Source organism: Bordetella genomosp. 7 (assembly GCF_002261415.1).
In the GTDB taxonomy this organism is placed as follows: Bacteria; Pseudomonadota; Gammaproteobacteria; order Burkholderiales; family Burkholderiaceae_B; genus Bordetella_A.
Map to the genome: position 1 here is coordinate 110,916 of NZ_NEVI01000006.1, position 114,418 is coordinate 225,333.

107 protein-coding genes (2 of these 107 only partly in view) are annotated in these 114,418 nt (G+C 65.9%); 76 read left to right on the forward strand and 31 right to left on the reverse strand.

Features of this window, described 5'->3' with window-relative positions:
- The 14 genes from trpB to CAL18_RS04370 all read left to right on the forward strand — a co-directional run.
- Positions 1–905: the 3' portion of a tryptophan synthase subunit beta gene (trpB, locus tag CAL18_RS04305; protein WP_026640339.1), read on the forward strand. 295 nt of this gene lie to the left of the window's left edge; 905 of the gene's 1,200 nt are visible here — the last part of the coding sequence; its start codon lies off the left edge, out of view; it ends in the stop codon at positions 903–905.
- Positions 906–909: 4 nt separating this feature from the next.
- Entirely contained in the window at positions 910–1,770 is an 861-nt protein-coding gene (gene trpA / locus CAL18_RS04310; protein ID WP_026640340.1) for a tryptophan synthase subunit alpha, read from the forward strand.
- A 35-nt stretch (positions 1,771–1,805) separates the two neighbouring features.
- Entirely contained in the window at positions 1,806–2,681 is an 876-nt protein-coding gene (gene accD / locus CAL18_RS04315) for an acetyl-CoA carboxylase, carboxyltransferase subunit beta (RefSeq protein ID WP_026640341.1), read from the forward strand.
- 61 nt (positions 2,682–2,742) lie between these two features.
- Positions 2,743–3,288 carry an acyloxyacyl hydrolase gene (locus CAL18_RS04320; protein ID WP_026640342.1) on the forward strand — a complete coding sequence of 182 codons (546 nt, stop codon included), beginning with the start codon at positions 2,743–2,745 and terminating at the stop codon, positions 3,286–3,288.
- Position 3,289: 1 nt separating this feature from the next.
- On the forward strand, positions 3,290–4,171 hold the full coding sequence (locus tag CAL18_RS04325) for a LysR family transcriptional regulator (protein ID WP_026640343.1): 882 nt from the start codon (positions 3,290–3,292) through the stop codon (positions 4,169–4,171).
- Between the two features lie 339 nt (positions 4,172–4,510).
- Complete coding sequence (locus CAL18_RS04330; protein WP_094817397.1) at positions 4,511–5,515, forward strand: TRAP transporter substrate-binding protein; 1,005 nt, start codon at positions 4,511–4,513, stop codon at positions 5,513–5,515.
- Positions 5,516–5,582: 67 nt separating this feature from the next.
- On the forward strand, positions 5,583–6,062 hold the full coding sequence (locus CAL18_RS04335; protein WP_170940286.1) for a TRAP transporter small permease: 480 nt from the start codon (positions 5,583–5,585) through the stop codon (positions 6,060–6,062).
- The gene (locus CAL18_RS04340; RefSeq protein WP_094817399.1) at positions 6,055–7,332 is read left to right on the forward strand and encodes a TRAP transporter large permease; all 1,278 of its coding nucleotides are present in this window, start codon (positions 6,055–6,057) and stop codon (positions 7,330–7,332) included. Before CAL18_RS04335 ends, CAL18_RS04340 begins: the two co-directional genes overlap by 8 nt.
- Before the next feature lie 10 nt (positions 7,333–7,342).
- A complete protein-coding gene (locus tag CAL18_RS04345; protein ID WP_432759130.1) occupies positions 7,343–8,185 on the forward strand; it encodes an N-acyl homoserine lactonase family protein in 843 nt (280 codons plus the stop codon).
- A gap of 65 nt (positions 8,186–8,250) precedes the next feature.
- The gene (locus tag CAL18_RS04350) at positions 8,251–8,670 is read left to right on the forward strand and encodes a carboxymuconolactone decarboxylase family protein (RefSeq protein WP_026640348.1); all 420 of its coding nucleotides are present in this window, start codon (positions 8,251–8,253) and stop codon (positions 8,668–8,670) included.
- Positions 8,667–9,581, forward strand: coding sequence for an NAD(P)-dependent oxidoreductase (locus CAL18_RS04355; protein ID WP_038852465.1), 915 nt, complete (start codon positions 8,667–8,669; stop codon positions 9,579–9,581). The genes CAL18_RS04350 and CAL18_RS04355 overlap by 4 nt, the downstream gene beginning before the upstream one ends.
- Positions 9,574–10,326: a cyclase family protein gene (locus tag CAL18_RS04360; protein WP_094796145.1), complete on the forward strand. Its 753-nt coding sequence runs from the start codon at positions 9,574–9,576 to the stop codon at positions 10,324–10,326. Before CAL18_RS04355 ends, CAL18_RS04360 begins: the two co-directional genes overlap by 8 nt.
- 33 nt (positions 10,327–10,359) lie before the next feature.
- Positions 10,360–11,244 carry an NAD(P)-dependent oxidoreductase gene (locus tag CAL18_RS04365; RefSeq protein WP_094796146.1) on the forward strand — a complete coding sequence of 295 codons (885 nt, stop codon included), beginning with the start codon at positions 10,360–10,362 and terminating at the stop codon, positions 11,242–11,244.
- A 35-nt stretch (positions 11,245–11,279) separates the two neighbouring features.
- Positions 11,280–12,245, forward strand: coding sequence for a Bug family tripartite tricarboxylate transporter substrate binding protein (locus CAL18_RS04370; protein WP_051423824.1), 966 nt, complete (start codon positions 11,280–11,282; stop codon positions 12,243–12,245).
- Positions 12,246–12,286: 41 nt separating this feature from the next.
- On the opposite strand, the gene CAL18_RS04375 is transcribed toward CAL18_RS04370, so the two are convergent.
- Positions 12,287–12,730, reverse strand: a complete 444-nt coding sequence (locus CAL18_RS04375; RefSeq protein WP_026640352.1) for an acyl-CoA thioesterase — start codon at positions 12,728–12,730, stop codon at positions 12,287–12,289.
- 143 nt (positions 12,731–12,873) lie between these two features.
- Positions 12,874–16,071, reverse strand: coding sequence for an Rne/Rng family ribonuclease (locus CAL18_RS04380; RefSeq protein WP_094817400.1), 3,198 nt, complete (start codon positions 16,069–16,071; stop codon positions 12,874–12,876).
- Positions 16,072–16,591: 520 nt separating this feature from the next.
- On the opposite strand from CAL18_RS04380, the gene CAL18_RS04385 reads away from it, so the two are divergent.
- The 4 genes from CAL18_RS04385 to msrQ all read left to right on the forward strand — a co-directional run bounded on the left by CAL18_RS04385 (position 16,592) and on the right by msrQ (position 19,923).
- Positions 16,592–17,560, forward strand: a complete 969-nt coding sequence (locus CAL18_RS04385; protein WP_026640354.1) for an RluA family pseudouridine synthase — start codon at positions 16,592–16,594, stop codon at positions 17,558–17,560.
- Positions 17,561–17,562: 2 nt separating this feature from the next.
- Entirely contained in the window at positions 17,563–18,219 is a 657-nt protein-coding gene (locus CAL18_RS04390; protein ID WP_026640355.1) for an HAD family hydrolase, read from the forward strand.
- Positions 18,220–18,307: 88 nt separating this feature from the next.
- Positions 18,308–19,273: a protein-methionine-sulfoxide reductase catalytic subunit MsrP gene (gene msrP / locus CAL18_RS04395; RefSeq protein ID WP_026640356.1), complete on the forward strand. Its 966-nt coding sequence runs from the start codon at positions 18,308–18,310 to the stop codon at positions 19,271–19,273.
- A gap of 11 nt (positions 19,274–19,284) precedes the next feature.
- A complete protein-coding gene (msrQ, locus tag CAL18_RS04400) occupies positions 19,285–19,923 on the forward strand; it encodes a protein-methionine-sulfoxide reductase heme-binding subunit MsrQ (protein ID WP_051423826.1) in 639 nt (212 codons plus the stop codon).
- 22 nt (positions 19,924–19,945) lie between these two features.
- On the opposite strand, the gene CAL18_RS04405 is transcribed toward msrQ, so the two are convergent.
- From CAL18_RS04405 to CAL18_RS04415, 3 genes are read right to left on the reverse strand one after another with little or no spacing between them, the layout of a single operon-like run.
- A complete protein-coding gene (locus CAL18_RS04405) occupies positions 19,946–20,770 on the reverse strand; it encodes an N-acetylmuramoyl-L-alanine amidase (protein ID WP_231494590.1) in 825 nt (274 codons plus the stop codon).
- Positions 20,767–21,483, reverse strand: a complete 717-nt coding sequence (locus CAL18_RS04410; protein ID WP_094817401.1) for an SAM-dependent methyltransferase — start codon at positions 21,481–21,483, stop codon at positions 20,767–20,769. The genes CAL18_RS04405 and CAL18_RS04410 overlap by 4 nt, the downstream gene beginning before the upstream one ends.
- Positions 21,480–22,076, reverse strand: a complete 597-nt coding sequence (locus CAL18_RS04415; protein WP_026640360.1) for a Maf family nucleotide pyrophosphatase — start codon at positions 22,074–22,076, stop codon at positions 21,480–21,482. Before CAL18_RS04415 ends, CAL18_RS04410 begins: the two co-directional genes overlap by 4 nt.
- Positions 22,077–22,346: 270 nt before the next feature.
- On the opposite strand from CAL18_RS04415, the gene CAL18_RS04420 reads away from it, so the two are divergent.
- The 18 genes from CAL18_RS04420 to recO all read left to right on the forward strand — a co-directional run bounded on the left by CAL18_RS04420 (position 22,347) and on the right by recO (position 38,184).
- Positions 22,347–22,946 carry a YceD family protein gene (locus CAL18_RS04420; protein WP_026640361.1) on the forward strand — a complete coding sequence of 200 codons (600 nt, stop codon included), beginning with the start codon at positions 22,347–22,349 and terminating at the stop codon, positions 22,944–22,946.
- 51 nt (positions 22,947–22,997) lie between these two features.
- Positions 22,998–23,180: a 50S ribosomal protein L32 gene (rpmF, locus tag CAL18_RS04425; RefSeq protein ID WP_026640362.1), complete on the forward strand. Its 183-nt coding sequence runs from the start codon at positions 22,998–23,000 to the stop codon at positions 23,178–23,180.
- Between the two features lie 48 nt (positions 23,181–23,228).
- Positions 23,229–24,293, forward strand: a complete 1,065-nt coding sequence (gene plsX, locus CAL18_RS04430) for a phosphate acyltransferase PlsX (protein ID WP_026640363.1) — start codon at positions 23,229–23,231, stop codon at positions 24,291–24,293.
- Positions 24,293–25,279 (forward strand): beta-ketoacyl-ACP synthase III, encoded by a 987-nt coding sequence (locus tag CAL18_RS04435; RefSeq protein ID WP_026640364.1) that lies wholly within the window; start codon positions 24,293–24,295, stop codon positions 25,277–25,279. Before plsX ends, CAL18_RS04435 begins: the two co-directional genes overlap by 1 nt.
- A 72-nt stretch (positions 25,280–25,351) precedes the next feature.
- Positions 25,352–26,287: an ACP S-malonyltransferase gene (gene fabD / locus CAL18_RS04440; protein ID WP_094817461.1), complete on the forward strand. Its 936-nt coding sequence runs from the start codon at positions 25,352–25,354 to the stop codon at positions 26,285–26,287.
- 39 nt (positions 26,288–26,326) lie between these two features.
- Complete coding sequence (gene fabG / locus CAL18_RS04445) at positions 26,327–27,085, forward strand: 3-oxoacyl-ACP reductase FabG (protein WP_026640366.1); 759 nt, start codon at positions 26,327–26,329, stop codon at positions 27,083–27,085.
- Between the two features lie 126 nt (positions 27,086–27,211).
- Positions 27,212–27,451, forward strand: a complete 240-nt coding sequence (acpP, locus tag CAL18_RS04450; RefSeq protein ID WP_003813816.1) for an acyl carrier protein — start codon at positions 27,212–27,214, stop codon at positions 27,449–27,451.
- Between the two features lie 178 nt (positions 27,452–27,629).
- On the forward strand, positions 27,630–28,859 hold the full coding sequence (fabF, locus tag CAL18_RS04455; RefSeq protein WP_026640367.1) for a beta-ketoacyl-ACP synthase II: 1,230 nt from the start codon (positions 27,630–27,632) through the stop codon (positions 28,857–28,859).
- A 1-nt stretch (position 28,860) separates the two neighbouring features.
- On the forward strand, positions 28,861–29,352 hold the full coding sequence (locus CAL18_RS04460; RefSeq protein WP_141214357.1) for a hypothetical protein: 492 nt from the start codon (positions 28,861–28,863) through the stop codon (positions 29,350–29,352).
- Complete coding sequence (gene rpoE, locus CAL18_RS04465; RefSeq protein ID WP_026640368.1) at positions 29,349–29,948, forward strand: RNA polymerase sigma factor RpoE; 600 nt, start codon at positions 29,349–29,351, stop codon at positions 29,946–29,948. Before CAL18_RS04460 ends, rpoE begins: the two co-directional genes overlap by 4 nt.
- 12 nt (positions 29,949–29,960) lie before the next feature.
- Positions 29,961–30,461 carry a sigma-E factor negative regulatory protein gene (locus tag CAL18_RS04470; RefSeq protein ID WP_026640369.1) on the forward strand — a complete coding sequence of 167 codons (501 nt, stop codon included), beginning with the start codon at positions 29,961–29,963 and terminating at the stop codon, positions 30,459–30,461.
- A 50-nt stretch (positions 30,462–30,511) separates the two neighbouring features.
- Complete coding sequence (locus CAL18_RS04475) at positions 30,512–31,516, forward strand: MucB/RseB C-terminal domain-containing protein (protein ID WP_051423828.1); 1,005 nt, start codon at positions 30,512–30,514, stop codon at positions 31,514–31,516.
- Positions 31,517–31,558: 42 nt separating this feature from the next.
- The gene (locus CAL18_RS04480; protein WP_026640371.1) at positions 31,559–33,025 is read left to right on the forward strand and encodes a DegQ family serine endoprotease; all 1,467 of its coding nucleotides are present in this window, start codon (positions 31,559–31,561) and stop codon (positions 33,023–33,025) included.
- A gap of 234 nt (positions 33,026–33,259) precedes the next feature.
- Entirely contained in the window at positions 33,260–35,053 is a 1,794-nt protein-coding gene (lepA, locus tag CAL18_RS04485) for a translation elongation factor 4 (RefSeq protein WP_026640372.1), read from the forward strand.
- Between the two features lie 18 nt (positions 35,054–35,071).
- Entirely contained in the window at positions 35,072–35,956 is an 885-nt protein-coding gene (lepB, locus tag CAL18_RS04490) for a signal peptidase I (RefSeq protein ID WP_026640373.1), read from the forward strand.
- 2 nt (positions 35,957–35,958) lie between these two features.
- Complete coding sequence (gene rnc / locus CAL18_RS04495) at positions 35,959–36,717, forward strand: ribonuclease III (protein WP_026640374.1); 759 nt, start codon at positions 35,959–35,961, stop codon at positions 36,715–36,717.
- Entirely contained in the window at positions 36,714–37,604 is an 891-nt protein-coding gene (era, locus tag CAL18_RS04500) for a GTPase Era (RefSeq protein WP_026640375.1), read from the forward strand. Before rnc ends, era begins: the two co-directional genes overlap by 4 nt.
- The gene (gene recO / locus CAL18_RS04505) at positions 37,597–38,184 is read left to right on the forward strand and encodes a DNA repair protein RecO (RefSeq protein WP_026640376.1); all 588 of its coding nucleotides are present in this window, start codon (positions 37,597–37,599) and stop codon (positions 38,182–38,184) included. The genes era and recO overlap by 8 nt, the downstream gene beginning before the upstream one ends.
- Positions 38,185–38,223: 39 nt before the next feature.
- On the opposite strand, the gene CAL18_RS04510 is transcribed toward recO, so the two are convergent.
- The 5 genes from CAL18_RS04510 to CAL18_RS04530 form a co-directional block, all read right to left on the reverse strand.
- Positions 38,224–38,913, reverse strand: a complete 690-nt coding sequence (locus CAL18_RS04510) for a PliI family lysozyme inhibitor of I-type lysozyme (protein ID WP_094817402.1) — start codon at positions 38,911–38,913, stop codon at positions 38,224–38,226.
- Between the two features lie 224 nt (positions 38,914–39,137).
- A complete protein-coding gene (locus CAL18_RS04515; protein ID WP_026640377.1) occupies positions 39,138–39,848 on the reverse strand; it encodes a Bax inhibitor-1/YccA family protein in 711 nt (236 codons plus the stop codon).
- A 116-nt stretch (positions 39,849–39,964) separates the two neighbouring features.
- Positions 39,965–40,354 (reverse strand): hypothetical protein, encoded by a 390-nt coding sequence (locus CAL18_RS19665; protein ID WP_094796157.1) that lies wholly within the window; start codon positions 40,352–40,354, stop codon positions 39,965–39,967.
- A 20-nt stretch (positions 40,355–40,374) separates the two neighbouring features.
- Positions 40,375–40,809, reverse strand: coding sequence for a DNA polymerase III subunit chi (locus CAL18_RS04525; protein WP_026640379.1), 435 nt, complete (start codon positions 40,807–40,809; stop codon positions 40,375–40,377).
- Between the two features lie 102 nt (positions 40,810–40,911).
- Positions 40,912–42,408, reverse strand: coding sequence for a leucyl aminopeptidase (locus tag CAL18_RS04530; protein ID WP_094796158.1), 1,497 nt, complete (start codon positions 42,406–42,408; stop codon positions 40,912–40,914).
- A gap of 54 nt (positions 42,409–42,462) precedes the next feature.
- On the opposite strand from CAL18_RS04530, the gene lptF reads away from it, so the two are divergent.
- Positions 42,463–43,563 carry an LPS export ABC transporter permease LptF gene (lptF, locus tag CAL18_RS04535; RefSeq protein WP_094817403.1) on the forward strand — a complete coding sequence of 367 codons (1,101 nt, stop codon included), beginning with the start codon at positions 42,463–42,465 and terminating at the stop codon, positions 43,561–43,563.
- 7 nt (positions 43,564–43,570) lie between these two features.
- Here the strand turns inward: lptF and CAL18_RS04540 are convergent, their stop codons facing one another.
- Positions 43,571–44,491, reverse strand: a complete 921-nt coding sequence (locus CAL18_RS04540) for a LysR family transcriptional regulator (protein WP_026640382.1) — start codon at positions 44,489–44,491, stop codon at positions 43,571–43,573.
- 141 nt (positions 44,492–44,632) lie between these two features.
- Between CAL18_RS04540 and CAL18_RS04545 the strand changes: the two genes are divergently transcribed.
- The 4 genes from CAL18_RS04545 to CAL18_RS04560 all read left to right on the forward strand — a co-directional run bounded on the left by CAL18_RS04545 (position 44,633) and on the right by CAL18_RS04560 (position 49,189).
- Positions 44,633–45,850: an ABC transporter substrate-binding protein gene (locus CAL18_RS04545; RefSeq protein ID WP_094796160.1), complete on the forward strand. Its 1,218-nt coding sequence runs from the start codon at positions 44,633–44,635 to the stop codon at positions 45,848–45,850.
- Positions 45,851–45,926: 76 nt separating this feature from the next.
- Positions 45,927–47,420 (forward strand): CoA-acylating methylmalonate-semialdehyde dehydrogenase, encoded by a 1,494-nt coding sequence (locus CAL18_RS04550; protein ID WP_026640384.1) that lies wholly within the window; start codon positions 45,927–45,929, stop codon positions 47,418–47,420.
- Between the two features lie 324 nt (positions 47,421–47,744).
- A complete protein-coding gene (locus tag CAL18_RS04555) occupies positions 47,745–48,689 on the forward strand; it encodes a CysB family HTH-type transcriptional regulator (protein WP_026640385.1) in 945 nt (314 codons plus the stop codon).
- Positions 48,690–48,877: 188 nt separating this feature from the next.
- Positions 48,878–49,189, forward strand: coding sequence for a DUF2325 domain-containing protein (locus CAL18_RS04560; RefSeq protein WP_094817404.1), 312 nt, complete (start codon positions 48,878–48,880; stop codon positions 49,187–49,189).
- 60 nt (positions 49,190–49,249) lie between these two features.
- On the opposite strand, the gene CAL18_RS04565 is transcribed toward CAL18_RS04560, so the two are convergent.
- Positions 49,250–49,879 carry a C40 family peptidase gene (locus CAL18_RS04565; RefSeq protein ID WP_094796161.1) on the reverse strand — a complete coding sequence of 210 codons (630 nt, stop codon included), beginning with the start codon at positions 49,877–49,879 and terminating at the stop codon, positions 49,250–49,252.
- Between the two features lie 37 nt (positions 49,880–49,916).
- Here CAL18_RS04565 and CAL18_RS04570 point away from each other — a divergent pair, with 37 nt between their 5' ends.
- The 6 genes from CAL18_RS04570 (at position 49,917) to ltaE (ending at position 57,895) form a co-directional block, all read left to right on the forward strand.
- Entirely contained in the window at positions 49,917–51,974 is a 2,058-nt protein-coding gene (locus CAL18_RS04570) for a propionate--CoA ligase (RefSeq protein ID WP_283163495.1), read from the forward strand.
- Complete coding sequence (locus CAL18_RS04575) at positions 51,971–52,378, forward strand: heme-binding protein (protein WP_026640389.1); 408 nt, start codon at positions 51,971–51,973, stop codon at positions 52,376–52,378. Before CAL18_RS04570 ends, CAL18_RS04575 begins: the two co-directional genes overlap by 4 nt.
- On the forward strand, positions 52,375–53,718 hold the full coding sequence (locus tag CAL18_RS04580; protein WP_026640390.1) for an MFS transporter: 1,344 nt from the start codon (positions 52,375–52,377) through the stop codon (positions 53,716–53,718). Before CAL18_RS04575 ends, CAL18_RS04580 begins: the two co-directional genes overlap by 4 nt.
- Before the next feature lie 162 nt (positions 53,719–53,880).
- Positions 53,881–55,860, forward strand: coding sequence for an acetate--CoA ligase (gene acs / locus CAL18_RS04585; RefSeq protein WP_026640391.1), 1,980 nt, complete (start codon positions 53,881–53,883; stop codon positions 55,858–55,860).
- A 105-nt stretch (positions 55,861–55,965) separates the two neighbouring features.
- Positions 55,966–56,844, forward strand: coding sequence for a DMT family transporter (locus tag CAL18_RS04590; protein ID WP_283162335.1), 879 nt, complete (start codon positions 55,966–55,968; stop codon positions 56,842–56,844).
- A 43-nt stretch (positions 56,845–56,887) separates the two neighbouring features.
- Positions 56,888–57,895, forward strand: a complete 1,008-nt coding sequence (gene ltaE, locus CAL18_RS04595; protein WP_094817406.1) for a low-specificity L-threonine aldolase — start codon at positions 56,888–56,890, stop codon at positions 57,893–57,895.
- A 286-nt stretch (positions 57,896–58,181) separates the two neighbouring features.
- On the opposite strand, the gene CAL18_RS04600 is transcribed toward ltaE, so the two are convergent.
- The 3 genes from CAL18_RS04600 to CAL18_RS04610 form a co-directional block, all read right to left on the reverse strand.
- Complete coding sequence (locus tag CAL18_RS04600) at positions 58,182–59,315, reverse strand: cytochrome P450 (RefSeq protein WP_141217743.1); 1,134 nt, start codon at positions 59,313–59,315, stop codon at positions 58,182–58,184.
- Between the two features lie 63 nt (positions 59,316–59,378).
- Positions 59,379–60,209: an NAD-dependent epimerase/dehydratase family protein gene (locus CAL18_RS04605; protein WP_094796166.1), complete on the reverse strand. Its 831-nt coding sequence runs from the start codon at positions 60,207–60,209 to the stop codon at positions 59,379–59,381.
- 6 nt (positions 60,210–60,215) lie between these two features.
- On the reverse strand, positions 60,216–61,862 hold the full coding sequence (locus CAL18_RS04610; protein WP_038852467.1) for an electron transfer flavoprotein-ubiquinone oxidoreductase: 1,647 nt from the start codon (positions 61,860–61,862) through the stop codon (positions 60,216–60,218).
- A gap of 113 nt (positions 61,863–61,975) precedes the next feature.
- Between CAL18_RS04610 and CAL18_RS04615 the strand changes: the two genes are divergently transcribed.
- From CAL18_RS04615 to ftsB, 16 genes are all read left to right on the forward strand, one after another.
- On the forward strand, positions 61,976–62,434 hold the full coding sequence (locus CAL18_RS04615; RefSeq protein WP_026640397.1) for an acyl-CoA thioesterase: 459 nt from the start codon (positions 61,976–61,978) through the stop codon (positions 62,432–62,434).
- Between the two features lie 85 nt (positions 62,435–62,519).
- Positions 62,520–63,218, forward strand: coding sequence for a CoA transferase subunit A (locus CAL18_RS04620; protein ID WP_026640398.1), 699 nt, complete (start codon positions 62,520–62,522; stop codon positions 63,216–63,218).
- Positions 63,219–63,230: 12 nt separating this feature from the next.
- Positions 63,231–63,884 carry a CoA transferase subunit B gene (locus tag CAL18_RS04625; RefSeq protein WP_026640399.1) on the forward strand — a complete coding sequence of 218 codons (654 nt, stop codon included), beginning with the start codon at positions 63,231–63,233 and terminating at the stop codon, positions 63,882–63,884.
- 162 nt (positions 63,885–64,046) lie between these two features.
- Positions 64,047–64,928 carry a MurR/RpiR family transcriptional regulator gene (locus tag CAL18_RS04630; protein WP_026640400.1) on the forward strand — a complete coding sequence of 294 codons (882 nt, stop codon included), beginning with the start codon at positions 64,047–64,049 and terminating at the stop codon, positions 64,926–64,928.
- Positions 64,925–65,905, forward strand: coding sequence for an isoaspartyl peptidase/L-asparaginase family protein (locus CAL18_RS04635; RefSeq protein WP_026640401.1), 981 nt, complete (start codon positions 64,925–64,927; stop codon positions 65,903–65,905). Before CAL18_RS04630 ends, CAL18_RS04635 begins: the two co-directional genes overlap by 4 nt.
- Before the next feature lie 51 nt (positions 65,906–65,956).
- Positions 65,957–67,831 carry a dipeptide ABC transporter ATP-binding protein gene (locus CAL18_RS04640; RefSeq protein ID WP_094817408.1) on the forward strand — a complete coding sequence of 625 codons (1,875 nt, stop codon included), beginning with the start codon at positions 65,957–65,959 and terminating at the stop codon, positions 67,829–67,831.
- Between the two features lie 36 nt (positions 67,832–67,867).
- Entirely contained in the window at positions 67,868–69,430 is a 1,563-nt protein-coding gene (gene gsiB / locus CAL18_RS04645) for a glutathione ABC transporter substrate-binding protein GsiB (RefSeq protein ID WP_094817409.1), read from the forward strand.
- Between the two features lie 73 nt (positions 69,431–69,503).
- Positions 69,504–70,424 carry a glutathione ABC transporter permease GsiC gene (gene gsiC, locus CAL18_RS04650; protein WP_026640404.1) on the forward strand — a complete coding sequence of 307 codons (921 nt, stop codon included), beginning with the start codon at positions 69,504–69,506 and terminating at the stop codon, positions 70,422–70,424.
- A 7-nt stretch (positions 70,425–70,431) separates the two neighbouring features.
- Positions 70,432–71,328: a glutathione ABC transporter permease GsiD gene (gene gsiD / locus CAL18_RS04655; protein WP_026640405.1), complete on the forward strand. Its 897-nt coding sequence runs from the start codon at positions 70,432–70,434 to the stop codon at positions 71,326–71,328.
- A 9-nt stretch (positions 71,329–71,337) separates the two neighbouring features.
- On the forward strand, positions 71,338–72,417 hold the full coding sequence (locus tag CAL18_RS04660) for a P1 family peptidase (RefSeq protein WP_026640406.1): 1,080 nt from the start codon (positions 71,338–71,340) through the stop codon (positions 72,415–72,417).
- Positions 72,418–72,466: 49 nt separating this feature from the next.
- A complete protein-coding gene (locus CAL18_RS04665) occupies positions 72,467–73,285 on the forward strand; it encodes a M55 family metallopeptidase (RefSeq protein ID WP_094817410.1) in 819 nt (272 codons plus the stop codon).
- Between the two features lie 8 nt (positions 73,286–73,293).
- Positions 73,294–75,090 (forward strand): aminopeptidase P family protein, encoded by a 1,797-nt coding sequence (locus CAL18_RS04670; protein ID WP_094796172.1) that lies wholly within the window; start codon positions 73,294–73,296, stop codon positions 75,088–75,090.
- 120 nt (positions 75,091–75,210) lie between these two features.
- Positions 75,211–76,857: a CTP synthase gene (locus CAL18_RS04675; protein ID WP_026640409.1), complete on the forward strand. Its 1,647-nt coding sequence runs from the start codon at positions 75,211–75,213 to the stop codon at positions 76,855–76,857.
- The gene (gene kdsA / locus CAL18_RS04680; protein ID WP_094796173.1) at positions 76,858–77,712 is read left to right on the forward strand and encodes a 3-deoxy-8-phosphooctulonate synthase; all 855 of its coding nucleotides are present in this window, start codon (positions 76,858–76,860) and stop codon (positions 77,710–77,712) included.
- 50 nt (positions 77,713–77,762) lie between these two features.
- Entirely contained in the window at positions 77,763–79,049 is a 1,287-nt protein-coding gene (eno, locus tag CAL18_RS04685) for a phosphopyruvate hydratase (RefSeq protein WP_026640411.1), read from the forward strand.
- A 62-nt stretch (positions 79,050–79,111) separates the two neighbouring features.
- On the forward strand, positions 79,112–79,450 hold the full coding sequence (gene ftsB / locus CAL18_RS04690; protein ID WP_026640412.1) for a cell division protein FtsB: 339 nt from the start codon (positions 79,112–79,114) through the stop codon (positions 79,448–79,450).
- An 8-nt stretch (positions 79,451–79,458) separates the two neighbouring features.
- Here the strand turns inward: ftsB and CAL18_RS04695 are convergent, their stop codons facing one another.
- The 10 genes from CAL18_RS04695 to CAL18_RS04740 form a co-directional block, all read right to left on the reverse strand.
- Entirely contained in the window at positions 79,459–80,103 is a 645-nt protein-coding gene (locus tag CAL18_RS04695) for a pilus assembly protein (protein ID WP_170940287.1), read from the reverse strand.
- A 167-nt stretch (positions 80,104–80,270) separates the two neighbouring features.
- Positions 80,271–81,188 (reverse strand): Hsp33 family molecular chaperone HslO, encoded by a 918-nt coding sequence (hslO, locus tag CAL18_RS04700; RefSeq protein WP_026640414.1) that lies wholly within the window; start codon positions 81,186–81,188, stop codon positions 80,271–80,273.
- Between the two features lie 38 nt (positions 81,189–81,226).
- Positions 81,227–81,748, reverse strand: coding sequence for a gamma carbonic anhydrase family protein (locus CAL18_RS04705; protein WP_026640415.1), 522 nt, complete (start codon positions 81,746–81,748; stop codon positions 81,227–81,229).
- Positions 81,749–81,768: 20 nt separating this feature from the next.
- Positions 81,769–83,430: an acyl-CoA synthetase gene (locus CAL18_RS04710; protein ID WP_026640416.1), complete on the reverse strand. Its 1,662-nt coding sequence runs from the start codon at positions 83,428–83,430 to the stop codon at positions 81,769–81,771.
- A gap of 139 nt (positions 83,431–83,569) precedes the next feature.
- Complete coding sequence (locus tag CAL18_RS04715; RefSeq protein WP_026640417.1) at positions 83,570–84,439, reverse strand: UDP-2,3-diacylglucosamine diphosphatase; 870 nt, start codon at positions 84,437–84,439, stop codon at positions 83,570–83,572.
- 102 nt (positions 84,440–84,541) lie between these two features.
- Positions 84,542–85,051 carry an RDD family protein gene (locus CAL18_RS04720; RefSeq protein WP_094796176.1) on the reverse strand — a complete coding sequence of 170 codons (510 nt, stop codon included), beginning with the start codon at positions 85,049–85,051 and terminating at the stop codon, positions 84,542–84,544.
- A 126-nt stretch (positions 85,052–85,177) separates the two neighbouring features.
- On the reverse strand, positions 85,178–85,363 hold the full coding sequence (locus CAL18_RS04725) for a hypothetical protein (protein ID WP_038852468.1): 186 nt from the start codon (positions 85,361–85,363) through the stop codon (positions 85,178–85,180).
- Between the two features lie 184 nt (positions 85,364–85,547).
- Positions 85,548–87,062 carry a THUMP domain-containing class I SAM-dependent RNA methyltransferase gene (locus CAL18_RS04730; protein WP_094817412.1) on the reverse strand — a complete coding sequence of 505 codons (1,515 nt, stop codon included), beginning with the start codon at positions 87,060–87,062 and terminating at the stop codon, positions 85,548–85,550.
- A gap of 33 nt (positions 87,063–87,095) precedes the next feature.
- The gene (locus tag CAL18_RS04735; protein ID WP_026640421.1) at positions 87,096–87,518 is read right to left on the reverse strand and encodes a CopD family protein; all 423 of its coding nucleotides are present in this window, start codon (positions 87,516–87,518) and stop codon (positions 87,096–87,098) included.
- Between the two features lie 155 nt (positions 87,519–87,673).
- Positions 87,674–89,125, reverse strand: coding sequence for a bifunctional 2-methylcitrate dehydratase/aconitate hydratase (locus tag CAL18_RS04740; RefSeq protein ID WP_026640422.1), 1,452 nt, complete (start codon positions 89,123–89,125; stop codon positions 87,674–87,676).
- 149 nt (positions 89,126–89,274) lie between these two features.
- Here CAL18_RS04740 and CAL18_RS04745 point away from each other — a divergent pair, with 149 nt between their 5' ends.
- The 3 genes from CAL18_RS04745 (at position 89,275) to prpF (ending at position 93,880) form a co-directional block, all read left to right on the forward strand.
- On the forward strand, positions 89,275–89,988 hold the full coding sequence (locus tag CAL18_RS04745) for a GntR family transcriptional regulator (protein ID WP_026640423.1): 714 nt from the start codon (positions 89,275–89,277) through the stop codon (positions 89,986–89,988).
- Entirely contained in the window at positions 89,985–92,600 is a 2,616-nt protein-coding gene (acnD, locus tag CAL18_RS04750; RefSeq protein WP_094817413.1) for a Fe/S-dependent 2-methylisocitrate dehydratase AcnD, read from the forward strand. Before CAL18_RS04745 ends, acnD begins: the two co-directional genes overlap by 4 nt.
- A gap of 74 nt (positions 92,601–92,674) precedes the next feature.
- Positions 92,675–93,880: a 2-methylaconitate cis-trans isomerase PrpF gene (gene prpF / locus CAL18_RS04755; protein WP_094817462.1), complete on the forward strand. Its 1,206-nt coding sequence runs from the start codon at positions 92,675–92,677 to the stop codon at positions 93,878–93,880.
- A gap of 390 nt (positions 93,881–94,270) precedes the next feature.
- Here prpF and prpC read toward each other — a convergent pair whose 3' ends face one another.
- From prpC to CAL18_RS04770, 3 genes are all read right to left on the reverse strand, one after another.
- Positions 94,271–95,476 carry a bifunctional 2-methylcitrate synthase/citrate synthase gene (gene prpC, locus CAL18_RS04760; RefSeq protein ID WP_026640426.1) on the reverse strand — a complete coding sequence of 402 codons (1,206 nt, stop codon included), beginning with the start codon at positions 95,474–95,476 and terminating at the stop codon, positions 94,271–94,273.
- Between the two features lie 59 nt (positions 95,477–95,535).
- A complete protein-coding gene (gene prpB, locus CAL18_RS04765; protein WP_026640427.1) occupies positions 95,536–96,429 on the reverse strand; it encodes a methylisocitrate lyase in 894 nt (297 codons plus the stop codon).
- A 231-nt stretch (positions 96,430–96,660) separates the two neighbouring features.
- Positions 96,661–97,650, reverse strand: coding sequence for a malate dehydrogenase (locus CAL18_RS04770; RefSeq protein WP_026640428.1), 990 nt, complete (start codon positions 97,648–97,650; stop codon positions 96,661–96,663).
- A gap of 290 nt (positions 97,651–97,940) precedes the next feature.
- Between CAL18_RS04770 and CAL18_RS04775 the strand changes: the two genes are divergently transcribed.
- The 7 genes from CAL18_RS04775 to CAL18_RS04805 all read left to right on the forward strand — a co-directional run bounded on the left by CAL18_RS04775 (position 97,941) and on the right by CAL18_RS04805 (position 103,763).
- Entirely contained in the window at positions 97,941–98,720 is a 780-nt protein-coding gene (locus CAL18_RS04775; RefSeq protein ID WP_026640429.1) for a GntR family transcriptional regulator, read from the forward strand.
- 121 nt (positions 98,721–98,841) lie between these two features.
- The gene (gene sdhC, locus CAL18_RS04780; protein WP_026640430.1) at positions 98,842–99,255 is read left to right on the forward strand and encodes a succinate dehydrogenase, cytochrome b556 subunit; all 414 of its coding nucleotides are present in this window, start codon (positions 98,842–98,844) and stop codon (positions 99,253–99,255) included.
- A complete protein-coding gene (gene sdhD, locus CAL18_RS04785) occupies positions 99,256–99,639 on the forward strand; it encodes a succinate dehydrogenase, hydrophobic membrane anchor protein (RefSeq protein ID WP_026640431.1) in 384 nt (127 codons plus the stop codon).
- Positions 99,640–99,642: 3 nt separating this feature from the next.
- Complete coding sequence (gene sdhA, locus CAL18_RS04790) at positions 99,643–101,421, forward strand: succinate dehydrogenase flavoprotein subunit (protein WP_026640432.1); 1,779 nt, start codon at positions 99,643–99,645, stop codon at positions 101,419–101,421.
- 13 nt (positions 101,422–101,434) lie between these two features.
- Complete coding sequence (locus tag CAL18_RS04795; protein WP_026640433.1) at positions 101,435–102,151, forward strand: succinate dehydrogenase iron-sulfur subunit; 717 nt, start codon at positions 101,435–101,437, stop codon at positions 102,149–102,151.
- A gap of 20 nt (positions 102,152–102,171) precedes the next feature.
- The gene (locus CAL18_RS04800; protein ID WP_026640434.1) at positions 102,172–102,432 is read left to right on the forward strand and encodes a succinate dehydrogenase assembly factor 2; all 261 of its coding nucleotides are present in this window, start codon (positions 102,172–102,174) and stop codon (positions 102,430–102,432) included.
- A 20-nt stretch (positions 102,433–102,452) separates the two neighbouring features.
- A complete protein-coding gene (locus CAL18_RS04805) occupies positions 102,453–103,763 on the forward strand; it encodes a citrate synthase (RefSeq protein WP_026640435.1) in 1,311 nt (436 codons plus the stop codon).
- A 101-nt stretch (positions 103,764–103,864) separates the two neighbouring features.
- Here the strand turns inward: CAL18_RS04805 and CAL18_RS04810 are convergent, their stop codons facing one another.
- The 3 genes from CAL18_RS04810 to mdeB all read right to left on the reverse strand — a co-directional run bounded on the left by CAL18_RS04810 (position 103,865) and on the right by mdeB (position 109,559).
- Positions 103,865–104,317 (reverse strand): DUF2214 family protein, encoded by a 453-nt coding sequence (locus tag CAL18_RS04810; RefSeq protein WP_094817414.1) that lies wholly within the window; start codon positions 104,315–104,317, stop codon positions 103,865–103,867.
- A gap of 145 nt (positions 104,318–104,462) precedes the next feature.
- Positions 104,463–106,751, reverse strand: a complete 2,289-nt coding sequence (locus CAL18_RS04815; protein WP_026640437.1) for an NADP-dependent malic enzyme — start codon at positions 106,749–106,751, stop codon at positions 104,463–104,465.
- Positions 106,752–106,895: 144 nt separating this feature from the next.
- On the reverse strand, positions 106,896–109,559 hold the full coding sequence (mdeB, locus tag CAL18_RS04820; RefSeq protein ID WP_026640438.1) for an alpha-ketoglutarate dehydrogenase: 2,664 nt from the start codon (positions 109,557–109,559) through the stop codon (positions 106,896–106,898).
- 126 nt (positions 109,560–109,685) lie between these two features.
- Between mdeB and CAL18_RS04825 the strand changes: the two genes are divergently transcribed.
- The 3 genes from CAL18_RS04825 to CAL18_RS04835 form a co-directional block, all read left to right on the forward strand.
- Positions 109,686–110,153 carry an Lrp/AsnC family transcriptional regulator gene (locus CAL18_RS04825; RefSeq protein WP_026640439.1) on the forward strand — a complete coding sequence of 156 codons (468 nt, stop codon included), beginning with the start codon at positions 109,686–109,688 and terminating at the stop codon, positions 110,151–110,153.
- A 64-nt stretch (positions 110,154–110,217) separates the two neighbouring features.
- Complete coding sequence (locus CAL18_RS04830; RefSeq protein ID WP_094817415.1) at positions 110,218–112,302, forward strand: OPT family oligopeptide transporter; 2,085 nt, start codon at positions 110,218–110,220, stop codon at positions 112,300–112,302.
- A gap of 320 nt (positions 112,303–112,622) precedes the next feature.
- Positions 112,623–114,418, forward strand: the 5' portion of a protein-coding gene (locus CAL18_RS04835; protein WP_026640441.1) for a 2-oxoglutarate dehydrogenase E1 component. It continues 1,075 nt past the right edge of the window; only the first 1,796 of its 2,871 coding nucleotides appear in the window; the start codon lies at positions 112,623–112,625; its stop codon lies off the right edge, out of view.

Genomic DNA, 114,418 nt, shown 5'->3' on the forward strand with positions numbered 1-114,418 from the left:
AGGCGCTGCTGGCCCGCCACATGGGCAAGCCGCGCGTCATCGCCGAGACCGGCGCGGGCCAGCATGGCGTTGCCACGGCCACGGTCGCGGCCCGCTATGGCATGGAATGCGTGGTGTACATGGGCAGTGAAGACGTGCGGCGCCAGGCGTCCAATGTCTATCGGATGAAGCTGCTGGGCGCCACCGTGGTGCCGGTGGAGTCCGGGTCGCGCACCCTGAAAGACGCGCTCAACGAAGCCATGCGCGACTGGGTCACCAACATCGAAAACACGTTCTATATCATCGGCACGGTGGCCGGGCCGGACCCGTACCCCCGCATGGTGCGCGATTTCCAGACCGTCATCGGCAACGAATGCCTTGAGCAAATGCCGCAAGACGCGGGTCGCCAGCCCGACTACGTGGTGGCGTCGGTGGGCGGCGGTTCGAATGCCATGGGCATTTTCTACCCCTATATTCCCTATGAGCAGGTGCAGCTGGTGGGCGTCGAGGCCGCCGGCGAAGGGCTGTCCAGCGGCCGCCATGCGGCGTCGCTGGCCGCGGGCCAGGTGGGCGTGCTGCACGGCAACCGCACGTACGTCATCCAGGACGCCGACGGCCAGGTGCAGGAAACCCATTCGGTGTCGGCCGGGCTCGACTATCCCGGCGTGGGCCCCGAACACGCCTGGCTGAAAGACAGCGGCCGCGCCCAGTACGTGGGCATTACCGACGAAGAAGCCCTGGCCGCTTTCCACGATTGCTGCCGCATCGAAGGCATCATGCCCGCGCTGGAATCGTCGCATGCCATTGCCCAGGCCGTGAAAATGGCGCCCACGTTGCCGCGCGACAAGATCATCCTGGTCAATCTGTCCGGCCGCGGCGACAAAGACATGCATACCGTCGCCGAGCGCGCGGGCATCCAGTTCTGACACCATGACAACCCCCAACGATCGCATTGCGGCGGCGTTTTCCAGGGTGGCCGAATCCGGCCGCTCAGCCGCGCTCATCCCTTATATCGCCGCCGGCGACCCATCCCCCGAGACCACCGTGCCCCTGATGCACGCGCTGGTGCAGGCCGGCGCCGATATCGTCGAGCTGGGCGTGCCGTTTTCCGACCCGATGGCCGACGGGCCGGTCATCCAGCGAGCCGCCGAGCGCGCCATCGCACAGGGCGTGGGCCTGCGTCGGGTGCTCGACCTGGTGGCCCAGTTCCGCCTTGATGACAGCGCCACCCCCGTGGTGCTGATGGGCTACGCCAACCCCATCGAACGCATGGGCCAGCAAGAATTCGCGAACGCCGCCCAGGCGGCCGGCGTGGATGGCGTGCTGGTGGTCGACTATCCGCCCGAAGAAGTCGACGAATTCGCCGCGCAACTCAACGCCCGCGGCATTGCGCCCATTTTCCTGCTGGCGCCCACTTCGACCGAAGCGCGCATCCGGGCCATTGCCGGCATCGCGCGGGGCTACGTGTATTACGTGTCGCTCAAGGGCGTCACGGGCTCGGGCAGCCTCGACACTGCCGACGTCGCCGCCCGCCTGGCCCAGATCCGCCGCCATGTCAGCATTCCGGTGGGCGTGGGCTTCGGCATCCGGGACGCCGCCAGTGCGCAGAACATCGCGCGCGCCGCCGATGCGGTGGTCATCGGCAGCAAGCTTATCGAAACCATGGAGCAGGCGACCGCCGCCGCGCCCGCAGGCAAGCAAACCGAGGCCGCCGTGGCCGCCGCCAGCCAGTGGCTGGCCGGCATCCGGCAGGCGCTCGATCAAATCAAACGAGGCAATCCGCCGGCCTGAAGCCGCCGCGCGATGCCCACAACGGAAGAACGACCATGAGCTGGATCGAAAAACTCCTGCCGCCCCGCATCAACAAAACCAACGACAGCGGCGCACGCCGCGTACCCGAGGGCCTGTGGGTCAAGTGTCCGTCTTGCGAATCGGTGCTGTACAGCGAAGATCTCGCCGCCAATCTGCATGTGTGCCCCAAGTGCGACCATCACATGCGCATCGGCTCGCGCGCCCGCCTGGACTCGCTGCTGGACGTAGAAGGGCGCATCGAGATCGGCCAGAACACCCGATCGGTCGACTCGCTCAAGTTCAAGGACACCCGCAAGTATCCCGAGCGCGTCCAGGAAGCCATGAAGCAAACCGGCGAAACCGACGCGCTGGTGGTCATGAGCGGCTCGATCCGCGGCGTGCCGGCGGTGGTGGCATGTTTCGAGTTCGAGTTCATGGGCGGCTCCATGGGTTCGGTCGTCGGCGAGCGATTCGCGCGCGGCGCGCAGGCGGCCCTGGACAACAAGACGCCTTTCATCTGCGTGGCGGCGTCCGGCGGCGCCCGCATGCAGGAAAGCCTGCTGTCGCTGATGCAAATGGCCAAGACCAACGCCATGCTGACGCGCCTGTCGGCCGCGGGGCTGCCTTTCATCAGCGTGCTGACCGATCCCACCATGGGCGGGGTGTCGGCCAGCTTTGCGTTCATGGGCGACGTGGTCATTGCCGAACCCAAGGCCCTGATCGGTTTTGCCGGCCCTCGCGTCATCGAGCAGACCGTGCGCGAAAAGCTGCCCGAAGGCTTCCAGCGTGCCGAATTCCTGTTGCAGAAAGGCGCCATCGACATGGTGGTCGACCGGCGTCAACTGCGTGAAGAAATTGCCCGCCTGCTGGCGTTGCTGACCGACCAACCGGCCGATGTGGTCGCTGCCTGAGGCGCGGCGACAGGGAAAATTCTGCTATGTTTACTGGTGCGTCGAAAACACAGGAGCATTCATGCTGAATTGCAATAATAAAAAGCTGCGGGCGGCTCTGGCCGCGCTCTCGTTCGCCGGCCTGGCAGGCGCGGCGCAGGCCCAGGAAACCACGCAAGGCGGCATCGGCCTGCATTACGGCGTGGGCGAGCATTACCAGCGCGCCGAACTCGTGTACGAGACGCCGGGCCTGCAGCTCTACAAGTTTGGCGGCAACTGGGGGCGGATCGATCTTACCGGCGAATTCGGCGCGGCCTATTGGTGGGCCAGCGGATCGCGTTCGCCCAGCAGCGTCTGGCAGTTCAACGCCATCCCCATGTTCCGCTGGTGGATGACCGACCGCTTCTACGTCGAAGCCGGCATCGGCGCCACGGCGTTCACCAGCACCAAGTTCGCCGACGAAAAAATCAGTACCGCATTCCAGTTCGGCGACCACCTGGGCCTGGGCTTCATGATCACCCCCAACAACCGGCTCGGGCTGCGCTATTCCCACTTTTCGAATGCCAGCATCAAGCGCCCCAACCCGGGCCTGGACGTGGTGCAGCTGACGTATACGTACCAGTTCTGATGTGCTGCCTGATCTCACCTCGCTTGCCTTGCTGCGACACGCGGTAGAAAGCCGCAGCCTGTCCAAAGCCGCCGACCGCATGCACATCACGCTGTCGGCGGCCAGCCGGCGCATTTCGCTGCTGGAACACCAGTTTGGCATCGAGTTTTTTGGGCGCCCCCCTGGCGGCGGCATCGAGCCCACGCCCGCAGGCATCATCGTGGCGCGGGGCATCGACAAGGTGCTGCAGGAAGTCGAGCGCATGCAGCAGGAACTGGCCGAATACGTGGGCGGCATCCGCGGCAGCGTGCGGCTGTTCGTCAACACCACTGCCATGGCGCAAGGCCTGCCGCAAGAGCTCGCGCGCTTCAGCACGTCGCGCCCGCACATCAAGATCGAAGTGCGCGAACGGCGCAGCGCCGACATCCCCACCTTCATCCGCGAGGGCGCGGGCGACATCGGCATCGTAATGGAAGGCGCGGCCGTCGAAGGCCTGCAGGTATACGACTACAAGGTCGACCGGCTTTGCATCATAGTGCCGTACGACCACCCCCTGCGCGCCGAACGCGTGGCGTTCCAGGATCTGCTGGACTACGACTTCATCGGCCTGGACACCAATGCCCTGCAGACCGAGCGCATGCTGTCGGCCGCCACGGTGCACGGCAAGAACCTGAAACTGCGCGCGCAGACGCAGAGCTTCGAGGCCCTGTGCCGCATGGTAGAGGCGGGCATGGGTGTCGGCATGCTGTCCGGCGCCGCGGCAAGCAGCTATGTGCCCAGCCTGCGCATTCGCATGATCCACGTGACCGACCCGTGGGCCGAACGCAAGATCCTGCTCTGCGCGCGGCGCGCCGAACTGGATGCGCCGGCGCAGGAACTGCTGTCTTTCCTGGTCCAGCAATAAGGGTTTGCCCGCCACTGGCGCGCCAAGCGTGCACGCCGCTGCAGGCGCCCGCTGCACGCGCCCGCTGCGCCCCTTCGAATATCGCTAAGCGCGATTGACCAAATGGCACTTGTCGGCCGTTTTGCCGTCGATATACTGCTTGCAACGGCAACGATCCGGCAGGCGCCGCGATAGCCCTTAAAGCCGCGCCCGTGGCACCGTGCGGCGGGGCCGGCCGCGGCGAATCGGCAGTTGCACCCCTCGGCCGGGCGTGCGCTTTCTCACGACATAGTTTCCCAGGCAAGGCTTGATCCCTGCCGGCCGCTTGTCGTGCCTACAAAACGAAAACAAGGAGGAGTCATGAAGTTCTTTTCTATTCTGGCATTGTCCGCCGCGGCTGCGCTGGCCAGCCATGCGGCCCATGCGCAGGAATACCGGTTCCGCTTTTCCGCCGATTCGGCCACGACGAACATCAAGGTGCAGGCGTACCAGAAGTGGGCCGACCTGGCCAAGGAAAAATCGGGCGGACGCATTGCCATCCGCGTGTATCCGAGCGCCCAGCTCTATAACGACGTGAACGTCATTCCCGCCGTGTCGTCCGGTACGGTGGACATGGGCGCGCCGCCCAGCGGCTTGCTGACCGCTGTCGTGCCCGAGGCCGCGGTGTTCGAGCTGCCGTCTATGTGGGGCATTACGTATGACCAGTACCGCCGCATGCTCGGCGGCGACTTCGGACGCGAGCTCGGCAAGAAGTTCGAAGACAAGCTGGGCGTGAAGATCCTGGGCTACTACAACATGGGCGCCTGGGTGTGGGGCACCACGCGCAAGTCCTCGCTGATCCAGGCCCCGGCCGATTTTGCCGACAAGAAAATCCGCGTGGTGGGCAACCCCCTCGTGGAGCAGACGTTCAAGGCCATGGGCGCGCAGCCGGTGCAGATGGCCTGGCCCGAAGTGCCCACGGCGCTGTTGCAGGGCGTCATCGACGGGCTGGAAACCACCATGTCCGGGCTCGATTCCGTCAAGGGCTGGGAACTGGTGGGCAACCTGACGTACGCCAACCACAAGTACACCCCCTACGTGGTGATCATGAACCAGCGCGCCTGGAACAAGCTTCCGCCCGACCTGCAGCAGGTGATGCTCGACACGCTGGAAGAATCGGTGCGCTGGCAGGACACGGAACTGGAGCGTATCAATGCGGCCGCCATCGAGCGGTTCCGCGAGAAGGGCGTGCAGGTGAAGGTTCTGCAGCCGGCCGATGTTCGCGCGTTTGCGCAGTCGGCGGGCAAGGCCGAGCCGGCCTTTGTGCAGTCTGCCAAGCTCGAGCAGGCGGCCGCGCTGGCGCGCGCCAGCGCCGGCCTGCAATAAGCCTAACGACGGCGCGGCGCCCCGGCGGGCGCCGCTTACCTGCTTGTCGCCCATTCGGGGGAGCGAGATGACTGCTGGCAGTTTGCGGGACAAAGGGCTGGTGCTGCTCGGCGCGGTGGCGCTGGTCACGACGCTGATTGGCGTGGTGGCCGTGATGACGCGCTACGCGTTCACGATGGCACTCAGCTTTTCGGACGAATTGATTACGTACCTGATCGTATGGGCCACGCTCATTGCGTTCGGGCTGGGCGAATTCTCTAACGAACATCTGCGCGCCACGGTCTTGGTGGAACGGCTGTCGCCGCGCTGGCAGTCCGCGCTGTCGTGGCTGTCGCTGGTATTGACGCTGCTGTTCGCGGCCATGCTGGTGTATTACGGCATCGAGATCGCCTGGCAGCGCCACCTGCTCAATGAAGTGTCGCCGACCGCGCTGCAGTTTCCGCAATGGATAGCGCGCGCGGCCGTGCCGGTGGGATTCGGCATTGCGTGCATCGCGCTCGTGGCCCGTATCTTGCGCCGCCAGCCGCAGGGGGCTTCTCATGATTGACTACCTGCCCATCCTGTTGCTGGTCGCGCTGCTGGCCATCGGCGCGCCCATCTACCTTGCGCTGGGCCTGAGCGCGCTGCTGGGCTTCTACATCGCCGACCTGCCCCTGCTGGCTTCGGCCGAGATCGTCTACAACAGCCTGACGCCCTTTACGCTGATGGCCGTGCCCTTTTTCGTCATCACGGCCAATCTGATGACCGCGGGCGGCATATCCGACGCGCTGGTCAAGTTCGCGCGGGTATGGGTGGGGCATTTGTGGGGCGGCCTGGGAGTGGCCACCATTCTGGCCTGCGCGATTTTTTCGGCGATATCCGGCTCCAGCGTGGCCACTGCGCTGGCCATCGGGGCGATCTCCATCCCCGCCATGGTGGCCGCCGGCTATGACCGCGGCTACGCCATGGGCGTGACGGCGGCCGGCGGAACGCTGGGTATTCTGATTCCGCCGAGCATCCCGCTGATCCTGTACGGCTTCATTACCGATCAATCTGTGGTGGCGCTGTTTTCCGCGGCGTTGATTCCCGGCTTGCTGGCGGTGCTGTCGCTGCTGATATGTGCCATGTTGATCGCGCGCATCAAGAATTACCCGCGTTGCCCGCGCGCCGGCATGGCCGAACGACTGGCCGCGCTGAAGCAGGCGGCGCCCAGCCTGTTCCTGCCCGTCATGATCCTGGGCGGCATCTACGGCGGCATTTATACGCCTACCGAGGCCGCCATCGTATCGGTGGTGTATTCGCTGGTGATCAGCCAGCTGTTCTACCGCCGGATGCGCCTGGTGGAAATTCTGCGTGTCATGGGCAAGTCGATGATCGACACCAGCGCGATCATGATCATCCTGGCCGCTGCCATGTTGCTGGGCCACTATCTGAGCATCGTCGACCTGGGTTTCAGGGTGGCGGCCGCCGTCGAGGCCATGGGACTGGAGCCCATCCAGTTCAACCTGCTGATCATGGCCATTCTGCTGGTGCTGGGCATGTTCATGGAGGCCACCTCGATGCTGCTCATCCTGGTGCCCATGCTTTTGCCCGCCATGGTGGCGCTGGGCGTGAACCCCGTGCATTTCGCCGTGCTGTTCGTCATCGCGATGGAAATCGGCCTGATCACGCCGCCGATCGGCATGAACCTTTATGTGGTGACGCGCGCAGGGCAGGGCGCCCTGCAGGATGCCATACGCGGCAGTCTTCCGTATGTGGGCATGCTGGTGCTGCTGGCGCTGGTGGTGCTGGCGGTGCCGCGCACGGCGCTATGGTTGCCGCAATGGCTGGGCCGCTAGGAAGACGCTGATGAAAACCTCGTCAACCGGGATCGACGCCATCATGCCGTCCGAAACTCAGCCCTTTGAACTGTACGCCCTGCGATATGCGTGCCATCGCGGAAGACTGGCCGAGCACAACTACCTGGGCGGCGCCGATTTTCACGATGCCGGGTCGGACCTGGACTACTACATTTGGGTCGCCCGGCGCGGCGCCGAAACGTATGTCATCGACACGGGTTTCGGCGAAGCGGCGGCGCGCGAACGCGGGCGGGAACTGCTGGTGACGATCCCGCAGGCGCTGGCCCAGCTGCAGCTGGACGCCGCGCGCATCGAGCAAGTCATCATTACCCACCTGCATTACGACCATGCCGGTTCGCTGGCCTCGTTTCCGGCCGCCACCTTTCACCTGCAAGAAGCCGAGGCGGCGTACGCCACGGGGCCATGCATGTGCCACGGCGCGTTGCGCCACCCCTACGACGTCGAGAACGTGGTGGATTACGTGCGCACGCTGTACCAGGGCCGCGTGCGTTTCCACCAGGGCAGCGCCCAGATTTCCCCGGGGCTGTCCGTCCATCGTGTCGGCGGGCACACCGCCGGGCTGCAGGTGGTACGGGTGTGGACGAAGCGCGGGTGGGTGGTGCTGGCCTCCGACGCGACGCATCTGTACGGCAACCTGTCGCGCCAGCATCCGTTTCCCGTGGTCTATCACGTCGGAGAAATGCTGGAGGGCTACCGGATCGTGCGCGAGCTCGCCGATTCGCAAGCCCACATCGTGCCGGGCCACGATCCGCTGGTCATGCGCCGCTATCCGGCCGCCAGCGCGGCGTTGGCCGGCAAGGTCGCGCGGCTCGACGCCGAGCCCGTCGAATGAGACTTTCCGGGGCCGCCGCTATGCGCGGCTCGCCCATCGTCCGTTGTCATCAATCGAGATCACTCATGGCAAAACATGCACCGCAATACCGCAGGAACGAGAACTTCGAGAAAGGCCTGCAGATCCGCCAGGCGCTGCTCGGCAAAGAAAAGATCGATACCGCGCTGTGGGGCGCCGATGCGTTCAACCAGCCCATGCAGCAGCTGGCCACGGAGTTCTGCTGGGGCGAGATCTGGAGCCGGCCTGGCCTGCCGCGCAAGGTGCGCAGTCTGCTGAATATCGCCATGCTCAGTGCGCTGAACCGGTCCAAGGAACTGGAGCTGCATGTGCGCGGCGCGCTGGTCAACGATTGCACGCCCGAAGAAATCCAGGAAGCGCTGCTGCAAGCGGCGGTGTATGCGGGCGTGCCGGCCGGCGTGGAAGGGTTCCGCGTCGCCACGCCCGTTATCCAGCAGTATCTGGAGCAACAGGAGAAGCAGTCGTGAGTGCCCGAGCCCCCGTAGGATTCATCGGCCTGGGGAGCATGGGCGCCGAACTCGCGCACAACCTGGCCCAAGGCGGCGTGCCGCTGGTCGTGCACGACGCGCGTCCGCAGGCCGGGTCGCGCTTTGCCGGCATGGACGTGGACGTTGCGGCATCGCCCGCCGAAGTGGCGTCGCGCTGCGAGATCGTCTGCGTGTGCCTGCCCACGCCAGACGTGGTCCGCCAGGTGGCGCTCGGGCCGGGCGGCCTGGCGGAAGGCGATCGCATGCGCGTGTATGTCGACATGTCGACCACGGGCCCGGCTACGGCGCGATCGGTGGCCAATGAACTGGCGCGGCGCGGCGTGCAGGCCGTGGACGCGCCCGTGAGCGGCGGCGTCGCCGGGGCGCGGGCTCGCACGCTGGCCCTGATGGTGTCGGGCGCGGCGGACGTGGTCGCGGGGCTCGAGCCGCTCTTCGCCTTGATGGGCAAGCCGCGCATCATCGGCCACGAGGTAGGCCAGGGCCAGAGCATGAAGCTCATCAATAACCTGATGGCGGCCGCGCATCTTGCTTTGGCCGCCGAGGCCACCGTGCTGGGTGTCAAGGCCGGCCTGGCGCCGGAAACCGTGCTGGATACGCTCAATGCGGGGTCGGGCAAGAACTCCGCCACCGAAGACCGTTTCCCCAAGTACGTGCTGCCGCGCACGTTCGACAATGGCTTTGCCAATGCGCTGATGCGCAAGGACGTGCGCCTGTGCATGGAGATGGCCGAAGAACTCCAGGTTCCGCTCTGGGTGGGCACGGCGGTAGACCGCCTGTGGATGCAGACGGTGCTGCAGGTGGGGCCGCACGAGAGTTCGACTTCTATCGTCAAGACGCTGGAACAATGGGTGGGCGTACAGGTGGGCGCGCAGGAGCCCCGCCATGTGTGACAGCGATCATCGCGCCGGCACGGGCTGGAAGGGCTGGCGCGCCCTGCCGCCACAGCAGCCGTGGATGCCCAAGGGCCCCTGGCGCGACCTGACCTATCCGCTGGGGCCCGACGTCCCGCGCGCCACGGTATTTCCTCAACCCGCGTTCCGGCGCCTGAAAAGCCTGCCGGCCGACCCGCTGAATGTCACCGAGATGCAGATGGTGGTGCACATCGGCACCCACGTCGATGCGCCGCGCCACTTCTTTGCCGATGGCCCGGCTTTTCACGACATCGCGCTGGAAAGGCTGTGCGGGCCCGGCGTCGTGCTGCGGGTGGCGCGCGGCGCGGGCGAGGCCATAGGCGTTGCCGACCTGCAGGCGCAGCAGGCGCTGGTGCAGCCCGGCGACATCGTCGCCATCGACACCGGCTGGAGCCGGTATGCGGGCACGCCGCAATATCACGACCATCCGTACCTGGATGTGGAGGCGGCGCGCTGGCTGGTCGAGCGCGGCGTCAAGCTGGCCGCCTTCGATGTGCCTACCCCCGACCTGCCGCTGGCGCGGCGGCCGGCCGGATACGACTGGCCGGCCCACCATGTGTTGCTGGGCCATGGCGTGCTGGTGTCCGAGAACGTCTACGGGCTGGGCGAACTGGCCGGCCAACGTGTGGAGTTCGCCTTCATGGCGCTGAACATCGTGGACTCGGACGGCGCGCCCGCGCGCGTGATGGCGCGGCCCGTGCAGGCCGGCGGCATGGCGGCCTAGAACTTATTGATCATCAAAAACAAGCGAGGAGATATGGACAGCGACGTAATTGGATTTGTCGGTATCGGCAAGATGGGCCAGCCCATGGCCCGCCGGCTGGTCGACGCGGGCATGCGCCTGGTGGTCTACGACGTAGATGCGGGCGCCACGGCGCCGCTTGTTGCCCTGGGCGCAAAGGCGGCCGGATCGGTATCAGAGGTGGCCGATGCGGCCGGCACGGTGTTGCTGAGCCTGCCGGCGCCCCGCGTGGTGCAGGATGTCGTGGCACAGCTGGCCGGGGGCGCCAAGGTCAAGCGCGTGGTGGACTTTTCGACCATCGGTCCGGCCGCCGCCGCCAGCGCCGCGGCCACCCTGGATGCGCGAGGCATCGCGTATATCGACGCGCCGGTCAGCGGCGGCGTGCCGGGCGCGCAAGCGGGCACGCTGGCCGTGATGGTGTCCTGCCCGAAGGCGCTCTTCGAGACGTTGCAGGAACTGCTGGGCACGTTCGGCAAGACGTTCCATGTCGGCGAGCAGGCGGGCCAGGCCCAGACCATGAAACTGGCCAACAATCTGCTTTCGGCCACGGCGATTGCGATCTCGTCCGAGGCCATGGCCATGGGAGTCAAGGCCGGCCTGGACCCGCGCGTGATGCTGGACATCATCAACGCCGGCTCGGGCCGCAACAGCGCCACGCAGGACAAGTTTCCCCGCGCCGTGCTGACCGGCACATTCGATTATGGGTTCGGCACCGGCCTGGCCTATAAAGACGTGCGCCTGTGCATCGACGAAGCTGAACAGCTTGGGGTGCCCATGGTCATCGGCGCCGCCGTGCGGCAGATGCTGGCCATCACGAATTCGCTGTATGGCCCGGGATCGGATTACACGTCGGTATGCCGGGTGGTCGAGTCCTGGGCTGGCGTGGAAGTGCGCGGCTGAGCCGCGTAATGGCATCAACAAAGGAGACACATTAAATGCATAAGTTCATGGTGCGCTTTGCCGCAGTGGCCGCAGTCTGCAGCATTGCGTGCGCCCCGGCATGGTCGGCAAACTATCCCGAGCGTCCTGTAAAGCTGGTCGTGCCGCAATCGCCAGGCGGGGCCTCCGACGTGCTTGCCCGCTTGCTGGCCAAGGGGCTGTCGCAGGCGTGGGGGCAGAGCGTCGTCGTGGAGAACAAGGCCGGGGCCGGCGGCAACATCGGCCTGGAAGCCGTGGCCAAGTCGCCGGGCGATGGCTATACGCTGCTTTTCACGTACGAGGGCACGCAGGCGATCAACGTCAGCCTGCGCCAGTTGCCGTTCGATCCGGTCAAGGACTTCACCCCGATCGCGGCCGTGGCGACCGTGCCGTTCATCGTCACCGTCAACAAAGACATTCCCGTCGCCAGTTTCCAGGAATTTGTCTCACTGGCCCGTTCCAAGCCCATGACCTTCGGTTCTGCCGGCAGCGGCACCGTCAATCATCTGTTGGGCGAAATGGTCAACCATGTGGCGGACACGGGCCTGACCCACGTGCCGTACAAGGGAGCGGCGCCCGCGCTCACCGACTTGATCGGCGGGCGTATCGACGCGGTATTTACCAGCGTGCCGTCGATTGCCGCGCATGTCGAAAGCGGGTCGGTGCGCGCACTGGCGATTTCCAGCAAGTCGCGTTCGACGCGCTTTCCCGACCTGCCCACCATTGCCGAGTCCGGTTATCCCGGTTTTGACGTTTCTCCGTGGTTTGCCGTGTTCGGGCCCGCGGGCATCCCGGGCGACGTTGTGCAGAAGATCAATCGCGACGTAGGGCAGGTGCTGGCCGATCCGGAATTCCGCCGCAATCTGGCCGAGCAGGCCGCCGAGCCCCTGCAGACGACGCCCGAGCAACTGGCGTCGATGCTGCAAGACGACATCAGGAAATGGGCGGCGGTTGTGCAGAAGTCGGGTGCGCGGGCGGACTGATACGCGCGGTGCAAGCCCCCGGGCCGCCTGCCCCGGGGGCGTTATTGCACTGGCGCGTAGCGCGCCAGCGTTTCGCGATGGCCCGCCGGCACCGGCACCGGCCGGCGCGAATCCCGGTCCACATATACGTGGGTAAATAAGCCGCTGGCATGGCTGAGCTCGCGTTGGGCGGTAAACACGCCCAGGCGGTAGGTCACGCTGCTGCCGCCGATGCGGTGCACGCGCAGCCCGATCTCTACGGGCACGGGAAACGACACGGGCGCGAAGTACTGGCACTGCGTGCCCACCACCAGGCCGATGGGGCCGCCTGCGGCGGGGCCCGCCAGCCGTTCGGCGATCAGCATGCCGTTGACCGCCGTGTCGAACCAAGAGTAATACACGACATTGTTGACGTGGCCGTACACGTCATTGTCCATCCAGCGTGTTGCAATAACGGTGAAGTGCCGGTAAGCCTCGCGGGGCTCGGCAATCAGGCGGTCGGTCATGCGGGCTCCATGAAACGGTGTCGTGCCAGCGCGCGGCGCATCGTCAGGCGGCAGTCTACCGCGAGCGCCGCACGGCGGCGCATCTGCAGCGAGGATAAAAAACGCCGGCGCTAGGCCGGCGTTTTTTTGCATTGCCCCGGGCGTCAGGCCTGGGAGCGCTGCGTTTCTACCTGTACCAGCGGAGAGTTCGATACCGCGGGCACGGGCTTGCGCTCGCGTCCCAACCGTACGGGAGCCTGGCTGGCGGCCATGCGCTGTTGCGCCTGGGCCAGGCGCGCAGGGTCGGTTTCGACCCATTTCAGCCCAGTGGCGCTGACCACCTCGTGCAAGGCCTGGCTGGACGCTGCCGCAGCGGCAGGCACCACGATGGGCGCGGCTACCGGTGCGGCCGTCGTCGCAGGAGCATCGGCAGCCGCGGTAGCGACCGGCGCGGTGCCGACCGCCGCGGTGTCGACCGCCGCGGTGTCGACCGCCGCGGTATCGACCGCCGCGGTATCGACCGCCGCGGTATCGACCGCCGCGGTGTCCGATGGCTCGGCCTGGGGAGTGATGTCGGCGGCCGTCGCTACGGCGGCCGTCGCTACGGCGGCCGTGGGTTCGGCGCCAGGCGTCTGGTCGGCTGCAACGGCAGGTTCGGTCGGGGCCGGGGCGTCGGCTTCCTGCGCGGCAACGGGTTCAGCCGCCGGCAAGGGCTGCGCAAGCGCCGGAACAGGCTCGACGGCGTCGGGCTGTGCGGCCGGTACCGGCACGGCAGGCACCGCGACTTCCGGCATGCCCTGCGCTACGGCTGCAGCGTTGGATATGTCGGACAGGTCCACCCGTGCCGGCGTCTGGCCGGGCGCAGCGGCGTCTGCCAGCGGACGCGCAACCTCTGCCGCAGCAGTGGCTGCCGCAGCACTGGCTGCCACAGCACCGGCTGCCGCAGCATCGGCTGCCGCAGCACCGGCTGGGGTCGTATCGGCTGCATCCGGGGCGAACTCGGCCGCGTTGTCGGCTTGCGTATCGACGTCCTGCGTAGTCTGTTCGTCCTGGCTACGGCGGCCGCGGCGGCTGCGACGGCGGCGGCGCTTGCGTTCCGGATCGGCGCCGGCCTCGGCTTGCTCGGCATCGGCAGCCTGGGCTTCGGACGACGCGTCGGCGGAAACGGTGGCGGCCGCTTCGGCCTGCTCGGTCAGGGCCGCGGCGATCGCGGGGCCTTGCGGGGCAGGCACGGCTGCGGCAACGGTTTCGGCCAGCGCGGCTACCGTGGTTTCCTCGGTAGCCTGCACGTCCTGTTGGGCCGTGTCATCGCGACGATTGCGGCCACGGCCACGGCGGCCACGGTTGCCGCGCGGGGCGGCTTCGTCGGCGGCGCCGGCTTCGGGGGCCAGGGCGCGTTCGGGACGGGCCGTGTCGCGCTCGGCGCGGGCCGGGCGTTCGGCGCGGTCTTCGTGGCGACGGCCGTTGCGGCCGGCGTGGCGGGGGGAGCCGTCGGATTCCGTAGCGTCGGTGCGGGCTTCTCCGCGGCGATGGCGGTTACGGTCGGAGGCGTGGCGTTCGCCACGGCGTTCCTGGCCATCGTGGCCGCGCTTGCCGCGCGGACCGCCGCGCTTGGGTTCTTCCGAGGCGGCGGGCGCGGCCGGCGCGGCGCTGCCGCCCAGCCAGTTGACCAGGCGCTTGAACAGGCCGCCCAAGCCGCCGCCTGCCGTCTGGGCGGGGGCGGGCGCGGATTCGGCCGCGGGCGCCGAGACGGGCGCCGGCTGCGAAGGCGTAATGCCCTTGACCAGGGCTTCGGGGCGCGCCTTGACCTCCGGGTCGCGCGGCGCCCAGGCCATGTCGGTGGACGGGGCGTCAACGAGCTCGAAGCTGGTCTTGACGTCTTCCAGACGGGGGTCGTCGTGGCGCAGGCGTTCGATATGGTGATGCGGGGTTTCCAGGTGCTTGTTGGGAATCAGCACCAGGTTGACCTTCAGGCGGGCTTCCATCTTGGCGATGTCGGCGCGCTTTTCGTTGAGCAGGAAGGTGGCCACGTCGACCGGCACCTGGGCATGCACCGCCGCCGTGTTTTCTTTCATGGCTTCTTCTTGCAGCAGGCGCAGCACATGCAGCGCGCTGGATTCTGCGTCGCGGATCACGCCCGTGCCGTTGCAGCGCGGGCAGGTGATGTGCGAGCCTTCATTCAGGGCGGGGCGCAGGCGCTGGCGCGACAATTCCATCAGGCCGAAGCGCGAAATCTTGCCCATCTGCACGCGGGCGCGGTCGAAATGCAAGGCATCGCGCAGCCGCTGTTCGACGGCGCGCTGGTTCTTGCTGTCTTCCATATCGATGAAATCGATGACGATCAGGCCGCCCAGGTCACGCAGGCGCAGCTGGCGGGCCACTTCGTCGGCCGCTTCCAGGTTGGTGCGCAATGCGGTTTCTTCGATGTCGGACCCGCGCGTGGAGCGCGCCGAGTTGACGTCGACGGCCACCAGGGCTTCGGTGTGGTCGATGACCACGGCGCCGCCCGAGGGCAGTTGTACGGTGCGCGCGTACGCGGTTTCGATCTGGTGTTCGATCTGGAAGCGCGAGAACAGGGGGATGTCGTCACGGTAGCGCTTGACGCGCTGCACGTTGTCGGGCATCACCACGCTCATGAAGGCCGTGGCCTGGTCGGCGATTTCGTCGGTATCGATCAGGATTTCGCCGATTTCAGGCGAGAAGTAATCGCGGATGGCCCGGATGACCAGGCTGGATTCCAGGTAGATCAGAATGGGCGCGGCGTTGTCGCGCGCGGCGGCGTCGATGGCCGTCCAGAGCTGCATCAGGTACGACAGGTCCCATTGCAGTTCTTCGACGCTGCGGCCGATGCCGGCGGTGCGGGCGATGATGCTCATGCCCTGCGGGACTTCCAGCTGCTCCATCGTGTCGCGCAGTTCCTGGCGGTCTTCGCCTTCCACCCGGCGCGACACGCCGCCGCCGCGCGGGTTGTTGGGCATCAGCACCAGATAGCGGCCGGCCAGCGAAATGAACGTGGTCAGGGCCGCGCCCTTGTTGCCGCGCTCTTCTTTTTCGACCTGGACGATCAGTTCCTGGCCTTCGCGCAGCGCGTCCTGGATGCGGGCCGAGCGGACGTCGACGCCTTCTTTGAAATAGCTGCGGGCCACTTCCTTGAAGGGAAGAAAGCCATGGCGGTCTTCGCCGTAGTTGACGAAGCAGGCCTCGAGGCCCGGTTCGATGCGGGTGATGACCCCTTTGTAAATGTTGCCTTTGCGTTGTTCGCGTCCGGCGGTTTCGATGTCGAGATCGATGAGCTTCTGCCCATCGACAATGGCAACGCGCAGTTCTTCCTGGTGCGTCGCGTTAAACAGCATGCGCTTCATGAGTGGTGTTCTCCGTTGTCATGACGCGCCGATATCGGCGCGTGACCTTGGGCCACTCGGGCTGCGGACTGAAGCGGGGCAAGAAGAGGAATCAAACGGCAGCCTGGCGCAGCGCGCAGGCGTAGCCGCCGCCGGTCAGGCGGGCACGTCGTGCCCGGGGGCACGTGGTTCTGGCAGCAGGGGAGTCAGGGTCACGAAGTGTGGTTGACGGAAAGGATTGCTGTGAACGGCAGGTGCGGCCAGCGATCGGCCCGCGCGCACCTGGGTGCTTTAATTACGCGACAATTCTTGCAGTGCTTCAGAGCCGCTTGCGGCATGCAACGGACCTGCCAGGACAGCGGGCAAATGTCGTGCCACACCACCGTCCGGCAGGGCGCGGTTGCGCCGGCGACCGAGAGGCCCCGAAGCTGAACGGTCAGGCAGCAGTACAATGGCGACCCGCGCGCGCTCGACGGAGACGCGTACCGTTGCATCTCTACGCCAGGCGGCTTGTTCAGCCCCTTAAGGCTGTGCCGATTATATGTCGCTTTCCGCAATGCGCAAAGAATCTGCGTTTTCCCCTCCATCCACCCCCGCCGTCCGGCTGGTTGAAGTCGGCCCCGAGCATGACGGCCAGCGGCTGGACAACTTCCTGCTGCGGCTGTGCAAGGGCGTGCCCAAGAGTCACATTTACAAGGCGATACGCGGCGGCGAGGTGCGGGTAAATAAGGGACGCACCCAGGCCGATTACCGCGTGGCTGCCGGCGACGTCGTGCGCGTGCCGCCGCTGCGCCTGCCGGCGCCCGATGCCGTGCGGCCCGTGCCGGGCGCCGAATTTCCCGTTGTCTACGAAGACGACGCCCTGCTGGTCATCGACAAGCCGGCCGGCGTGGCGGTGCATGGCGGCAGCGGCGTGTCGTTCGGCGTCATCGAGCAATTGCGGGCGGCGCGGCCGCAGGCGCGCTTCCTGGAACTGGTGCACCGGCTCGACCGCGAGACTTCCGGGCTGTTGATGGTGGCCAAGAAGCGCAGCGCGCTCCTGGCGCTGCACGCCATGCTGCGCGAAGGCAAGGGCGACAAGCATTACCTGGCCCTGGTAGAAGGCGACTGGGTCAACGACCGCCAGCACATCCGCCTGGCGCTCACCAAATGGACGACACAGTCGGGCGAGCGGCGCGTGCGCCCCGACCCCGGCGGCCAGCCGGCCCATACTATCGTTACACTACAGCGGCGCCTGGGAGAATTCAGCCTGGTCGACGCCGAGTTGCGCACCGGACGCACCCACCAGATCCGGGTGCATCTGGCGGCCAGTGGTTTTCCCATCGTGGGCGACGACAAATACGGGACGGACGAGACGCGCGCCCGGTTCGCACGTCTGGGGTTCAGCCGCATGTTCCTGCATGCGCATCAACTGACCCTGCCGCACCCCACTACCGGACAAACCCTGCGGCTGACGGCGGAATTGCCTGCCGCCTGCCGCACCCTGTTGCACAAGCTGGAGAGTCAGTAGACATGTCTTATTCGCTGGTCGTGTTCGACTGGGACGGAACCGTGATGGATTCCACCAACGGCATCGTGGCCGCCATCCAGGGGGCCTGCCGCGACCTGGACCTGCCCGTGCCGTCGACTTCGGCCGCCAGCTGGGTCATCGGACTGTCGCTTGAAAGCGCGCTGCGCCGGGCCGTGCCCGAACTGACGCAAGCCATGGTGCCCCGTTTTCTGGAACGCTACCGCACGCATTACCTGTTGCGCGATCCCGAATTGCGCCTGTTCGAGGGCATCGAGGCGCTGCTTCACGATCTGGCAGGCCGGCAGGTGCAACTGGCCGTGGCCACCGGCAAGAGCCGGGTAGGGCTGGACCGCGTTCTGGCCGCCACCGGCCTGCGCGGCGCTTTCCAGGCCACCCGCACCGCCGACGAAACCTTCAGCAAGCCGCATCCGGCCATGTTGCACGAACTGATGGACGAATTGCAGGTCGAACCAGAACGCGTGCTCATGGTGGGCGATACCTCGCACGACCTGCAAATGGCCTGTAATGCGGGTGTGCACGGCCTGGGCGTTTCCTATGGCGCTCATAGTCCGCAAGAGCTGCAGGGTTGCCAGCCCCAGGCCATCGTCGACAGCGTGGCCGACCTGCGCGAATGGCTGCTGCCGCGCGTGGGTTGCTGAGCCCCGGGCGCGGCGCGGAATAATCCGCGCCCGGCGGTCGTCTTACCCCTGCTGTCCGTGTCGTCCACGCAGCTTTCAGGAGACCGTCATGTTGATCCGCAAGCCCGGCAACGCGCCGCCCTCGTCCGAGATCACCCCCGAAGCCGTCTGGCAGTCGCGCCGCGACTGGATGATGCGCGCCGGGCTCATCGCGGCGGCCGCCGGCCTGCCCGGATGGTCCATGCGCCAGGCCCATGCTCAGGATGCGGCGCCGCTGGCCGGACGCGCCAGTCCGCAGTACTCGGTCATGGACAAGCAGACGTCCTTCCAGGACATCACGTCGTACAACAATTACTACGAGTTCGGGCTCGACAAAGACGACCCGGCCCGCTACGCCGGCAAGCTGCAGACTCGCCCCTGGACGGTGGCCGTCGAAGGCGAGGTGCTGCGTCCGCAGGCCTTCGACATCGACACGCTGCTCAAGCTGGCTCCCATGGAAGACCGCGTGTATCGCCTGCGCTGCGTCGAGGGCTGGTCGATGGTCATTCCCTGGGTGGGGTATTCGCTGGCAAACCTGCTCAAGCAGGTCGAACCCACCGGCAATGCAAAGTATGTCGAGTTCACTACCGTCGTGCAGCGTGAGAACATGCCCGGCGTACGGTCGTCCGTGCTTCAGTGGCCCTATGTCGAGGCCCTGCGCCTGGACGAGGCCATGCATCCGCTGACGATGCTGGTGTTCGGGCTGTACGGCAAAGTGCTGCCCAAGCAGAACGGTGCGCCGCTGCGCCTGGCGGTGCCCTGGAAATACGGTTTCAAGTCGGCCAAGTCGCTGGTGCGCATCCGGCTGGTCGAGCGGCAGCCCGTCAGTTCATGGATGCTGGCGGCTCCCAGCGAATATGGCTTTTACGCCAACGTGAACCCCGACGTGCCGCATCCGCGCTGGAGCCAGGCCACCGAGCGGCGCATCGGCGAAGACGGGTTTTTCGCGCCCAAGCGCCGCACGCTCATGTTCAATGGCTATGCCGAACAGGTTGCTTCCCTGTATCAGGGCATGGATCTCAAGGCCAACTACTAAGGAGCCGCCGCATGCAAGGTACGCCGCCCGCGCGGCGCCGGCAATGGTCCGCTGCCGCCGTGGCGCGCGTCAAGCCGGCGCTTTTCGCCGCCGGACTGCTGCCCCTCGCACGCTGGGTGTGGCTGGGGTTCAATAACGGCCTGACCGCCAACCCGGTGGAATTCCTGACGCGCTCCTCGGGCACCTGGGCGCTTGTCTGCCTGCTGGTCACGTTGTCCATCACGCCGCTGCGGCGCCTGCTGGGCCAGCCGGCCCTGGTGAGGCTGCGGCGGCCCTGCGGGCTGTTCGCGTTCTTCTACGGCAGCCTGCATTTCCTGGCATGGGTATGGTGGGATCGCGGCCTGGACCCGGCCTTTATGCTGCAGGATATCGGCGAACGCCCCTTCATCACGGCGGGGTTCATCGCGTTTGCATGCATGGCGGCGCTGGCGGCCACCTCGACGCAGGCCGCCATGCGCGCCATGGGTCGGCGCTGGCAGACGCTGCATCGCGCGATATACCTGATCGGCATACTGGCCATCGTGCACCTGTGGTGGCACAAGGCTGGCAAGAACGACTTCCAGCAGCCGATCGCCTACGGCGCGGTGCTGCTGGTTCTGCTGGGGTGGCGGCTGGTGGCGGCCTGGCGCGCCCGCGCCACGCGCGCCTGAAGGCCGGCGCGGGCGGCGGACGTCAGTGCCCCGGGCCAGGCTGCAGGGCCATCATGATGGCCGCAGTTTCCGCATCCGGGGCGCCGTCGTAGCGGCCGGGCCGGTAATGCATCTGGAAAGCGGACAGCACGTTGCGGGTGGCGCGATCCAGGCGCCCGTGCTGCGGGCATGCGTAACCCAGCCGGGCCAGTTGCCGCTGGAACCAGGCGACGTCCGGCAAGCCTTTGCGCTGCAGGTCCACCCAGTATGTGGCGGCCTGTGCCTCGTCGTACCAGCGGCCGATGCCAGCGTCGGCCAGCCGTTTCCACGGAAACAGCGGGCCCGGATCGGTTTTGCGTTGCGGCGCGATGTCGCTATGGGCCACGATGTTCTCGGGCGATACGCCGTGGCGCGCGATCAGGTCGCGCAGCAGCAGGATCAGGGCATCGATCTGTGCGTCGGGAAAAGGAGCCCATAGGGGCGCCGGCGGCCCGGCATCCTGCCGTCCCGCATTGACCAGCTCGATGCCGATCGATACCGGGTTGAGCGACACCTGTTCGTACCAGCTGCTGGCGCCGGCATGCCACGCGCTGCGCGACTCATCCACCAGGCGGTAGATGTGCGGGCGGGCGTCGGCCGTGACCAGATAGTGCGAGCTGACGCCGCCCTTGGACAGCAATTCGAGCGAGCGCTCGCTGTTGGCCGACGTGTAGTGCAGCACAATGTAGCGTACGCGGCTGTCGTGGCTGACCGCACGGATCGAATCGTCGATATCCAGGCGCGGCCCGCCGTGCTGTCCGGCGCACCCGCCCAGCACGGCCGTTGCGGCCAGGGCCGCAAGGTGGCTGAGCAGGCGCGTGAGAGTCATGATCGCTGGGCCAGGTACAGAAACAGGGTGGGACGCTTGTCGAGCTCGGGCGCGGGCCGCGTTTTCCACTCGGCCACGGGATAGGTGCGCACCCATTCATCGTCGGTCGTCAGTGCGCGCGCGACGCACAGGCGCGTGTCGCCGCGCAGCGTGGCCAGCAGCGTGGCGAACATGGCCGCGTTGCGGTAGGGTGTCTCGATCAGCAGCTGGGTCTGGTGATGGCGCGCCGAGTGCTGTTCCCAGGCGCGCAGTTGCCGGGCGCGTTCGGCCGGGTCTACGGGGGCGTAGCCATGGAAGGCAAACCGCTGGCCGTCCAGCCCGCTGGCCATCAGCCCCAGCAGGATGGACGAGGGCCCTACCCACGGGCGCACGGTAATGCCCAGGCGGTGCGCCGCCGCAACCACCGTCGCGCCGGGGTCGGCCACGGCCGGGCACCCCGCCTCGGAAACCAGCCCGATGTCGCGTCCGTCGCGCACCGTGGCGAGCCAGCGCTGGATGTCCGCGGCGCCGGTTTTGGCGTCCAGCGTATGGATGGTGATTTCCTGCAGCGGGCGCACCGTGCCGACCTGCTTCAGGAAGGCGCGCGCGGTCTTGGCGTTTTCGGCGATATAGGTATCCAGCCGGCCGGCCAACGCGCGCACGTCGGCGGGCAGCCAACGTTCGGCGGGGGCCGGCCCCAGCGACACTGGAATCAGGTGCAGGGCGCCGCTCATGTCGCGCTTGCCGACAAGGGGTCCAGCCCGAAACTGGCCAGCATGCCGGTAAGGGCGATCAGGGGCAGGCCGATGATGGCGGTGGGGTCGTCGCTGCGGATGTATTCCATCAGCGCGATGCCCAGGCTTTCGGCTTTGGCGCTGCCGGCGGTATCGTAAGGCGCTTCGGCGCGCAGGTACGCCTCGATGGCGGCGTCCGGCAGGGCGCGAAAACGGCACTGGGTCACGATGTCGGCTTTTTCGATGCGCTGGCCATCGGTTACCGCCAACGCGCTGTGAAATTCCACGGTACGTCCGGCAAGTTCGCGCAATTGCTCTCGTGCGCGCGAAAAATCGCCGGGTTTGCCGATGGGCCGGCCGTCCGCCGTGGCCACTTGGTCCGACCCGATCACAATGCAACCGGGGCGCTGACGCGCCACCGTCATTGCCTTGGCGACAGACAGCCGCAGCGCCAGTTCGGCGGGCGCTTCGCCCGGAACGGGCGTTTCATCGACGTCGGGAGAAACGGTGTCGAAGGGCAGGCGCAGGCGGCCGAGCAACTCGCGGCGGTAGGGCGAACTCGAAGCCAGTATAAGGACAGGTCGGGATGGCATGCAGAAATTGACGTTAAGGCGTAAGTCGCAGTATTATCTAACGTTTTGCGGGATTTTTGCAGCGGCGGCAGATTACGGCAGCAGATACAGCGGCAGCAGACACAGCAGTAGCTCGCCCGCGCGAGTGGGCGGTCGGGCGGTCGTCGTGGCCCTTGCGCCGATTGTCGCTGGCGGGTTGTCCGACAACGGCTTGGCGCGGCGGTTAAAATCCGCGGGGCAAGCAAACACGCAGGCGGCAAGCCCGGCACCAGGAACACCAGAGGCACACGCATGAGCAATGAGCGGGCAGGAGCGCCCCGGTCGCGCGGTTCCGCGACGGCGGACGCCGTGATCGATGCATTTGCGTTTGCCCGCCAGGGCGGCAGCGCCGATGGCGCCGTGCCGCTGGTGCGGTTCGCCAGGGCTGTCGAAGGCCTGCCCGAGCAGCCCGCCGGCGAGGCCGGCCTGGTGCAATGGTCGGCGCGCGGCGAGATCGGCACGGGCCTGGTTCGTGGCCAGCCCTTGCTGCACTTGCATGTGCGGGCCAACCCGGTGCTGGTGTGCCAGCGTTGCAATGCCCCGTTTGTTTACGAAATTGATTCCCGGACAGTGCTGCAGTTCGTCAAGTCCGAAAGCGAACTTGACGAAGACCTGTCCTCCGAATTGCAAGACCCGGAGCTTGCGGACTCGCTGCCCGAAAAGGTGGTGGGGTCGCATCGCTTCGATCTGTTGGCCCAGGTCGAAGACGAGCTCATCCTGAGCATTCCGTACGTGCCCAAGCATGATGTGTGCCCGGGCACGCAGGCCGACGATGGCGACGCTTCGCAAGAGCCCGCCGCCGTGCGTCCGTCACCGTTCGCGGTGCTCGAACAACTGAAGCGCAAAGATTAGGTCAACATCGGACCGCATGGCGTACAATGCGGCCCGTTTCTAGGAGTCATCATGGCTGTTCAACAAAACAAGAAGTCCCCGTCCAAGCGTGGCATGCATCGCTCGCACGACTTTCTGGTCAACCCGCCCACCGCGATCGAGCCCACCACCGGCGAAACCCATCTGCGCCACCACATCAGCCCCAACGGCTTCTACCGTGGCCGCAAGGTGCTCAAGACCAAGGCCGACGAGTAAGCTGCGGCACCACTCGTTTCGCATGCACGGCAGCGCTGACCCGCTATTGTGATACGCATCGCCATCGACTGCATGGGCGGCGATTTCGGGCTGCCCGTCACGATCCCGGCCGCTATCGAGTTCGCCCGGCAATATCCCGATTGCCGGCTGCTGCTGGTCGGCCTGCCCGACGCCATCGAGGCTGCGCTGGCCGGGCACAAAGACGTTCCCCGCGATCGTCTTGAAGTCGTGCCGGCTACCGAGGTCGTCTCCATGGACGATCCGGTCGAGATCGCCCTGCGCCGCAAGAAAGACTCATCCATGCGCCTGGCCGCGCAGGCCGTCAAGGACGGCCGCGCCGACGCCTGCATTTCCGCCGGCAACACCGGCGCCTGGATGGCCATCTCGCGCTATGTGCTCAAGACGCTGGACGGCATCGACCGCCCGGCCATTGCCACGTCCATCCCCAACCAGACCGGGCGAGCCACCACCGTGCTCGATCTGGGCGCCAATGTCGACTGCACGGCCGAACACTTGCTGCAGTTCGCCATCATGGGCGCTGCACTGACGCAGGCGGTCGATCATCGCGACAATCCCTCCGTGGGGCTGCTCAACATCGGCGAAGAAGTCATCAAGGGCAACGAGGTGGTCAAGGAAGCCGCGGAACTGCTGAGACGCAGTCCGCTGAATTTCCAGGGCAATGTCGAAGGCAACGACATCTTCAAGGGCACCGTGGACGTCGTCGTCTGCGATGGCTTCGTCGGCAATGTGGTGCTGAAGTCCATCGAGGGCCTGGCGAAGATGCTGTCGAGCATGATTCGCGAAGAATTCAAGCGCAGCGTCGTGACGCTGCTGGCCGGCGCCATCGCCAAGCCGGTGCTCAACCGGCTGCGCAACCGCGTCGACAACCGCCGGTACAACGGCGCGGCCCTGCTGGGCCTGCGCGGCGTGGTCATCAAGAGCCACGGTTCGGCCGATGCCTACGCTTTCGGCTTTGCGCTGCAGCGCGCGCGTGAAGCCGTAGTAAGTAAACTGCTAGATCGCACTGCCCAGGCCGTCGCGCTGATTACCCAGCGCGTCCAGACCGGCGAGGCCGCCACCGGCGAGCCCGAGACGGCGGGGGATACCGTTTGATGGGTACCGCAATGACATATGCCGTGATCGCCGGCTCGGGCAGTTTCCTGCCTGAACGCGTCGTGTCCAATGACGAGCTGGCCGCAGAACTGGCCACCCGCAACATTTCCACTTCCGACGAGTGGATCGTCGAGCGCACCGGCATCCGGCAGCGCCATCTGGCCGAGCGCGGCGTCACCACCAGCGTCCTGGCCACCGAGGCGGCGCGCCGCGCCCTCCAGGATGCCGGCGTGCAGGCGGGCGATGTCGACCTGATCATCGTGGCCACGTCCACGCCCGATTACGTATTTCCCAGCACCGCGTGCCTGGTGCAGGCCAACCTGGGCGCCAGGGGCGGCGCGGCATTCGATGTGCAGGCCGTCTGCAGCGGTTTTGTCTATGCGCTCAGCACCGCCGACGCCTTCGTGCGCGCGGGCCGTTCGCGCTGTGCGCTGGTCATTGGCGCCGAGGTCTTCTCCAGCATCCTCGACTGGAACGATCGCAGCACCTGTGTGCTGTTCGGCGACGGCGCGGGCGCCGTCGTGCTGAAAGCCTCCGACAAGCCCGGCATCCTGGCGGCGCAGCTGCATGCCGATGGCTCGCAGACCAAGATCCTGTGCGCCGCGGGCAATGTGGCCTATGGCGATGTCACCGGCGACCCGTTCCTGCGCATGGACGGCCAGGCCGTCTTCAAGCAGGCAGTCACCGTGCTCGACCGCTCGGCGCGCGATGTCTGCGCCGAAGCCGGGCTCGATGTGGCCCAGCTCGATTGGCTGGTGCCCCACCAGGCCAACGTCCGTATTCTCAATTTCCTGGCGCGCAAATTGCAGGTGCCGGTCGAGAAGGTCGTCATCACGGTCGATTCCCACGCCAATACTTCGGCTGCCAGCGTACCGCTGGCGCTCGATGCCGCTCGCCGCGATGGCCGCATCAAGCCCGGCCAGCTGGTGCTCATGCAGGGCGTGGGCGGCGGCTTCACGTGGGGCTCGGTTCTCGCGCGCATGTAATGGCGACCCCGGGGGGGCGGGGGCTCCCGCCTCGGTATGTTCACCGAATCTGAAATCAGTCGATACCTCAACATGAAAATCGCGTTTGTCTTTCCTGGCCAGGGTTCGCAGTCGGTCGGCATGCTTGATGCCTGGGCCGGCAATGCGGCCGTGGCCGATGTGCTGGCGCGTGCCGGCCAGGCGCTGGGCCAGGACCTCTCCGCACTGATCGCCCAAGGCCCGGCCGACCAGCTCAATCTCACCACCAATACACAACCGGCCATGCTGGCGGCCGGCGTGGCCGTGTTCGCTGCCTGGCGGGCTGCCGGCGGCGCCATGCCCGACCTGGTTGCCGGGCACAGCCTCGGCGAATATGCCGCGCTGACGGCAGCCGGCGCGCTGACGCTCGAAGACGCGGTGCGCCTGGTACGCGTGCGCGCCGACGCCATGCAGGCCGCCGTGCCGGTGGGCGCGGGCGGCATGGCCGCCGTGCTGGGCCTGGACGACGACGCCGTACGCGCCGCCTGCGCCCAGGCAGCGCAGGGCGAGGTGGTCGAAGCCGTGAATTTCAATGCGCCGGCGCAGGTGGTCATTGCGGGGCACAAGGGCGCCGTCGAGCGCGCCTGCGAAGCCGCCAAGGCGGTCGGGGCCAAGCGTGCCCTGATGCTGCCCGTGTCCGCGCCGTTCCACTCCAGCCTGCTGCGTCCGGCGGCCGACGTGCTTGCCGCCGCGCTGGCGCAGGCTTGCGTCGCGGCCCCGCAGGTCCCCGTCATCAACAACGTCGACGTGGCGGCGCCGACCGAGCCGTCGGCCATCCGCGACGCGCTGGTGCGCCAGGCGTGGCATCCTGTGCGCTGGGTCGAGACACTGCGGGCCATGAAGGCGCAAGGCGTCACGCATGTGGTCGAGTGCGGCCCGGGCAAGGTGCTGGCCGGCCTGACCAAGCGCATCGACAGCGAACTGACCGGCATTTCCATTACCGATCCGGCTTCCCTGGAAGCCGCGCTGGCCGCCCTCGGCCAGCACTGACTCGGCGCGCCCAATCGCACGCGCCATTACAGGACTGACATGGACGACAAACAATCGGCAGAATTGCAAGGCAAGGTGGCGCTGGTAACCGGCGCCACGCGCGGCATCGGCAAAGCCATTGCGCATGAGCTCGCCGCGCGCGGCGCCGTGGTGGTGGGAACCGCCACCAGCCCAGCCGGCGCCCAGGCCATCAACGAGGCGCTGGCGCCTTTCGGCGGGCGCGGCGTGGTGCTCGATGTGACCGATGCGCAAGCATGCGACGCGCTGGTCGACGCCATCAGCAAAGAACCTGCGGGCGGCCCGCACATTCTCGTCAACAATGCCGGCATTACGCGCGACAATCTCGCCATGCGCATGAAAGACGACGACTGGACGGCCGTCATCGATACCAACCTGGCCGCCGTTTTCCGCTTGTCGCGCGCCGTATTGCGCGGCATGATGAAGGCCCGCTGGGGCCGCATCATCAACGTCACGTCGGTGGTGGGCGCCAGCGGCAATGCCGGGCAGGCCAATTACGCGGCCGCCAAGGCCGGCGTGGCAGGCATGTCGCGCGCCCTGGCGCGCGAACTGGGCAGCCGCAACATCACCGTCAATTGCGTGGCGCCGGGTTTTATCGATACCGACATGACCCGTGCCCTGGGCGACAACCAGACTGCTGCGCTGTTGCAGCAGATTCCGTTGGGCCGCCTGGGTTCGCCGGTTGATATCGCGCATGCGGTGGCGTTTTTATCTGGGCCGCAGGCGGGTTACATTACCGGAACCACGCTGCACGTCAACGGCGGCATGTACATGCAATAAGGGCGGCCCGGGCGCGGCAGCGCCCGGCGCACCAGAGGCATATCGTCATTTTTATCACGGCCAGGCGTTTGCATTCCTCAACGCTTGGCTATAATTCGCGGGATTTTTCCCCAATTGGAGATCTGCATGGAAAGCATCGAACAGCGCGTCAAGAAGATCGTCGCTGAACAACTTGGCGTCAACGAAGCCGAGATCAAGAACGAGTCCTCCTTCCTTGACGACCTCGGTGCCGATTCGCTCGACATGGTTGAGCTGGTCATGGCGCTCGAAGACGAATTCGAGACCGAGATCCCCGACGAAGAGGCCGAGAAGATCACGACCGTGCAGCAAGCGATCGATTACATCAATTCGCACGGCAAGCAGTAAAGCTCAGCCTGTATTCGCCGGCCGCCGCCCTTGCGGGTGCGGCCGGAAGCAGGGCGGTTTCAGGAGCGTCGTGCGGTCCGTGCGCGGGGGCGTCATCATGACGTTTCCGCGGCCGGGCAAGCCGCATGAGCGGCGCATCCGAAAACCGCCTTTCTTTTGTCTGTTTTAGGAGTCATCCGTGAAGCGACGAGTCGTCATCACCGGCCTGGGTATCGTATCGCCCGTGGGCAACGACATCACCCTCGCCTGGGACAATATCGTCAACGGACGTTCCGGCATCGGCCGCATCACCCGTTTCGACCCCTCGGCCATCACCACGCACATCGCGGGCGAGGTCAAAGATTTCGACGTCACCCAGTACATGCCCGCCAAGGAAGCGCGCCAGATGGATACCTTCATCCATTACGGCATGGCCGCGGGCATCCAGGCGTGGCAAGACAGCGGGCTCGACGTCACCGAAGCCAATGCCGACCGCATCGGCGTCATCGTGGGCTCGGGCATCGGCGGCTTGCCCCGCATCGAAGAAACGCAGACCGAGCTGCTCGCCAAGGGGCCGCGGCGCATTTCGCCCTTCTTCGTTCCGGGTTCCCTGATCAACCTGATCTCCGGCCAGTTGTCGATCCGCTTCGGCATGAAGGGCCCCAGCTATGCCGTCGTGTCGGCCTGCACCACGGGCCTGCACTGCATCGGCGATGCCGCCCGCCTGATCGAGTACGGCGATGCCGACGTCATGCTGGCCGGCGGGGCCGAGTCCACGGTGTCGCCGCTGGGTATCGGCGGTTTTGCGGCCATGCGGGCGCTGTCCACGCGCAACGACGATCCCGCCACCGCCTCGCGGCCCTGGGACCGCGACCGCGACGGCTTCGTGCTTGGTGAAGGCGCGGGCGTGCTGGTGCTCGAAGAATACGAGCACGCCAAAAAGCGTGGCGCGCGTATCTATGGCGAGTTCGCCGGCTATGGCATGAGCTCCGACGCGCACCACATCACGGCGCCCGACAAGGACGGCCCGCGCCGCGGCGTGCTCAACGCCTTGCGCAATGGCGGCATCAACCTCGACGAGGTCGATTACGTCAACGCTCACGGCACGTCAACGCCGCTGGGCGACAAAAACGAGTCCGACGCCCTCAAGCTGGCCTTCGGCGACCACGCCAGGAAGCTGGTGGTCAACTCCACCAAGTCCATGACTGGCCACTTGCTGGGCGCCGCAGGCGGCATCGAGGCTATTTTCACCACTCTGGCGGTCTACCACCAGAAATCGCCGCCCACCATCAATATCTTCAACCAGGACCCCGAGTGCGACCTGGACTACTGCGCCAACACGGCGCGCGACATGAAGATCAACGTGGCAATTTCCAACTCCTTCGGCTTTGGCGGCACCAACGGCTCGATGGCCGTTCGCCGGATCTGATTTGGACCACCGCCGGGTAACCGGTCACCGGCCGCTATGCGTGCCGGTGCGCCGCCCGCGCCATCTGACGCTGCTGGGCCGTACGGCCGTGGCAGTGGGGGCGGCCTGCGCGGCCTTGGGCGCCTGGTGGCAATACGGGCCGCAAGGTCTCGCTGCGCTGGCGGCGTCTGCCGCCGGCATTGCCGGGGTGCGCCATGTCGGGCGCCGTCGCGCGCCGGCGGTGCGCGTGCGCGCCGTCCGGGCCGTCGCGGGCAGCCGGCGCTGGCAGCTGCGGGTAGGGCGTCAGTGGCGGCCCGCCACGCTGCGCGACAGCCGACGCGGCGCCTGCTGGCTCGAACTGCGTTTGCAACAGACGCCGGCTGCGGGCCACAGAGTTACAAATCACCGGGTCGCCGTGTGGCGGCCCACCGTGTCTGCGGCCTGCTGGCGCCGGCTGTGCCTGCTGGCAGGCGCGGCGCGGCGCCTGGACGCGCCTGATCCGGGGGCGGCATGAGCGAACGCGACATCGACGCCGAGCTGGTCGCCCGGGTGCAGCGCGGCGACAAAAAAGCTTTCGACCTGCTGGTGCTCAAGTACCAGCGCAAGATCCTGCGCCTGCTGGGGCGCATGATCCGCGACCCCGCCGAAGTCGAGGACGTGGCCCAGGAAGCATTCATCAAGGCGTACCGGGCCCTGCCGCAGTTCCGGGGCGAAAGCGCCTTTTACACCTGGCTATACCGTATTGCGGTCAACACCGCCCGTAACTGGCTGGCGTCTGCCGGCCGGCGTCCCAGCGCGCCAAATGCAATCGAAACGGAAGACGGTGAAACTTTTAATGAAACTGACAACCTAACCGATATCAGCACGCCGGAAGCCGTACTGGCCAGCCGCGAAATTGCCCAGACGGTCAACGCGGTGATCGAGGAATTGCCCGAAGAACTCCGGACCGCTATCGTGCTGCGTGAAATCGAAGGTATGAGTTACGAAGACATCGCCCAGAGCATGGATTGCCCGATTGGCACGGTACGTTCGCGCATTTTCCGCGCGCGTGAAGCTATCGCCAGTCGGTTGCGTCCCTTGCTGGACACCGATGCCGAGCGTCGTTGGTAAGGAGCGGCAGTCATGCAATCAACAGCCAAATCTGCGGTAGAAGCCGATATATCCCTCGAGGAATCGGTTTCCGCCTGGATGGACGGCGAAACGTCCGAAGATATTTTTCCCGATCTCGGCACTGCGCAAGGCCGTCGTACCTGGGACACCTACCACCTGATAGGCGATGTGCTGCGCAATGCCGACCTGGCCGTGAGCCCCAGCGCCGGTTTCCAGGCGCGTCTGGCGCGCGCGCTCGATGCCGAACTGCCCATCGTGGCTCCGCAGCGGCGCCGGTCGCCGCTGCGCATGGGCCTGTCGGGGCTGGCCGTGGCCGCCGCCGTGGCCACGGTAGCCTGGGTGGCACATCCCTACGTCATGGGCGGCGCCAGTCGCCCTGCCGACACCCCCGTACTGGCCGACGCCTCGGGTGGCGAAGCGCCGGTCCTGCGCGACTACCTCGAAGCCCATCGCCAGATGGCTGGCCCCAGTGCGGTGCGGCAGGTCTCGTTTGATGGCGGAGCAGGACGTTGATCGCACAGCTGCAAGCGTTCTGTCGGCCCGCACCTGGCCGCGGCGTGCGGATGCGCAGGCCGCTGCCGGCCGCTGGCTGGGCCCTGGCTGCGATGTTCCTGGTTGCGCTGGGCACTGCCCACCAGGCCGCCCGCGCCGCCGACCAGGCCCCGCAGGCAGGCTCGCTGCAACTGCTCTACGACATCCAGCAGGCCGCGCGCAAACACGATTACTCGGGCGTATTCCTGTATCAGCAGGGCGAAACGATCCAGTCGTCGCGGCTGGTGCATGTCATCGACGGCACCGGAGAGCGCGAGCGCCTCGAAGTGCTCGACGGCCAGCCGCGCGAGTACCTTCGTCATAACGACGAGATCCAATGCCTGATTCCCGAGCGCAAAACCGTGCTGATGGAGCCGCGGCGCGGCGACCGCTTCCCGGGGTTGCTGCTGGGCAATCCCACCGACCTGGCCCAGCACTACAACATCCGTGCCCAGGACAAGCTGCATCGCGTGGCCGACCGCCAGTGCCGGGTCATCGCCATCGAGCCGCGCGACAACCTGCGATACGGCTATCGCCTGTGCGCCGACGTGGCCACCAATCTGTTGCTCAAGGCGCAGACGGTCGACGCCGATCGCGGGGTGCTCGAGCAAGTGTCGTTCACGTCCATCCGCCTGGGCGGCGAGGTCGATTCCGCAGAGCTTTCGTCGCGCTGGAACACCCGCGACTGGAAGGTGCTGCAGCCGCGCATCGAACCCGTCGACCTGGCCGCGCAGGGCTGGCGCATTCCCGCGCCCAAGGGGTTTGTCGCCGTCATGCAGGTGACTCGGTCGATGGGCGCCAACAATGTAAGCCAGCTGGTCCTGTCAGACGGCCTGGCCGCAATTTCCGTGTTCATCGAACCTTACGACAACCGGCGCGGCCATCCGTTGTCGTCGGGGGCGGTGCGTCGCGGCGCCATCAATATCTACGGCACGCGAATTGCCGATTACTGGCTCACGGCGTTGGGCGAAGTGCCCGCCCAGACGCTCGAACAACTGGCTACAGCCACCGAATACGTGCCTGTCACGTCGAAATAACAATAAGCCTGCAAAAGGTTGGGGAATTTTCGGAGTTCTCTTATGCAAAAGCTTTCAGTGTCGATGTCTTTTTTCCGGCGCTTCTATTTTGCGCTGCTTGCCAGCCTGATGCTGGCGGCGGCCTATGGGCCCGCGCAAGCCCAGACCTCGGCCGCGCCCACGGTGGCGCTGCCTGACTTCAGCGCCATTGTTTCCAAAGTCGATCCGGGGGTGGTCAATATCCGCACCACCGCGAACATCCCGGTGCGCACGCCCGGGCGCGGCAACGACCCGTACGAACTGTTCCGCTGGTTCTTCGGTCCCGACTTCCAGCCGCCGGGCATGCCGCAGCAGCCGCAGATGCCCCGCCAGGCGCCTGAAGAGCGCAAGGTTCCCCGTGGCCTGGGTTCCGGGTTCTTCATTTCCGAAGACGGCTATATCCTCACCAACAACCACGTGGTGGCAGAAGCCGCCGATATCTACGTCACGCTCACCGACGGCCGCGAATTCAAGGCCAAGGTCATCGGCACCGACGAGCGCACTGACGTCGCGCTGATCAAGATCGACGCCAAGGGCATGACGCCGCTGGCAATCGGCGATCCCAACCTGCTGAAAAAGGGTCAGTGGGTGCTGGCCATCGGGTCGCCGTTCGGGCTCGATTCCACCGCCACGGCCGGTATCGTCAGCGCCATCGGACGCGACACCGGCGAATACCTGCCGTTTATCCAGACCGACGTGGCCGTGAACCCGGGCAACTCCGGCGGCCCCTTGCTCAACCTGAATGGCGAAGTGGTCGGGATCAACTCCCAGATCGTGTCGCGCAGCGGCGGCTTCATGGGCATTTCGCTGGCTATTCCCATCGACGAGGCCATGCGCGTGGCCGACGAGCTGCGTGAAAGCGGCAAGGTGACGCGCGGCCGCATCGGCGTGCAGATCAGCGAAGTGGGCAAGGAAGTCGCCGAGGCGATCGGCCTGCCCAAGGCCGAGGGCGCGCTGGTCAGCAACGTCGAGGCCGACGGGCCCGCCGACGACGCGGGCGTCAAGCCCGGTGATGTCATCACCTCGTTCCATGGCGAAACGATCAAGCGTTGGTCGGACCTGCCCCGTATCGTGGGCGAAACCAAGCCGGGCACCCGTACCGAAATGGAAGTGTGGCGCCGTGGCAAGACCGTGACCCTGTCGGTGCGGGTGGGCGAGCTGAGCGCCAGTTCCGCCACCGCTTCGGCCGAGGCCCCGGTCGAGCGTGAATCCGCCGGCAACGCGCTCGGCCTGCGCGTGGTCGATGTGCCGGCCGACTTGCAGAAGCGCCTGGGCATCAAGGGTGGCGCGCAGGTGCGCAGCGTCGAAGGCACGGCGGAAGCGGCCGGCCTGCAGCCCGGCGACATCGTGCTGGCCGTCAACAATACCGATGTGTCCGACGCGGCCCATTTCAACAAGCTGGCCGACAAGCTGCCCAAGGGCAAGGCGGCTGGCCTGCTGGTGCGTCGCGGCGAGCTCACCCAGTGGGTGGCCGTAGAACCCGCGAAATAGTCGTTGCGGTATTGCGTCAGTCGGCGCCCCAGCCGGGGCGCCGAGCAAAATCGGGCGGCTACGGCGCCTACGCGGCGGCGCGAACCGTATAAAATAGCCAGTTGCCGCAAAAGGGGCGCCCAGCGCCCCTTGTTTTTGGCCGGTTGCCGCGGGCTTGGCCTGCGTTTGCGCCATTTCGGCGTTTTATCCGTGTCGCGTCCCCAGGCACGGCTTTGCTCCTGATAAGCCCACCGTATGCAGCATATTCGCAATTTCTCCATCATCGCCCACATCGATCACGGCAAATCGACCCTGGCCGATCGCCTGATCCAGCGTTGTGGGGGCTTGGCGGCGCGCGAAATGTCTACGCAGGTGCTCGACTCGATGGATATCGAGCGCGAGCGGGGCATCACCATCAAGGCCCAGACAGCCTCGCTGCAATACCAGGCCCAGGACGGCAAGACTTACCACCTGAATCTTATCGATACACCGGGGCACGTCGATTTCTCGTACGAAGTCAGCCGTTCGCTGTCGGCCTGCGAAGGCGCCTTGCTGGTCGTCGATGCATCGCAGGGGGTCGAGGCCCAGACCGTAGCGAACTGCTACACCGCCATCGAGCTGGGCGTCGAAGTGCTGCCCGTGCTTAACAAGATGGACCTGCCGCAGGCCGATCCGGATGCGGCGCGCCAGGAAGTCGAAGACGTGATCGGCATCGACGCATCCGAGGCGGTGCTGGCCAGCGCCAAGACCGGCATGGGCATCGACGAAATCCTCGAAACCATCGTGGCGCGCGTGCCGCCGCCCAAGGGCGATCCGTCCGCGCCGCTGCAGGCACTGATCATCGATTCCTGGTTCGACAACTATGTGGGCGTGGTGATGCTGGTGCGCATCGTCAACGGCGTGCTGCGTCCCAAAGACAAGATCCTGCTCATGGCTTCCGGGGCCACGCATCTGTGCGAGCAGATCGGCGTGTTCACGCCCAAGTCCCAGCCGCGTACCGAACTGTCGGCGGGCGAAGTGGGTTTTGTCATCGCCGGCATCAAAGAACTGGCCCACGCCAAAGTGGGCGACACGATCACCCTGGCCGGCAAGGCCGCCAGCGCCCCGCTGCCGGGGTTCAAAGAGGTCAAGCCGCAGGTTTTCGCGGGCCTGTATCCGGTAGAAAGCTCCGAATACGACCAACTGCGCGACTCGCTCGAAAAGCTCAAGCTCAACGACGCCGCGCTGATGTTCGAGCCCGAGGTGTCGCAGGCGCTGGGCTTTGGTTTCCGTTGCGGGTTCCTGGGCCTGTTGCACATGGAAATTGTGCAAGAGCGCCTGGAGCGCGAGTTCGACATGGACATCATCACCACCGCGCCGTCGGTCGTGTACGAAGTCGAGCAGCGCGACGGCTCCATCGAAGTCATCGACAGCCCGGCGCGCATGCCTGAAGTGGGCAAGATCAACGATATCCGCGAGCCCATCGTCAAGGTCACCCTGTTCATGCCCCAGGAATACGTGGGGCCCGTGATGACGCTGTGCAACAACAAGCGCGGCGTGCAGATCAACATGAGCTATCACGGCCGCCAGGTGCACCTGACATACGAAATCCCGCTGGCCGAGATCGTGCTCGATTTCTTCGACAGGCTCAAGTCGGTATCGCGCGGCTACGCTTCCATGGACTACGAGTTCCTGGAATACCGCTCGGCCGATGTGGTGAAGGTCGATCTGCTCATCAATGGCGACAGGGTCGACGCCCTGGCCATGATCGTGCACCGGGCCAACGCGCGCTATCGCGCCCGCGACGTGGTTACCCGCATGCGCAGCCTGATTCCCCGCCAGATGTTCGACGTGGCCATCCAGGCGGCCATCGGCGCCGAGGTCATTGCGCGCGAAAACGTCAAGGCGCTGCGCAAGAACGTGCTTGCCAAATGTTATGGCGGCGACATCTCCCGCAAGAAAAAACTGCTCGAAAAACAAAAGGCCGGCAAGAAGCGCATGAAGCAGGTCGGCAGCGTCGAGATCCCGCAAGAAGCCTTCCTGGCCATCCTGCAAGTCGAAGACAAGTAGCAAAAAAGGGCGCCTTAAATGAGCTGGAACTTCGCACTCATACTTTTTGTGCTGCTGGTGGTAACCGGCATTATCTGGGCGCTGGACGTGGCCGTGCTGCGGCGGCGTCGCGCCCAGCGGGCGCAGGCGGCTGCCGCCGGCGTAGACACCGCCTACACCACCGACGCGCAAGAAGCCGAGCGCATGCGCCAGGCCGCCGCCGCCTCGGCGTCGCGCGTGCCATGGTGGGTGGAATACGCCGTCAGCTTTTTTCCGGTGATCCTGTTCGTGTTCGTATTGCGTTCTTTCGTGGTGGAGCCGTTTCGCATCCCGTCGGGGTCGATGCTGCCCACGCTGCAATCGGGCGACCTGATCCTGGTGAACAAATTCACCTACGGCATACGCCTGCCCATCATCGACAAGAAAATCATCCCGGTGGGCGAGCCGCAGCGTGGCGACGTGGCGGTGTTCCGTTATCCGGTCGACCCGGACGTGGACTACATCAAGCGTATCGTCGGGCTGCCCGGCGACGAAGTCGCCTATCTGGACAAAAAGCTCTACGTCAATGGCAAGCTGGTGCCGCACGAGCGCGACGGGCAATACTTCGAGCCCGACCGTGTTTCGTATATTGCGCAATATAAAGAAAAATTAGGCGAAGTTAGCCACCAGATACTGCTTGATGAAGACAAATCGCAGATCTACGGGCCCATCTGGAAGTTTCCGGGGCTGGACCACTGCGCTTACGCCCGTAATGGAGTACGCTGCAAAGTACCCGAAGGGCATTATTTCGCCATGGGCGACAACCGGGACAATAGCGCGGACAGCCGCTACTGGGGGTTCGTCCCTGACGGTAATATCGTCGGGAAGGCATTCTTCATCTGGATGAACTTCAGCGATCTGAGCCGCATCGGCAGCTTTAACTGAACATGTCCCTCGCCACGCTGGAAACCCGCCTGGATTACCGCTTCGGCAGCGCGGCCCTGCTCGAGCAGGCGCTCACGCACCGCAGCCACAGCGCTCGCCACAACGAGCGCCTGGAATTCCTGGGCGATTCCGTGCTGAATTTCGTGGTGGCGGCCATGCTGTACGAACGTTTTCCCAAGCTCGACGAAGGCGACCTGTCGCGCCTGCGCGCCAACTTGGTCAAGCAGGCATCGCTGGCGGATATCGGCCAGCGCCTGGAATTGTCGCAGCACCTGCGCCTGGGCGAAGGCGAACTGAAAAGCGGCGGCTTTCGCCGGCCGTCCATCCTGGCCGATGCCGTCGAGGCGATTTTCGGGGCCGCGTTCCTTGACGGCGGCTTCGAGGCGGCACGCAAGGTCATCGTGCGGCAATACCAACCGGTGCTGGCCAGCGTCGATCCCCGGACGCTGGGCAAAGACGCCAAGACCCTGCTGCAGGAATTCCTGCAAGGGCGCAAGCTGGCGCTTCCGCAGTACACCGTCGTGGCCACGCATGGCGCTGCGCACAGCCAGCAGTTCGAAGTCGAATGCGCCATTCCGGCGCTCGAGATAAAGGTGGTGGCGCCCGGCGCCAGCCGGCGCGCCGCCGAACAGTCCGCGGCCAAGCTGGCGCTGGAGGCCGCCCAGGCGGCCAGCCCCGCGCGCGCCACGCGCAAGCCGGGCAAGGCCCGAAAAACCGCGCAATTGTCACTGCCCGTGGCAGTGGCCCAAGAGGTCAAATGAGCAATACCCCTTTCCGAGCCGGGTTCATCGCCGTGGTCGGGCGCCCCAACGTGGGCAAATCCACCCTGACCAACGCCCTGATCGGGTCGAAAATTTCCATTGTGTCGCGCAAGGCGCAAACCACGCGGCATCGCATCCATGGCGTGCTGACGCGCGAGCACGAGCAGTTCGTGTTCGTCGACACGCCGGGCTTTCAGACCCGCCATGGCGGCGCCATGAATCGCATGATGAACCGGGTGGTGACGCAGGCGCTGGCCGAAGTGGACGTGGTTGTGCATGTGGTCGAGGCCGGCAAGTGGACCGACGGCGACGCCCAGCTGCTGCCGCTGTTGCCGGATGCCCGCCGCACCATCCTGGTGGTCAGCAAGATCGACGCGCTGAAGCGGCGCGACGAGCTGTTTCCCTTTGTGTCCCGGATCGTGGCGCAGCATGCCTACGATGCCGTCGTGCCGGTCAGCGCGCTGAAGGATCAACAGCTGGACCAGCTGCTCGACGAGATCGCACGGCGGCTGCCCGAGGGCGAACCGATGTTCGAAGAGGATACGCTCACCGACCGTCCGGTGCGGTTCATTGCCGCCGAACTGCTGCGTGAAAAGATCTTCCGCCTGGTCGGCGATGAACTGCCGTATGGCTGTACGGTTGTCATCGAGCAATGGGAAGAAAACGACAAGAGCGCGCGCGTGGCGGCCTGTGTGGTGGTCGAGCGCGAAAGCCACCGGCCCATTCTGCTGGGCGCGGGCGGCGGGCACATGAAGCGCATCGCGACCGAAGCGCGCCAGGACATCGCCAAGTTGCTCGACAAGCCCGTGCACCTGGAGGTGTACATCAAAGTGCGCAAGGGTTGGTCGGAGCGCGAAAGCGCCTTGCGCGATCTGGGCTATGAGTAAAAGGGCGCACCGCGTCCTGGATTGCCCCGCCTACATGCTCCACGCCACCGCGTGGCGCGAAACATCGCTGATCGTCCAGAGTTTTTCCCGCGAGTATGGCTGCGTGGCCCTGGTGGCCAAGGGCGCCAAGCGGCCTTATTCGGTGCTGCGTCCGGTGTTGTCGGCATTCCAGCCGCTTACCCTGTCGTGGAGCGGGGCGGGCGAGGTCAAGACCCTTACCCGCGCCGAAGTGGCGGGCCTGCGGCCGCTGGCGGGCACGGCCCTGATGTCGGCCTGGTACATGAACGAACTGTTGCTGCGCCTGCTGCCGCGCGAAGATGCGCATCCCACGCTGTTCGACGCCTACGACACGGCCCTGCACCAGTTGGCGAGCGGCAGCCGCGCGGCGGGCGCCTTGCGGCGCTTTGAATGGACGCTGCTGCGCGAGACAGGCTACGGCATTGACGAGGCGGAACCCGATTTCAACGACCCGGCGATCGAGCCGGCCCTGCGGCGCGACCTGCGCGAACGGTTGGCGGCCAACCTGGCCGGGCGGCCCCTGGCGACTCGCCGCGTGCTGCTGGATCTGCAACGGCTCTAGCGCCATCGCGCGGTAACGTCGGCCTTGCCGTTGCGGGCCTCAGGGCGTTTTCGACAGCTCCGGCATCCACTGCAGCTTTTGCCCATCCAGGATCTCGTAGACGTCCACCGTCAGGTAGTTGCCCGACCCGGCGGTTACCAGCGTAACGGCCAGCTCGGGCTGCCCATCGCCGTCCATGTCTTTGAATTCCGCTTGCCGCAATTCGCCGTCGCGCGGGCGGATGATGCCATCGGCATAGTCGCCGACAGACAAGTCGCGGTACAGACGCACGCTGTACGTGCCGATCGAGGCAGGCTCGGCGGTTTCCTGGGCGACCACAATCGAGGCAGGCCCTGCTCCCAGCGGCACCACGATGGGTTGCGGCGCGGCGGCGTCGGCGGGGCTGGGGGAGCCGGCCCATTCGACCACACTGGCGCGATGGGTACGGCGGTCGACCAGGCACAGCAGGGTTTGCGCCGCCCCTTGCATGTGGGGCTGCGGCGCCCGCCCTCGGATCAGCAGCGCGGTCTGGCCGGATTGGTCGTCGAACTGCATGGGCATGCCCACTTGTTCGGTGCTGCCCAGGCCCGAGGCCTGTGCGCACAGGCGCAGCGCCTTGTCTTCTTGCTGCTGCCATGCGGCCGGCGAGCTGGCGTGGGCATCGTGTACAAACAGCGCGGCCGCAAGGGGCGCTGCGGCGAGTGCGGCGGCAAACGGCAACGAGGCCGGGGCGTGGCGGCGTTGGGGCATGCGGGTGCTCGTGTAGCGTAAGGAAGCGCCCATGATGAACCACGGGCGGCAGCGTGTCCATGGGGCTGCGGGCCGACGCCTGATTGCCCGCCGATGGCGGCCGCCGGCCGGCAGCCCGTGACGCATCGCGGCCGCGGCGTGCCCACGCGCAGGGAAAGCGCGGGCGGCAAAGGAAAAGGGCCCGCACATGGCGGGCCCCCAGGATTGCCGGTTGCCGTGGCAGGTTATTCGCGGTCACCGCCGAAGATGCCCAGCAGCATCAGCAGGTTCGAGAATACGTTGTAGACATCCAGGTAGATGGCCAGCGTGGCGGAAACATAGTTGGTTTCGCCGCCGTTGACCACGCGCTGCAGGTCTACCAGCATGAACGCCGAGAAGATCACGATGGCCAGGACCGAGATCGTGAGCATCAGCGCGGGCATTTGCAGGAAGATGTTGGCCAGGGCCGCCACCAGAATGACCACGGCGCCGGTGAACAGCCATTTCTGCATGCTGGACAGGTCGCGCTTGATGGTGGTGGCCAGCGTGGCCATTGTGCCGAACACGACGGCCGTGCCGCCGAACGCGGTCATGACCAGCTGCGCACCGTTGCCCATGCCCAGCACGAAGCCCAGCAGGCGCGACAGCATGACGCCCATGAAGAACGTAAAGGCCAGCAGCAGCACGACGCCGAGCGAGCTGTTCTTGTTTTTTTCGATGGCGAACATCAGGCCGAAGGCGCCGACCAGGAAGATGATGGCGGACAGCCCGGGGCTGGTCATCATGATCTGGTTCACGCCGGTCTGCAGGCCGACGGCCGCGCCCAGCACGGTGGGGATCAGCGACAGCGCCAGCAGCCAGTACGTATTGCGCAACACTTTGTTGCGCACGACCTCGCCAGCCGTGCCGGCGTACGCGCCTGAGCGGTTGAAGGGGGAAGGACGGTATTCGTTCATAAACGGCTCCTGTGGGCGGCTAACGGTTTGCCCTGTGCAATTAGATAGCTAGGATACCTTACAGTTCCCTGAAAAATCCACTCGCATAGCGGACAACGGGGGCGGCAGGCATGGATTCAGCCCGGGCGCACGGCACGGACGGCGCGCTCGATCAAGGCGGGCAGTTCGGCCTCCATGCGGGCCCGCAGTCCGGCCGCCGCGTCGTCGATGGCGTGCTGCAAGGCCTGTTCCAGCTCGGCCTGGAGGGCCGAGCGCAATACTGCATCGGCGCCGGCCGTGGCGGTTCCGGCAGCCGCCGCCGCGCTCCAGGCGGCATGGGCTGCGTCGGCTCCGCCGGCCGCATCCGATGGCAGCGCCGAAGACGGTGTATCGGTGACCTGGGTCAGGATGGGCACCTGGGGCTGGGGGCGGGCCTGCTCTGCCGGCGCGGGCTGCGTGGAGCCCAGCGTGGGCTCGGCCCGCTGCGTCAGCGTAGGAATGCCAGGGTCGGAATAGTGGTGGGGCATGCGGGGCTCCGGATGGCGGCCTAGGACGCGCGGCCGGCCAGGTCGTGGCTGTGGGGCGTATGCCCGGCGGCGACGTAGGCGCGCCACCGCTGGCGTGCCGCCTGCCGATCGGCAGGGTCGTCGGATACGATTTCCAGTACGCGCATGAATGCATCGTACCCAGGCGGGCAGGCGTCGTCCAGATTGAGCAGCCAGCATTCGTCGCGACCGGCCGGGCTGGGTGTGGCGGCGGTCAGCGTGACCGGCGTGTCGGCGGCCAGAGGATCCGTGGCCAGCACATGGGGCACAAAAGAGATGTCGTCGAAGGCCCACAACATGCGGTCGAACGCGGCCAGACGGACGCTGTCCGAGCAATACACCACCAGCTGCTGGCCTGCCTGGTAGCGCTTGCGGGCGGCATGGCAGGCGGCCCGCAGGCGATCCGGGGCGCCGAAGGCAAAGTCGATACGGGTCATGGAACAAGCCGGCGCCGGGCCGGCGCCGCGGCGCGAGCCGCGCCAGCCGCCGGATGGGCGGCCGGGCGGGCTAGCCGCGGCGTGGATACCGGCGCGTTCACGTCAGGCCTGGTCGAGCAGGAACTGCATCAGCAGCGGCACGGGGCGGCCCGTGGCGCCCTTGTCTTTGCCGCCGCGCCAGGCGGTGCCCGCGATGTCGAGGTGAGCCCAGCGATACGCCTTGGCAAAGCGCGACAGGAAGCAGGCCGCCGTGACGGAACCGGCCGGCGGGCCGCCGATATTGGCGATGTCGGCGAAATTCGACTTGAGCTGGTCCTGGTAGGCGTCTTCGAGAGGCATGCGCCAGGCCGGGTCGAGCGCCTGCCGGCCCGCGGCCAGGAGTGCGTCCGCCAGCGCGTCGTCTTGCGTGAACAGGCCCGTGTTGACGTGGCCCAGCGCCACCACGCACGCGCCGGTGAGCGTGGCGATGTCGATCACGGCCGATGGCTTGAAGCGTTCGGCATACGTGAGCGCGTCGCACAGCACCAGCCGGCCTTCGGCGTCGGTGTTGAGGATTTCGATGGTTTGCCCCGACATGCTGGTGACGATGTCGCCCGGCTTGTTGGCCTTGCCGCTGGGCAGGTTCTCGCACGCGGCAATGAGACCCACCACGTCGACCGGCAATTCGAGTTCGGCCAGCGCCCGGAAGGTGCCCAGCACGCTGGCCGCGCCGCACATGTCGTACTTCATTTCGTCCATCGTGGCCGCAGGCTTGAGCGAAATACCCCCGGCGTCGAACGTGATGCCTTTGCCCACCAGCACGACCGGGCCGTTCTTGGACTTCTTGGCGGCCTTGGCGGTGTGGCGCAGCACGATAAAGCGCAGCGGCTCGTCGGAGCCGCGCGCCACCGACAGGAACGAGCCCATGCCCAGGGCTTCGACCTGCTTGCGGTCGAGCACCTCGACTTTCAGCGACTTGAATTCACGGGCCAGCTTCCTGGCGGTTTCGCCCAGGTAAGTGGGGGTGCAGACATTGCCCGGCAGGTTGCCGAGCGTGCGGGTGAGTTCCATGCCGCGCGCAATGGCGCCGCCTTCCCGCAGGCCTTGCTGGGCCTGGGTGGCGTCGCTGCGCTCGACCACTTGCACGATTTTCTTGAGCTTGGGCCGCGCGTCGCGATCGGGTTTGCCCAGGGTGGCATCGTAATGATAGGTGGCCGCGCCGGCGGCGATGGCGGCCGCGCGGGCGCGGGCGCGCACCGGAACGTCGGCGATGGGGTTGGCCGCCAGGGTGGACACCGCTTCGGTGATGCGGGCCGCCACGCAGGCCGACGCGAACCCCTGTTCGGCGGCGGAATGCGCGCGCGCGTTGTAGTCGCTTTGCTTGCCCAGGCCCACCAGCACGATGCGCTGCGCCGACACGCCGGGCAGCGCGCGCAGCACCAGGGTGGCGCCGGCGCGACCGCGGAACTCGTTCTTGACGACCTGGCGCACGACGCTGTTGCTGGCGCGATCGATGACATCGGCGGCCGGGCTGAGTTCGCCGTCGGCATACACGCCGATGCCCAGCGCGGCTGTCTTGATTTGATGCAGGGAAGCTGTGGTCTGTGTGCTAAATTCCATGGAGGATTCCCGTGTGCGTGGTGCAGTGCGGTTGATTATCCCGCATATTCTCACATGTCTCTATTCAAACGGTCTGTCGTCGCCGAGATCACCAGCCACGCGGGCGTGGTGTTCTCGACGCTGGTGGTGGTATGGCTCAGCGTGCTGCTGGTGCGATTGCTGGGCGAGGCGGCAGGGGGCACTATCGGGGCCGACGTCGTGCTTGGCCTGGCGGCCTTTTCCACGATTACCGCATTGCCCACGGTGTTGTCGGTGTCGTTGTTCATTGCGGTGCTTACTACCGTTACGCGCAACTATCGCGAATCCGAAATGGTGGTGTGGTTCGCCAGCGGCCTGTCGCTCGCCGACTGGCTGCGACCCGTGATGCGCGTGGCGCTGCCCACGGCGGCGCTCGTCGCAGTGCTGACGCTCCTGGCGTCGCCATGGGCGTATCGCCAGATCGCCGAATATCGCGAACGCTTCGAGCAGCGTTCGGACCTTTCCAAAGTCACGGCCGGCCAGTTCGCCGAATCGGGCGATGGCCAGCGGGTTTTCTTTGCCGAAGAGCCCACGCGCGAGGGCGACGAACTGGGCGCGGTGTTCGCGCGCGAGACAGGGCCCGAATGGCATAGCGTCATGACCGCCAGCAGCGCGCGCATCGAAACCGAACCCAACGGCGACCGGTTCCTGGTGCTGGGCGCGGGGCACCGCTACGACCTGAAGCCGGGCACGCCCGAGATCCGCCTGGTGGATTTCGACCGCTATGGCATGCGTCTGGAAAGCAAGTCGGGCGACCCGTTGGCCGAAGCCCGCGCGGCCGCAGAGCGGTCCAGCAAGGCCCGCCCCACCATGCAGCTGATTGCCGACGATACCGATAGCGCCTGGGCGCAGATCATGTGGCGGATTTCACTGCCGCTGGCCGCGCTGAACCTGGCATTGCTGGCGATTCCGCTGGGTGCGGTCAATCCGCGCCTGGGGCGGTCGGGCGACCTGCTGATTGCCGGGCTGGTGGGCTTGCTCTACATGAACGTGATCAACCTGTCGCGCGCGTGGATCAGCAGCGGCAAGCTGCCGTTCGGGGTAGGCGTGTGGGCGGTGCACGCGGTGGTGCTGGCGCTGGCGGCCTATTTGCTGATGCGCCGCCTGCGCGTGAAAGCGCCGCGCCAGGCAGCCTGAGCCCGCGCTACGGCAGGTAGCGCATGGCGCCGCGGCGGCCGGCCAGCAGGGGGGCATTGCGGGCGATCGAACGCCGCATGAAATCCCATAGCACCGACATGCGCTTGAGCTTGTGCAAGTCCTCGTGGCAGTACATCCAGAAACTGCGGGTGATGATGACGTCGTTCTCCAGCACGGGCAGCAGCCGCGCATCCTGTGCGGCGATAAAGCAGGGCAGGATGGCCAGGGACCGCCCCTGCAGCGCGGCATGGTATTGCGCCACGACACTGGTGCTGCGCAGCACGACGCGGCTGTCCGGCAACAGGTCTTCCAGATAGCGCAGGCGCTCGCTGAACAGCAGTTCGTCCACATAACCGATGAAGGTGTGGCCCGCCAGGTCCGCGCGACTGGCGATGGGGGCGTGGCGGCCCAGGTATTCGGGCGTGCCATACAGGCGCAGGGTGTAGTCGCACAGCTTGGTGCACACATACGGCCCGCGTTGCGGGCGCTCGATGGTGATCGCCAGGTCGGCCTCGCGTTTGGACAGGCTGACAAACCGGGGTACCGGCAGGATATCGAGCGTGATGTGCGGGTAGCGGCGCTGGAAGTCGGCGGCCAGCGGGGTCAGCACATAACTGCCGAACCCTTCGGTCGCGCCAATGCGCAGATGGCCCGACAGGGCCTGGCCGATACCCGACAGGTTTTCGCGCGCGCTCTGCATGGCGCTTTCCATCTGTTCGGCATAGACGAACAGGCGCTGGCCGTCTTCGGTCAGCATGAAGCCGCTGCTGCGCGATTTTTCGAACAGCAGTGTGTCGAGTTCCGCCTCCAGCGCGCGTATGCGGCGCCCCACCGTGGTGTGCTCGACGCCCAGCCGGCGGGCCGCGGCGCTGATGCGCTGGGTGCGGGCCACCTCCAGGAAATACCGTAATCCATCCCAATCCAGCAAAGCGGGCTCCTTTGGGCATTTATGCACAACGAATGTGCAATTTGTGCTGTTGCCTGGGGATTTTTACACATCTACACTAAGTCAGCCCTCGGGCGGCTGCAAAGCCCGGGCGACAACACTAATAATTCACCGGAGACAAACATGACGATGCACGCTCGCGGGCTGGCCGCCGGGTTATGCCTGGGCGCCTTGCTGGCCGGTCCAGCCGTGGCGGCCGACAAGCCGGCCGTGAAAATCGGTGTCCTTACCGACATGTCGGGAACCTATGCCGCAATGGGAGGCCCCGGCTCGGTGGCCGCTGCCCAGCTGGCCATCGACGATTGCCTGGCCGCCGAGTGCAAGGGCATGACGATCGAACTGGTTTCCGCCGACAACCAGAACAAGGCGGACGTGGGCGCAGCCCGGGCGCGCGAATGGTTCGACCGTGACGGCGTGACCGCCATCGCGGACCTGACCAATTCGGCGGTGGCGCTGGCCGTGCAGGGCATTGCGCGCGAGAAAAACAAGGTGGTGCTGTTTTCCGGTCCGGCCACCACGGCGTTGACCAACAAAGAATGCTCGCCGCTCGGCTTTCACTGGATGTTCGACACGTATTCGCAATCGGCCGGCGGCGCCAAGGCCACGGTGCGGGCCGGCGGCAAGACCTGGTACTTCATTACCGTGGACTACGCGTTCGGCCATTCGCTGGAAGCCGATACGTCCAAGGCTGTAAAGGCGCTGGGCGGAGAAGTGGCCGGCTCGGTGCGCCACCCCCTGAACGCGCCAGATTTCGCCTCGTACCTGCTGCAGGCCCAAAGCTCCGGAGCACAGGTCGTGGCGCTGTCCAACGGCGGCCAGGATACGGTCAATGCCGTCAAACAGGCGCGCGAGTTCGGTATCGTGGAAGGCGGGCAGCGGCTGGTGTCGCTGCTGATCTTCCTGTCGGACCTGCGCGCGCTGGGGCTGGAAAACGCGCAGGGCCTGTCGTACGTGGATGGCTTCTACTGGGATTACGACGATGCCACGCGCAACTGGTCGGCGCGCTTTGAAAAGGCGTTCCGCGGCCTGAAGCCGACCATGACGCAGGCGGGCGTGTATTCCAGCGTGCTGCACTATCTGCGCGCCGTGGCCGCCACGGGCAGCACCGACGGCAAGGTGGTCGCCGACAAGATGCGCGAGCTGCCGATCAAAGATCCGATCATGCGCAACGCCAGCATCCGCCCGGATGGGCGGGTGATCCACGACATGTATTTGTACGAAGTGAAAAAGCCCGGTGAATCCAAGGGCGGCTGGGATTATTCCAAGCTGGTTGCCACGATTCCCGCCGAAGAGGCCTTCCAGCCGCTGGCCGACTCCACCTGCCCGCTGCTGAAACCGTAAAGCGGCTGCCGGGGGCAGGCCGGGGGGCCGGCTCCTGGGGCCGGCCGCATCCCGTCTTTTACTAGGAGCAACCCCCATGAGTGCAGTCCCCACCGTACCGCTGTTGATCGGCGGCAAGCTGATCGAATCCAAAACCTCGGAGTGGCGCGACGTGATCGACCCGGCCACCCAGCAAGTAGTGGCCCGGGTGCCATTCGCCACGCGCGAAGAACTGGACCTGGCGGTGTCCAATGCCAAAGAGGCTTTCCAGACCTGGCGCAATACCGGGCAGGGCGCCCGCATGCGCGTGATGCTGAAGCTGCAGCAGCTGCTGCGCGAGAACACCGGCAAGCTGGCCGAAATGATTACGCGCGAACACGGCAAGACGCTGCCCGACGCCGAGGGCGAAGTCGGCCGCGGCCTGGAAGTGGTCGAGCACGCGTGCTCGATTGCCAGCCTGCAGCTCGGCGAATACGCAGAAAATGCCGCGGGCGGCATCGATGTCTACACGCTGGTGCAGCCGCTGGGCGTATGCGCGGGCATCACGGCGTTCAACTTCCCGGTGATGCTGCCTTGCTTCATGTTCCCGATTGCCGTGGCTTGCGGCAACACGTTTGTGCTCAAGCCTTCCGAGCAGGATCCGTCGTCGTCGTTGTTCCTGGCGCAGCTGGCGCTCGAGGCCGGCCTGCCGCCGGGCGTGCTGAACGTGGTGCACGGCGGGCCCGACATCGCCAACGGCCTGTGCGAACATCCGGACATCAAGGCCGTCTCGTTCATCGGCTCCACGCGAGTAGGGTCGGAAATCTACCGTCGCGCGTCCGATGCGGGCAAGCGTTGCCAAGCCATGATGGGCGCCAAGAACCATTGCGTGATCCTGCCCGACGCCGATCCCGAAGTCGCGCTGAACCAGTTGCTGGGTGCCGCCTTTGGCGCGGCGGGGCAGCGCTGCATGGCCGCATCGGTAGCCGTGCTGGTGGGCGAGGCCCGCAACTGGCTGCCGGATTTCGTCGAGCGCGCCAAGCGCCTGAAGGTCAATGCCGGCACTGACCGCGAGGCCGACCTGGGGCCGCTGGTGTCGCCCGGCGCCCGGCAACGCGTCGAAAGCCTGATCCAGAAGGGCGTGGACGAGGGCGCCCGACTGTTGCTGGACGGCCGGAACATCAAGGTGCCGGGCTTCGAGAAAGGCAACTTCGTCGGGCCCACGGTGTTCGATGGCGTGTCCGAAAACATGACGATCTACACCGAAGAGGTGTTCGGTCCGGTATTGAGCGTGGTGGGAGTCGACACGCTGGAAGAAGCGGTGGCGTTCATCAACCGCAACCCCAACGGCAATGGCGTCGCGTTGTTTACGCAGGACGGCGGCGCGGCGCGTTACTTCCAGAACAATATCGACGTGGGGCAGGTGGGCATCAATATTCCCATTCCGGTGCCCGTGGCGTGGTTCAGCTTTACCGGTTCGCGCGGATCCAAGCTGGGCGACCTGGGGCCCAACGGCAAGCAGGCCGTACAGTTCTGGACCCAGACCAAGACGGTGACGGCCCGCTGGTCTGCCCATGGCCGTGCGGTGAACACCACCATCTCGATGCGCTGAACCGCGCGGCGATCCGGCGCCCGCGGGCGTCGGATCGCCGCTGTGCCGGCGGTTCCGGCTGTTCCGGTGTCTGACACCATCGGTGTCAGACACCCCCGCCGCCCGTCGCCGTCCGGGACGTTCCTCGTTGCCAGGTTCCGGTGTCTGACACCGACGGTGTCAGACACCCCCCGCCGCTCGTCACCGTCCGGGGCGTTCCCCGTTGCCCGGTTCCGGTGTCTGACACCGTCGGTGTCAGACACCCCCTCGGTGTATAGTTATTACTATAAATAATATAGAGCTGGTTCTATATTACTTATAATTGGCCCTCTAACAGGGGCCACTATGAACCTGCAGCAATTCCGTTTTGTACGTGAAACCATCCGGCGCGACTTCAACCTGACCGAAGCCGCGCGCATGCTGTATACGTCGCAGCCCGGTGTTTCGAAGGCCATCATCGAGTTCGAAGACGAGCTGGGCATCAAGATCTTCGAACGCCACGGCAAGCGCATCAAGGGCCTGACCAAGCCGGGCCTGGCCGTGTCGCAGGTAATCGACCGCATCATGCGCGAAGTCGACAACCTGAAGAAGGTCAGCGACGAGTTCGCCCGCCGTGACGAAGGCGGCCTGGTCATCGCCTGCACCCATACGCAGGCCCGATACCTGCTGCCGCGCGTCATTCCCGCTTTCCGCAAGCAGTTTCCCAAGGTGCACCTGTCGCTGGCCGAAGGCAGTCCCGCGCAACTTGCCGAGATGGTGCTGCATGAACAGGCCGACCTGGCCGTGGCCACGGAATCCCTGGCGCTGACGCCTGGCCTGGCGACGTTGCCGGTGTACACGTGGGAACATACGGTCGTGGTGCGTCCGGACCACCCCCTGTGCGAGTTGACCAGCAGCGAAGCGCGCAACCTGACACTGGCCCAGCTGGCCGAGCATCCCATCGTGACCTACGACCGCGCCTTTACCGGCCGCACCACCATCGACGAAGTGTTTGCCAGCCAGGGCATCCACCCCGACATCGTGCTTGAAGCGATCGATGCCGACGTCATCAAGACCTATGTCGATGTGGGGCTGGGCATAGGCATCATCGCCGGCGTGGCGTATGACCCGCGCCGTGACGCCAACCTGGTGGGTCTGCCGGTGGGGCACCTGTTCGGCACCCACACCACGCGCGTAGGCGTGAAGGCGGGAGTCTTTCTGCGCGATTACGTCTACACCTTTCTGGAAATGATGGCCCCGGCGCTCACGCGCGATGTGGTCGCCGACGCGGTGCAGGGCCAGGGCGCCTGATTCCGCATTGCGCAGTCTGCCAGCCGGGCCCTTGCGGGCCGGCATTTTTTTTGCCCCTGGCACGGTCGATGCTATGCCCGGGAGCAGGGCGATAAAAATAATTAAATAAGAACCGATCTCATTTAAGTTGACTAAAAAATAGGAATCATTATCATTAACTCCGGTTCAACGAATCCGGGACAGACATCATGACATCAGCACTCAGTGCGGTAGTAGTGGGAGCAGACAGGCTGGGCAATATCCCCGAGCTGCTCAAGGGCCACAATATTGCTATCACGCACCACATCAGCGGTCGTGATCCGTCGCACCAGAAGAAAACGCTGCAGCTGCCTTCGGGCACCCAGCTGGTCATTTTGCTGACCGACTTCCTGGGGCACAACGTAATGAAGACCTTCCGCAACGCCGCGCAGCGCGGCGGCATCCGCGTCGTGGCCTGCCGCCGGTCGATCTGCAGCATGAAGCAGGCATTGCAGCAATGCGGCCTGTGCACGATGCATTGACCAGAAGGGTGGGGCCGGGCCACACCCGGCCTGCGCGGCCGACGTGGGCCGCAATCCGCGCTAGCGGGCGGGCGCCGCGGCCAGCCGGTCGATGTCCAGGCGGCGCGCCCCGTTATAGCGCTTGGCCCAGTAGGTCAGGGTCATTTTCTCGATGCGCACCACACCGCCCGCGCTGGGCGAGTGCACGAAGCGGTTGTCGCCCAGGTAGATGCCCACGTGCGAATAGCGCCGGCCCAGGGTGTTGAAGAACACCAGGTCGCCGGGCTGCAGCTGTTTTTTTTCTATCGAGGTTCCCATCAGCGCAATGGCCGAGCTGCTGCGCGGCAGCTTCATGCCCAGGGCCTGCTGCGCCGCATACGACACCAGCCCGCTGCAATCGAAGCCCGTGTCGGGAGACGAGCCGCCGTACCGGTAGGGCACGCCCAGCTGGTCCAGGGCGGCGCTGATGAGCGGCTCATGGGCGGCCTGTTGCTGGCGGGTCAGCTTGCGCGTGACGAGCGCGCCGATCGGGTCGGCCGACGCAGACGCCGCGGCCAGATCCTGGGCGTCGAGGATGCCGGGGTCGGCCACGGGCCGCAGTTCAGGCGCGGCGCAACCGCCCAAGGCCAGGCACAGCGCCAGCAGCCACGCCCGCCGGCCGGGCTGGCCGCGGTAGGGTTTATCGTGCGCTGCGGTGAAATACCGTTGCATGCCCGCCTGAGCGAGGCGCCTGGCCCCACGGATCGTGATGGAAGTTGCCGCGATTCTAGCAAATGACCGGCATTGCGGCGCGGCCGCACATGGGGAATTCCCCAATTCGCAAGGCAAGCCTGGTGCAAGCTTTAGCGGCCAAAATACGCCGTTAGAGGCCGAAGACGCCCGCTTACGGAGAGCACGTCCGTCAACGGAGACACGCATGCAGAAAACCCGCGACTTCCATCGCCGCTCTATCGACAATCGCGACGCATTCTGGCGCGCCGAGGCCGAGCGCATCCATTGGGAAATCCCGTTCGAGCAGGTGCTCGATTTTTCGCGCCCGCCGTTCGCCCGCTGGTTCGTCGGCGGCCATACCAACCTTTGCTACAACGCCGTCGATCGGTGGCTGCCCCAGCAGGCCGACCGGCCGGCGCTGATCTGGGTGTCTACCGAGGTCGATCGCGAGCGCGTCTATACGCGCCGCGAGCTGTACGAAGAGGTGAACGCGGTGGCCGCCATGCTGCGCGAGCAGGGGGTGGGGCGCGGCGACCGGGTACTGCTGTACATGCCCATGGTGCCCGAGGCAGTGTTCACCATGCTGGCCTGCGCCCGGCTTGGGGCGGTGCATTCGGTCGTGTTCGGGGGCTTCGCCTCGGTGAATCTGGCGCAACGCATCGACGACGCCACGCCCAAGGTCATCGTGTCGGCAGACGCCGGATCGCGGGCGGGCAAGGTAGTGCCCTATAAGCCCTTGCTCGACAAGGCCCTGGCCTTGTGCGCGCACCCGCCGGGCTCGGTCATCGTGGTGGACCGCGGCCTGGCAGACGCCGAGCGCCAGCCGGGCCGCGACCTGGACTATGGCGAACTGTGCGCGCGTCATCAAGGCGCCCACGTGCCGGTCCAGTGGCTCGAATCGTCCGAGCCGAGCTATATCCTGTATACGTCCGGCACCACGGGCCGACCCAAGGGCGTGCAGCGTGACGTAGGCGGCTATGCAGTGGCGCTCGCGGCGTCGATGGAATATCTGTTCGACGGCAAGCCGGGCGACACGTATTTCTGTACCAGCGACATCGGCTGGGTGGTGGGCCATTCGTACATTGTCTATGGGCCGCTCATAGGCGGCCAGGCCACCATTCTGTACGAAGGCACGCCCGTGCGCCCGGACGGGGCTGTGTTGTGGCAGCTGGTCGAGCGCTACGGCGTCAATACACTGTTTTCCGCGCCCACCGCCGTGCGGGTGCTCAAGCGCCAGGCCCCGGAACTGCTGTCGCGCCACGATCTTTCCAGCCTGCGCGCCGTGTACCTGGCCGGCGAACCCCTGGACGAGCCCACCGCGCAATGGATTTCGCAGGGCCTGGGCAAGCCCATCATCGACAACTACTGGCAGACGGAGTCGGGCTGGCCCATCTTGTCGGCCCAGCCTGGCGTGGAGCGCGTGCCCACGCGCTTCGGCAGCCCGTCGTTTCCGGTTTATGGCTTCGATGTGCGCATCGTCAGCGAAACCACGGGCGAAGATCTTGCACCCAATGAAAAAGGCGTGGTGGCCATCGCGCCGCCGCTGCCGCCGGGCGCCATGTCCACCGTCTGGGGCGATGACGAGCGCTTCGTGCAGACTTATTTCTCGTCCATTCCGGGCCGCCAGCTGTATTCCACGTTCGACTGGGGGCGCGTGGACGACGACGGCTACTGGTTCATTCTGGGGCGCACGGACGATGTGATCAATGTCGCGGGCCACCGGCTGGGCACCCGCGAAATCGAAGAGTCCATCAACAGCCATCAGGCAGTGGCCGAATGTGCTGTGGTTGGGGTGGCCGACACGCTGAAAGGCCAGGCGGCCGTGGCGTTTGCGGTGCTGAAGAATCCGGCTATGGCCGCCACGCCCGACGACGCCCTGGCGCTCGAAGGCGATATCATGCGCGTGGTGCAAGAGCAGCTGGGCGCCGTGGCCCGGCCGGCGCGCATCCGTTTCGTGGCGGCCCTGCCCAAGACCCGTTCCGGCAAGGTGCTGCGCCGGGCCATCGTGGCCGTCTGCGAAGGGCGCGACCCCGGCGATCTCACCACCATCGAAGATCCGTCCTCTCTCGAGCAAATAAAGGAATCGCTGCAATGAACACCAAACCCGCACTGACCGCCGAAGACGTCAAGAAGATCCTGGCCGCCGCCGAGGCGCACGCCGCAAAGAACGGCTGGGCCGTGACCATCGCCGTGGTCGACGATGGCGGACATGCGCTGGGTCTGCTGCGCCTGGATGGCGCCCCGCCGATCTCCGGCCACATCGCGCCGGCCAAGGCGCAAACCGCCGCGCTGGGGCGGCGCGAGTCGCGCGTCTATGAAGAGAACATCAACAACGGCCGGTATTCCTTCCTTTCGGCGCCGCTTCTGCAGGGCATGCTCGAAGGGGGCGTGCCCATCGTGGCCAACGGCACGGTGGTCGGCGCGGTGGGCGTGTCGGGCGTGAAATCTTCCGAAGACGCCGATATCGCGCGCGTCGGCATCGCGGCACTGGGACTGTGACGCGGCCCCTGCCAGCCGAGCCGGCCGGCCTTGCGGCCGGCAGCCCGGCTGCGGGCTGGACGAACCTGCTCAACCCCGGAGTCCGGCGTCGCGAGATCTGGGCCTGGGCGATGTATGACTTCGCCAATTCCGGGTACACCACCGTCATCCTCACGACCGTGTTCAGCACGTATTTCGTGGGCGTGGTGGGCCAGCGCGCCGATTGGGCCACGCTGGCGTGGACGGCGGCATTGTCGTTGTCGTACCTGGCCATCATGCTCACCATGCCGGCGCTGGGGGCGCGGGCCGATGCGCGGGCGGCCAAGCGGCGGTTGCTGTTCGCCAGCACCGTCGGCTGCGTGGCCGCGACCCTGGTGCTGACCCAGGCCGGGCCCGGCGACGTCTGGCTGGCGCTGGCCGCCGTGGCGCTTTCCAACTATTGCTATTGCGTGGGCGAGTCCGTGGTGGCCGCCTTTCTGCCCGAGCTGGCCCGGCCTGCGGCGCTGGGGCGCGTGTCCGGATGGGGCTGGAGCTTCGGCTATTGCGGGGGCATGCTCACGCTGGGGCTGTCGCTGGCGTTCGTGACGTTCGGCGAGGCGCGCGGCATGCAGGCCGCGCAGTATGTGCCGTGGGTCATCGTCATCACCGCAGTGGTGTTCGCGCTGGCCGCGTTGCCGTCTTTTTTCCTGCTGCGCGAGCGGGCGGTGCCGCACGACATGGCGCTGCGGGCGCCCAACATGCTGCGCCGCCTTGCCGCGGCGTGGCGCGACACGGGCGCGCACTACCCCGAATTCCGCCGCCTGCTGATGTGCGGGGCCTGCTACCAGGCCGGCATCGCGGTCGTCATCACGCTGGCGGCGGTATATGCCGAGCAGGTCATGGGGTTCACCCTGCCGCAGATCATGTTGCTGGTGTTCACGGTCAATATCGGCGCGGCTGGCGGGGCCTTCGGCTTCGGCTACCTGCAAGACCGCATCGGCCACAAGCGCGCCCTGGCGGTCACGCTGGCCGGCTGGATCGTCATGGTGCTGGTGGCCTATGCCGCCGTGACGCCCGCCGTGTTCTGGGCCGCGGCCATCCTGGCCGGGTTGTGCATGGGCACCAGCCAGAGCGCGGGCCGCGCCATGGTCGGAGCGCTGGCGCCATCCGCGCGGCTGGCCGAGTTCTACGCCTTGTGGACCTTCGCGGTGCAGCTCGCCGCCGTGGTGGGGCCGCTGACCTACGGCGTGGTCACCTGGCTGACCGGCGGCAACCATCGCCTGGCCATTCTGGTCACCGGCCTGTTCTTCGTGGGCGGGCTGATCCTGCTGTCGCGCGTCGATATCCGGCGCGGCCTGGCCCGGAAAGCGCTGCAGGGCTGAACCTGCCCGGCAGCGGCTGGTATCCTAATAAAGTCGCCGCCGGCCACACGGGCCGCGGCGCCTGTGCCCGCCTGCCGCGTAAGGTGCCCGTAAGAGCGCGGCGATACGGTTGGGCATAGGCAGCTGGTCATAATTTGCCAAATCACGAAACCGGAGACAAGCATGTCCAATACCATCGAATCCGTCCTGGTCGAAAAGCGGGTGTTCCCGCCGTCCCAACGCGCCGCCGAAGGCGCGCGCATCGACAGCATGGATGCCTACCGCGCGCTCTGCCAAGAGGTCGAACAGGACTTCGACGGGTTCTGGACGCGCATGGCGCGCGAACACCTTACCTGGGCCAAGCCCTTCACGCAGGTGCTCGACGAATCGGATGCCCCGTTCTACCGCTGGTTCGGCGACGGTGAGCTCAACGTGTCGGCAAACTGCCTCGATAAGCACATCAGCAACGGCAACGCCGACAAGACCGCCATCATTTTCGAGGCCGACGACGGCACGGTAGAAAAGGTCACTTACCGCGAATTGCTGGCGCGCGTGTGCCGCTTCGCCAATGGCCTGAAATCGCTGGGCTACAAAAAGGGCGACCGCGCCATCATCTACATGCCGATGTCGATCCAGGCGGTCGTGTCCATGCAGGCGTGCGCGCGGCTGGGCATCACGCACTCGGTGGTGTTCGGCGGCTTTTCGGCCAAGAGCCTGCAGGAACGCATCGTCGACGTGGGCGCGTCGCTGGTCATCACGGCCGACGAGCAGATCCGCGGTGGCCGCCACATCGCGCTGAAGCCTGCGGTCGAAGATGCCATTGCCATGGGCGGATGCGACGCCGTGACCAAAATCGTTGTCTACAAGCGCACCGGCGGCAATATCCCCTGGAAAGAGGGCCGCGACCTCTGGATGCACGACGTCGAAGCGGGCCAGCCCGACACCTGCGAGCCGGTGCCGGTCAATGCCGAGCATCCGCTGTTCATCCTGTATACGTCCGGTTCCACTGGCAAGCCCAAGGGCGTGCAACACGCGTCGGGCGGATATCTGCTCTGGGCGCTGATGACGGTGAAATGGACCTTCGACGCCCGCCCCGACGATGTCTACTGGTGCACGGCCGACGTGGGCTGGGTCACGGGCCACACCTACATCACCTACGGCCCGCTGGCCGCCGGCCTGACCCAGATCGTCTTCGAGGGCGTGCCTACCTATCCCGATGCCGGCCGGTTCTGGGACATGATCGCCCGGCACAAGGTCACGACGTTCTACACGGCGCCCACTGCCATCCGCTCGCTGATCAAGGCGTCCGAGGCCACGCCTTCCACGCATCCGCGCAACTACAACCTCGACAGCCTGCGCATCATCGGCACGGTAGGCGAGCCCATCAACCCCGAGGCCTGGATGTGGTACCACAAGAACGTGGGCCAGGAACGCTGCCCCATCGTCGATACCTGGTGGCAGACCGAAACCGGGGGCCACATGATCAACCCGTTGCCGGGGGCCACACCCACCAAGCCGGGCTCGTGCACGCTGCCGCTGCCGGGCATCGCCGCCACCGTGGTCGACGAAACGGGGGCCGAGGTCGAACCCGGCAAGGGCGGCTTCCTTGCCATCAAGCGCCCGTGGCCGTCCATGATCCGCGCGGTCTGGGGCGACCCCGAACGCTTCAAGAAAAGCTATTTCCCGCCTGAACTGCGCGGCTATTACCTCGCCGGCGACGGCGCGCAGCGCGATGCCGACGGCTATTTCTGGATCATGGGCCGCATCGACGACGTGCTCAATGTGTCCGGCCACCGCCTGGGCACCATGGAAGTCGAATCCGCGCTGGTCTCGCACGAGCTGGTGGCCGAGGCCGCCGTGGTGGGGCGTCCCGACGACACCACCGGCGAAGCCGTGGTGGCGTTCGTGGTGCTCAAGCGCGCGCGTCCCGAGGGCGACGAGGCGCAAGCCATCGCCCGGCAGCTGCGCGACTGGGTCGGCAAGGAAATCGGCCCCATTGCCAAGCCCAAGGACATCCGCTTCGGCGACAACCTGCCCAAGACCCGCTCGGGCAAGATCATGCGGCGCCTGCTGCGCTCCGTGGCCAAGGGGGAAGAAGTCACCCAGGACGTGTCCACGCTGGAAAACCCCGCGATCCTCGACCAGCTGGCCAAGCAGGTCTGATGTGCCGCCACGCAACCCGGCCGCGGCCGCCGGGGGCGGCCGGGTTGGCGCCTGACCTGGCGCCATGAAGCGCCGCGCGTGGGGGGTAGCAGGCGGGCGTGCGCCGTGAGCAGCAGCTACGACCGCAGGGGCCTGGCCCTGATGTTTGCCACCATCGTGGTGTGGGCCGGCAGTTGGGTCGCCATGAAATGGGTGGTTCCGTATATCGGTCCGTTCGATTTCGTGGCGGTTCGCTACCTGAGCGGCAGCGCGGTGTTGTTCGCGTTGCTGGCGATGCTGCGCCGCCCCTTGTCGATGCCGTCGTGGGGGCTGACCCTTTGCACTGGGCTGACCCAGACGGCCGCGTTCCAGTTCTGCGTACAGACCGCGCTGGTCACCGGCGCAGTAGGCACGGTGTCATTGCTGGCGTACACCATGCCGTTCTGGGTCGTGGTTTTTGCCTGGGCCTTGCTGGGCGATAAGCCGGGGCCGCGCCACTTTGCCGGATTTTTTCTTGCTGGGGCGGGGCTGGTGTGTTTCATTGCGCCCTGGGGCGGCATGGGAGACATCGCGGCCGTGCTGTTGGCTGCCGGCGGCGGCCTGTGCTGGGGCCTGGGCACTGTGCTGTCCAAACGCATGTTCAACCGCCATGCTCCCGACCTGATGACATTCACCGCCTGGCAGATGCTGATGGGCGGGGCCGCCTCCGTGCCGGTGGCCCTGTGGGCGCCGCAGGCGCCGGTGCAGTGGACGTGGCAGCTGGGCGCTGGCATGCTCTACATTGTGCTGATCGCCACCGCCGCGGGCTGGCTGCTATGGTTGTCGGTGGTGCGGCGCGTCCCTGCGTCCATCGCCGGCCTGTCCAGCCTGGGCGTGCCCGTGATGGCCACGTTGCTGGCCTGGCTGATGCTCGGCGAGCGGCCCGCCGCGGCCGAGATCGGCGGCATGGCGCTGATCCTGGCCGGACTGTGGGTGGTGAGCGGCGTGGGCCGCAAGCCGGCCTGATGCCCGCGTGGGCAGGACGTTACTTACTGGTACTGGAGTTCTTATGATCGATTTGCGCAGCGACACCGTCACGCGGCCCACGGCCGGAATGTTGCAGGCCATGGCCACTGCTCCGCTGGGCGACGATGTCATGGGCGACGATCCTACGGTGCAGCGTCTGCAGGCGGCGCTGGCCGAGCGCACCGGCAAAGATGCGGGCCTGTTCTTCCCGTCGGGCACGCAAAGCAACCTGGCGGCGCTGATGGCGCATTGCGGCCGTGGCGATGAATATCTGGTCGGGCAGCAGGCGCACACGTACAAGTACGAAGGCGGCGGAGCGGCGGTGCTGGGCAGCATCCAGCCCCAGCCGGTCGAGCACGCGCCCGATGGCACCTTGCCGCTGGACCGGCTGGCCGCCTCGCTCAAGCCCCACGACGACGCGCATTTTGCGCGTACGCGCCTGCTTGCCCTGGAAAACACTTTCCAGGGCAAGGTGATCCCGCCGGGCTACATCGACCAGGCGTCTGCCTTTGCCCGCGAGCATGGCCTGGGCCTGCATCTGGATGGCGCGCGCGTGTTCAATGCCGCAGTGGCCTCGCAGCGCCCGGTGCACGAGGTCTGCGCGCCCTTCGATAGCGTGTCTATTTGCTTTTCCAAGGGCTTGGGTGCGCCGGTCGGGTCGGTGCTGGTAGGCAGCCGCGCGCTGATCGATTCGGCGCGACGCTGGCGCAAGGTGCTGGGCGGCGGCATGCGCCAGGCCGGCGTGCTGGCCGCCGCCTGCCTGTATGCGCTGGAGCACCATGTCGAGCGCCTTGCGCAAGACCACGAGAACGCGCGCCTGCTGGCCGAAGGCCTGGCCGGCATCGATGGCGTGAAGGTGCTGGCGCAGGATACGAACATGGTGTTCGCCGAGTTCACGCGCGACGCCGAAGCCTTGTCGCGCGCGTTGCACGAGCAGGGCATTCTAGTGCGCGCGGTGTACGGCGGGCCCACCCGGCTGGTCACGCACCTGGATGTCAGCGCCGACGACATCCGCAAAACGGCGCGGGCGGTGCGAGACTTTTATGCTTGAGCGCTTGATGAGCGGTGTCTGACACCCTACGGGAGTCAGACACCAACGTCGGTCAGCCTTTGCTGCCGTTGCCGGCGAATGGGGCATCTGTTCCGGTGTCTGACTCCCGGAGGGAGTCAGACACCAACGTTGGTCAGCCTTTGCTGCCGTTGTCGGCGAATGGGGTATCTGTTCCGGTGTCTGACTCCCGGAGGGTGTCAGACACCAACGTCGGTCAGCCTTTGCTGCCGTTGTCGGCGAATGGGGCACCGGTTCCGGTGTCTGACTCCCGAAGGGTGTCAGACACCTACGACGCCCCAGAGTGTCCGGCACCCCCTGCGAACCCCGCCTTTCCCGCAAAGCGCGGCACACGGGCGTTTGGCAAATTCCAGTAAGCCAGGCCAGGCAACAGATCTGCGGGCTTCAGGCCGGCGTCCAGCAGGTGGCCTGCGGCGCCTGCCGCGCACGATACCGCAGGGTCGTGGCCGGGGCAGGCGTGCCGTCCGGCCCCGAAGGTCCATGGCACGTCGCCTTGGGGCGCCAGCGTGCCGGCGGCGGCCAGTACCACCAGTATGGTGGCCCCCGCCGGCACAACGTGGCCATCCACCGAAATGTCGTCAGCCACATAGCGTCGCGTATTGTGTATGGGCGGATCGTCTTGCGCGGTGCGCGCCACGATCTGCTTGCAATACTGCATGTTGCGGCGGGCGGCGACAGCCTGGCCGGGGTTGCGCGCCAGCGCGACCAGCGTATTGCCGATCAGTCCCGCTCCTGCTTCGCACGACTGGAACAACAGCCCGACCAGGTTGGCGGCGATGATGGCGGGTTCAACCAGCGCGCTGGACGCGTCGTCCAGCAACTGGCGCAGGGGCGTGCCGCGCGCCGGATTTTGCAGGTGCCGCAGCATCGCCGACTGCAGCCAGTCTGCCGCGGCGCTGCCCTCGGCCACCTGCGCGGCGTCGGCCGCGGCGCCCAGCGCCCGACGAAACCGCCGCACGGCCGCGCCATACGCCGGCAAGTCCGCGGCCGCTATTCCCAGCCGCTGCGCCAGCGCGTACACGGGGGCGTCGAACAGGAAGTCGTCCAGGGCCGCGCTTGTCGTCGGCATGTCGGGCCAGCAGGGCGACAGCACATCGGGCAGGGCGCGTAGATATTGCGACAGCAGCGCCTTGACGACGGTGCGTCCGGCATCGTCGCGCATGCGCACGAAGCGGCCGAACATCAGGCCTGCCGTCTCGCCGGCGAGCGCCGGCGGCACGGGTTGCTCGGCGGGCCGCACGCGCGCCGCGCCATGTTCCAGCACCGCGCGAACCGTGGCGGGGGCGCCGGCTATCCACAGGCCGAGCCCGGCGTCGTAATGTAGCGCCCGTTCCGCCAGGCGCCGGTAATAGGGGTACGGGTCGCTGTGAGTCACAGCTTCGATGGGGTTGGCGGGTTGCATGGCCCCAGTATGGATGCAGGCCGGGCAAGATGTTTCGACGCAGGCCGAAATGACGGCCATTGGTCAGGCGAGCAGCGCCGCGTAGCCCTTGCGCGAATCGGGCCATTGCAACGCCAGGCCGCTGGCGCGCAGGCGCGCGTTGCTGAGCCTCTTGCTTCCTACGTTGGCGGGCGCGGGGCCGTCGCCGGGCTCGGGCGCGCCCGCCATGCTGGCCAGGCACGCGTACAGCTCATGCAGCGGCAAAGGGGTGTCGTCGCAGCCGATGTAGGTGGGCTGCACTTGCGGCAATGCCAACAGGTGGTCGGCCGCGGCGGCGGCGTCATCGATGTGGATGCGGTTGGCCCAGTGCGGCGGATGGCGCGGGGCGCGCGCCGTGCCGGCGCGCAGCCGTTCGATCAGTTGCAGCCTGCCCGGCCCGTAAAGGCCTGCCAGGCGCAGGCTGACAGACGGCACAGAGTGGGCGGCCAGCCATTGTTCGGTATCGAGCAGGATGCGGCCATTGAAGCCCAACGGGGCGGGCGGGGTGGTCTCGTCCACCCATTCGCCATGATGCTCGCCGTACACGGCCGTGGATGACACGAACAGGACACGCGTGAGCGCGCCGGCGTCCAGTGCGCCCAGCAGCGCGGGCAGCCCGTCGCGGAATAGCGCCCGATAGACTGCCGGGTCGCGCGTGCCGGGCGCGGGCAGGTAGGCCACCTGTGTGATGCCGGCCGGCAGGCCGGCCAAGGTGGCCGGCTGCGCAAGGTCGGCCTGCAGCCACCGGATGCCATCGGCGGCATCGCGCGGCGGATGACGCCGCAGCGCCCAGACCTCGGCCCCGCGCGCCAGCAGGCGGCGCGCCAGGCGCAGGCCCAGGTCGCCGCAACCCGCCAGAAGGACGCGCTCGGCCATGACGGCCTACATGCCGCTATAGACGGGGCCTTCTCCGCCCTGCGGGGCTACCCACACGATGTTCTGGGTGGGGTCCTTGATGTCGCAGGTTTTGCAGTGCACGCAGTTCTGCGCGTTGATCTGCAGGCGGTCTTCGCCGTGGTCGTCCTTGATGAACTCATACACGCCGGCCGGGCAATAGCGCGACTCGGGGCCGCCATACTTGGCCAGGTTGACCGCCACCGGCACGGTGGGGTCTTTCAGCGTCAGGTGGATGGGTTCGTTTTCATCGTGGTTGGTGTTGGAGATGAACACCGAACTGAGCTTGTCGAACGTCAGCTTGCCATCGGGCTTGGGATAATCGATGCGCGCGCATTCGGACGCCGGCTGCAGGCAGGCGTGGTCTGGCTTGGTGCGATGGATGGTCCAGGGGATATTGCCCTTGAGCACCAACTGTTCGATGCCCGTCATGATGGTGGCAACGGTGCGGCCCTTCTTGAACCATTGCTTGAAGTTGCGCGCCTTGTTCAGTTCGGTATGCAGCCACGACGACTCGAACGCGGCGGGGTAGGCTGCCAGTTCGTCCTGGCGGCGATCGGCCACCACGGCCTCGAATGCCGCTTCGGCGGCCATCTTGCCGCTTTTGATGGCCGCGTGGCTGCCCTTGATGCGCGACGCGTTCAGGAAGCCGGCTTCGCAGCCCACCAGTACCCCGCCCGGAAATGCCAGCTTGGGCAGCGACAGCAGGCCGCCCGCCGTGATGGCGCGTGCGCCATAGGCGATGCGCTTGCCGCCTTCGAAGGTGCCGCGGATGGACGGGTGCGTCTTGTATCGCTGGAATTCATCGAACGGCGACAGCCAGGGGTTGGCGTAGTCCAGGCCCACCACCATTCCCACCGCCACCTGGTTGTTGTCCAGGTGGTACAGGAACGAGCCGCCGTAGGTGTCGGCATCGAGAGGCCAGCCGGCGGTGTGCACCACCAGGCCGGGCTTGGACTGGGCCGGGTCGATTTCCCAGAGTTCTTTCAGGCCGATGCCATACGCCTGGGGATCGCGGCCGTCGTCGAGCTTGAAGCGCTCGATGAGCTGGCGGCCCAACTGGCCGCGCGAGCCCTCGGCAAATATGGTGTAGCGGGCCAGCAGTTCCATGCCGGGCTGGTAGTGATCGGTGTGCGAGCCGTCGCGCGCCACGCCCATGTCGCCCGTGGCCACGCCGCGCACGGCGCCGTTTTCGTCATAGAGCACTTCGGCGGCGGCGAAGCCGGGGAAGATCTCCACGCCGGCGGCCTCGGCCTGTTCGCCCAGCCACTTGACCACGTCGCCCAGGCGCACAATGTAGTTGCCGTGGTTCTGGAAACAGGGCGGCAGCATCCAGCTGGGGGTGCTGCGCGCGCCGGTGCGGGTCAGGAACAGGAACTGGTCTTGCGTGACGGGCACGTTCAGCGGCGCGCCTTTTTCTTTCCAGTCGGGGATGAGCTCGGTCAGGGCCAGGGGGTCCATGACGGCGCCCGACAGAATGTGCGCACCGATCTCGGCGCCTTTTTCGAGCACGCAGACGCTAAGTTCGCGATTCTGCTCGGTGGCCAGTTGCTTCAATCGCAACGCGGCGGCCAGGCCGGCCGGCCCGCCGCCGACCACCACCACGTCATATTCCATCGATTCGCGTTCGGACATTACAGCGATCCCCTCTATGGTGCTTTCTATTGATGCAAGGAAGTAATATCGTCGATTGTATTGCAGCCGGCCGCCTCCCGCCCCGGGGCGCCGCCCACTGACAGGAGCCTCCCTTGACCCGGGATCACAAACCCGCCCGCATTCTCGAAGTCGGCGATATCCACCAGGCCGACGTGCCCATGCGCTGGGGCGACGCCGATGCCTTCAATCACATGAACAACACGGTGTACTTCCGCATGATGGAAGAGGCCCGTATCCAGATGCTGCGCGGCGGCGACTGGGAGCCTGCGCCGGGGCACGGGTTCATACTGGCCCATGCGTCGTGCGACTTCCTGAAGCCCTTTACCTACCCCAGTACGGTGCGCGTCACTCATCGTGTCACGCGTATCGGCCGTTCCAGCCTCGAAACCGAAGTGGTGCTTGAAAAAGCGGACGACGATGGCGGCCCCTATGCCCGCGGCCGCACGGTGCTGGTCTGGATGGACTACGAAGCCAATCGCTCGCAGCCCTGGTCGCCCGGCGTGCTGGAGCAGTTGGGCGCGCGCTGCGCCCCGGCGCGCGCAAGCCGTTAAAATCGGGCCAAACAAAAAGACAAGCTGGCGCGCCACCCCTCGCAGCCGCGCCTTCCAAGAATCCCTATTTCCAGGAGCTGGACAGATGGACAAAGTATATGCAAGCGCTGACGAGGCGCTGGCGGGGGTCGTCGAAGACGGCCAGATGATCGCCGTGGGCGGCTTCGGCCTGTGCGGCATTCCAGAGGCCCTGATCGCCGCGCTGCGTGATTCCGGCGTCAAGAACCTTACCTGCATCAGCAATAACGCCGGGGTGGACGGTTTCGGCTTGGGCCAGTTGCTCACCACGCGGCAGATCCGCAAGATGATCGCCTCGTATGTGGGCGAAAACAAAGAGTTCGAACGCCAGTACCTGGCCGGCGAACTCGAACTGGAATTCACGCCGCAGGGCACGCTGGCCGAAAAGCTGCGCGCCGGCGGCGCAGGCATTCCCGCATTTTTCACCCGTACCGGCGTGGGCACGATCGTGGCCGACGGCAAAGAACAGCGCGAATTCGACGGCCAGCAGTACGTCATGGAACGTTCGCTGGTGCCTGATGTGTCGCTGGTCAAGGCCTACATCGCCGACCGCAGCGGCAATCTGGTGTTTCGCAAGACCGCGCGCAACTTCAACCCCAACGTGGCCATGGCGGGCAAAGTCACGGTGGTCGAGGTCGAGAAGATCGTCGACACCGGCGCGCTCGATCCCGACCAGGTCCACCTGCCCGGTATCTATGTGCACCGCATCGTGCTCAACGAGCAACCGGAAAAGCGCATCGAACAACGCACCACTCGCCCGGCCTAAGGAGAACACGACATGGCATGGTCCCGCGATGAAATGGCCGCGCGCGCCGCGCGCGAGCTGCACGACGGTTTTTACGTAAACCTGGGCATAGGCTTGCCCACCCTTGTGGCCAACCACGTGCCTGCCGGCATCGAAGTCTGGCTGCAGTCCGAAAACGGCCTGCTGGGCATCGGCCCGTTTCCCACCGACGACCAGGTCGACGCCGACCTGATCAACGCCGGCAAGCAGACGGTTACCACCTTGCCGGGCTCTTCCATTTTCTCGTCGGCCGACTCGTTCGCGATGATACGTGGCGGCAAGATCAACCTGGCGATCCTGGGGGCCATGCAGGTGTCCGAAAAGGGCGACCTGGCCAACTGGATGATTCCCGGCAAGATGGTCAAGGGCATGGGCGGCGCCATGGACCTGGTGGCCGGTGTCGGCCGCGTCGTGGTGTTGATGGAGCACGTGGCCAAGAAAAAAGACGGCACCGAAGACATCAAGCTGCTGCCCGAATGCACGCTGCCCCTGACCGGCGTGGGCGTGGTCAATCTCATCATTACCGACCTGGGCGTGATGGAAGTGGGCGACAACGGCCTGAAGCTGATCGAACTGGCCCCCGGGGTCACCGTCGAAGAAATCCAGGCCAAGACCAAGGCCCGGCTCGACGTATCCGCTGTCGCCTGAAACCGGGCGTCTGCGGTGTTCCCGAACCCTGCTGCGGCAGGGTTTTTTCATGGGCGCTCGTGGCGCGCGCGGATGGCAGGGTATTCCCGCAGTATGAAAGCATATTTTCTTAATTAAAATTGCCATGAAAACAAATTTACATTGATGCCCTACCGCACTTTCATGGCCCAACCCAGCCCATCCGTCGCGGCCCGGATCGCCCGCGCCCAGCCTGATCTGAGCCGCGCCCAGCATCGCATGGCCGAATACGTGCTGGCGCACCAGTTCCGAGTGGCCACGATGACAATCGACGAATTCGCGGCGGCGGTGGGCGTGTCGGTGGCGTCGGCGAACCGGTTCGCGCGTGCGCTGGGGCTGCCCGGCTATCCGCAATTCCGCGCCGAACTGGCGCGGGGCTTTGAAGCCGCTCTGGAGCCGGTGGAAAAGCTGCGCGTGGAACTGGCGCATTCGGCGACTGCCGTGCAGGTCATGGCGGCCACGCTGGAAGAAGACATCCGCAATGCGCAGCGCACCCTGCAGGCGCTGGATGCCGAAGCCTGTGAACGGGCCGTAGACATCGTGCTGGCGGCCGAACGGGTTTTCATCATCGGTTTCGGCTCCAGCGGCTTCCTGGCGGGCCTGCTGCAGCGCAACCTGTGCATGCACCTGTACTCGTGCGAATCGCTGGCCGGGCCCGGCGGCGTTTCGCACGCCGCGCGACAACTGGCCCGCATGACCGAACGCGACCTGGTCATCGCCATCGCCTTTCCGCGCTACCTGGCCGACACGGTCACGCTGGGGCGGGCCGCGCAAGACGCCGGCGTGCCGGTGCTGGTGCTGACCGACAAACCCACCTCGCCGCTGGCGCCGCTGGCCACGGTAGCGCTGTATGCGCATACCTCGCGCCAACTGTCGTCCAACTCTGAAACAGCCGCCCTGGGCCTGGTCGAAGGCCTGTCCGCGGCGGTGGCCCACCGGGCCAAGAACCCAATTCAGGCCGCAGCCGGCGTGACCCAGTCCGTCATGCCGTGGCTTTTCCATGGTGCAGGAGCAGGAAAAAGATGATTCAACCGGTTATCGCGATCCACGGTGGCGCGGGCGCCATGTCGCGCGCCGCCATGTCGCCCGAGAAAGAACAGGAATACCTGTCGGCCCTGCGCGAAATCCTCCAGGCGGGGCAGGCGGTGCTGGCCGCCGGCGGCGCCGCGCTGGATGCGGTCACCGAGGCGGTGCGCCGTCTGGAAGACTGCCCGCTGTTCAATGCCGGCCATGGCGCGGTGTTCACGAGCGCGGGCACGCATGAGCTGGACGCGTCCATCATGGATGGCGCCACGCTGCGCTGCGGCGCCATCGCGAACGTTTCGCGGGTGCGCAATCCCGTACTTGCCGCCCGTGCCGTCATGGAACACAGCAAGCACGTGTTCTTTGTGGGCGCCGGGGCGGAAGACTACGCGCGCGCCCAGGGGCTGCAGATGGTGGATCCGTCTTATTTTTCGACGCAGGCGCGGCACGAACAGTTGTTGCGCGTACAGCGCGAAGCGCCCGGTGCGGCCGTGCTCGACCACGACGGCCACGCCATGGTGGCCGGCGGCCAGCCCGCGCCGGCCGACCCGCTGGACGCCGACAAGAAATTCGGCACGGTAGGGGCCGTGGCGGTAGATGCCCACGGCAATGTCGCGGCCGCGACCTCTACCGGCGGCATCACCAATAAGCAGGTGGGGCGGGTGGGCGACGCACCCTTGATCGGCGCGGGTTGCTACGCCAGCAACCGCAGCTGCGCCGTCTCCACAACCGGCACCGGCGAAATGTTCATCCGGGCAGTGGCTGCCTACGACGTGGCCGCACAGATGGAATATGCCGGCGCCACCCTGCGCGACGCCGCCGACCGCGTGGTGTTCGACAAGCTGCCCGCCATCCAGGGCAAGGGCGGGCTGATCGCCGTCGACGCGCAGGGCAACGTGGTCCTGCCCTTCAACACCGAAGGCATGTATCGCGGCTATGCCCGCGTGGGCGAAGACCCGGTTGCCGCCATCTACCAATGACTGCCGCACAACGCCGCCGCCCGCCGGGCGGCCAGTATGGGAACAAGCAATATGGTTGACCGTGCAAGCAGCCTTGCGCTGCCTGACAATCGTGTCGTACAGGTCGATGGCCTGAGCGTGCATTTTTCCACGTCCGAGCGCACGGTCGAAGCCGTGCGCAATCTGTCGTTTCAAGTCAGCCGGGGCGAAACGCTCGCCATCGTGGGCGAGTCCGGATCGGGCAAGTCGGTGACGTCGCTGGCGCTGATGCGACTGGTCGAACATGGGGGCGGCACTATCACCGGAGGCAGTATGCTGCTGCGCCGGCGCAATGGCTCGGTGGTCGATCTGGCGCGCGCCTCTGGCTCCACCATGCGCAGCATACGCGGCGCGGATGTGGCCATGATCTTCCAGGAGCCCATGACCTCGCTGAACCCCGTGTTCACGGCGGGCGACCAGATTGCCGAATCGATCCGCGTGCACCAGGGCATGGACGCCGCCGGCGCGCGCGCGGAAGCCTTGCGCATGCTGGAGCGCGTGCGCATTCCCGAAGCAAGCCAGGTCATGGGCCGCTATCCGCACCAGTTGTCGGGCGGCATGCGCCAGCGCGTCATGATCGCCATGGCGCTGTCGTGCAAGCCCCAGCTGCTGATCGCCGACGAACCGACCACGGCGCTGGACGTCACCATCCAGGCGCAGATCCTGCAACTGATCCGGCAGCTGCAGCAAGAAATGAACATGGGCGTGATCTTCATCACGCACGATATGGGCGTGGTGGCCGAAGTGGCCGACCGCGTGCTGGTCATGTACCGGGGCGACAAGGTCGAAGAGGGTGATTCCCGGCAGGTGTTCGAGCGCCCCGCCCACGCATACACGCGCGCGCTGCTGTCGGCGGTGCCGCGTCTGGGAGCGATGTCGGGCACCGATCTGCCCGCCAAGTTCCCCTTGCTGCGCGTGGACGCACCCGATCTGCCCGCGCCGGTCGAGCCGCACGATACGGTGCGCGGCGACGTACAGCCCATTCTGCGCGTCAAAGACCTGGTCACCCGTTTCGACGTGCCCAGCGGCCTGTTCGGCCGCGTCAGGCGGCGGGTGCACGCGGTCGAGCGCGTCAGCTTCGATCTGTACCCTGGCGAGACCCTGGCGCTCGTGGGCGAATCCGGTTGCGGCAAGTCGACCACCGGGCGGTCGTTGCTGCGCCTGGTGGAAAGCCAGAGCGGGGCCATCGAGTTCGGCGGCCAGAACATCCGCGACATGCCCGCCAGCGAATTGCAGCATCTGCGCCGCAATATCCAGTTCATCTTCCAGGACCCGTTCGCGTCGCTCGACCCGCGCGTGACGGTGGGCTTTTCCATCATGGAGCCGCTGCTCGTGCACGGCATCGCCAAGGGCGCGCAGGCCCGCGAGCGGGTGGCCTGGCTGCTCGAAAAAGTGGGCTTGCCGCCGGAGCATGCCAGCCGCTATCCCCACGAGTTTTCCGGCGGCCAGCGCCAGCGCATTGCCATCGCTCGCGCGCTGGCCCTGAATCCCAAGGTGGTGGTGGCCGACGAGGCCGTCTCGGCATTGGATGTTTCCATCCAGGCGCAGATCGTCAACCTGATGCTGGACCTGCAGCGCGAACTGGGCGTGGCGTTCCTGTTCATTTCGCACGACATGGCCGTGGTGGAGCGCGTCAGCCACCGCGTGGCGGTGATGTACCTGGGCCAGATCGTCGAGATCGGCCCGCGGCGGGCCATCTTCGAGAACCCGCAGCATCCATACACGCGCAAGCTGATGGACGCGGTGCCCATCGCGGATCCCTCGCGCCGGCATCTGGCGCGCGAGCTGCTGTCCGATGAGATCCCCAGCCCGATACGGGCCGTCGGCGACGAACCGGTGGTCCAGCCGCTGGTGCAAGTGGCACCGCGGCATTTTGTCGCCCGGCATCGCATTGCCGGCGCCTATTGATAAGCAAGCCGTCTGTAGACCCCAAGGAGCCTGTTCATGAGTAATCGAGTCAAACCGCTGTTGCGGCGCAAAACCCTGGCGGCCAGCCTGCTGGCGCTGTCCGCGCTGACCTTCGGCGGCGCCGCCTACGCGGCCAAGGACGTGGTGCTGGCGCTGAGTTCGCAGGCCGAGACACTCGACCCGTACAACACCAACACCACGCTCACCACTGCGGTGACCAAGTCGTTCTACGAAGGTCTCTTCGAATTCGACAAAGACCTGAAGATCAAGCCAGTGCTCGCCGAAAGCTACGAAGTGGCTCCCGATGGCCTGGTGTACACGTTCAAGTTGCGCCAGGGCGTGAAGTTCCACGATGGTACGGACTTCAACGCGGCGGCCGTGAAGACCAATCTCGAACGCGTCCTCAATCGCGACAACCGCCTGGCGCGCTACAACCAGTTCAACCGCATCGACAAAGTCGAGGCCGTCGACGACCACACGGTGCGCATCACGCTGAAAGAGCCGTTCGCGCCTTTCATCAACTCGCTGGCCCACGCCTCGGCCGCCATGATCTCGCCGGCCGCGCTGGAAAAATACGGCAAGGAAATTGCGTTCAACCCGGTAGGCACCGGCCCGTTCGTGTTCGACGGCTGGAAGCAGACCGACTACGTGCGCGGCAAGAAGTTCGACGGTTACTGGAAGAAGGGCTACCCCAAGGTCGACAGCGTTACCTGGAAGCCCGTGCTCGAGAACAGCACGCGGGCGGCCATGCTGCAGACCGGCGAAGCCGATTTCGCGTATACGCTGCCGTACGAGCAGGCCGCGCAATTGGACAAGAGCGACAAGCTCGACGTCATCACCGGCGACTCCATCGTCACGCGCTACGTCAGCTTCAACGTCCAGCACAAGCCTTTCGACAACGTGAAAGTGCGCCAGGCCATCAATTACGCCATCAATCGCGAGGCCCTGGCCAAGGTGGCGTTCTCCGGCTACGCCTTCCCCGCCCAGGGCATCGTGCCGCAGGGCGTGGCCTATGCGCACAAGATCGAGCCGTGGCCCTACGATCCCAAGAAGGCCAAGGAACTGTTGGCCGAGGCCGGCTATCCCGACGGCTTCGAATCGGTGCTGTGGGGCGGCTACGCCAACTCCACGACGCAGAAGGTTCTGCAGTTCCTGCAGCAGCAACTGCGCCAGGTGGGCATCAAGGTGCAGGTGCAGGCCCTGGAAGTGGGGCAGCGCACGGAATGGGTGCAGCAGGCGCCCGAACCTGCCAAGGCGCCCGTGCGCATGTACTACGCCGGCTGGTCCGCTTCCACCGGCGAGGCCGACTGGGCGCTGCGTCCGTTGCTGGCATCCGAAGCGTTTCCGCCCCGGTTGAACAACACCGCCTACTACAAGAACGATGTGGTGGACGCCAATATCGCCAAGGCCCTGCGTTCGGTCGATGACCAGGAAAAGGCGCAGCTGTACAAAGAGGCGCAAGAGCAGATCTGGAAAGACGCGCCGTGGGCCGCGCTGGTCACCGAGCGCACGCTGTACGCCCGCAGCAAGAGGCTCGACGGTGTGTACGTGATGCCCGACGGCAACATCAACACCGGCGAAATCACGCTTTCCGAGTAAGCGGCCGCCAGGCTGCAACACGGACGATGCGCGGGGCGCCCCGCGTCCCGCGCATCGCCGACCAGGTTGAAAAATGCTGAATTACTTCCTCAAGCGGCTGGTTGGGCTGGTGCCCACGCTATTGATCGTGGCGGTGCTGGTGTTCCTGTTCGTGCACATGCTGCCGGGCGACCCCGCGCGCCTGGCGGCAGGGCAGGACGCCGATCTTGAAACCGTTGAACTGGTGCGCGCGGAACTGGGGCTGGACAAGCCGCTGCCCGAACAATTCGTGCGCTTTTTCACCAATATCGTCCAGGGCGACCTGGGCACATCGATGCGCACGCGGCGTCCGGTATCCACCGAGATCGCCGAGCGCTTCATGCCTACGCTGCTGTTGACGCTGGTCAGCATGGCCTGGTCGGTGCTGTTCGGCATGACCATCGGCATTTTTTCCGCGGTGTTCCGCAACCGGTGGCCCGATCGCCTGGGCATGACGCTGGCCGTGTCGGGAATTTCGTTCCCGGCGTTCGCGCTGGGCATGCTGCTGATGCAGGTGTTCTCGGTGAACCTGGGCTGGCTGCCCACGGTGGGGGCCGACAGCTGGAAACACTACATCCTGCCGTCGCTCACGCTGGGCGCCGCGGTGGCCGCCGTGATGGCGCGCTTCACGCGCGCATCATTTGTCGAAGTCATCCAGGAAGATTTCGTGCGCACGGCCCGCGCCAAGGGGTTGCGCGAGCGTGTCGTCATCGTCAAGCATACGCTGCGCAACGCGCTCATTCCCGTGGTCACCATGATGGGGCTGCAGTTCGGTTTCCTGCTGGGCGGCTCCATTGTTGTCGAGGCGGTCTTCAACTGGCCCGGGCTGGGCCGGCTGCTGGTCGATTCGGTCAACATGCGCGACTATCCCGTCATCCAGGCGCTGGTCCTGTTGTTCTCGCTCGAGTTCATCCTGATCAACCTGGTCGTGGACATGCTCTATGGTTTCATCAACCCCACCATACGCTACAAATGAGGCGGCCATGACACAGACGACCGCCGTGAATGCCGGCATCAATACTGCCACCAACGTGCGAACCCCCTGGGGCGAATTCTGGCGCAAGTTCCGCAAGCAGCATGTGGGCGTAGCCGCCCTGGTGTTCGTGCTGCTGCTGGTGCTGGTCGCCGTGCTGGCGCCCTGGATCACGCCGTACGACGCCGAGAATTACTTCGACTACGACATGATCAACACCGGGCCGTCCGCGGCCCACTGGTTCGGCGTAGACCCGCTGGGCCGCGATATCTTCAGCCGCATCCTGGCCGGCGCGCGCATTTCGCTGGCGGCCGGCTTCCTGTCGGTGCTGCTGGGCGGCCTGGTGGGCACTGCCCTGGGGCTGCTGGCCGGCTACTACGAAGGCTGGTGGGACCGCATCACCATGCGGATCTCGGACGTGCTGTTCGCCTTTCCGGGCATCCTGCTGGCCCTGGGCGTGGTCGCCATTCTGGGCAGCAGCATGGTCAACGTCGTGGTGGCGGTGTCGGTGTTCAGCGTGCCGGCCTTTGCCCGCCTGGTGCGCGGCAATACGCTTGCCCTCAAGCACCTGACCTACATCGAGGCCACCAAGAGCATCGGCGCTTCCGACTGGACCATCCTGATGCGCCACATCCTGCCGGGCACCATTTCGTCCATCGTGGTGTACTTCACCATGCGCGTGGGCACATCCATCATTACGGCGGCCAGCCTGTCGTTCCTGGGCATGGGCGCGCAGCCGCCCACGCCCGAATGGGGCGCCATGCTCAATGAGGCTCGCGCCGACATGGTAAACGCCCCCCACGTGGCCCTGTTCCCCAGCCTGGCCATCTTCTTCACCGTGCTGGCGTTCAACCTGCTGGGCGACGCCTTGCGCGATGCCCTCGATCCCAAGATCGACCGCCTGTAGTCCGGCCCGATGAATACGCAATCGATCATTCCGCGCGTCGGCATGTTGCCGGCGGGCCCCCTGGACGCCATCAGCGACGTGCGCGGCGTAACCGTCGGCCACTGCACGCTGGCCGATGCAGCCCTGCAGACCGGCGTCACCGTGGTGCGTCCGCACCAGGGCGACGTCTACCGCGACAAGGTGCCGGCCGCCGCCGCGGTGCTCAATGGCTTCGGCAAGAGCGTGGGGCTGGTGCAGGTGCGAGAGCTCGGCGTGCTCGAAACGCCGCTGGCGCTGACCAACACTTTTGGCGTGGGCACGGTCGCCAATGCGCAGATCCGCGCGGCCCTGGCGGCCAACCCGTCCATCGGCCGCGATTGGCCCACTGTCAATCCGCTGGTGTTCGAGTGCAATGACGGGTATCTCAACGACATCCAGGCGCTGGCGGTGCAAGAAACGCACTATGCCCAGGCGCTGGGCGCGGCCGATGCCCATTTTGCCCAGGGCTCGGTGGGGGCGGGGCGCGGCATGTCGTCATTCTCGCTGAAGGGCGGCATCGGATCGGCGTCGCGCGTGGCAGAGATCCAGCCCGGCCTGCGTTACACCGTTGGAGCGCTGGTGCTGGCCAACTTCGGCAGGCTGCCCGCCCTGACGATCGCGGGCCGCCCATTCGGCCGCGAGCTGGCGCTGCGGCAGGATCGGGCCGTGGCCGCCGATGCGGCGCGCCCGGAGCAGGGCTCTATCATTCTGCTGCTGGCCACCGACGCGCCTCTGGATGCGCGGCAGTTGCGGCGCGTGGCGTTGCGCGCCGGGGCCGGGCTGGCCCGCACCGGGTCGGTGTTCGGCCATGGAAGCGGCGACATCGCCCTGGCGTTTTCCACTGCCTACACCGTTCCGCACCTGGCCGAACGCGGCATGCCGGCCGTGTCCATGTTGCACGAAACCCGCATCGACCCCTTGTTCGAGGCGGCCGCCGAATCCTGCGAACAGGCCATCGTGGCGGCCCTGTGGCACGCCGAATCGGTCACCGGGCGCGACGGCCACCGTCGCGCCTGCATCCGCGAAGCCGCGCCCGAATGGCGCCAATGGCTGGCCCGCACCGAACTGTAGGCCGGCTTGTCGGGCCGTCACGGGCCCATACTCTTTCTAGCCCGCATCTATGAAAATCCTGATTTCCACCGACATCGAGGGCGTGGCCGGCGTATTTCACGCCGAGCAGACGCGGCCGGGCAACGGCGAATACGAACGCGCGCGCGCCTGGATGACCGGCGAGGCCAATGCCGCCATCGAAGGCGCGTTCGACGGCGGCGCCGACGAGGTGCTGGTCAACGATTCGCACGGCGGCTTTCGCAACCTGTTGCCCGACGCGCTCGATGCGCGGGCGCGCGTCGTGCTGGGCAAGCCGCGTTACCTGGGCATGATGGGCGGCCTGGAAGAATCCTGCGACGCGGTCTGCCTGGTGGGCTACCACGCACGTTCGCAGGCGCGCGGCATACTGGCGCATACGATCAACAGTTTTGCGTACGCGCGCATATTCATCAACGGCGTCGAGCTGGGTGAAGCCGGCCTGTACGGAGCGCTTGCCGGCGAACTGGGCGTGCCCGTGATCATGGCCAGCGGCGATGATGTCTTCATCGAAGAGACTCGGCCGCTGTTCCCGCGCGCCCGCTGGGTGCAGACCAAGGTGGCGCACGGACAGGGCAGCGGCGTGTCGCTGTCGCCCGCGGCCGCGCGCCAGGCCATTGCGGCCGCGGTCCGGGACGCCGTGCGCGAGGCCGGCCAGGCGGTTCCCCTGCGTATCGCGCCGCCTATAGAATGCCGGTTGCAGACACAGAGCACGGCGTTGGCCGATCTGTTCTGCATGTGGCCCACGCTGGAGCGCGTGGACGGCGTGACCTTGCGCTTTACCGTAGAAAGCATGCAGGCCGCCATCCGCACGCTGAATTGCCTGTCGGCCATGTCGTCCATGTTGCGCTGAGGAACCCCATGTCCCCCACCGATACCCGTATCGCCAGGCTCAGGCAGGCCATGCGCCGCCGCGGCCTGGATGCCTGCATCATTCCGTCGGCCGACCCGCATCTGTCCGAATACCTGCCGGCCCGCTGGCAGGGGCGCGAGTGGCTCAGCGGGTTCACCGGATCGGTGGGCACGGTGGTGGTCACGGCCGATTTCGCCGGCCTGTGGGTCGACAGCCGCTATTGGGTCCAGGCCGAGGCTCAACTGGCCGGAACCGGCATGCAACTGATGAAAATCGCCGCCGCGAACACGCCCGGCCACGTCGAATGGCTGGCCTCGCGCCTGCGCGCCGGCCAGCGCGTGGGTGTGGACGGCAACGTGCTGGGGCTGTCGGCATTCCGCGCCTTGTGGGCCGCCCTGCAGCCGCTGGGAGCCAGCCTGGACATCCTGGCCGACCCGCTGGCAGATGTCTGGACGGACCGTCCCGGCCTGCCCGACGCCCCGGTGTATCCCCACGAGCCGCCTTATGCCTGCGCCAGCCGCGCCGACAAACTGGCCCGGTTGCGTCAAGCCATGCGCTCGCACGGCGCGGATGTCCACCTGGTGTCCACACTGGACGACATTGCCTGGCTTCTGAATCTGCGCGGCGCAGACGTGCCCTACAACCCGGTGTTCCTTGCCCACGCGCTGGTCGGCCCGGACCACGCCACGCTGTTCGTGGGCGACGGCAAGATCAGCGCGGCCCTGCGCGCCTCGCTCGCCGCCGACGGTATCGACGTGGCTCCGTATGGGCTGGCGGCCGAGGCGCTGGGCTCCCTGCAGCGCGACCAGGTCCTGCTGATCGACCCGGCGCGCGTGACGTGCGGGGTGTTCCATGCCATGGACCCCGAAGTGCCCCGCATCGAAGCCATCAACCCCACCACGCTGTTCAAATCGCGCAAGTCCGAAGCCGAGCTCGCGCATGTGCGCCAGGCGATGGAACAGGACGGCGCGGCGCTGTGCGAGTTCTTCGCATGGTTCGAAGACAGCCTGGGCAAGCAAGTCATCAGCGAGCTCACCATCGACGAGCAGATCACGGCGGCGCGCGCGCGCCGCCCCGGCTACGTGTGCCCCAGCTTCGCCACCATTGCCGGCTTCAACGCCAACGGCGCCATGCCGCACTACCGCGCGACACCGGAATCGCATGCGGTGATCGAAGGCGACGGCCTGCTGCTCATCGATTCCGGCGGGCAGTATCTGGGCGGCACCACCGACATCACGCGGGTAGTCGCGGTGGGGCGGCCCAGCGCCGACCAGAAGGTCGATTTCACGCTGGTGCTCAAGGGCATGATCGCCCTGTCGCGCGCCGCGTTCCCCCGCGGCACGCCGTCGCCCATGCTCGACGCCATTGCCCGCGCGCCCATCTGGCAGGGCGGGGCGGAATACGGCCACGGAACCGGCCATGGCGTCGGGTATTTCCTGAATGTGCACGAGGGCCCGCAGGTGATCTCGTACCGCGCCGCCCCGGGCCCCCATACGGCCATGGAGCCGGGCATGATCACCTCCAACGAGCCGGGCATCTACCGGCCGGGCCGTTGGGGCGTGCGCATCGAAAACCTGGTGGCCAACCGGAGCTGGCTCGAAAACGAGTCGGGCGAGTTCCTGTGTTTCGAGACGCTCACCCTGTGTCCCATCGACACCCGCTGCATCGACGCATCGTTGCTGCGGCCCGACGAAATCGCCTGGCTGGACGACTATCATCGCACGGTCCGCGAGCGCGTCGCCCCCCTGGTGCAGGGCAGGGCGCTCGACTGGCTGCAGGAGCGCACGCGGCCCGTGCAGGGCTGAGCCGCCGGCCCATTCGCCTTCTGTTACGCACCGGTCATCCGGGAAAACCCCTGAGCCGCCTCACGGGCGGCTATAATCCAAATTTCCCGCATGCGCCCCCTGTCCCGGGCGCCAATTACGATGACCAAATACGTATTTGTCACCGGCGGTGTGGTGTCTTCCCTGGGCAAAGGGATCGCCGCCGCGTCCCTCGCCGCGATCCTCGAATCGCGCGGTCTGCAAGTCACCCTGCTCAAGCTCGACCCCTATATCAACGTCGACCCCGGCACCATGAGCCCGTTCCAGCACGGCGAGGTGTTCGTCACGGAAGACGGCGCCGAAACCGACCTCGACCTGGGCCATTACGAGCGTTTCATCTCGGCCAAGATGCGCAAGGTGAACAATTTCACCACCGGCCAGATCTACGAATCGGTGCTGCGCAAGGAACGCCGGGGCGACTACCTTGGCAAGACCGTGCAGGTCATTCCCCACATCACCAATGAAATCCAGGACTTCGTCGCCCGCGGCGCCGATGCGGCCTGGAACGGCGCCACCGATGTGGCCATTGTCGAAATCGGCGGCACCGTCGGCGACATCGAATCGCTGCCCTTCCTGGAAGCCGCCCGCCAGATGAGCCTGCGCCTGGGCCGCAACAACGCCGCCTTCGTGCACCTGACCCTGGTGCCCTTCATCGCATCGGCGGGCGAACTCAAGACCAAGCCCACCCAGCATTCGGTGCAGAAGCTGCGCGAGATCGGCATCTATCCCAACCTGCTGCTGTGCCGGGCCGACCGTCCCATCCCCGACGACGAGCGCGCCAAGATCTCGATGTTCTCCAACGTGCCGCTGGACGCCGTCATCTCGGTGTGGGACGCCGACTCCATCTACAAGATTCCGGCCATGCTGCACAAGCAGGGCGTGGACAACATCGTCTGCGAGGCCCTGGGCCTGACCCCGCCGCCGGCCGACCTGTCCATGTGGGACAACCTGGTCGACGCGCTCGAGAACCCGCAGCACACGCTCACGATCGGCATGGTGGGCAAGTACGTCGACCTCACCGAATCGTACAAGTCGCTGTCCGAAGCGCTGGTACACGCGGGCATCCATACGCGTTCCAAGATCAACATCGAATACATCGATTCCGAAGACATCGAAACCCGCGGCACCGACCAGCTCAAGCATCTCGATGCCATCCTGGTGCCGGGCGGCTTCGGCAAGCGCGGCACCGAAGGCAAGATAGCCGCCATCCGTCATGCGCGTGAAAACGGCGTGCCCTACCTGGGCATCTGCCTGGGCATGCAGCTGGCCGTCATCGAGTTCGCCCGCCATGTGGCCGGCCTGGGCGGCGCCAACAGCACCGAATTCGATCCGTCCACGCCGCATCCCGTGGTGGCGCTCATTACCGAATGGATGGACCGCGAAGGCAAGCTCGAAAAACGCGATGCCGGCTCCGACCTGGGCGGCACCATGCGCAAGGGCGCGCAGCGCTGCCCCATCAAGGCGGGCACCCGTGCGCAGGCCATCTATGGCGACAACGTCAACGAGCGCCATCGCCACCGCTACGAGGTCAACAACGTGTATGTGCCGCGCCTCGAAGAAGCGGGCATGGTCATCAGTGCGCGTACGCCCACCGAAAACCTGCCCGAAATGATGGAACTGCCCACGCATCCCTGGTTCGTGGGCGTACAGTTCCACCCCGAATTCACCTCGACGCCGCGCGACGGTCATCCGTTGTTTTCCAGCTTCATCCAGGCGGCCATTGCCCATCAGGGCCGCAAGGAGCCCTGAATGAAAGCCTGCGGTTTCGACATCGGCCTGGACCACCCGTTTTTTCTCATTGCCGGCCCGTGCGTCATCGAGTCGCGCGAACTGGCCTTCGATACCGCCGGCCGCCTGAAAGACATCACGGCGAAACTGGGTATCCCGTTCATCTATAAAAGCTCGTTCGACAAGGCCAACCGCAGTTCGGGCAAGTCGTTCCGGGGCCTGGGCATCGACGAAGGCCTCAAGATCCTGGCCGACGTGCGCGCCCAGCTCGGCGTGCCCGTGCTCACCGACGTGCATGAAACCGAGCAGGTGGCCATGGTGGCCTCGGTCGTCGACATGCTGCAGACGCCGGCCTTCCTGTGCCGCCAGACCGATTTCATCCGGGCCTGCGCGGCCACCCTCAAGCCGGTCAACATCAAGAAGGGCCAGTTCCTGGCGCCGCACGACATGGTGCAGGTGGCGCAAAAGGCCCGCGACGCCGCCATCGAGGCCGGTGGCGACGGCAGTAACATCCTCGTGTGCGAACGTGGCGCTTCTTTCGGATACAACAACTTAGTGTCCGACATGCGCTCGCTGGCTATCATGCGGGAAACCGGCTGCCCGGTCGTCTTCGACGCCACCCATTCGGTGCAGTTGCCGGGCGGGCAGGGAACCTCGTCGGGCGGGCAGCGCGAATTCGTGCCCGTGCTGGCGCGTGCTGCGGTCGCGGTGGGAATTTCCGGGCTGTTCATGGAAACCCATCCCGATCCGGCCTGCGCGCTGTCCGATGGTCCCAACGCCGTACCGCTGGACTTGATGCCGGGCCTGCTCGAATCACTGGTCGAACTCGATCGCGTCACCAAACGCAACGGCTTCATCGAAAACCAGTTCATCTGAACTGATGCCGCCGTCAAGACTCTGTTTATCGTTCTGGGAATCAAAAAATCATGAGTGCAATCGTCGACATCATTGGCCGCGAAATCCTCGACTCGCGCGGTAACCCCACCGTCGAGTGCGACGTGCTGCTCGAGTCCGGCGCGATGGGCCGCGCCGCGGTGCCCTCGGGCGCTTCCACCGGCCAGCGCGAAGCCATCGAACTGCGTGACGGCGACAAGTCGCGCTACCTGGGCAAAGGCGTGCTGCGCGCCGTCGAGAACCTCAACACCGAGATCTCCGAAGCCCTGATGGGCCTGGACGCCCAGGAACAGACCTTCGTCGACCGCACCCTCATCGAACTGGACGGCACCGAAACCAAAGAACGCCTGGGCGCCAATGCCATGCTGGCCGCCAGTATGGCCGTGGCCCGCGCGGCCGCCGACGAGTCGGGCCTGTCGCTGTACCGTTATTTCGGTGGCAGCGGCCCCATGAGCATGCCCGTGCCCATGATGAACGTCATCAATGGCGGCGCGCATGCCAACAACAACCTCGATCTGCAGGAACTGATGATCCTGCCGGTGGGGGCCACCAGCTTCCGCGAAGCCCTGCGGTGGGGCGCCGAGGTCTTCCACGCGCTGAAGAAGCTCATCCACGCGCAAGGCATGTCCACGGCCGTGGGCGACGAAGGCGGTTTCGCCCCCAATGTGGCCAACCATGAAGCGGCCATCCAGCTCATCCTGAAGGCCATCGCCGAAGCCGGCTACGAGCCCGGTTCGCAGATCGCGCTGGGCCTGGACTGCGCCAGCTCCGAGTTTTTCCGCGACGGCAAGTACACCCTGGCCGGCGAGGGCGGGTTGTCGCTCACGTCGCAGGAATTCGCCAACCTGCTGGCCACCTGGTGCGACAAGTACCCGATCATCAGCATCGAAGACGGCATGGCCGAAAACGACTGGGAAGGCTGGAAGCTCCTGACCGACCAGCTCGGCAAGAAGGTGCAGCTCGTGGGCGACGACCTGTTCGTCACCAACACGCGCATCCTCAAAGAAGGCATCCAGAAGGGCGTCGCCAACTCGATCCTCATCAAGATCAACCAGATCGGCACCCTGACGGAAACCTTCGCCGCCATCGAGATGGCCAAGCGGGCGGGCTACACCGCCGTGGTGTCGCACCGGTCCGGCGAAACCGAGGATTCCACCATCGCCGATATCGCCGTGGCCACCAACGCCATGCAGATCAAAACCGGCTCGCTGTCGCGCTCGGACCGCATGGCCAAGTACAACCAGTTGCTGCGCATCGAAGAAGAACTGGCCGAAGTGGCTTCGTATCCGGGGCTGGACGCCTTCTACAACCTGCGTTAATCGAACCGGGCGCCTGGCGCCCGGCCCCTGCGGTCCGCCGCAATAGTCAAGGGTGTCTGTCTATGCGCCTGCTGTTCCTGGTGCTGCTGGTTCTGGTGGTCCTGATCCAGTATCCGCTCTGGCTGGGCAAGGGTGGCTGGTTCAAGGTATGGGACCTGCAACGTCAGGTGGCGGCGCAGCATGACATCAACGAAGGCCTGCGGGCGCGCAATGCGGCGCTCGAGGCCGAAGTCCGAGACCTGGCCACGGGCGTGGGCGCCATCGAAGAACGCGCCCGCAGCGAACTGGGCATGATGCGCGAAGGCGAGGTCTTCGTGCATATCCTGCCCCCGGGCAGCCCGGTGCCTCCCCAGGCCCAGCCCGCGCCGTCATCCGGCAAGCCGGCTGCGCCGCGCCGCTGACCTTCCCGTCACGGCGGCTTTCCGTTACAGCCTTCCTCGCCGTAGCCTACGGCTTCATGCCGTACGGCGGGCGCAGCGTGCCAGTCCACCGGATGCGATTGCATTTCGATGCGCAGCTCCAGCCGCAGCGCCAGCAGGCCTTTGGCCAGCCAGGGGCGGGAGCAGGGCCCGGCCGCGTCTGCCACCGTGCGCAGCAAGGTGCGGGTCAGGGGAGCCAGCGGCCTGTGCGGGTAGGTCAGGCGCAGCCACAGGGTGTTGGCGTCGTAGATGGTATGCCCGGCGATGGCCCCGCGCGAGGCATGATGTTCGGCCTGGTAATCGTTGCTTGCCGCGATGCGGCCCGCGGCGCCGGGCACGCGCAGCCCCGCCCGCGCGTGGGCCCGTATGGCCTCGGGGGCGGGCTGCAGAATAGCGATGCGCCAGCCGTGCGCGGGGCCGCCGTCCTGGGTTGGCGGCACGCCGGCCGCGTCGGCGCCCGCGTGCGATGCAAACGCCCGCGCAATGACTTCGGGGTGGCCGTGGTGCAGGGCGCCCGCGCGGGCGGCTTCGACCAGGGCCACATACGTGCGCTGCCACGCCAGCTGCCAGTGCGTGGCTTCGATCACCAGCATGGCAAGCAGCAGCAGTGGCGGTGCGGCAATGGCAAATTCCACCAGCGCCGCCCCGCGGCTGGGGCGGCGAACGGCGCGCAACCGCCGGCAATGCGAACGACGAACAACACAGGGCATGGCCGCCAGTGTGCGCCGCCGCTGCCGCGCCGTCGATTGTGGCAATTACGCCAGGGTGTATTGCTCCTGGCCGAGGGCCGGCCGCCTGCCGCCTAGTGCACCGTGGGCGGATCCTGCTCGGGCATGGGGCGCGCCGGGGCAAACAACCCGGAGCAATCGACGGAATCGAACTCGTACGGCTTGCCGCAGAAGTCGCAGGTGACGCGCACGGTGCCCTCTTCGGCCAGGATTGCCTTGATTTCGTCTTCGCCCAGCGTGCGCAGCATGCCCGAAACGCGTTCGCGCGTGCACGTGCAATGCCAGCGCACGTTCGCGGGTTCGAACGTCAGCAGCGTTTCTTCCCAGTACAGCCGGTGGATCAGCGTGTCTGTGTCGGTGTGCACCAGCTCGTCGGGCTTGAGCGTGTCGGCCAGCAGGGTGGCGCGCGCCATCGTTTCGGCCGCATTGCCGCCCTGCGCCGTGCCGCCATGGTCGGGCAGGCGCTGCACCAGTAGCCCGCCGGCGTGCTCGCCGTTGGCTTGCAGCCACAGGCGCGTATCCAGTTGCTCGGACGCTTTCATGTAGTGCTGCAGCACCTGCGCCACGGTGTCGCCTTCCAGCGGCACGATGCCCTGATAGGTTTGCTGGCCCGGCACTTTGCGACGCGGGTCCAGCAGCACGATGAAGCGGCCCTGCCCGTCGGCATTGAGCAGGCTTTGCAGGTCGCCATCGGCGGGCACTTCGTGGCCGTCGCGCACCTTGACCGTTGCGCGCAGGCTCAGGTCGGACTGGCATTCGACGACCAGCAGCGCGATCGGCCCGCTGCCCTGGATCTGCAGCACGAGCGAGCCTTCGAACTTGATATTGGCCGCCAGCAGCGTGGCGGCGGCCATCAGTTCGCCCAGCAGGCGTTGCACGGCGGGTGGGTATTGATGGTGTTCCTGGGCCTGGCGCCAGGTTTCGCTCAGGCGCACGGCTTGCACCCGCACCGTGCGGTCTTCGAACAGGAATTTCTTGAGTTGATCGGTCATACAGGAATGTTAGCCGATCAAAAGGCCCGCCGCGCGGGTTATCCGACGCGTTTCAGGGCCTGCTTGTAATGCCTGGCGCGGGCCTCGTAGACGCGGTTGTTCTGTTGCATGTCGGCGATTTCTTCGGGGCTGAGTTCGCGCACCACCTTGCCCACGCCGATGACCAGCGAGTTATCGGGAATGATGCGGCCTTCGGGAATAATGGCCCCGGCGCCCACCAGGCAGTTGCGACCGATCACAGCGTTGTTCAGCACAATAGCCTGCATGCCGATCAGGGCGCCCTCATGGATGGTGCAGCCGTGCAGCATGGCCTGGTGCCCCACGGTGACACGCGGGCCGATGGTCATCGGGCAGCCTTCGTCCACGTGCAGCACGCTGGATTCCTGGATGTTGGTGCCTTCGTGCACCACGATAGGAGCGTTGTCGCCGCGGATCGCCACGTGCGACCAGATGCTTGCGCCGGCATGCAGCGTGACATTGCCGATGATGTCGGCGCTGTCGGCGATATAGACGCTGGGGTCGATGACGGGCGTGTGATCGTCGAGTTGATAGATGGCCATGCAACTGTCTCCGGTAGTGGTCAGGCGTGTATGCCCGCCTGCGCCTCTTCGCGCTGGCGCAGCACCCTGCGCTGGATTTTACCGGTGGTGGTCATGGGAAGCTCGGCGATGAACTCGATCTCTTTCGGATATTCATACGGGGCGAGCCGGTCTCGCACGTGCTCTTGCAGCGCCTGCTTGATCTGGTCGGGGTCGCGGTCGGCGTATTCGGCCGTCAGCACCACGTATGCCTTGACCAGCGCGCCGCGCTCGGCGTCGGGCTTGGGCACCACGGCGACATTGGCCACGGCGGGATGCCCGAGCAGGCAGTTTTCGACTTCGCCCGGGCCGATACGGTAGCCGGCCGATTTGAATACGTCGTCCGCTCGGCCAGCGTACCACAGGTAGCCGTCGGTATCCACGGTGGCAAGGTCGCCGGTGCGGCACCAGTCGCCCGTGAACTTTGCCGCGGTCGCGGCCTCGTTGCGCCAGTAGCCCAAAAACAGGATAGGGTCGGGAAAGCCGTGAATGTCGTAGCGGTTCAGCGCGATTTCGCCGATTTCACCGGGCGCTACGGGTTGGCCGGCCTCGTCGATGACGGCCACCTGGTGGCCGGGGTACGGGCGGCCCATGCTGCCCGGCTTGGCGGGCCAGCGCATCCGGCTGTTGCCCACCAGGTAGTTCATTTCCGTCTGGCCGAACATTTCATTGGGCGTGATGCCCAGCGCCGTGCGGCACCAGTCGAACACGGTTTCGCCCACGCTTTCGCCGGCGCTCATGATGGACCGCAGCGCCAGCTTATAGTGGGTGGCGGGTTCGGGCACGGCTTTCATCATCATCTTGAGCGCCGTGGGAAACAGGAAGGTGTTGGTGACCTGGTAGCGCTCCATCAGCTCGAATGCGCGTTCGGGCGTGAAGCGCGCCCGCGTGCCGACAATGGGGTGCCCAAAATACAGCGTGGGCAGCAGGGCGTCCATCATGCCGCCCGTCCAGGCCCAGTCGGCCGGCGACCAGAACACATCATTGGGCTTGGGAAACCAGTCTTGCGAGGCCACGAATCCCGGCAGATTGCCGATCAGCACGCTATGAGGCAGCAGGGCGCCCTTGGGTGCGCCGGTGGTGCCCGATGTGTAAAGCAGTATCGCCGGATCGGATGAACGGGTGGCGACCGGCTTGAATTCCCCGGGCTGGCGGGCCAGCAGGCTGCGCCAGGGCAGCACGCGCTCGTCGGCAAAGCCGATGCCGATAACCTGGTGCAGGGCAGGGCAGGTATCGCTGATGGAAAGCAGATTGGCGCTGGATGCGAAATCGACGATCGCGACTCTGGCCTCGGAATCGCGCAAGCGCGTCTGCAGCGCCTCGGGGCCGAACAAGGGCGACAGGGGCACCACAATGGCGCCGACGCTGTAGATCGCCATGTGGGCCACGGCAGTTTCGGGCCGTTGCCCTAAAACCACACCCACCCGGTCTCCACGTTCGACGCCCATCTTCACCAGGCCATTGGCCAACTGGTTGGCGGCCTCGGCCAGGCGAGCGTATGTCCAGACTTCCCGGTTGCCGGCCTCATCTTCGTAATAGATGGCGATGCGACGGGCGTCGGCACTGTTGGCGGCCCAGCGGTGGCAGCATACGTCCGCAATATTGAATTGGGATGGCACCAGCCAGTGGAATGTTTGGTAGAGCGCGTGATATTGGTCGTTCATGGCCCTATGTTGTTAGCGCGCCGGCGAACTGTCCACAGGGAAAGGCCGCCTGGGGCCGGGGTGCCCCATATGCAAGCATGACCTAGAGGGCCGCAGACTGCAACATTCCCATGCCGCTAAAGGGGACGTATAAGGGTTTTTACGGGTGCCGGTCCTGGCGGGTCAAGGCCGATGGTAGCGCTGGCAGCGCCAACGTCCGGCGACGTGGCCGGGCGCGTGCCGGCCGCTGGCGGTGGCGGGCGCTCCAGTCCAGCAGCATCAGCTCGCCGTCATGGGCTTCGGCCAGGGCCGACAGGCTTTCGACCCAGTCGCCATCATTGCAGTAAAGCACCCCGCCGACGTCCCGCAGTTCGGGTTTGTGGATATGGCCGCACACGACGCCGTCCAGGCCGCGCCGGCGGGCTTCACCCGCCAGGGCCTCTTCAAAATCGGTAATGAAGGCCACGGCGTTCTTGACCTTGTGCTTCAGATATTGGGATAGCGACCAGTAGTGCAGGCCCATCCGGTGCCGCATGCGGTTGAAGTGGTGGTTCAGCCACAGGGCCGACTGGTAGAGCGTGTCGCCCAGGTGCGCCAGCCATTTGCTGTGCTGTATCACGCCGTCGAACTGGTCGCCGTGCAGCACCAGCAAGCGCATGCCCCGCGCGGTGACGTGAACGTCTTCGTCCAGGATCTCGATATCGCCGAACGCATAGCCGATGAACTCACGGGCGAATTCGTCGTGGTTGCCCGGCACGAATACCACCCGGGTTCCGTTGCGGGCCTTGCGCAGGATGCGCTGCACGACATCATTATGGGCGCGCGGCCAGTGCCAGTGCTTGCGCAGCTGCCAGCCGTCCACGATATCGCCCACCAGGTAAAGCGTATCGGACTCGTTCTGTTCCAGGAAGTCGAGCAGGAAATCCGCCTTGCAGCCGGGCGTGCCCAGGTGCAGGTCGGATATCCAGAGCGTGCGCCAGTGTGTGGCGGACAGGTCGCTCGCGGGGGTGTCGGCGTGCAATGAGCTCATGTCCGGGATGTAACCACCCCGCCATGACTGCCGCGTGACTTTCCGGTGACGGTGTTGTGACAGATGCGGAGCCGGCGTGCCACAGCCGGCCTTGCCGCGGCCCTAGCGTTTGCGGGGCGGCGCGTTGCGCAGGCGCGTTCCCAGCAGCCTGTCGTGCATGAACTGGCCGTCGGGGTCGAACCAGGACCATACAAAGGTCATGAACGGCGCCAGCACGATGAACATGTCCACCGACTTCCATTGTGTGGCCGCCGATGCGGCGGCCACAATGCCCGCGCCCACCAGCACAAGCGGCCATGCAAGCAGATAGCGCGCGACCAGTCGCGGCACCGACGGGGGGCGGCCGTCGCGGTCCACCAACTGGATGTTCCAGGTTTTCATGGGCAGCGTCTGGCCGCTGCGGCGCCAGCACACCAGGAAATAAATGCCGATGGCCACGAACAGCCAGGCTTGCCGCGCATGGCGCAGCATCAGTGCGTGCTTGCTCTGGGTCAGCGTGTCGAACAGGTATCCGGCAAGGAAGACCACGCCGAACAGCAATACGGCTTCGTACATCATGCAGGCGAATCGGCGCAGCCTGCTGGGGGTCGACGGGGTAGGGGTGTGGGTCATGGGGGCGTATTATCCCGCATCCGGGCGGCGCGCCCGGGCGAAAAAAAAACCACCCGTTGCGGGGTGGGTCTTAAAAGGGGCTGTTGCAGCCCCCAAGGGGAAATCGTTACTTTGCCGCGGGCTGCCTCAGGCGGCCGATTGCGCGGCCTTGGCGCCTTCGCGAGCCATCAGCGACTTGATGCCCAGAGCCAGTTTGCGCAGGCCGGATGCCAGGGCGCGCATGGGGCGGGGGCGGAACTGTTCTTCGATGGCTTGCAACATCAGCTGACGTTCGAGTTCGTCGGTCAGGCGAAAGGTATTCGGGTTGATCACGATGGTTCCAGGCTTGCTAAATTCGTGTGCGTTCGGTGACGCTACGGGTTAACCCGAATTTTAGGGTTAACCCTGAATTTATGCAAGCCTTTAGTGCGGTGTGCACTGAACTGGCGCCCATCATGCACCGGCTTGGCGTTTTGTGGCTTGACCGCAACGGTATCAAGCCCGTATTGCTGTTTTTTTACAACGCCGCGGGCGGACGGTCTCGATAGCTCGAGGCCACGAGTTCGAATCCGAACAACCGGCAGTCCAGCGCGCCGTTGTACAGCGGAATGCGGCGCAGTGGCTTCAGGCGCAGGTGCTGCGGCAGATCGCGGTCGCTGGAAATCACATGCAGCTGCCAGCCGGCGTATTCGCGCTTCAGGTGCGCCGACCATTCGCGCCACAGGTCCGATTCGTCGCTGGGCAGCCGCTCGCCGTATGGCGGGTTGGTGACGATCCACCCTTGCTCGGCGGGCGGGGGCGCCGAGCGCGCGTCGCCTACCTCGAACCGGATGCTGTCGGCCGTCAGCCAGGCGCGTTCTGCATTGCTGCGGGCGAAATCGATGGCGCGGGGGTCGAGGTCATAGCCCACCAGCGGGGCGTCCAGCTGCGGCAGAATGCGGCTGCGGGCATCGTCTTTCAGGTCTTGCCAGCGGCGTGCATCGTGATCGCGCAGGCGCTCGAAGCCAAATGGCCGCGAGATGCCCGCGGGCACGCCCAGCGCGATCCAGGCCGCTTCGATCAGGATCGTGCCGCTGCCGCAGAAGGGGTCGAGCAATGCCCCCGCCGGGTCCCAGCCGGCCAGCGCCAGCATGCCGGCCGCCAGGTTTTCGCGCAGGGGCGCTTCGCCCTTGTCGAGCCGCCAGCCCCGCTTGAAGAGCGATTCGCCCGACGTATCGAGATACAGCGTGGCGGTTTGGCCGGTCAGGAACAGGTGTACGCGCGCATCGGGACGCACGGTGTCGATACTGGGGCGTTCGCCTTCGCGTTCACGCAGGCGGTCGCAAATGCCGTCTTTGGCGCGCAGATTGCAATAGTGCAGGCTTTGCACGGGGCTTTTGATGGCCGAGGTGTCCACGCGCAGGGTCTGCTCGGCGCCGAACCAGCGTTCCCAGGGTACGTCCCGGGCCAGGTACAGGATGTCGTCTTCGTGCGAGATTTCCTCGTGGGCCACCTGAACCAGGATGCGGGTGGCCAGCCGCGAGTACAGGTTGGCGCGCTGCACGCCGGCCCAGTCGGCGCGGAAATGACAGCCGGCGCGCCCGGCCCGGGCATCGGCAAAGCCGAGCGCCTGCATTTCGGCGGTCAGGGCTTCTTCCAGGCCCTGCGGGCAGGGCGCGAAGATGTCGAAGGTTTCCGGCTCGCGCGCTGCGCGCGGCTCGCGCCGCCGTGCGCCGGACGGCCGGTCGCCGGTTTCGGAGTCGCGCGGCCCGAAGGCCCCGGAGCGCGGCGCGCGTTGGCTTTCGTCGTGCGTACCGCGCTGGCCGGGCGCCTTCCCGGCGCGCGCGGAGAATGTGCCGGACTCGGCCCGTTGCTGCGGCACCGGGCGGGCCAGAGTGCGCCCGGTTTTCTCTTTGGCGAGCTCCATCTGGGCTGCCGAGCGTGCGCGCGCGCCGCTGCGCGTGCGTTTGCCGCGATCGCCCGCGGCATGGGCGTCGCGGGCTGTTTTCTTGACCGTCAGGGTCTTGCGGCGGGAGTGATCATCAGAAGGCATACGAATCCGGGCCGTGGGGCCGGGCAAGGGGCGTCAGAAAGGCTTGAGTACGACCAGCAGCACCACTGCCACCAGCAACAAGACCGGAATTTCGTTGAACCAGCGGTAGAACCGGTGCGAGCGCGTGTTGCGCCCTTGTTCGAACTTGCGCAGCATCACGCCACAGGCATGGTGGTAGCCGATGATGAGCAGTACGAAGAACAGCTTGGCATGCATCCAGCCGTTGCCGGGGCCCATGCCTATGCCATAGCCCACATACAGCCACAGCCCCAGGGCGATGGCGATGACGGCCAGCATGGTCGTAAAGCGGTAAAGACGGCGTCCCATGGCCACCAGGGTGGACTGCACGGCGTGGTCCGGCTGCTGGGCGAGGTTGACGTAGATGCGCGGCAGGTAAAACAGGCCCGCGAACCAGGACGTAACGAAAACGATGTGAAAGGCCTTGACCCAGAGCATGGCGGCGCGTCCGATACAACGAAAGGGAATGGGTGCATTGTAGTCAAGGATGGGGCCTTGCCTGTGCTGCCCCGCCGCCCAACCCGCCGTGCCCGGCCATTCCAGGCAGCGCAGGGCTGCGGGCCTGCATGCGGCGGCCGCCGTCGGTGTGCGGGTCAGATGACGTACAGGTCTACATATTCATGCACGGCCATGGCTTCCAGGGTGTGTTGGTCCAGGGACGCGTCCAGGATGCGGGCCTGTTGGCGCGGCGGGAAGATGCGGGCCAGGTTGGTGCGGAATTTGGCTTCCAGCAACGGGATGCCTTCCTGGCGGCGGCGCCTGTGGCCGATGGGGTATTCGCAGACCACTTCGTCCAGTCGGGTGCCGTCGTTGAATTCCACGGTGAGCGCATTCGCGATGGAGCGTTTGTCGGGATCGTGATAGTCGCGGGTGAAGGCCGGGTCTTCTACGCACACGATCTTGGCGCGCAGGGCGTCGATGCGCGGGTCGGCGGCCACGTCGTCTTCATAGTCGGCCGCGGTGAGGCGGCCGAAGAGTATCGGCACGGCCACCATGTATTGGATGCAATGGTCGCGGTCGGCCGGGTTGTCCAGCGGGCCCTGCTTGTCGATGATGCGGATGCAGGCCTCGTGTGTGCGGATCACGATGCGCTTGATTTCCGCCGGCGACCTGCCCGCGGCGAGCAGGCGCGCGTGAATGTCCATGGCGCATTCCACGGCGGTTTGCGCATGGAACTCGGCCGGATACGAAATCTTGAACAGCACGTTTTCCATCACGTAGCTGCCATAGGGCCGCTGGAACCTGAAGGGCCGACCCTTGAACAAAACGTCGTAAAAGCCCCAGGTCTTGGCTGTGAGCACCGAGGGATAGCCCATTTCGCCGGTGCGTGCGATGAGCGCCAGGCGTACGGCGCGGCTGGTGGCGTCGCCCGCCGCCCAGCTCTTGCGGCTGCCGGTGTTGGGAGCGTGGCGGTAGGTGCGCAGGCTCTGGCCGTCGACCCAGGCCAGCGAGACGGCGTTGATGATTTCGTCTCGCGACAGGCCCAGCATCTGCGCCACGACAGCCGTGGATGCCACCTTTACCAGCACGACGTGGTCCAGGCCCACTTTATTGAACGAGTTCTCCAGCGCGATGCAGCCCTGTATTTCATGGGCCTTGACCATGGCGGTGAGAACGTCGCGCATGGTCAGCGGCGGCTTGCCCGCGGCCACGGCGTTGCGCGAGAGCCAGTCGGCGGTGGCCAGTATGCCGCCCAGGTTGTCCGAGGGATGGCCCCATTCGGCGGCTAGCCACGTATCGTTGAAGTCCAGCCAGCGGATCATGGCGCCGATGTTGAAAGCGGCCTGGACGGGGTCGAGCTGGAACTGGGTGCCAGGCACCTTGGCGCCCAGCGGCACGGACGTGCCGGGCACGATGGGGCCCAGGAGCTTGCGGCATGCGGGGTACTCCAGCGCTTCCAGGCCGCAGCCCAGCGTATCGATCAGGCAGTTTCGCGCGGTTTCGCAGGCCGGCTGGCTTTCGACCTGGTAGTCCAGCACGTAGTCGGCGATATCGGCCAGCACTTGGTCGGGTTCGGGACGCAGGTTCGATTCAATGACGGACATGGCGGCTCCTGGTGCAGGCTGCGCGCCGCGCGCCACGCGACGGCAGGCTGGGGGGTGGTCACGAAAGCAATTGGATGATTGTTGACAATCTAGCCCTGAAAGTACAATCTGACTATAATTTCCCGGTCTCCATCCGTGAAATTGTCGACATGGACGCCCAAGTCGCAGTATTGCGCCCTGCCGCCGAATCTGAATCCGAAACCCTTGCGGACCACGTTTTCCGCAAGATCCAGGCGGCTATCGTCAAGGGCGAGATCGCGCCGGGCACCAAGATGTCCGAGCCCGAGCTCGCGCGCACCTACGGCATCAGCCGCGGGCCCTTGCGCGAGGCCATTCATCGGCTCGAAGGGCAGCGGCTGCTGGTGCGCATACCCCATGTGGGCGCGCGGGTTGTCTCGCTCAGTCAGCAAGAACTGTGCGAGCTATATCAGATACGCGAGTCGCTCGAAGGCATGGCTTGCCGGCTGGCCGCCGCGCGCATGACACCCGCCGGCGCAGACGAGCTACGCCGGGTGCTCGAGGCCCACGAACGTGACGAGGCCTTCCAGGCCGGCCGGGGCTACTATCTGCAAGAGGGCGACTACGATTTCCATTACCGCATCGTGCAGGCCAGCGGCAACCAGATGCTGATCCGCCTGCTGTGCGACGACCTTTACCAACTGGCGCGGATGTATCGCATCCAGTATTCGGCCACGCCCAATCGCCCCCGCCAGGCGTACGCCGAGCATCACCGTATCCTCGACGCGCTGGCCGACGGCGACGGGGAACTGGCGGAACTCCTGATGCGCAGGCATATCCGCGCGTCGCGTCTCAACATTGAACAGCAGATCGCGCAGGGCAACCTGCCGCGTACGGAAGCATGAACACCAAATACCGCAAGCCCCTGCCCGGCACCGACCTGGACTACTTCGATGCACGCGCCGCCGTCGAGGCGCTGGCGCCCGGCGCTTATGATGGCCTGCCCTATACGTCGAGGGTGCTGGCCGAGAACCTGGTGCGCCGCTGCGACCCTGCGCTGCTCGACGACGCCCTGCGGCAGCTCATCGAGCGCCGGCGCGACCTGGACTTTCCGTGGTTCCCCGCGCGGGTGGTGTGCCACGACATTCTGGGCCAGACCGCGCTGGTGGACCTGGCGGGCCTGCGCGATGCCATCGCGGAAAAGGGCGGAGATCCGGCCAAGGTCAACCCGGTGGTGCCGGTGCAGTTGATCGTCGACCATTCACTGGCAGTGGAGCACGGAGGGTTCGAGCCCGACGCGTTCGCCAAGAACCGGGCCATCGAAGACCGCCGCAACGAAGACCGTTTCCATTTCATCGAATGGACGCGCAAGGCATTCCGCAACGTTGATGTCGTGCCGCCGGGCAACGGCATCATGCATCAAATCAATCTCGAGCGCATGTCGCCTGTCATACACGCACAGGGCGGCGTGGCGTTTCCCGATACGCTGGTGGGCACCGACAGCCATACACCGCATGTAGACGCCCTGGGCGTCATCGCCATCGGCGTGGGCGGGCTCGAAGCCGAGAACGTCATGCTGGGCCGCGCGTCATGGATGCGCCTGCCCGACATCGTCGGGGTCGAGCTCACGGGGCGGCGCCAGCCGGGTATCACGGCTACCGATATCGTACTGACGCTGACCGAATTCCTGCGCAAGGAACGGGTAGTGGGCGCCTATCTCGAGTTCTACGGGGATGGCGCTTCGAGCCTGACCCTGGGCGACCGCGCCACCATTTCGAATATGGCGCCCGAATATGGCGCAACCGCCGCGATGTTCTCCATCGACGGCCAGACCATCGAATACCTGAAGCTCACCGGCCGCGACGACGCACAGGTGCGGCTGGTGGAAACCTATGCCCGCACGGCGGGGTTGTGGTCCGACACGCTGGCCAATGTACAGTACGAACGCGTGCTGCGGTTCGACCTGTCCAGCGTCGTGCGTACCCTGGCGGGGCCTTCCAACCCGCACCGGCGCCTGCCGGTGTCCGACCTGGCCGCGCGCGGCATCGCCGGCCCGGTGGCGTCGCAGCCCGGCCTGCTGCCCGATGGCGCGGTCATCATCGCCGCCATTACCAGCTGCACCAACACCAGCAACCCGCGCAACGTCATTGCCGCGGGGCTGCTTGCGCGCAATGCCAATCGTGCGGGCCTCGCGCGCAAGCCGTGGGTCAAGACTTCCCTGGCGCCGGGATCGAAGGCGGTGGCGCTCTACCTTGAAGAAGCCGGCCTGACCGCCGAACTGGACAAACTGGGCTTCGGCATCGTGGGGTTCGCCTGTACCACGTGCAACGGCATGTCCGGCGCGCTCGATCCGGCGATCCAGCAGGAAATCATCGACCGCGACCTCTATTCCACGGCCGTCCTGTCCGGCAACCGGAATTTCGACGGACGCATCCATCCCTATGCGAAACAGGCTTTCCTGGCTTCGCCGCCGCTGGTGGTGGCCTATGCCATTGCCGGCACCATCCGCTTCGACATCGAACAGGACGTGCTGGGCATCGATGCCGACGGCAAGCCGATATGCCTGAAGGACATCTGGCCCAGCGACGAGGAAATCGACGCGGTGGTGCAGGCCGCCGTCAAGCCAGAGCACTTTCGCAACGTCTACGAACCCATGTTCGGTATCCGCAACGAGCGCCGCGAGGCCGTCAGCCCGCTGTACGATTGGCGCCCGCAAAGCACGTATATCCGCCGCCCCCCGTATTGGGAAGGCGCGCTCGCCGGCGAGCGCACGCTGCGCGGCATGCGTCCGCTGGCGCTCTTGGGCGACAACATCACCACCGACCACCTGTCGCCGTCCAACGCCATCCTGCCCGACAGCGCCGCGGGCGAATACCTGGCCAGAATGGGCCTGCCCGAAGAAGATTTCAATTCGTACGCGACGCACCGGGGAGACCACCTTACCGCCCAGCGCGCCACATTCGCCAATCCCAAGCTCTTTAACGAGATGGTGCGCGATGCCGATGGCAAGGTCGTGCAGGGGTCGCTGACGCGCGTCGAGCCCGACGGCAAGGTGATGCGCATGTGGGAAGCCATCGAGACCTACATGCAGCGCAAGCAGCCGTTGATCATCGTGGCCGGCGCCGACTACGGCCAGGGCTCGTCGCGCGACTGGGCCGCCAAGGGCGTGCGGCTGGCCGGCGTCGAGGCCATCGTGGCCGAAGGTTTCGAACGCATCCATCGCACCAACCTGCTGGGCATGGGCGTATTGCCGCTGGAATTCAAGCCGGGCACCAACCGCAGCACGCTGGCGCTGGACGGCACCGAAACCTACGACGTGATCGGCGTACGACAGCCGCGCGCCGACCTTACGCTGGTAGTGCACAGGCGCAACGGCGAAACGCTGCAGGTGCCCGTAACCTGCCGGCTCGACACCGCCGAAGAAGTCTCCATCTACGAAGCGGGCGGCGTGCTGCAGCGCTTTGCGCAAGACTTCCTCGAAGCCGAGGCGGCCGCCGTCGACCAGAAGGCGGGCTGATCAGGCGGGCACGCCTGCACACGCGGTTACTTCGAAACAGATCAAGAATGGTTCAGATTATTCAGGACTGCAACATGGCCCATGCTCCCCAGATCAGGATACCCGCCACCTACATGCGCGGGGGCACCAGCAAAGGCGTGTTTTTCAAGCTGACGGACCTGCCCCACGCGGCGCAGGCGCCCGGCCCCGATCGCGACGCCTTGCTGCTGCGAGTCATCGGCAGCCCCGACCCGTATGGCAAGCAGATCGACGGCATGGGTGGGGCGACGTCCAGCACCAGTAAAACGGTGATCCTGTCGCGCAGCAGCCGGCCCGGGCATGATGTGGACTATCTGTTCGGCCAGGTGTCGATCGACCAGCCCTTTGTGGACTGGAGCGGCAATTGCGGCAACCTGTCGGCCGCGGTGGGCCCTTATGCGATCGCCAACGGACTGGTGGACCCCGAACGGGTGCCTCGCGACGGCGTTGCGGTGGTGCGCATCTGGCAGGCCAACATCGGCAAGACGATCGTCTCCCATGTGCCGATGTCGGGCGGGCTGGTGCAGGAAACCGGCGACTTCGAGCTCGACGGCGTGACCTTCCCGGCGGCGGAAGTGCGGCTGGAATTCATGGACCCGGCCGACGAAGGCGAAGAGGGCGGGGCCATGTTTCCCACGGGCAACGTGGTTGACGAACTGGATGTTCCGGGCGTGGGCAGCTTCCAGGCCACGTTCATCAATTCCGGCATTCCCACGATTTTTCTGCAAGCCGAGGCGCTGGGCTACACGGGCGCCGAATTGCAGGACGACATCAATGGCGACCCGGCGGCGCTCGCGCGCTTCGAGGCCATAAGGGCGCACGGCGCCTTGCGCATGGGCCTGATCAAGTCGCTGGAAGAAGCCGCCGCGCGCCAGCACACGCCCAAGGTGGCGTTCGTGGCGCCGCCGCGCGACTACACCGCGTCCAGCGGCCGGCGCGTCGCGGCCGGCGACATCGATCTGCTGGTGCGGGCGCTGTCGATGGGCAAACTGCATCATGCAATGATGGGCACGGCCTCGGTGGCCATTGCCACGGCCGCAGCCGTGCCGGGTACGCTGGTCAATCTGGCCGCCGGCGGCGGCCAGCGCGATGGCGTGCGGTTCGGCCACCCGTCGGGCACGCTGCGCGTGGGCGCGCAGGCGAACCTGGTCGACGGCGAATGGAAAGTCACCAAGGCCATCATGTCGCGCAGCGCGCGAGTCCTCATGGAAGGCTGGGTGCGCGCGCCGTGGTCGCCTGCCAGCGGACCGGCCACGGCCTGAGCGTCTGGTGTCGGGCTCTGTGGGCGCTTGAGCGTCAGGTGTCGGGCTCTCTGTGCGCCTGCGTGTCTGGTGTCAGACACCCTGCGGGAGTCAGACACCAGAGGGCATACAGCGCGAGCCAGCGGGCCGGCGTTCCCGCACCTGCCGGGCGGGCCGGCGTCCCACACCTGCCGGGCGGGCCAGCACACCGGTGTCTCTGGAAGGGCGTCTGACGTCTTTAGGCGCCAAAACGCCGGTGTCTGACTCCCGAAGGGTGTCAGACACCTTTAACACTGCAAGAGTGCCAGACACCTCTAGACTCCAGACACCTTCAAGCCCCCAAAAGACCTGTCCTTCAAAACAAAAAAGGCCTGGGCATGCGCCCAAGCCTTTTCTTTTTTCGCGAGCGGCTTATTTGCGCTTGTCGAGCGGCACGTACTTTTGATCTTCCGGGCCGACGTAGTTGGCGGTGGGGCGGATGATCTTGTTGTCGATGCGCTGCTCGATGATGTGCGCCGACCAGCCGGCGGTGCGCGCGATGACGAACAGCGGCGTGAACATCGCAGTGGGCACGCCCATCATGTGATAGCTGACGGCCGAGAACCAATCCAGATTCGGGAACATCTTCTTGGCGTCCCACATTACCGTTTCAAGACGCTCGGCGATGTCGTACATCTTGGTGCTGCCCGCCTTCCTGGACAGCTTGCGCGCGACCTCCTTGATGACCTTGTTGCGCGGGTCGGACACCGTGTATACCGGGTGGCCGAAACCGATGATGACTTCCTTGGCCTCGACGCGGCGGCGGATGTCGGCTTCTGCTTCGTCGGGCGAGTCGTAGCGCTTTTGCACTTCGAAGGCGACTTCGTTGGCGCCGCCATGCTTGGGGCCGCGCAGCGCGCCGATGGCGCCCGTGATGGCGGAATAAATATCCGACCCCGTGCCCGCGATGACGCGGCTGGTGAAGGTCGACGCGTTGAACTCATGCTCGGCGTACAGAATGAGCGAGGTGTGCATGGCGCGCACCCAGTCGTCGGACGGCTTTTCGCCGTGCAGCAAGTGCAGGAAGTGCCCGCCGATGCTGTCGTCGTCGGTCTGGACGTCAATGACGCGGCCGTTGTGGCTGTAGTGATACCAGTACAGCAGCGCCGACCCCAGATTCGCCATCAGCCGGTCGGCGATGTCGCGCGCGCCCGGGACATTGTGGTCGTCTTTTTCGGGCAGCACGCAGCCCAGCACCGATACGGCCGTGCGCATGACATCCATGGGGTGGCTGGACGCGGGCAGGGTTTCCAGGGCGTCCTGCAATTGCGCGGGCAGGCCGCGCAGCGCGCGCAGCTTTGCCTTGTACGCTTTCAGTTCGGCCTTGTTGGGCAGCTTGCCATGCACGAGCAGGTGGGCGATTTCCTCGAATTCGGCCGTGCCGGCGAAATCCAGGATGTCATAGCCGCGATAGTGCAGGTCGTTGCCAGTGCGGCCAACGGTGCACAGCGCCGTATTGCCGGCCACCACCCCCGACAGTGCAACGGACTTCTTGGGCTTGAACCCGGTTTTTTCCTCGGCTTGCGCGCTTTCTTTCTTGGCGGCGGGCGCGCTTGGTTTCTTTTGCGAGGTGCTCATGTCTCTGACTCCTTGCCCATGCGGGCGTCGATGGCGTAAAGAATGCCGGTATAGCGGATTTACTTCGCTTTGCCTTGCTGGAACAGCGCATCCAGTTGCGCTTCGAACGCGTGATACTCGATACGGTCGTAGAGCTCGTCACGAGTCTGCATGGTGTCCAGCACGTTCTTCTGGTGGCCGTCGCGCCGAATGGCCTGATAGACGTTCTCGGCCGCCTTGTTCATGGCGCGGAAGGCCGACAGCGGGTACAGCACCATGCCCACTCCCACGCTGCCCAGTTCCTGCACGGAAAACAGCGGCGTCTTGCCGAATTCGGTGATGTTGGCCAGCACGGGCACCTTTACCGCCTTGACGAAGCGGTCATAGGTGGGCAGGTCGTAGGCGGCCTCGGCGAAGATCGCGTCGGCGCCGGCCTCGACGCAGGCCAGCGCGCGCTCGATCGCGGCGTCCACTCCGTGCGACGCAATGGCGTCGGTGCGAGCGATCAGGTAGAAGTCGGAGTCGGTGCGCGCGTCGGCGGCCGCCTTGACACGGTCGGCCATTTCCTCGGTGCTGACGATTTCCTTGCCCGGGCGATGCCCGCAGCGCTTGGCGCCAACCTGGTCTTCGATGTGGCAGGCCGCTGCGCCGAACTTGATCAGGCTTTTCACCGTGCGGGCAATATTGAATGCCGACGGCCCGAAGCCGGTGTCGATGTCGACCAGCAGGGGCACGTCGCACACGTCCGTAATGCGGCGCACGTCGATCAGCACGTCATCCAGCGTGTTGATGCCCAGGTCGGGCAGGCCCAGCGAGCCGGCAGCCACGCCGCCGCCGGACAGATAAATGGCGCGATACCCCGCACGCTTGGCGAGCAGGGCATGGTTGGCATTGATGGCGCCGATGATCTGCAAGGGGGATTCTTCGGCCAGGGCCTGGCGGAACAGGGCGCCGGGGGATGCGGGTCGGGTCATGGGTCAGTCTCCGAGTAAGACACAGACGCTCGCTCGGGCGCCCGGCCTGATTGTTATAGCGGAAAGCGCCGCGTGCCCGGACGGGCCCGGGGCTGCGCCATAAATCTGGGCCCTTGCCGCCGGCAGGCAAATCGGCCGGGAAAGACACAGGTTTATTGCGTAGGCGGCAGGAGCCTGACACCCGGGGGTGTGAGGCTCCTTTATACAGAGGGAAGCGCGCAGCGCTTCGGGTTATTTCAGCAAGTCTTTGACGCCGTCGCGCTCTTCGAGCAGTTCTTTCAGCGTGAAGTCCAGGCGCTCGCGCGAGAAGGCATCGATTTCCAGGCCTTCGACACGCTTGTATTCGCCGTTTTCGGTAATGACGGGCACGCCGTAGATGATGCCTTCGGGGATGCCGTAAGAGCCATCCGACGGGACGCCCATGGTGACCCACTTGCCGTTGCTGCCCAGCACCCAGTCGCGCACGTGGTCGATGGCGGCGTTGGCGGCCGAAGCAGCCGACGACAGGCCGCGGGCCTCGATGATGGCCGCGCCGCGCTTGCCCACCGTGGGGATGAACTCGTCGCGGTTCCAGGCGTCGTCGTTGATCAGGTCTTTGAGGCTCTGGCCGTTGACGGTGGCGAAGCGGTAGTCGGGGTACATCGTGGGCGAGTGGTTGCCCCACACGACCAGTTTTTCGATGTCGGCCACGGCCTTGCCCGATTTGGCCGCCAGTTGCGACAGCGCGCGGTTGTGATCCAGGCGCAGCATGGCGGTGAAGTTCTTGGCCGGCAGGTCGGGCGCCGACTTCATGGCGATGTAGGCGTTGGTGTTTGCGGGGTTGCCCACCACCAGCACCTTGACGTCACGGCTGGCCACATCGTTCAGGGCCTTGCCCTGGGCGGTGAAGATCTGGGCGTTGACGCTGAGGAGGTCTTTGCGTTCCATGCCGGGGCCGCGCGGGCGCGCGCCCACCAGCAGGGCGACGTCGGCGTCCTTGAATGCGGTGCGCGGATCGCTGTGCGCGGTGACTTCCTGCAGCAGCGGGAACGCGCAGTCATCCAGTTCCATGATGACGCCTTTCAGCGCTTTCTGGGCCTTTTCGTCGGGAATTTCCAGCAGTTGCAGAATGACCGGCTGGTCTTTGCCCAGCATCTCGCCCGAGGCGATGCGGAACAGCAGGGCGTAACCAATTTGGCCGGCGGCGCCGGTGACGGCGACACGCATGGCGGGCTTGGACATGAAGGTTCTCCGTAATGAGGTCGGTGAGAGAAAAAATCTCGCCAAACAGTGTAAACGCTGGGCACGGCTGCGTGCCGCCGGAGGGCCGGCAGATTGCTGTGAATCCTAGATGGATTTTATGAGCGCGTCAATTGCTCTTATATCTTATATAAGACATAAGACGTTGGACAATCAAGGCGGCGTTGTGCCACAATGATGCGTTTGCCCGGTACCCCGAAACACGGGTCTTTATCCGGCCCGCGCAGCGCGTTGCGCGCCGCCGCACCGAACAAGCACACTCGAACACATCCATGGCAGACCCCAGGCCCGATCCCGCCCCTCGCAATCGCGCCGCCCGCACCGCGGGCGAGGGGGCGGCGTTCAGCCCGCTGTATCGCCAGATCAAGGAATTGCTGGTGCAAAGCCTGGAGCGGGGCGAATGGAAACCCGGCGAACTCATCCCCAGCGAAATCGACCTGGCCGCACGGTTCCAGGTCAGCCAGGGCACCGTGCGCAAGGCCGTCGACGAACTGGCTGCCGAGCACCTGCTGCTGCGCCGCCAGGGCAAGGGCACCTTCGTGGCCACCCACCACGAAGCGCGCGTGCGCTATCGCTTCCTGCGCCTGGCGCCTGACGAAGAAGGCGAAGGCGGGCGTGCCGAAAGCCGTATTCTCGAATGCAGGCGCATGCGCGCGCCGGCCGAGATCGCCCGCGCGCTCGAACTGCGCGCCGGCGAGACCGTGGTCACCATCCGCCGCCAGCTTTCCATGAACCACCGGCCTACCGTCATCGACGACATCTGGCTGCCCGGGGCGCTGTTCCGCACGCTTACATTCGAACTGCTGGCCGCCAACAAGGCGCCGCTGTACGGCCTGTTCGAAACGGAGTTCGGCGTGAGCATGGTTCGCGCCGACGAAAAGATCCGTGCCGTGACGGCGCCGGCCGACATCGCGACGCTGCTGGGCGTCGAGTCGGGCACGCCGCTGCTGCAAGTCGACCGCGTGTCGTATACCTATGGCGACCGTCCGGTCGAGGTGCGCCGCGGCTTATACGTTACCGATCACTATCATTATCGCAATAGCCTGAATTGATGAGCTTTTTTCCTACGATTTGATACCGACCCGATCTCTGGGCGAAAATAGCGTGTTTGCCCGCAAGGGCGATGCGAATTTCGCTGTCACGAATCCCTAGCACCGTAACACCGAGGCCGTCATGTCCGACACCGCTGCCAAGCCACGTCCGCAGTTCCGCAATATCGGAATTGCGCAAATCGCCCGCTATCGCCTGCCGCTCGCGGGCAAGCTGTCCATCCTGCACCGCGTCAGCGGCGCGCTGCTCTTTCTCTGTCTTCCCTTGGTCATCCTGCCGCTGTTCGCGGCCAGCGTGACCTCGCCGGACAGCTTCGCGCAAGTGGCCCAATATGCCGGCCACCCGCTGGTCAAGCTGGTGGTGCTGGCCCTGGTGTGGAGCTACCTGCACCACTTCTGTGCCGGCATCCGCTACCTGATGCTCGACCTGCACATCGGCGTGGACAAGATCTCGGCCCAGAAAAGCGCCGGCGTGGTTTTCGGCGTCAGCCTCGCGCTGACCCTGGTGTTCGCACTCAAATTGTTCGGAGCTCTGTAAATGGCCGCTTCCAAGAACTATGGCCCCACCCGCCTCGTCGTGGGCGCCCATTACGGTGTCATCGACTTCATCGCCCAGCGCATTACCGCGGTCATCATGGCCATCTATACGCTGGTGCTCATCGTCGGCATGCTGGTGATGCCGTCCTTCTCGTACGAAAGCTGGAAGGCGCTGTTCACCTTCCGCGTGTATGCCATTCCTGTCGGCCAGATCCTGGCCACCCTGTTTTTCCTGGCGCTGGCGTGGCATGCCTGGATCGGCGTGCGCGACATCTGGATGGACTACGTCAAGCCCGCGGGCGTGCGTATGCTGTTGCAGGTGTTGACCATCCTCTGGCTGGTCGGTTCGGTCGTTTATTTCGCGCAAATCCTCTGGAGTATCTAAGCCGTGGTCTCTGTCATGAATTCATTGCCGCGCCGCCAATTCGATGTGGTGGTGGTCGGCGCCGGCGGAGCCGGCATGCGTTGCTCGCTGCAACTGGCCCAGGCAGGCCTGTCGGTGGCGGTGCTTTCCAAAGTGTTCCCCACGCGTTCGCACACCGTGGCTGCGCAGGGCGGCGTCAGCGCCTCGCTGGGCAACATGAGCGAAGACAACTGGTACTGGCACATGTACGACACCGTCAAGGGGTCCGACTGGCTGGGTGACCAGGATGCCATCGAGTTCATGTGCCGCGAAGCGCCCAACGCGGTGTACGAGCTCGAGCATTTCGGCATGCCGTTCGACCGCAACGCCGACGGCACGATCTACCAGCGCCCCTTTGGCGGACACACGGCAAACTTCGGCGAAAAGCCGGTGCAGCGCGCCTGTGCCGCAGCCGACCGTACCGGCCACGCCCTGCTGCACACGCTGTACCAGCGCAACGTGGCCGCGCGCACCCAGTTCTTCGTCGAATGGATGGCGCTGGACCTGCTGCGCAATGAGGCCGGCGACGTGGTTGGCGTCACGGCGCTCGAAATGGAAACCGGCGACATCTACATCCTGGAAGCCAAGGCCACTGTGCTGGCTACCGGCGGCGCCGGCCGCATCTGGGCCGCGTCCACCAATGCCTTCATCAATACGGGCGACGGCCTGGGCATGGCCGCGCGCGCGGGCATTCCGCTGCAGGACATGGAGTTCTGGCAGTTCCACCCCACCGGCGTGGCCGGCGCGGGCGTGCTGATCACCGAAGGCGTGCGCGGCGAAGGCGGCATCCTGCTGAACAAAGACGGCGAACGCTTCATGGAGCGCTATGCGCCCACTCTGAAAGACCTGGCGCCGCGCGACTTCGTGTCGCGCTCGATGGACCAGGAAATCAAGGAAGGCCGCGGCTGCGGTCCCGATGGCAGCTACGTGGTGCTCAAGCTCGATCACCTCGGCGCCGACGTCATCAACAAGCGGCTGCCGTCCATCCGCGAAATCGCCATCAAGTTCGGCAACGTCGACCCCATCAAAGAGCCGATCCCGGTCGTGCCCACCATTCACTACCAGATGGGCGGCATCCCGGCCAACTATCACGGCCAGGTGCTTTCGCGCGTCAACGGCGAAAACCAGATCGTCAACGGCCTGTACGCCATCGGCGAGTGCGCCGCGGTGTCGGTGCACGGCGCCAACCGCCTGGGCACCAACTCGCTGCTCGACCTCATCGTGTTCGGCCGCGCCACCGGCAACCACATCGTGTCGACGCATCTCGAGCGCCAGCATTCGCACCAGCCGGTGCCCAAAGAAGCCGTCGATTTCTCGATGCAGCGCGTGGCCAAGCTGGAAGGCCGCACCTCGGGCGAAAAGACCCAGGACGTCGCCAACGCCATCCGCGTGTCCATGCAGCGCCACTGCGGCGTGTTCCGCACGCTCGAACTGCTCAACGAGGGCGTGGGCCAGATCGACGACCTCGCCAAGCAGGCCGAGCACATCTACTTCAAGGACAAGTCCAAGGTGTTCAACACCGCCCGCATCGAGGCGCTGGAACTGGCCAACATGACCGAAGTGGCGCGCGCCACCATCAAGTCGGCCGCCAACCGCCACGAAAGCCGCGGCGCGCATGCGCTGGACGACTTCCCCAACCGCGACGACGAGAACTGGCTGAAGCACACCCTGTGGTATTCGGAAGACAGCCGCCTCGAATACAAGCCCGTTCAAATGAAGCCCCTGACGGTCGAGTCCTTCCCGCCCAAGGCGCGTACTTTCTAAGCAGGATGCTGCGATGAGCACCAAAAGAATCGTCAAATTCGAGATCTACCGCTACGACCCGGACAAGGACGAGCGCCCCTACATGCAGAAGCTGGAGGTCGAACTCCAGCCCACCGACAAGATGCTGCTCGATGCGCTCGTGCGCATCAAGAACGACGTGGACGACAGCCTGGCGCTGCGCCGTTCCTGCCGCGAAGGCGTGTGCGGCTCGGACGCCATGAACATCAACGGCAAGAACGGCCTGGCCTGCACGACCAACCTGCGCGAGCTGAAAGAGCCCATCGTGCTCAAGCCGTTGCCCGGCCTGCCCGTCATCCGCGACCTGATCGTGGACATGACGCACTTCTTCAATCAGTACCACTCGGTACGGCCGTATCTCATCAATGACACGCCGCCGCCCGAGCGCGAACGCCTGCAATCGCCCGAGGCCCGCGAAGAGCTCGACGGCCTGTACGAGTGCATTCTGTGCGCCTGCTGCTCGACGTCCTGCCCGTCGTTCTGGTGGAACCCCGACAAGTTCGTGGGCCCCGCCGGCCTGCTGCAGGCGTACCGTTTCCTGGCCGACAGCCGGGACGAGGCCACCGGCGAACGCCTGGACAACCTCGAAGATCCTTATCGCCTGTTCCGCTGCCACACGATCATGAACTGTGTGGACGTCTGTCCGAAGGGCCTGAACCCGACCAAGGCCATCGGCAAGATCAAGGAACTGATGGTTCGCCGCACGGTCTAGTAAAACAACACAGGGACACCATGAGCAGCCTTACCGAACTCGACCGGACACGCCTGCGCTGGCGGGCGCGCCGGGGCCTGCTCGAAAACGACCTGATCATTACCCGGTACCTGGACGCATACGAAACGCAGCTTACCGATGACGACGTCAAAGCGCTGACACAGTTGTTCGAGCTGGGCGACAACGACCTGCTCGACCTGCTGTTGGCGCGCAAGGAGCCCGAAGGGCAGCTTGATACGCCGCGGATACACGCCATCATCGGGCAAATGCGTGCACTCTGATTATTTTTGAGGAAACAGCGATGAACCTGTCTGACAAGAAAGCAACACTATCGTTCTCCGACGGCTCTGCGTCGATCGAGTTCCCGGTCTACAAGGGCACGATCGGCCCGGACGTCATCGACATCCGCAAGCTCTACGGTCAGACGGGCATGTTCACGTTCGACCCCGGGTTCATGTCGACGGCGGCCTGCGAGTCGGCCATCACCTATATCGACGGCGACAAGGGCGAACTGCTGTACCGCGGCTACCCCATCGAACAGTTGGCGGTGAACTGCGATTTCCTCGACATCTGCTACCTGATCCTGAACGGCGAACTGCCCAACGGCGGCCAGAAAGCCGATTTCGACTCGCAGGTCACGCACCACACGATGGTGAACGAGCAGCTGCATTTTTTCCTGCGCGGCTTTCGCCGCGACGCGCACCCCATGGCCGTCCTGACCGGCCTGGTGGGCGCGCTGTCGGCCTTCTACCACGACTCCACCGACATCACCAATCCGCAGCATCGGCACATTTCGGCCATTCGCCTCATCGCCAAGATGCCGACGCTGGTGGCCATGGCGTACAAGTATTCGCAAGGCCAGCCTTTCATCTACCCGCAGAACGACTTGTCGTACACCGGCAATTTCCTGCGCATGATGTTCGCCACGCCGTGCGAAGAGTACAAGGTCAATGAAGTGGTCGAGCGCGCGCTCGATCGCATCTTCATCCTGCACGCCGACCACGAACAGAACGCCTCGACCTCCACCGTGCGCCTGTGCGGCTCGTCGGGCACCAACCCCTTCGCCGCCATTTCGGCCGGCGTGGCCTGCCTGTGGGGCCCTGCCCACGGCGGCGCCAACGAAGCGTGCCTGCAAATGCTCGAAGAGCTGCAGGCCAACGGCGGCGTGGCCAAGGTCGGCGAGTTCATGGAAAAGGTCAAGGACAAGAACTCGGGCGTGCGCCTGATGGGCTTTGGCCATCGCGTCTACAAGAACTACGATCCGCGCGCCAAGCTGATGCAGGAAACCTGCAAAGAAGTACTGCAGTCGCTGGGCCTGGAAAACGACCCGCTCTTCAAGCTGGCCATGGAGCTCGAACGCATCGCCCTGGAAGACGACTACTTCGTGCAGCGCAAGCTGTACCCCAACGTAGACTTCTATTCGGGCATCGTGCAGCGCGCCATCGGCATTCCCACCTCGCTGTTCACCGCGATTTTCGCGTTGGCCCGCACGGTGGGCTGGATCGCCCAGTGGAACGAAATGCTGTCCGATCCGGACTACAAGATCGGTCGCCCGCGCCAGCTGTTCAGCGGCGCTGCGCCGCGCGACGTGCCGGCCATGGACAAGCGCTGATCCTCCCGGATACACGCCCCATCAATAAAAAACGCCCGCAAGGGCGTTTTTTATTTGCGGCCGATATCGGATGATTTCGGCCGCGGGCGCGAAGCCGATGGCTACATGCCGATGCCGCGGGCCATCAGCACGGCGAACAGCGGCAACAGGACGAACAGATGTGTTTCCAGCATGACCCATCGACGGGCCTTCTTGATGTCGAGGTCGGAGGGGGTGTAGCCGGGTTGCTGTCGTTCCTGCTTGCGCCAGCGCAAGAACGCCAGGGTCGGCGGGATCGAGCACAGCCCGATCACCACGAAGAGCGTGATCTTGGCGTGGAACCAGGGATTGCCCATGTAGAAGGCGGCGCCCTTGGGGCCTGCCATCAGGCGCAACAGGCCGGTGACCAGCACCGCCAGCGCGGATACCAGGTACCAGCGATCGTACAGCGCCAGGCGACGTATCGTGTCGGGGGCCAACCCGGGGCGCAGCAGCACCGCCTGGGCGGACATGATGACGATAAGCACGAAAATCGCCAGGTAGTGTATCCAGGCGAGTAAAGCGTCTTGCAACATGACGGCTCCGGTGGAAAAGGCTAGTGGCTTTTTAACATTGCGCGGGCGGCATGCCTACCGCTGCCCGTCATGAAAAAACAGGGAGCCCGTCCCGGGCTCCCTGTTGTATTGCGAGGCGCGCCGCGGCGGCGGCGCACGCGACGGATCAGCGCAGTTGGCCCGCGGCTTCCTGTTGCGCATCCACGACGGCAAGCGCGGTCATGTTGACGATGCGACGCACGGTGGCGCTGGTAGTAAGGATATGCACCGGACGGGCCGCGCCCAGCAGGATCGGCCCCATGGCGATGCCGTTGCTGCCGGTCATCTTCAGGATGTTGTAGGTGATATTGCCGGTATCGAGGTTGGGCATGACCAGCAGGTTCGCACGGCCCTTCAGTTTGCTGTCCGGATAGGCCAGCATGCGGATTTTCTCGGAAAGCGCCGCGTCCGCATGCATCTCGCCGTCGACCTCGAGATCGGGCGCGCGCTCTTCGATCAGGCGCCGGGCCTGGGCCATTTTCTGGGAAGAAGCCGTCATGCGGCTGCCGAAGTTGGAGTGCGACAGCAACGCCACCTTGGGCACGACGCCGAAGCGCAGCATTTCTTCCGCAGCCTGCACGGTGATGTTGGCGATTTCTTCGGCGTCGGGATTTTCGTTGACGTGCGTGTCGGTGACGAACAGCGTCTGGTCGGGCAGCATCAGCACGTTCAGCGCCGCGTAGGTCTGGCCCGGCTTGCGGCCGATGACTTCGTCGACATACTTGAGCTGGTTGTCGTACTTGCTTGCCACGCCGCACAGCAGGGCGTCGGCGTCGCCGCGCCGCAGCAGCATGGCGCCGATCAGGGTGTTGTGCTTGCGTATCATCGCCTTGGCGATGGCGGGCGTGACACCCTCGCGACCCTTGAGCTGGTAGTAGGCGTTCCAGGTTTCGCTGAACCGGCTGTCGTCTTCGGGGTCGACGATCTCGATGTTCTGGCCGGCCACCAGGCGCAGGCCCGCCTTCTTGACACGCATCTCGATGACCGCGGGGCGGCCCACCAGGATCGGGTAGGCGAGCTTTTCGTCAACGACGGTTTGCGCCGCGCGCAGCACGCGTTCGTCTTCGCCGTCTGCGTAGATGACGCGCTTGGGCGCCTGCTTGGCCTGCGCGAACAGCGGACGCATCAGTTGGCCCGAGTGGTACACGAAGCCCATCAGCTGCTGACGATAGCCTTCGATGTCCTGGATGGGGCGCAGGGCAACGCCGGAGTCGGCGGCCGCTTGTGCGACGGCGGGCGCGATCTGTACGATAAGCCGCGGGTCGAAAGGCTTGGGAATGATGTATTCGGGCCCGAAGGACAAGTCCTGGCCATCGTACGCGCGGGCCACCTCATCGTTCTGTTCGGCCTGCGCCAGTTCGGCAATGGCTTTCACGCAGGCGAGCTTCATTTCCTCGGTGATGCGGGTCGCGCCTGCGTCCAGGGCGCCACGGAAAATGAAGGGAAAGCACAGGACGTTGTTGACCTGGTTGGGGTAGTCCGACCGGCCGGTGGCGATGATGCAGTCGGGGCGCGCGGCGCGCGCGACCTCGGGACGGATCTCGGGTTCGGGGTTGGCCAGGGCCAGGATCAGGGGGCGGTCGGCCATGGTCTTGACCATGTCGGCCGTCAGCACGCCGGCGGCCGAGCAGCCCAGGAACACGTCGGCGCCTTGCACCACGTCGGCCAGCGTGCGCGCCTCGGTCTTTTGCGCGTACCGCTGCTTGTTGGGTTCCATGTTGGCGTCGCGGCCTTCCCAGATCACGCCGCGCGAGTCGACCACGTAGATGTTCTCGCGCTTGATGCCCAGGTGCACCAGCAGGTCCAGGCAGGCGATCGCCGCGGCGCCCGCGCCCGACACGGCGAGCTTGACCTGGGTGATGTCCTTGCCCACGACTTTCAGGCCGTTCAGGATGGCTGCCGACGAGATGATGGCGGTGCCGTGCTGGTCGTCATGGAACACCGGAATCTTCATGCGATCGCGCAGCTTCTTTTCAATGTAGAAGCATTCGGGCGCCTTGATGTCTTCCAGGTTGACGCCGCCCAGCGTGGGTTCCAGCGCCGCGATGATGTCGACGAGCTTGTCCGGGTCGGTTTCGGCGAGTTCGATGTCGAACACGTCGATGCCCGCGAACTTCTTGAAGAGGCAGCCTTTGCCTTCCATGACCGGCTTGGCGGCCAGCGGGCCGATGTCGCCCAGGCCGAGCACGGCAGTGCCGTTCGTGATGACGCCCACCAGGTTGGCGCGCGAGGTGTACTTGGCTGCGGCCTCGTCGCCCTGGTCGAAAATCGCCATGCAGGCGGCGGCTACGCCTGGCGAATAGGCCAGCGACAGGTCGTCCTGGTTGGCCAGCGTCTTGGTGGGCATCACCGAGATCTTGCCGGGTGTGGGGTGGGCGTGATAGTCCAGCGCCAGTTTGGTAAGCGTTTCGTCCATGCTGAGGTAGGCCTTTGCGGCAACAAGAAAACAAGGCGGGCGGAGGCGCCCGCCTTCAAAAAATGCAAGGCATCTATTTCAACAGAAAGCGGCCCCGCATTTTGCTGCAACGCAGCGTAATCCGGCGCCGTGGCGGGAGTCGCGCTACGCCAGCCAGGGCGGCGTGGCGCGCTCGGCGGCGCCCAGTTTTTCGCGCAGCGCCTGCCTTGCGCCCCGGAGGGTGGTATCGCGGTCCGCGAGCAGGTCCAGCGCCTGCAGCACGATCCAGTCGGCGCCCACTTCAAAAAAATCACGCAGGCGCGCCCGGGTATCGCTGCGGCCGAAGCCGTCGGTGCCCACGGTGCGATAGGGCGCGGCGATCCATGCTCGGATCTGTTCGGGCACGGCGCGTACGTAGTCGCTGGCCGCGACCACCGGGGTGTCGCCCGGCAGACAGTGTTCCACCCAGCCTGGCGCATCGCCCAGCCCCAGCGTGCGGGCCCGTTCGCTGGCGCGCCCGTCGCGGGCAAGTTCCGAGAAGCTGGTCACGCTCCAGACCTCGGCGGCGATATCGTAATCTTGCGCAAGACGCTCGGCGGCCTGCAGGGCTTCGGCCAGCATGGGCCCGGCGCCCAGCAGCCGGACGCGGGCCCCGGGCGCGGCGCGCACGCGATGCATGCCGCGAAGGATGCCCGCCCGCGCGTCGTTTGACGGCAGGCTGGGTTGCGGCAGGTTTTCGTTGGTGACGGTCAGGTAGTAGAACTCGTCGCATTGCTCTTGCAGCATGCGGCGCATGCCGTGTTCCAGAATGACCGCGGCCTCGTAAGCGTGGGCGGGGTCATAGGCGCGGCAGTTCGGAACCGTGGCGGCGACCAGGTGGCTGGAGCCGTCCTGGTGCTGCAGGCCTTCGCCGCCCAGCGTGGTGCGCCCCGATGTGGCGCCTATCAGGAAGCCGCGCGCGCGCTGGTCGGCCGCTGCCCAGATCAGGTCGCCGATGCGCTGGAACCCGAACATCGAATAATAGATATAGAAAGGCAGCATCGGCAGGCCGTTTACCGAATAACTGGTGCCGGCCGCCGTCCATGATGAAATGGCGCCCGCCTCGGTAATGCCTTCTTCCAGGATCTGCCCGTCCAGCGCCTCGCGGTAATACAGCACCGAGCCGATGTCTTCGGGTTCGTACAGTTGCCCTTGCGCCGAGTAAATGCCGATCTGGCGAAACAGATTGGCCATGCCGAAGGTGCGCGCCTCGTCGGCGACGATGGGCACAATGCGCGGGCCCAGGGCTTCGTCCTTGAGCAGCCCGCCCAGCATGCGCACGATGGCCATCGTCGACGACATTTCCTTGCCGTCTGCTTCCAGCGCAAAGCGCGCCCATCGGTCGGCAGGCGGCGCGGCGAGGCCGGGCGCCTTGGTCTGCCGCCGCGGCACATAGCCCCCCAGCGCGGCGCGCCGGGCCTGCAGATAGCGCAGTTCGGGGCTGTCGGAGGAAGGCCGGTAGAATTTCAGCGCCAGGCAGTCGGCATCGGTGATCGGCAGCGCGAACCTGTCGCGGAAGGCCAGCAAGGCGTCGTCGTCCAGCTTTTTCTGCTGGTGCGTGGTCATCTTGCCCTGGCCGGCCGAGCCCATGCCGTAGCCTTTTTTTGTCTGCGCGAGGATGACCGTGGGCTGGCCACGATGCCGCACGGCGCGGTGATACGCCGCGTAGATCTTGACGATGTCGTGCCCGCCGCGCCGCAGCCGGTCGATGGCCTCGTCCGACCAGTCGGCGACCAGCGCGGCCAGCTCGGGGTGCTGGTTGAAGAAGTGCGAGCGGTTGTAGGCGCCGTCGTTGGCAGCGAATGTCTGGAACTGGCCATCGACGGTGCGTGCGAAGGCGCGGGCCAGCGCGCCCGTGGCATCGCGAGCGAGCAGGGCGTCCCAGTCGCCGCCCCATACCAGCTTGATGACATTCCAGCCCGCGCCCGCATAAAGGGTTTCCAGTTCGTCGATGATGCGCCCGTTGCCGCGTACCGGCCCGTCCAGGCGCTGCAGGTTGCAATTGACCACGAACACCAGGTTGTCGAGCCTTTCCCGCGCGGCGAGCGTCAGCGCCGCGATGGACTCCGGTTCGTCCATTTCGCCGTCGCCGAAGATTCCCCACACCTTGCGGTCGGAGGCGGGCGCGAGCGAACGGTTTTCCAGATAGCGCAGGAAGCGGGCCTGATAAATGGCGTTGATCGGCCCTATGCCCATGGAGCCGGTGGGAAACTGCCAGAAATCGGGCATCAGCCAGGGGTGGGGGTAGGACGACAGGCCGCGCAGGCCCCGCGCTTGGGCGGTGATCTCCTGCCGGAAATGGGCCAGGTCTTCTTCGCCCAGGAAACCTTCCAGGTAGGCGCGGGCATACACGCCGGGCGCGGAGTGGGGCTGCAGGTACACCAGGTCGCCCGGGGAATCGGCGACGGCGCCTCGGAAAAAGTGATTGAAGCCCACTTCGAAGAGGTCGGCCGCCGACGCATAGCTGGCGATGTGGCCGCCCAGTTCGCCGTGTGCCTGGTTGGCCCGCACCACCATCGCCAGCGCGTTCCATCGATTGATGGACGCGATCCGCTCTTCAAGCGCCAGGTCGCCCGGGAAGGGCGGCTGCTCGTGCGCGGGGATGGTGTTCAGGTAGGCGCTGCGCGTCTGCCCGGCCGCGCGCACCCCCGACGCCGCGGCCTGGGCCAGCAGCTCATCCAGTACGTAGGCGGCCCGGGGCGCCCCTTGCGCCCCTACCAGCGCTTGGAACGCTTCTTTCCACTCGGCGGTTTCGGTGGGGTCAATGTCTTCTGGCATGGCGTCGAGCATGGCGGTCGGAATCTCCTGTGGAGGGTCATCCTATCGCGTTCGCCGTGACATAAGTATTCGAAAATGTGCCGACAGGCTGGGCTGTCCGGCATAATATTCGGCAGATAATTCGATTCACAGTCAAAAATGCCAAACAAACTGGATCAGACCGACCGCCGCATCCTGGCGATCCTGCAAACCGATTCCAGCCTGACCAATGTCGAGCTGGCCCGCCGGGTGCACCTGTCGCCGTCTCCGTGCCTGGCGCGCGTGAAGGCGCTGGAGGCGGCCGGCGTCATCCGCGGCTACGTGGCCCTGGCCGATCCGCTGCAACTGGGCCTGAGCCTGAACGTGTTCATCCAGGTCAGCCTGGAAAAGCAGGTCGAGACCGAGCTCGAGCGTTTCCAGAATGCCATGGCCGAATGCCCGGAAGTCATGGAGTGCTACCTGATGACCGGCGATTCCGATTACCTGTTGCGCGTGGTGGTGCCGGACATGCAGGGGCTGGAGCGTTTCGTGGTGAATCGCCTGTCGCGCATTCCGGGCGTGCGCAACATCCGATCCGGCTTCGCGCTGAAGCAGGTCAAATATCAGACCGCGCTGCCGTTGGGCTAGCGCAGGCCGGCAGGGCGCAGGGGCGTAGAATCGTCGGGTCGTCCACATAGAGGCTGCCCGACCCATGTCCGCTTTCGACCGAGTTCCCGATTCGATCACGTTGCCCGAACTGACCGTACGCGGCGTGATCATCGGCGCGCTGATTACCGTCGTATTTACTGCATCGAACGTGTTCCTGGGGCTGAAAGTGGGCCTGACCTTCTCGTCGGCCATTCCGGCGGCGGTCATCTCCATGTCGGTGCTGCGGCTGTTCAACAACGCCAACATCCTGGAAAACAACATGGTGCAGACGCAGGCCTCGGCCGCGGGCACCCTGTCGGCGATCATCTTCATCCTGCCGGCGCTGGTCATGATGGGCCACTGGCAGGGCTTTCCTTTCTGGCAGACCCTGGGCATCTGCGCGGCAGGCGGCATGCTGGGGGTGATGTTCACGATTCCGCTGCGCCACATCATGGTCGTGCAAAGCGACCTGCCTTACCCCGAGGGCGTGGCCGCCGCCGAAATCCTGCGGGTGGGCAGCAGCGGCGCGCCCGGGCAGGCGGACGCGAGCGCCGATGCCGGCCGGCCCGCTGCCGAAAAACCGGCCGCGGCCCCTACCGGCATGGCCGACATCCTCAGCGGCGCCGGGGTGGCGGCGGCCGTCAGTTTCGCCGTCAACGGCCTGCGCGTGCTGGGCGACAGCGTCAGCATGTGGCCCACGCTGGGGGCGGCGGTGTTTCGCCTGCCCATGGGCTTTTCGCTGGCGCTGATGGGCGCAGGCTATCTCATCGGCATTGTCGCCGGCCTGGCCATGCTGACCGGGCTGGTGATCGCCTGGGGCATTGCGGTGCCGGTGCTGACGGCGACGGGCACGATGGCCGCCGGGCAGTCCGTGGCCGACTACGCCACCGGAATCTGGAGTTCGCAGGTGCGCTTCATCGGCGCAGGGGTGATCGGCGTGGGCGCCATCTGGACGCTTGCCACGCTGTTTGTCCCGATGATGCGCGGCATCCACACGTCGTTCGCGGCGTTCACGGCGGCGGGGCGGCTGGCCCAGGCCGATGCGCCCCGCACGCAGCAAGACCTGCCGGCCCGCTGGATATCGCTGGTGACGCTGGTGCTGGTGGCCATTCTGGTGGCAACGTTCATGGCATTCCTCAGGCCCACGCCGGCGGCCCAGGGCCACGTGGGCATGCTGGTGGCGTATTCCGTGGCGTTCGCCTTCATTTTCGGCTTTCTGGTGGCGGCGGCATGCGGCTACATGGCCGGGCTGGTGGGCTCGTCCACCAGCCCGATCTCGGGCGTGGGCATCGTGGCCATCGTGCTGGTGTCGCTGCTGATGCTGGCGCTCGAAACCGCCAACGGCATCCTGGCCACGCCCGACGGCACCCGCATGGCCATCGGCCTGGCCATTTTCACGACCTCGGCCGTCGTGGCGGTGGCCTCCATCTCCAATGACAACCTGCAGGACCTGAAAACCGGCTGGCTGGTCGGCGCCACCCCCTGGCGCCAGCAGGTGGCGCTGCTGATCGGCTGCGTGGTGGGCGCGGCGGTCATTTCGCCTGTACTGGAACTGCTCTACAACGCCTATGGCTTTGCCGGCGCGCTGCCGCGCCCGGGCATGGACCCCGACGCGGCCCTGTCGGCCCCGCAGGCCACGCTGATGCTGGCGATCGCCCAAGGCATCTTCACCCACCAGCTGAACTGGCTGATGATCCTGATCGGCATGGCCACGGGGGTGGGGCTCATCCTGGTAGACCAGGTGCTGCGGCGCACCTGCAAGGTGGCGCGCATGCCCGTACTGGCGGTGGGCATCGGCATCTACCTGCCGCCCACGGTAAGCGCCCCGCTGGTGGTGGGGGCGGTGCTGGCGTGGTGCATCCAGCGCGCCGTGCAGGCCCGGGCTCGCCGCACGGGCCTGCCCTACGAAGCCTGCGCCGAGCCGGTCAACCGGCGCGGTACCCTGCTGGCCTCGGGCCTGATCGTGGGCGAAAGCCTGGTTGGCGTGCTGATGGCGGCCATCATCGGCGCGACGGGCGAAGAAGCGCCCCTGGCCATCGCGGGTCCGGGCTTTGCCACCGCGGCCTCGTGGCTGGGGCTGGCGGTGTTTGCGCTGGCGACAGGGCTGTTTTACCGGCGCGCGCTGGCCGCCCGGCCGGCGCGCCCCTGAGCCCGCAGCGCGCGGGGCCGGCGTCGTTTTCGCGTCACAGCCGGCCGCGCGCCGATCGCGTTCAATGCCGGCCGATGCCGGCATCATCGCGGATGTTGCGACGGGCCATGCTGCACCGGAATGCCGGCATGCCGTAGGGTAGGGCTCTTGCGGCTGCGCGACAAGACGCCGCAATACGTAAGGGTTATACTTTTGATCCATACGGCTTTCAAGGCTCGTACGCGCCTTCTGCCCCTGCTATCCGCCTAACGGGAAGCCCGTGTCGCGGAAGGTTTTCCTGCATCGCATCGAGTGAAGCACTCGTCAAGGTGAAGCAATACATGTCTTCCGAAATAGAATCCCTTTCCACTTCTTATCTATTCGGCGGTAACGCTCCGTACGTCGAAGAACTGTACGAGGCTTATCTCGACAACCCCGGCTCGGTGCCGGAAAACTGGCGCGAGTACTTCGACCAGTTGCAGCATGCGCCGGCTTCCGACGGTTCGGAATCCACCCGCGACCAGGCGCACGCGCCCATCGTCGAATCGTTCGCGCTGCGCGCGCGCACCAATGGTTTCGTGCAGCAGGCCGCGCAAACCGACCTGTCGATGGCCAGCAAGCAGGTGTCGGTGCAGTCGCTCATCGCCGCGTACCGTTCGCTGGGTTCGCGCTGGGCCGAACTGGACCCCCTCAAGCGCCACGAGCGCCCCGGCATCCCCGAGCTCGATCCCGCGTTCTACGGCCTGAGCGAAGCCGACCTCGACCAGACCTACTCGGCCACCAACACTTACTTCACGACCGCCAGCACCATGACGCTGCGCGATATCCTGAAGGCCTTGCGCGACACCTACTGCCGCAGCATCGGCGCTGAGTTCATGCATATTTCCGATCCGGCCGCCAAGCGCTGGATCCAGGAACGCCTTGAAACCACGCTGGGCGCGGCCACCTTCACCGCCGACGAAAAGCGCCACATCCTGCAGCAGCTGACCGAGGCCGAAGGCCTCGAGCGCTACCTGCACACCAAGTATGTCGGCCAGAAGCGTTTCTCGCTCGAAGGCGGCGAAAGCTTCATCGCCGCAATGGACGAAGTGGTAAACCATGCCGGCGAAGCCGGCGTGCAGGAAATCGTGGTGGGCATGGCGCACCGCGGCCGCCTGAACATGCTCGTGAACATCATGGGCAAGATGCCCGGCGATCTGTTCGCCGAGTTCGAGGGCAAGCATGCCGAAGGCCTGACCGACGGCGACGTGAAATACCACAACGGCTTCTCCAGCGACATCTCTACGCGCGGCGGCCCCGTTCACCTGTCGCTGGCGTTCAACCCGTCGCACCTGGAAATCGTCAACCCCGTGGTCGAAGGCAGCGTGCGCGCGCGCCAGGAACGCCGCGGCGACCACAAGGGCAAGCAGGTATTGCCGGTGCTGGTGCACGGCGACGCGGCCTTCGCCGGGCAGGGCGTGGTCATGGAAACGCTGAACCTGGCCCAGACGCGCGGCTATGGCACCGGCGGCACCGTCCATATCGTCATCAACAACCAGATCGGTTTCACGACGTCCGACCCGCGCGACTCGCGTTCGACGCTGTATTGCACCGACGTGGTCAAGATGATCGAAGCGCCGGTGTTCCACGTCAACGGCGACGACCCGGAGGCGGTGGTGTTCGCCACCAAGCTGGCGCTCGACTACCGCCTGGAGTTCGGCCGCGACATCGTCCTGGACATCGTCTGCTTCCGCAAGCTGGGCCACAACGAGCAAGACACCCCGTCGCTTACCCAGCCGTTGATGTACAAGCGCATCGGCCACCATCCCGGCACCCGCAAGCTGTACGCCGACAAGCTCACCGCCCAGGGCGTGCTGGCCGAAGGCGAGTCCGACCAGATGGTCAAGGACTACCGCCAGCTCATGGAAGACGGCCAGCGCACCATCGAGCCGGTGCTGACCGACTACAAGAGCAAGTACGCCATCGACTGGTCGCCCTTCCTGGGCGCCAAATGGACCGACCAGGCCGACACCGCGGTGCCGCTGGCCGAGCTCAAGCGCATCGGCGAGCGCATCACCACCGTGCCCGAAGGCTTTACGGTGCACCCGCTGGTCAACAAACTGCTGAACGACCGCCGCAACATGGCCAAGGGCGAGAT

Coding starts and splice junctions, on each gene's coding strand:
- CAL18_RS04825 (WP_026640439.1), top strand. CDS start 109,686: ATGCCAAACAAACTGGATCAGACCGACCGCCGCATCCTGGCGATCCTG.
- CAL18_RS04720 (WP_094796176.1), bottom strand. CDS start 85,051: ATGACCCACACCCCTACCCCGTCGACCCCCAGCAGGCTGCGCCGATTC.
- CAL18_RS04340 (WP_094817399.1), top strand. CDS start 6,055: ATGATTGACTACCTGCCCATCCTGTTGCTGGTCGCGCTGCTGGCCATC.
- CAL18_RS04625 (WP_026640399.1), top strand. CDS start 63,231: ATGGCATGGTCCCGCGATGAAATGGCCGCGCGCGCCGCGCGCGAGCTG.
- CAL18_RS04345 (WP_432759130.1), top strand. CDS start 7,343: ATGAAAACCTCGTCAACCGGGATCGACGCCATCATGCCGTCCGAAACT.
- CAL18_RS04350 (WP_026640348.1), top strand. CDS start 8,251: ATGGCAAAACATGCACCGCAATACCGCAGGAACGAGAACTTCGAGAAA.
- CAL18_RS04545 (WP_094796160.1), top strand. CDS start 44,633: ATGACGATGCACGCTCGCGGGCTGGCCGCCGGGTTATGCCTGGGCGCC.
- CAL18_RS04320 (WP_026640342.1), top strand. CDS start 2,743: ATGCTGAATTGCAATAATAAAAAGCTGCGGGCGGCTCTGGCCGCGCTC.
- acpP (WP_003813816.1), top strand. CDS start 27,212: ATGGAAAGCATCGAACAGCGCGTCAAGAAGATCGTCGCTGAACAACTT.
- CAL18_RS04410 (WP_094817401.1), bottom strand. CDS start 21,483: ATGAGCGGCGCCCTGCACCTGATTCCAGTGTCGCTGGGGCCGGCCCCC.
- fabD (WP_094817461.1), top strand. CDS start 25,352: ATGAAAATCGCGTTTGTCTTTCCTGGCCAGGGTTCGCAGTCGGTCGGC.
- rpoE (WP_026640368.1), top strand. CDS start 29,349: ATGAGCGAACGCGACATCGACGCCGAGCTGGTCGCCCGGGTGCAGCGC.
- CAL18_RS04415 (WP_026640360.1), bottom strand. CDS start 22,076: ATGCCATCCCGACCTGTCCTTATACTGGCTTCGAGTTCGCCCTACCGC.
- recO (WP_026640376.1), top strand. CDS start 37,597: ATGAGTAAAAGGGCGCACCGCGTCCTGGATTGCCCCGCCTACATGCTC.
- eno (WP_026640411.1), top strand. CDS start 77,763: ATGAGTGCAATCGTCGACATCATTGGCCGCGAAATCCTCGACTCGCGC.
- CAL18_RS04810 (WP_094817414.1), bottom strand. CDS start 104,317: ATGTTGCAAGACGCTTTACTCGCCTGGATACACTACCTGGCGATTTTC.
- sdhD (WP_026640431.1), top strand. CDS start 99,256: ATGGCCGCTTCCAAGAACTATGGCCCCACCCGCCTCGTCGTGGGCGCC.
- CAL18_RS04800 (WP_026640434.1), top strand. CDS start 102,172: ATGAGCAGCCTTACCGAACTCGACCGGACACGCCTGCGCTGGCGGGCG.
- lepA (WP_026640372.1), top strand. CDS start 33,260: ATGCAGCATATTCGCAATTTCTCCATCATCGCCCACATCGATCACGGC.
- acs (WP_026640391.1), top strand. CDS start 53,881: ATGTCCAATACCATCGAATCCGTCCTGGTCGAAAAGCGGGTGTTCCCG.
- msrP (WP_026640356.1), top strand. CDS start 18,308: ATGTTGATCCGCAAGCCCGGCAACGCGCCGCCCTCGTCCGAGATCACC.
- CAL18_RS04600 (WP_141217743.1), bottom strand. CDS start 59,315: ATGCAACCCGCCAACCCCATCGAAGCTGTGACTCACAGCGACCCGTAC.
- CAL18_RS04675 (WP_026640409.1), top strand. CDS start 75,211: ATGACCAAATACGTATTTGTCACCGGCGGTGTGGTGTCTTCCCTGGGC.
- CAL18_RS04530 (WP_094796158.1), bottom strand. CDS start 42,408: ATGGAATTTAGCACACAGACCACAGCTTCCCTGCATCAAATCAAGACA.
- CAL18_RS04620 (WP_026640398.1), top strand. CDS start 62,520: ATGGACAAAGTATATGCAAGCGCTGACGAGGCGCTGGCGGGGGTCGTC.
- CAL18_RS04420 (WP_026640361.1), top strand. CDS start 22,347: ATGAGCAATGAGCGGGCAGGAGCGCCCCGGTCGCGCGGTTCCGCGACG.
- accD (WP_026640341.1), top strand. CDS start 1,806: ATGAGCTGGATCGAAAAACTCCTGCCGCCCCGCATCAACAAAACCAAC.
- CAL18_RS04830 (WP_094817415.1), top strand. CDS start 110,218: ATGTCCGCTTTCGACCGAGTTCCCGATTCGATCACGTTGCCCGAACTG.
- msrQ (WP_051423826.1), top strand. CDS start 19,285: ATGCAAGGTACGCCGCCCGCGCGGCGCCGGCAATGGTCCGCTGCCGCC.
- CAL18_RS04380 (WP_094817400.1), bottom strand. CDS start 16,071: ATGAAGCGCATGCTGTTTAACGCGACGCACCAGGAAGAACTGCGCGTT.
- CAL18_RS19665 (WP_094796157.1), bottom strand. CDS start 40,354: ATGCCCCACCACTATTCCGACCCTGGCATTCCTACGCTGACGCAGCGG.
- sdhC (WP_026640430.1), top strand. CDS start 98,842: ATGTCCGACACCGCTGCCAAGCCACGTCCGCAGTTCCGCAATATCGGA.
- acnD (WP_094817413.1), top strand. CDS start 89,985: ATGAACACCAAATACCGCAAGCCCCTGCCCGGCACCGACCTGGACTAC.
- ftsB (WP_026640412.1), top strand. CDS start 79,112: ATGCGCCTGCTGTTCCTGGTGCTGCTGGTTCTGGTGGTCCTGATCCAG.
- CAL18_RS04710 (WP_026640416.1), bottom strand. CDS start 83,430: ATGAACGACCAATATCACGCGCTCTACCAAACATTCCACTGGCTGGTG.
- hslO (WP_026640414.1), bottom strand. CDS start 81,188: ATGACCGATCAACTCAAGAAATTCCTGTTCGAAGACCGCACGGTGCGG.
- CAL18_RS04730 (WP_094817412.1), bottom strand. CDS start 87,062: ATGCCTTCTGATGATCACTCCCGCCGCAAGACCCTGACGGTCAAGAAA.
- CAL18_RS04560 (WP_094817404.1), top strand. CDS start 48,878: ATGACATCAGCACTCAGTGCGGTAGTAGTGGGAGCAGACAGGCTGGGC.
- CAL18_RS04370 (WP_051423824.1), top strand. CDS start 11,280: ATGCATAAGTTCATGGTGCGCTTTGCCGCAGTGGCCGCAGTCTGCAGC.
- fabG (WP_026640366.1), top strand. CDS start 26,327: ATGGACGACAAACAATCGGCAGAATTGCAAGGCAAGGTGGCGCTGGTA.
- CAL18_RS04365 (WP_094796146.1), top strand. CDS start 10,360: ATGGACAGCGACGTAATTGGATTTGTCGGTATCGGCAAGATGGGCCAG.
- CAL18_RS04635 (WP_026640401.1), top strand. CDS start 64,925: ATGATTCAACCGGTTATCGCGATCCACGGTGGCGCGGGCGCCATGTCG.
- lptF (WP_094817403.1), top strand. CDS start 42,463: ATGTCTCTATTCAAACGGTCTGTCGTCGCCGAGATCACCAGCCACGCG.
- CAL18_RS04670 (WP_094796172.1), top strand. CDS start 73,294: ATGTCCCCCACCGATACCCGTATCGCCAGGCTCAGGCAGGCCATGCGC.
- prpC (WP_026640426.1), bottom strand. CDS start 95,476: ATGAGCACCTCGCAAAAGAAACCAAGCGCGCCCGCCGCCAAGAAAGAA.
- CAL18_RS04570 (WP_283163495.1), top strand. CDS start 49,917: ATGGAAGTTGCCGCGATTCTAGCAAATGACCGGCATTGCGGCGCGGCC.
- prpF (WP_094817462.1), top strand. CDS start 92,675: ATGGCCCATGCTCCCCAGATCAGGATACCCGCCACCTACATGCGCGGG.
- CAL18_RS04555 (WP_026640385.1), top strand. CDS start 47,745: ATGAACCTGCAGCAATTCCGTTTTGTACGTGAAACCATCCGGCGCGAC.
- CAL18_RS04795 (WP_026640433.1), top strand. CDS start 101,435: ATGAGCACCAAAAGAATCGTCAAATTCGAGATCTACCGCTACGACCCG.
- CAL18_RS04475 (WP_051423828.1), top strand. CDS start 30,512: ATGCGCAGGCCGCTGCCGGCCGCTGGCTGGGCCCTGGCTGCGATGTTC.
- CAL18_RS04610 (WP_038852467.1), bottom strand. CDS start 61,862: ATGTCCGAACGCGAATCGATGGAATATGACGTGGTGGTGGTCGGCGGC.
- CAL18_RS04630 (WP_026640400.1), top strand. CDS start 64,047: ATGGCCCAACCCAGCCCATCCGTCGCGGCCCGGATCGCCCGCGCCCAG.
- CAL18_RS04525 (WP_026640379.1), bottom strand. CDS start 40,809: ATGACCCGTATCGACTTTGCCTTCGGCGCCCCGGATCGCCTGCGGGCC.
- rnc (WP_026640374.1), top strand. CDS start 35,959: ATGTCCCTCGCCACGCTGGAAACCCGCCTGGATTACCGCTTCGGCAGC.
- CAL18_RS04640 (WP_094817408.1), top strand. CDS start 65,957: ATGGTTGACCGTGCAAGCAGCCTTGCGCTGCCTGACAATCGTGTCGTA.
- CAL18_RS04550 (WP_026640384.1), top strand. CDS start 45,927: ATGAGTGCAGTCCCCACCGTACCGCTGTTGATCGGCGGCAAGCTGATC.
- CAL18_RS04510 (WP_094817402.1), bottom strand. CDS start 38,913: ATGCCCCAACGCCGCCACGCCCCGGCCTCGTTGCCGTTTGCCGCCGCA.
- CAL18_RS04660 (WP_026640406.1), top strand. CDS start 71,338: ATGAATACGCAATCGATCATTCCGCGCGTCGGCATGTTGCCGGCGGGC.
- CAL18_RS04330 (WP_094817397.1), top strand. CDS start 4,511: ATGAAGTTCTTTTCTATTCTGGCATTGTCCGCCGCGGCTGCGCTGGCC.
- CAL18_RS04470 (WP_026640369.1), top strand. CDS start 29,961: ATGCAATCAACAGCCAAATCTGCGGTAGAAGCCGATATATCCCTCGAG.
- CAL18_RS04775 (WP_026640429.1), top strand. CDS start 97,941: ATGGCAGACCCCAGGCCCGATCCCGCCCCTCGCAATCGCGCCGCCCGC.
- CAL18_RS04435 (WP_026640364.1), top strand. CDS start 24,293: ATGGGTACCGCAATGACATATGCCGTGATCGCCGGCTCGGGCAGTTTC.
- gsiB (WP_094817409.1), top strand. CDS start 67,868: ATGAGTAATCGAGTCAAACCGCTGTTGCGGCGCAAAACCCTGGCGGCC.
- mdeB (WP_026640438.1), bottom strand. CDS start 109,559: ATGCTCGACGCCATGCCAGAAGACATTGACCCCACCGAAACCGCCGAG.
- CAL18_RS04605 (WP_094796166.1), bottom strand. CDS start 60,209: ATGGCCGAGCGCGTCCTTCTGGCGGGTTGCGGCGACCTGGGCCTGCGC.
- CAL18_RS04740 (WP_026640422.1), bottom strand. CDS start 89,125: ATGTCCGTCATTGAATCGAACCTGCGTCCCGAACCCGACCAAGTGCTG.
- CAL18_RS04405 (WP_231494590.1), bottom strand. CDS start 20,770: ATGACTCTCACGCGCCTGCTCAGCCACCTTGCGGCCCTGGCCGCAACG.
- CAL18_RS04770 (WP_026640428.1), bottom strand. CDS start 97,650: ATGTCCAAGCCCGCCATGCGTGTCGCCGTCACCGGCGCCGCCGGCCAA.
- CAL18_RS04515 (WP_026640377.1), bottom strand. CDS start 39,848: ATGAACGAATACCGTCCTTCCCCCTTCAACCGCTCAGGCGCGTACGCC.
- CAL18_RS04745 (WP_026640423.1), top strand. CDS start 89,275: ATGGACGCCCAAGTCGCAGTATTGCGCCCTGCCGCCGAATCTGAATCC.
- CAL18_RS04480 (WP_026640371.1), top strand. CDS start 31,559: ATGCAAAAGCTTTCAGTGTCGATGTCTTTTTTCCGGCGCTTCTATTTT.
- CAL18_RS04705 (WP_026640415.1), bottom strand. CDS start 81,748: ATGGCCATCTATCAACTCGACGATCACACGCCCGTCATCGACCCCAGC.
- CAL18_RS04335 (WP_170940286.1), top strand. CDS start 5,583: ATGACTGCTGGCAGTTTGCGGGACAAAGGGCTGGTGCTGCTCGGCGCG.
- prpB (WP_026640427.1), bottom strand. CDS start 96,429: ATGACCCGACCCGCATCCCCCGGCGCCCTGTTCCGCCAGGCCCTGGCC.
- kdsA (WP_094796173.1), top strand. CDS start 76,858: ATGAAAGCCTGCGGTTTCGACATCGGCCTGGACCACCCGTTTTTTCTC.
- CAL18_RS04565 (WP_094796161.1), bottom strand. CDS start 49,879: ATGCAACGGTATTTCACCGCAGCGCACGATAAACCCTACCGCGGCCAG.
- CAL18_RS04385 (WP_026640354.1), top strand. CDS start 16,592: ATGTCGCTTTCCGCAATGCGCAAAGAATCTGCGTTTTCCCCTCCATCC.
- CAL18_RS04375 (WP_026640352.1), bottom strand. CDS start 12,730: ATGACCGACCGCCTGATTGCCGAGCCCCGCGAGGCTTACCGGCACTTC.
- era (WP_026640375.1), top strand. CDS start 36,714: ATGAGCAATACCCCTTTCCGAGCCGGGTTCATCGCCGTGGTCGGGCGC.
- CAL18_RS04575 (WP_026640389.1), top strand. CDS start 51,971: ATGAACACCAAACCCGCACTGACCGCCGAAGACGTCAAGAAGATCCTG.
- CAL18_RS04735 (WP_026640421.1), bottom strand. CDS start 87,518: ATGCTCTGGGTCAAGGCCTTTCACATCGTTTTCGTTACGTCCTGGTTC.
- gsiD (WP_026640405.1), top strand. CDS start 70,432: ATGACACAGACGACCGCCGTGAATGCCGGCATCAATACTGCCACCAAC.
- CAL18_RS04665 (WP_094817410.1), top strand. CDS start 72,467: ATGAAAATCCTGATTTCCACCGACATCGAGGGCGTGGCCGGCGTATTT.
- lepB (WP_026640373.1), top strand. CDS start 35,072: ATGAGCTGGAACTTCGCACTCATACTTTTTGTGCTGCTGGTGGTAACC.
- trpA (WP_026640340.1), top strand. CDS start 910: ATGACAACCCCCAACGATCGCATTGCGGCGGCGTTTTCCAGGGTGGCC.
- CAL18_RS04715 (WP_026640417.1), bottom strand. CDS start 84,439: ATGAGCTCATTGCACGCCGACACCCCCGCGAGCGACCTGTCCGCCACA.
- ltaE (WP_094817406.1), top strand. CDS start 56,888: ATGATCGATTTGCGCAGCGACACCGTCACGCGGCCCACGGCCGGAATG.
- CAL18_RS04390 (WP_026640355.1), top strand. CDS start 17,563: ATGTCTTATTCGCTGGTCGTGTTCGACTGGGACGGAACCGTGATGGAT.
- CAL18_RS04805 (WP_026640435.1), top strand. CDS start 102,453: ATGAACCTGTCTGACAAGAAAGCAACACTATCGTTCTCCGACGGCTCT.
- CAL18_RS04360 (WP_094796145.1), top strand. CDS start 9,574: ATGTGTGACAGCGATCATCGCGCCGGCACGGGCTGGAAGGGCTGGCGC.
- gsiC (WP_026640404.1), top strand. CDS start 69,504: ATGCTGAATTACTTCCTCAAGCGGCTGGTTGGGCTGGTGCCCACGCTA.
- rpmF (WP_026640362.1), top strand. CDS start 22,998: ATGGCTGTTCAACAAAACAAGAAGTCCCCGTCCAAGCGTGGCATGCAT.
- CAL18_RS04815 (WP_026640437.1), bottom strand. CDS start 106,751: ATGGACGAAACGCTTACCAAACTGGCGCTGGACTATCACGCCCACCCC.